This is a genomic window from Pseudomonas zanjanensis (assembly GCF_014268745.2).
Classification (GTDB): domain Bacteria; phylum Pseudomonadota; class Gammaproteobacteria; order Pseudomonadales; family Pseudomonadaceae; genus Aquipseudomonas; species Aquipseudomonas zanjanensis.
The window spans coordinates 57,672-138,582 of sequence record NZ_JABWRB020000007.1 but is presented as its reverse complement, the minus strand read 5'-3'; the positions used below and the strand labels follow the sequence as shown (position 1 = coordinate 138,582).

General features: G+C 62.0%; 58 protein-coding genes and 1 riboswitch. Of the genes, 36 read left to right on the top strand and 22 right to left on the bottom strand.

The annotated features are described in order from the left end of the window. Nucleotides 1-53: 53 nt before the first annotated feature. Nucleotides 54-1,856 carry an acyl-CoA dehydrogenase gene (locus HU715_RS25980; protein WP_186706029.1) on the bottom strand — a complete coding sequence of 601 codons (1,803 nt, stop codon included), beginning with the start codon at nucleotides 1,854-1,856 and terminating at the stop codon, nucleotides 54-56. A gap of 245 nt (nucleotides 1,857-2,101) precedes the next feature. Further along, a complete protein-coding gene (putA, locus tag HU715_RS25975; protein WP_186706028.1) occupies nucleotides 2,102-6,055 on the bottom strand; it encodes a trifunctional transcriptional regulator/proline dehydrogenase/L-glutamate gamma-semialdehyde dehydrogenase in 3,954 nt (1,317 codons plus the stop codon). Between the two features lie 462 nt (nucleotides 6,056-6,517). Here putA and putP point away from each other — a divergent pair, with 462 nt between their 5' ends. Beyond that, nucleotides 6,518-8,002: a sodium/proline symporter PutP gene (gene putP, locus HU715_RS25970; RefSeq protein ID WP_186706027.1), complete on the top strand. Its 1,485-nt coding sequence runs from the start codon at nucleotides 6,518-6,520 to the stop codon at nucleotides 8,000-8,002. 71 nt (nucleotides 8,003-8,073) lie between these two features. On the opposite strand, the gene HU715_RS25965 is transcribed toward putP, so the two are convergent. Beyond that, the gene (locus HU715_RS25965; protein WP_186706026.1) at nucleotides 8,074-8,568 is read right to left on the bottom strand and encodes a DUF2165 family protein; all 495 of its coding nucleotides are present in this window, start codon (nucleotides 8,566-8,568) and stop codon (nucleotides 8,074-8,076) included. A gap of 266 nt (nucleotides 8,569-8,834) precedes the next feature. Here HU715_RS25965 and HU715_RS25960 point away from each other — a divergent pair, with 266 nt between their 5' ends. Genes HU715_RS25960 through HU715_RS25950 form a run of 3 tightly spaced genes read left to right on the top strand, consistent with a single transcriptional unit; the run spans nucleotide 8,835 to nucleotide 12,528 of the window. Beyond that, the gene (locus HU715_RS25960) at nucleotides 8,835-10,880 is read left to right on the top strand and encodes a type VI secretion system Vgr family protein (protein WP_186706025.1); all 2,046 of its coding nucleotides are present in this window, start codon (nucleotides 8,835-8,837) and stop codon (nucleotides 10,878-10,880) included. Next, nucleotides 10,877-11,662, top strand: a complete 786-nt coding sequence (locus HU715_RS25955; protein ID WP_186706024.1) for a DUF4123 domain-containing protein — start codon at nucleotides 10,877-10,879, stop codon at nucleotides 11,660-11,662. The genes HU715_RS25960 and HU715_RS25955 overlap by 4 nt, the downstream gene beginning before the upstream one ends. A 26-nt stretch (nucleotides 11,663-11,688) precedes the next feature. Further along, nucleotides 11,689-12,528 (top strand): 23S rRNA (adenine(2030)-N(6))-methyltransferase RlmJ, encoded by an 840-nt coding sequence (locus HU715_RS25950; protein ID WP_186706023.1) that lies wholly within the window; start codon nucleotides 11,689-11,691, stop codon nucleotides 12,526-12,528. Nucleotides 12,529-12,801: 273 nt separating this feature from the next. On the opposite strand, the gene msrA is transcribed toward HU715_RS25950, so the two are convergent. The 5 genes from msrA to aceE form a co-directional block, all read right to left on the bottom strand. Continuing rightward, nucleotides 12,802-13,449, bottom strand: a complete 648-nt coding sequence (gene msrA / locus HU715_RS25945; RefSeq protein ID WP_186706022.1) for a peptide-methionine (S)-S-oxide reductase MsrA — start codon at nucleotides 13,447-13,449, stop codon at nucleotides 12,802-12,804. An 84-nt stretch (nucleotides 13,450-13,533) separates the two neighbouring features. Then, a complete protein-coding gene (locus HU715_RS25940; RefSeq protein ID WP_186706021.1) occupies nucleotides 13,534-16,227 on the bottom strand; it encodes a putative bifunctional diguanylate cyclase/phosphodiesterase in 2,694 nt (897 codons plus the stop codon). Between the two features lie 182 nt (nucleotides 16,228-16,409). Continuing rightward, on the bottom strand, nucleotides 16,410-17,801 hold the full coding sequence (locus tag HU715_RS25935; RefSeq protein ID WP_186706020.1) for an alkaline phosphatase D family protein: 1,392 nt from the start codon (nucleotides 17,799-17,801) through the stop codon (nucleotides 16,410-16,412). 479 nt (nucleotides 17,802-18,280) lie between these two features. Then, entirely contained in the window at nucleotides 18,281-19,921 is a 1,641-nt protein-coding gene (aceF, locus tag HU715_RS25930; protein ID WP_186706019.1) for a dihydrolipoyllysine-residue acetyltransferase, read from the bottom strand. Nucleotides 19,922-19,932: 11 nt separating this feature from the next. Further along, on the bottom strand, nucleotides 19,933-22,578 hold the full coding sequence (aceE, locus tag HU715_RS25925) for a pyruvate dehydrogenase (acetyl-transferring), homodimeric type (protein WP_053117793.1): 2,646 nt from the start codon (nucleotides 22,576-22,578) through the stop codon (nucleotides 19,933-19,935). Nucleotides 22,579-22,960: 382 nt separating this feature from the next. On the opposite strand from aceE, the gene glnE reads away from it, so the two are divergent. The 11 genes from glnE to HU715_RS25870 all read left to right on the top strand — a co-directional run bounded on the left by glnE (nucleotide 22,961) and on the right by HU715_RS25870 (nucleotide 37,955). Beyond that, nucleotides 22,961-25,900 carry a bifunctional [glutamate--ammonia ligase]-adenylyl-L-tyrosine phosphorylase/[glutamate--ammonia-ligase] adenylyltransferase gene (glnE, locus tag HU715_RS25920; RefSeq protein WP_186706018.1) on the top strand — a complete coding sequence of 980 codons (2,940 nt, stop codon included), beginning with the start codon at nucleotides 22,961-22,963 and terminating at the stop codon, nucleotides 25,898-25,900. Between the two features lie 794 nt (nucleotides 25,901-26,694). Continuing rightward, a complete protein-coding gene (waaF, locus tag HU715_RS25915; protein WP_186708080.1) occupies nucleotides 26,695-27,729 on the top strand; it encodes a lipopolysaccharide heptosyltransferase II in 1,035 nt (344 codons plus the stop codon). Between the two features lies 1 nt (nucleotide 27,730). Next, on the top strand, nucleotides 27,731-28,789 hold the full coding sequence (waaC, locus tag HU715_RS25910; RefSeq protein ID WP_186708078.1) for a lipopolysaccharide heptosyltransferase I: 1,059 nt from the start codon (nucleotides 27,731-27,733) through the stop codon (nucleotides 28,787-28,789). Beyond that, the gene (locus tag HU715_RS25905) at nucleotides 28,789-29,913 is read left to right on the top strand and encodes a glycosyltransferase family 4 protein (RefSeq protein ID WP_186708076.1); all 1,125 of its coding nucleotides are present in this window, start codon (nucleotides 28,789-28,791) and stop codon (nucleotides 29,911-29,913) included. The genes waaC and HU715_RS25905 overlap by 1 nt, the downstream gene beginning before the upstream one ends. Next, a complete protein-coding gene (gene rfaP, locus HU715_RS25900; protein WP_186708074.1) occupies nucleotides 29,910-30,716 on the top strand; it encodes a lipopolysaccharide core heptose(I) kinase RfaP in 807 nt (268 codons plus the stop codon). The genes HU715_RS25905 and rfaP overlap by 4 nt, the downstream gene beginning before the upstream one ends. Further along, nucleotides 30,716-31,450, top strand: coding sequence for a lipopolysaccharide kinase InaA family protein (locus HU715_RS25895; protein ID WP_186708072.1), 735 nt, complete (start codon nucleotides 30,716-30,718; stop codon nucleotides 31,448-31,450). The genes rfaP and HU715_RS25895 overlap by 1 nt, the downstream gene beginning before the upstream one ends. Next, nucleotides 31,447-32,199: a lipopolysaccharide kinase InaA family protein gene (locus HU715_RS25890; protein ID WP_186708069.1), complete on the top strand. Its 753-nt coding sequence runs from the start codon at nucleotides 31,447-31,449 to the stop codon at nucleotides 32,197-32,199. The genes HU715_RS25895 and HU715_RS25890 overlap by 4 nt, the downstream gene beginning before the upstream one ends. Continuing rightward, complete coding sequence (locus HU715_RS25885; RefSeq protein WP_186708067.1) at nucleotides 32,199-33,659, top strand: lipopolysaccharide kinase InaA family protein; 1,461 nt, start codon at nucleotides 32,199-32,201, stop codon at nucleotides 33,657-33,659. Before HU715_RS25890 ends, HU715_RS25885 begins: the two co-directional genes overlap by 1 nt. Nucleotides 33,660-34,025: 366 nt before the next feature. Beyond that, a complete protein-coding gene (locus HU715_RS25880) occupies nucleotides 34,026-35,774 on the top strand; it encodes a carbamoyltransferase C-terminal domain-containing protein (RefSeq protein WP_186708065.1) in 1,749 nt (582 codons plus the stop codon). After that, complete coding sequence (locus HU715_RS25875) at nucleotides 35,767-36,672, top strand: glycosyltransferase family 2 protein (RefSeq protein WP_186708063.1); 906 nt, start codon at nucleotides 35,767-35,769, stop codon at nucleotides 36,670-36,672. The genes HU715_RS25880 and HU715_RS25875 overlap by 8 nt, the downstream gene beginning before the upstream one ends. Beyond that, the gene (locus HU715_RS25870) at nucleotides 36,669-37,955 is read left to right on the top strand and encodes a CDP-glycerol glycerophosphotransferase family protein (RefSeq protein ID WP_186708061.1); all 1,287 of its coding nucleotides are present in this window, start codon (nucleotides 36,669-36,671) and stop codon (nucleotides 37,953-37,955) included. Before HU715_RS25875 ends, HU715_RS25870 begins: the two co-directional genes overlap by 4 nt. Nucleotides 37,956-37,963: 8 nt before the next feature. Here the strand turns inward: HU715_RS25870 and HU715_RS25865 are convergent, their stop codons facing one another. Continuing rightward, entirely contained in the window at nucleotides 37,964-38,596 is a 633-nt protein-coding gene (locus HU715_RS25865) for a BUD32 family EKC/KEOPS complex subunit (RefSeq protein ID WP_186708059.1), read from the bottom strand. A gap of 153 nt (nucleotides 38,597-38,749) precedes the next feature. Here HU715_RS25865 and HU715_RS25860 point away from each other — a divergent pair, with 153 nt between their 5' ends. The 7 genes from HU715_RS25860 to hldE all read left to right on the top strand — a co-directional run bounded on the left by HU715_RS25860 (nucleotide 38,750) and on the right by hldE (nucleotide 47,543). Beyond that, nucleotides 38,750-39,856 (top strand): capsular polysaccharide export protein, LipB/KpsS family, encoded by a 1,107-nt coding sequence (locus HU715_RS25860; protein WP_186708057.1) that lies wholly within the window; start codon nucleotides 38,750-38,752, stop codon nucleotides 39,854-39,856. Nucleotides 39,857-39,898: 42 nt separating this feature from the next. Beyond that, on the top strand, nucleotides 39,899-41,053 hold the full coding sequence (locus HU715_RS27575; RefSeq protein ID WP_217884361.1) for an O-antigen ligase family protein: 1,155 nt from the start codon (nucleotides 39,899-39,901) through the stop codon (nucleotides 41,051-41,053). A gap of 133 nt (nucleotides 41,054-41,186) precedes the next feature. Further along, entirely contained in the window at nucleotides 41,187-42,977 is a 1,791-nt protein-coding gene (msbA, locus tag HU715_RS25850; RefSeq protein ID WP_186708053.1) for a lipid A export permease/ATP-binding protein MsbA, read from the top strand. Continuing rightward, entirely contained in the window at nucleotides 42,977-43,873 is an 897-nt protein-coding gene (locus HU715_RS25845) for a GNAT family N-acetyltransferase (protein ID WP_186708084.1), read from the top strand. The genes msbA and HU715_RS25845 overlap by 1 nt, the downstream gene beginning before the upstream one ends. Nucleotides 43,874-43,910: 37 nt before the next feature. After that, on the top strand, nucleotides 43,911-45,344 hold the full coding sequence (locus tag HU715_RS25840; RefSeq protein WP_186708051.1) for a PIG-L deacetylase family protein: 1,434 nt from the start codon (nucleotides 43,911-43,913) through the stop codon (nucleotides 45,342-45,344). 80 nt (nucleotides 45,345-45,424) lie between these two features. Further along, a complete protein-coding gene (cysC, locus tag HU715_RS25835; protein ID WP_437182519.1) occupies nucleotides 45,425-46,027 on the top strand; it encodes an adenylyl-sulfate kinase in 603 nt (200 codons plus the stop codon). A gap of 94 nt (nucleotides 46,028-46,121) precedes the next feature. Next, nucleotides 46,122-47,543, top strand: coding sequence for a bifunctional D-glycero-beta-D-manno-heptose-7-phosphate kinase/D-glycero-beta-D-manno-heptose 1-phosphate adenylyltransferase HldE (hldE, locus tag HU715_RS25830; protein WP_186708047.1), 1,422 nt, complete (start codon nucleotides 46,122-46,124; stop codon nucleotides 47,541-47,543). A 159-nt stretch (nucleotides 47,544-47,702) separates the two neighbouring features. Here hldE and HU715_RS25825 read toward each other — a convergent pair whose 3' ends face one another. The 4 genes from HU715_RS25825 to HU715_RS25810 form a co-directional block, all read right to left on the bottom strand. After that, complete coding sequence (locus HU715_RS25825; RefSeq protein WP_053117832.1) at nucleotides 47,703-48,668, bottom strand: hypothetical protein; 966 nt, start codon at nucleotides 48,666-48,668, stop codon at nucleotides 47,703-47,705. A gap of 34 nt (nucleotides 48,669-48,702) precedes the next feature. Further along, entirely contained in the window at nucleotides 48,703-49,515 is an 813-nt protein-coding gene (locus HU715_RS25820) for an aldo/keto reductase (protein ID WP_186708045.1), read from the bottom strand. Then, nucleotides 49,512-50,687 (bottom strand): NAD(P)/FAD-dependent oxidoreductase, encoded by a 1,176-nt coding sequence (locus HU715_RS25815; RefSeq protein WP_186708043.1) that lies wholly within the window; start codon nucleotides 50,685-50,687, stop codon nucleotides 49,512-49,514. The genes HU715_RS25820 and HU715_RS25815 overlap by 4 nt, the downstream gene beginning before the upstream one ends. A gap of 241 nt (nucleotides 50,688-50,928) precedes the next feature. After that, on the bottom strand, nucleotides 50,929-51,261 hold the full coding sequence (locus tag HU715_RS25810) for a DMT family transporter (protein WP_046065574.1): 333 nt from the start codon (nucleotides 51,259-51,261) through the stop codon (nucleotides 50,929-50,931). A gap of 103 nt (nucleotides 51,262-51,364) precedes the next feature. Here HU715_RS25810 and HU715_RS25805 point away from each other — a divergent pair, with 103 nt between their 5' ends. Together HU715_RS25805 and waaA are read left to right on the top strand one after the other, a co-directional pair. Then, nucleotides 51,365-52,255, top strand: coding sequence for a LysR family transcriptional regulator (locus HU715_RS25805; protein WP_186708041.1), 891 nt, complete (start codon nucleotides 51,365-51,367; stop codon nucleotides 52,253-52,255). A gap of 22 nt (nucleotides 52,256-52,277) precedes the next feature. Further along, nucleotides 52,278-53,552 carry a lipid IV(A) 3-deoxy-D-manno-octulosonic acid transferase gene (gene waaA / locus HU715_RS25800; RefSeq protein WP_186708039.1) on the top strand — a complete coding sequence of 425 codons (1,275 nt, stop codon included), beginning with the start codon at nucleotides 52,278-52,280 and terminating at the stop codon, nucleotides 53,550-53,552. Nucleotides 53,553-53,711: 159 nt separating this feature from the next. Here the strand turns inward: waaA and HU715_RS25795 are convergent, their stop codons facing one another. Beyond that, entirely contained in the window at nucleotides 53,712-55,151 is a 1,440-nt protein-coding gene (locus HU715_RS25795) for a TolC family outer membrane protein (RefSeq protein WP_186708037.1), read from the bottom strand. A 156-nt stretch (nucleotides 55,152-55,307) separates the two neighbouring features. Continuing rightward, nucleotides 55,308-55,413, top strand: a riboswitch (TPP riboswitch). Nucleotides 55,414-55,574: 161 nt separating this feature from the next. On the opposite strand from HU715_RS25795, the gene thiC reads away from it, so the two are divergent. After that, on the top strand, nucleotides 55,575-57,464 hold the full coding sequence (thiC, locus tag HU715_RS25790) for a phosphomethylpyrimidine synthase ThiC (protein WP_186708035.1): 1,890 nt from the start codon (nucleotides 55,575-55,577) through the stop codon (nucleotides 57,462-57,464). Between the two features lie 171 nt (nucleotides 57,465-57,635). Next, a complete protein-coding gene (cytX, locus tag HU715_RS25785; RefSeq protein WP_186708033.1) occupies nucleotides 57,636-58,928 on the top strand; it encodes a putative hydroxymethylpyrimidine transporter CytX in 1,293 nt (430 codons plus the stop codon). Here cytX and HU715_RS25780 read toward each other — a convergent pair. Beyond that, nucleotides 58,897-59,643 (bottom strand): DUF3298 domain-containing protein, encoded by a 747-nt coding sequence (locus HU715_RS25780; protein WP_186708031.1) that lies wholly within the window; start codon nucleotides 59,641-59,643, stop codon nucleotides 58,897-58,899. The genes cytX and HU715_RS25780 overlap by 32 nt on opposite strands. 214 nt (nucleotides 59,644-59,857) lie before the next feature. Here HU715_RS25780 and HU715_RS25775 point away from each other — a divergent pair, with 214 nt between their 5' ends. The 9 genes from HU715_RS25775 to HU715_RS25735 all read left to right on the top strand — a co-directional run bounded on the left by HU715_RS25775 (nucleotide 59,858) and on the right by HU715_RS25735 (nucleotide 70,516). Further along, on the top strand, nucleotides 59,858-60,475 hold the full coding sequence (locus HU715_RS25775) for an NUDIX domain-containing protein (protein WP_186708029.1): 618 nt from the start codon (nucleotides 59,858-59,860) through the stop codon (nucleotides 60,473-60,475). Further along, nucleotides 60,466-60,918: a DUF1249 domain-containing protein gene (locus HU715_RS25770; RefSeq protein WP_092205313.1), complete on the top strand. Its 453-nt coding sequence runs from the start codon at nucleotides 60,466-60,468 to the stop codon at nucleotides 60,916-60,918. The genes HU715_RS25775 and HU715_RS25770 overlap by 10 nt, the downstream gene beginning before the upstream one ends. A 99-nt stretch (nucleotides 60,919-61,017) precedes the next feature. After that, entirely contained in the window at nucleotides 61,018-61,833 is an 816-nt protein-coding gene (gene cpdA, locus HU715_RS25765; protein WP_186708027.1) for a 3',5'-cyclic-AMP phosphodiesterase, read from the top strand. A 1,462-nt stretch (nucleotides 61,834-63,295) separates the two neighbouring features. Then, nucleotides 63,296-63,904, top strand: a complete 609-nt coding sequence (locus HU715_RS25760; RefSeq protein ID WP_186708025.1) for a YqiA/YcfP family alpha/beta fold hydrolase — start codon at nucleotides 63,296-63,298, stop codon at nucleotides 63,902-63,904. A gap of 41 nt (nucleotides 63,905-63,945) precedes the next feature. After that, nucleotides 63,946-65,850: a DNA topoisomerase IV subunit B gene (gene parE, locus HU715_RS25755; RefSeq protein ID WP_053181455.1), complete on the top strand. Its 1,905-nt coding sequence runs from the start codon at nucleotides 63,946-63,948 to the stop codon at nucleotides 65,848-65,850. Beyond that, the gene (locus HU715_RS25750) at nucleotides 65,850-66,836 is read left to right on the top strand and encodes an esterase-like activity of phytase family protein (protein ID WP_186708023.1); all 987 of its coding nucleotides are present in this window, start codon (nucleotides 65,850-65,852) and stop codon (nucleotides 66,834-66,836) included. The genes parE and HU715_RS25750 overlap by 1 nt, the downstream gene beginning before the upstream one ends. After that, nucleotides 66,833-67,354 carry a TIGR02281 family clan AA aspartic protease gene (locus HU715_RS25745; RefSeq protein ID WP_186708021.1) on the top strand — a complete coding sequence of 174 codons (522 nt, stop codon included), beginning with the start codon at nucleotides 66,833-66,835 and terminating at the stop codon, nucleotides 67,352-67,354. The genes HU715_RS25750 and HU715_RS25745 overlap by 4 nt, the downstream gene beginning before the upstream one ends. 10 nt (nucleotides 67,355-67,364) lie before the next feature. Beyond that, complete coding sequence (gene parC / locus HU715_RS25740) at nucleotides 67,365-69,629, top strand: DNA topoisomerase IV subunit A (RefSeq protein ID WP_186708019.1); 2,265 nt, start codon at nucleotides 67,365-67,367, stop codon at nucleotides 69,627-69,629. Between the two features lie 179 nt (nucleotides 69,630-69,808). Next, nucleotides 69,809-70,516 (top strand): PqiC family protein, encoded by a 708-nt coding sequence (locus HU715_RS25735; RefSeq protein WP_186708017.1) that lies wholly within the window; start codon nucleotides 69,809-69,811, stop codon nucleotides 70,514-70,516. A gap of 257 nt (nucleotides 70,517-70,773) precedes the next feature. Here the strand turns inward: HU715_RS25735 and HU715_RS25730 are convergent, their stop codons facing one another. Next, the gene (locus HU715_RS25730; RefSeq protein WP_186708015.1) at nucleotides 70,774-72,288 is read right to left on the bottom strand and encodes an AhpA/YtjB family protein; all 1,515 of its coding nucleotides are present in this window, start codon (nucleotides 72,286-72,288) and stop codon (nucleotides 70,774-70,776) included. Between the two features lie 133 nt (nucleotides 72,289-72,421). Here HU715_RS25730 and serB point away from each other — a divergent pair, with 133 nt between their 5' ends. After that, a complete protein-coding gene (gene serB, locus HU715_RS25725; protein WP_186708013.1) occupies nucleotides 72,422-73,636 on the top strand; it encodes a phosphoserine phosphatase SerB in 1,215 nt (404 codons plus the stop codon). 171 nt (nucleotides 73,637-73,807) lie between these two features. Here the strand turns inward: serB and HU715_RS25720 are convergent, their stop codons facing one another. From HU715_RS25720 to HU715_RS25695, 6 genes are all read right to left on the bottom strand, one after another. Further along, complete coding sequence (locus tag HU715_RS25720) at nucleotides 73,808-75,568, bottom strand: cyclic-di-GMP receptor FimW-related protein (RefSeq protein WP_186708011.1); 1,761 nt, start codon at nucleotides 75,566-75,568, stop codon at nucleotides 73,808-73,810. Between the two features lie 90 nt (nucleotides 75,569-75,658). Beyond that, nucleotides 75,659-76,237, bottom strand: coding sequence for a serine acetyltransferase (locus HU715_RS25715; protein WP_186708009.1), 579 nt, complete (start codon nucleotides 76,235-76,237; stop codon nucleotides 75,659-75,661). Then, nucleotides 76,227-77,447, bottom strand: a complete 1,221-nt coding sequence (locus HU715_RS25710; RefSeq protein WP_186708007.1) for an O-antigen ligase family protein — start codon at nucleotides 77,445-77,447, stop codon at nucleotides 76,227-76,229. Before HU715_RS25710 ends, HU715_RS25715 begins: the two co-directional genes overlap by 11 nt. Nucleotides 77,448-77,554: 107 nt before the next feature. After that, nucleotides 77,555-78,415 (bottom strand): archaetidylserine decarboxylase, encoded by an 861-nt coding sequence (gene asd / locus HU715_RS25705; protein WP_186708005.1) that lies wholly within the window; start codon nucleotides 78,413-78,415, stop codon nucleotides 77,555-77,557. 19 nt (nucleotides 78,416-78,434) lie between these two features. After that, on the bottom strand, nucleotides 78,435-79,250 hold the full coding sequence (locus tag HU715_RS25700) for a rhodanese-like domain-containing protein (protein WP_186708003.1): 816 nt from the start codon (nucleotides 79,248-79,250) through the stop codon (nucleotides 78,435-78,437). Nucleotides 79,251-79,292: 42 nt separating this feature from the next. Next, on the bottom strand, nucleotides 79,293-80,831 hold the full coding sequence (locus HU715_RS25695) for an HDOD domain-containing protein (RefSeq protein ID WP_186708001.1): 1,539 nt from the start codon (nucleotides 80,829-80,831) through the stop codon (nucleotides 79,293-79,295). Nucleotides 80,832-80,911: the final 80 nt, after the last annotated feature.

Genomic DNA, 80,911 nt, shown 5'->3' with positions numbered 1-80,911 from the left:
TGTGGGAGCGAGCCTGCTCGCGATTGGATCTCAGCCACACCACAAGCACTGGCTCAGAACCACTCATCCCGCATCCCCAGGCACGTATCATCCCGCGCCTCAAGAATCGCCAGCTCATGGTGACACCCCGGTACTTCCCAGGTCAGGAAATAGCGCGCCGCTTGCAGCTTGCCTCTATAGAAGTCGCTGTCCGCCGCGTTGCCCTTGGCCAGGCCTTCCTCGGCACGAATCGCTTGCTCCAGCCAGCGCCAGCCAATCACCATGTGCCCGAACACCTTCAGGTACAGCGCCGAGTTGGCGAGGCTGCCGTTGACCTTGCCCTGGGCCAAGTCCGTCAGCAAACCGAGGGTGACGGTTTGCAGGCGCGCCACCAACGCTTCCAGCGGCTGGCGCAGCGGCGTCAGCGATGGGTGCGCCTGGGCCCGCTCCGTGGTGTCGGCCACTAGGCGGATCAACTGCTTGAGACCGGCACCGCCGTTCTGCGCCAATTTGCGTCCCAACAGGTCCAGGGATTGGATACCGTGGGTGCCTTCATGGATCGGGTTCAAGCGGTTGTCGCGGTAGTACTGCTCCACCGGGTATTCGCGGGTGTAGCCGTGCCCGCCGAGAATCTGGATTGCCAGTTCGTTGGCTTTCAGGCAGAACTCCGAGGGCCAGGATTTGACGATGGGGGTCAGCAGGTCCAGCAGTTCATGGGCGCGCCGACGTTCGGCTTCGCTTTCCAGGGTGGTGGTGTCGTCGAACAGCCGGGCTGCATAAAGGCCCAGGTCAAACGAACCCTCGACGTAGGCCTTCTGGGTCAGCAGCATGCGCCGCACGTCGGCGTGCTGGATGATTGCCACGGGGGCGGTGGTCGGGTCCTTGCTGTCGGGCACCCGTCCTTGCGGGCGTTCGCGGGCGTACTCAAGGGAATACAGGTAACCGGCGTAACCGAGCATCACCGCGCCCATGCCGACCCCGATCCGCGCCTCGTTCATCATCTGGAACATATAGCTCAGGCCGTGGTGCGGTTTGCCAACCAGGTAACCGACACAGTCGCCGTTGTCGCCGAAGTTCAACGCGGTGGACGTGGTGCCGCGCCAGCCCATCTTGTGGAACAACCCGGCCAGCAGCACGTCGTTACGCGGGCCGAGGCTGCCGTCGTCGTTGACCAGGAACTTGGGCACGATAAACAACGAAATGCCTTTCACGCCCGGCGGTGCATCCGGCAATTTCGCCAAGACCATGTGCACGATGTTTTCCGACAGCGGATGATCGCCACCGGAGATGAAGATCTTGTTGCCTTTGAGTCGATAGGTGCCGTCAGGCGCCGGTTCTGCGCGTGTACGAATATCCGACAGCGATGAGCCAGCGTGGGGCTCGGTCAGGGCCATGGTGCCGAAGAAGCGTCCGTCGATCATCGGTTGCAGGAAGCGTTGCTTCTGATCATCGCTGCCGAAACTTTCGATCAGGTTCGCCGCGCCCATGGTCAGGAACGGGTAAGAGGTCGACGCGGCATTGGCTGACTGGAAGTGCGCGAAACAGGCCTGGGACAGCAATGTCGGCAGTTGCATGCCACCGGCCTCGAAACTGCGCGCGGCATTGAGGAACCCGGCCTCCAGGAAGGCATCCACCGCAGGTTTCACCTCGGGAATCAGGATCGCCTCGCCGTTCTCGTAGCGCGGTTCGTTTTCATCATTCTTGCGGTTGTGAGGCGCGAAAAATTTCTCGGCGATGCTGCGGGCCGTGCCGAGGGCAGCGTCGAAGGTTTCGCGATTGTGCTCGGCAAACCGCTCGCGCTGAGTCAGGCCCTCGGCATCGAGGACTTCGTACAGCTCGAAAGCCAGATTGCGGGAACTGAGCAACGTCTCGGACATGGCGGCCTACCTTTTTTTGGAATGGGCCGAGTCTAGGCGTGGGGATGGAGGCTGAACAGGATGATTGATTTGGGTGATGGAGGAGCGAGGGTGACGCTAATCAAAAATGTGGGAGCGAGCCTGCTCGCGAAAGCGGCGGATCAGCCACATTAAAGTCGTCTGATACTCCGTCTTCGCGAGCAGGCTCGCTCCCACATTGGATTTTGATTGCCAGGCACCTATTGCAGGTGCCTGGCTTACAGCATTTAGCCGATGGTCATCAGGCTGGCGTTGCCACCCGCCGCGGCGGTGTTGACGCTCAGCGCGCGTTCGATCACCAAGCGCTCCAAGGCAATATTGGTTTCGCCTTGGGACAACCCATGCACACCGACGATGGCGCCAGCGCGCTTGGCCACTTGCTGGCAAACGCCGCGCAGTTGGTCCGAATCGCCATGGTGCAGGACCGCGTCGAACAGCACATCGTCCTTGGTCCAGTCGGCCACCCGCTGGATGCGCGCCTGAATATCCTTCGGCAAGCGTGTGAGTACGGCCTTGCTGGTGTCGGTTTCCGGCCACACGGCTGAGCCGCCTACGGCCAAAACGGCCGCCAGTTGCGTCAGCAGGTCGCCTTCCACGTCGGCCAGGCACAGCACGTGCTCGCGCGGCAGGATGGCGTAGCTGTTGCGTTCACCGGTCGGGCCGGTCAGCTGGCGGGTAATACCGCTTTGCGACTGAGCCGCGAACTGCACGCACAGGGCGCTCAGTTCGGCGAGCTTCTGGCTGTCAGCCCAGGCTTGCAGCGCCGCCAGCGGTTTGCCCATGGCCTCGCGCAAACGCAGGTCCGGCGCCGCCAGCGCATCGCCACGGACGAAGGATTGCTGGATCGCATCGGTAGGACGCATCGACAGCAGGCGGTACAGATACAGCGGACCACCGGCCTTGGGGCCGGTGCCCGACAGGCCTTCGCCACCAAACGGCTGGACACCGACCACGGCGCCGACAATGTTGCGGTTCACGTACACGTTGCCCGCATGCACATTGTCGATGACCTTGGCGATGGTCTCGTCGATGCGGGTGTGCACGCCCAGGGTCAGGCCATAGCCGGAAGCGTTGATCTGGTTGATCAACTGATCCAGCTCCTTGCGCTTGTAACGCACCACGTGCAGCACCGGACCGAAGATTTCACGCTGCAACTCGTCGAAGCTTTCCAGTTCGATCAAGGTTGGCATCACGAAGGTGCCGCGCTTGCACTCGTAACTGTCGGCGATTGCCATTTGGTACACGGCGCGACCCTTGTCGCGCATGGCCTGGATGTGTTTCTCGATGCCGGCCTTGGCTTCGGCGTCGATTACCGGGCCGATGTCCACGGACAGGCGCTCAGGATTGCCGAGGCGCGATTCGGCCATGGCACCCTTGAGCATTTCGATGACGCGGTCGGCGGAATCTTCCTGCAAGCACAGGACCCGCAGGGCCGAGCAACGCTGGCCGGCGCTGTCGAAGGCCGACGACACCACATCGATGACCACTTGTTCGGTCAGGGCCGAGGAATCGACGATCATCGCGTTCTGGCCACCGGTCTCGGCGATCAGCGGGATCGGCCTGCCCTGGTTGTCCAGGCGTCCGGCGATGTTGCGTTGCAGCAGGCGGGCAACTTCGGTGGAACCGGTGAACATCACGCCCTTGACGCGCTCGTCACCCACCAGGCGGGCACCGACGGTTTCGCCGCGACCCGGCAGCAGTTGCAGGACGCCTTCCGGAATACCGGCTTCGAGCATCAGGCGCACCGCCTGGGCCGCGACCAGCGGGGTCTGTTCGGCGGGCTTGGCCAGAACCGGGTTGCCGGCGGCCAGAGCGGCAGCGACCTGGCCGCTGAAAATCGCCAGTGGGAAGTTCCACGGGCTGATGCAGACCACCGGGCCCAATGGGCGGTGGGCGTCGTTGGTGAAATCGTTGCGCGCCTGCACTGCGTAGTAGCGCAGGAAGTCCACGGCTTCACGTACTTCGGCAATCGCGTTGGCGAAGGTCTTGCCGGCTTCGCGGGCCAGCAGGCCCATCAGCGGCTGGATCTCACCTTCCATCAGGTCGGCGGCGCGCTCGAGGATCGCAGCGCGCTCGGCCGGTGGCGTGGCCTGCCAGATCGGTGCGGCGTTGAGGGCGCACTGAATGGCGTTGTCGACGTCGGCAACCGTGGCTTCCTGCACATGGCCAACCACATCGCGGTGATCGGACGGGTTGAGCACCGCTGCCGGGCTTTCTTCGCTAGCGGCGCAACCGAGCATCGGCACGGCTTTCCAGTCGTTATGGGCGGTAGCCAGCAGGGCGCAAGACAGCGATGCCAGGCGATGTTCGTTCGCCAGGTCGATGCCGCTGGAATTGGCGCGGTCGCTGCCGTACAGGTCGCGTGGCAGTGGGATGCGCGGGTGCGGCAGGCCGAAACCGCCTTCCAGGGTTGCCATCTGCTCGATGCTGGCCACTGGATCGGCGACCAGTTCCTGGATGGAAATCGACTGGTCGGCGATGCGGTTGACGAACGAAGTATTTGCGCCGTTTTCCAGCAAGCGACGTACGAGGTAGGCCAGCAGTGTTTCGTGGGTGCCGACCGGGGCGTACACACGGCACGGACGGTTCAGCTTGCCTTCGGAGACCTTGCCTACAACCTGTTCGTACAGCGGTTCACCCATGCCGTGCAGGCACTGGAATTCATACTGGCCCGGGTAATAGTTCTGACCGGCGATGTGGTAAATGGCCGACAGCGTATGGGCGTTGTGCGTGGCGAACTGCGGGTAGATGACTTCCGGCACCGACAGCAGCTTGCGGGCGCAAGCGATGTAGGACACGTCGGTGTACACCTTGCGGGTGTAGACCGGATAGCCTTCCAGGCCTTCGACCTGGGCGCGCTTGATCTCGCTGTCCCAGTACGCGCCTTTTACCAGGCGAATCATCAAGCGGTGGCGACTGCGGCGGGCGAGGTCGATGACGTAATCGATCACGTATGGGCAGCGCTTCTGGTACGCCTGGATCACGAAGCCGATGCCGTTCCAGCCGGTCAACTGCGGCTCGAAGCACAGGCGCTCCAGCAGGTCCAGGGACAGTTCGAGGCGGTCGGCTTCTTCGGCGTCGATGTTCAGGCCGATGTCGTATTGCTTGGCCAGCAGGGTCAGCGACAGCAGGCGCGGGTACAGCTCGTCCATGACGCGCTCGTACTGGGCGCGGCTGTAGCGCGGGTGCAGGGCCGAGAGCTTGATGGAAATGCCCGGGCCTTCATATATCCCACGACCATGGGAGGCTTTGCCGATCGAGTGAATGGCTTGTTCGTACGAGGCCAGGTATTTCTGAGCGTCATGTTCGGTGAGCGCGGCTTCACCCAGCATGTCGTAGGAATAGCGGAAACCCTTGGATTCGAACTTGCTGGCGTTGGCCAGGGCTTCGGCGATGGTTTCGCCGGTGACGAATTGCTCGCCCATCAAGCGCATGGCCATGTCGACGCCCTTGCGGATCATCGGCTCGCCGCTCTTGCCGATGATGCGGCTCAGGGACGAAGTCAGGCCTGCTTCATTGTGGGTGGCGACCAGCTTGCCGGTCAGCAACAGGCCCCAGGTGGCGGCGTTGACGAACAGCGACGGGCTGTTGCCCAGGTGTGGGTGCCAGTTGCCGGTGCTGATCTTGTCGCGGATCAGGGCATCGCGGGTACCTTTGTCCGGGATGCGCAGCAGCGCCTCGGCCAGGCACATCAGCGCCACGCCTTCCTGGGAAGACAGGGAAAACTCCTGCAACAGGCCCTGAACGATACCGGCACGGCCGCCGGCACTCTTCTGGTTACGCAGTTTTTCAGCAATCGACGCCGCCAGCTTATTGGTGGCTTCGGCCATTTCGGCCGGCAGTCGGGCCTGCTCCATCAGCATCGGCACCACTTCCGGCTCCGGGCGACGGTAAGCGGCGGTGATGGAGGCGCGCAGGACCGATTGCGGCAGGATGCTCTCGGCAAACTCGAGGAAGCATTGGTGAGCGTGGTCGACCTGTACGTCGCCAGCATCGTCGCTGTCGGCACGAGGGGAACCGTTCAGCTCGGTCAGGGTTGCACCACCCTCGAGTTTTTCCAGGTAATTGAAAATTGCCTGCTTGATCAGCCAGTGCGGCGTGCGATCAATCGAGGTTGCGGCCGCCTTGAGGCGTTCGCGGGTCGGGTCGTCGAGTTTGACCCCAAGGGTGGTGGTAGCCATATTTTTATCCTCATGTTTACCACGTATGGCGTGGCATCAGCTGGCGGCAAGATTAGCTGCGCGCTGAATGAGGTGCAACCGGGTGCAACCCTTTTTTTCTCGAAATGACAGGCAGCTCATCTGGAAGTAAATACTGCCCCGCCATTCCTGCACCGGCTTAGTGCTTTGGCTTCTAGAGAAGGGCCGTTTACTGCACTAAAAGGGAGCAAAAAACGGCGATTTTGCGACAAAACCGATCAGGTGCAACTTATTCGAACGAAACTGGTTGCACCTTATTTGATTTGTTGAATAGCATTCGCGGCCAAGGTGCAACCGGTTCCAAGCCGAGGGGCATCGGCTGATGGCTTTCCTGGGGAAACATCAGTCATAAATTCGCGGGACTGCAAATCGTTGCTACAACTTCAGCGTTGTCGACGCTTTCAACTGCCACCGCATCATAAAAACAAAGCCAGGGCGTAACTCATGAGTGTTAGTAATCCCACCTTGATCACTTTCGTGATCTACATCGCAGCCATGGTCCTGATCGGCCTGATGGCTTACCGCTCCACCAATAACCTTTCCGACTACATCCTGGGCGGTCGCAGCCTCGGCAGCGTGGTCACGGCGTTGTCCGCCGGTGCTTCCGACATGAGCGGCTGGTTGTTGATGGGTTTGCCGGGTGCCATCTACATGTCCGGCCTGTCGGAAAGCTGGATCGCCATCGGCCTGGTCATCGGTGCCTACCTGAACTGGCTGTTCGTGGCCGGTCGCCTGCGAGTGCAGACCGAACACAACGGTGACGCCCTGACGCTGCCGGATTACTTCTCCAGCCGTTTCGAAGACACGAGCGGCCTGCTGCGGATCATCTCTGCGGTGGTGATCCTGGTGTTCTTCACCATCTACTGCGCTTCCGGCATCGTGGCCGGTGCCCGTCTGTTCGAAAGCACCTTCGGCATGTCCTACGAGACCGCGCTGTGGGCCGGTGCTGCCGCGACCATCGCCTATACCTTCGTTGGTGGTTTCCTGGCGGTGAGCTGGACCGACACCGTACAAGCCACCCTGATGATCTTCGCGCTGATCCTCACGCCGATCATCGTACTGTTGGCCACCGGCGGCGTGGACACCACGTTCCTGGCGATCGAAGCGAAAGATCCTACGTCCTTCGACATGCTGAAAAACACCACCTTCATCGGCATTATTTCGCTGATGGGCTGGGGCCTGGGCTACTTCGGTCAACCGCACATCCTGGCGCGCTTCATGGCAGCGGATTCGGTCAAGTCGATTGCCAAGGCGCGTCGTATCTCCATGGCCTGGATGATCCTGTGCCTGGGCGGCACCGTGGCGGTCGGCTTCTTCGGTATTGCTTACTTCTCGGCGCACCCTGAAGTGGCCGGTCCCGTGACCGAAAACCCTGAGCGCGTGTTCATCGAGCTGGCGAAGATCCTGTTTAATCCATGGGTTGCTGGCGTGTTGCTGTCGGCCATCCTGGCGGCGGTGATGAGCACCCTGAGCTGCCAGCTGCTGGTGTGCTCCAGTGCCCTGACCGAAGACTTCTACAAGACCTTCCTGCGCAAGAGCGCTTCCCAGCTGGAACTGGTCTGGGTCGGTCGCGCCATGGTGCTGCTGGTGGCCTTGGTCGCCATTGCCCTGGCCGCCAACCCGGAAAACCGCGTACTGGGCCTGGTGAGCTACGCCTGGGCCGGCTTCGGTGCCGCCTTCGGTCCGGTGGTCCTGATCTCCGTGGTCTGGAAGAACATGACTCGCAACGGCGCCCTGGCCGGTATCCTGGTCGGCGCGATCACCGTCGTGGTCTGGAAGCATTTCGAGCTGCTGGGTCTGTACGAAATCATCCCAGGCTTCATCTTCGCCAGCCTGGCTATCTACTTCGTCAGCAAGATGGGCACGCCTACCACCGGTATGGTGCAGCGCTTCGAAGCGGCCGAGAAAGACTTCCGTCTGAACCAGTAAGACTTTCTGCGCGGCCTTGAGCCCGCAGGTGATCCAATGTGGCGAGGGAGCTTGCTCCCTCGCCACGGACATCACTTCATCTCGGCATCAGGCTGGTTGAGAAAGATCAACACGCCCAGGATCGCCATGTAGAACCTGAACGCAGCGTCCTGGCCATTCCAGATTTCTGATTGCCACATCAGGAACCATTCGCCGCCGACCACCATGAAACCAAAGAACCAGACGAAGAAACCGACCGTCAAGCCGGCCACGGTCCATCGTTTGGCGCGGGCAAATGCCCCGGCCTCGGCCCGGCGTGCCTGCCACAGTTTCACTGCGCCGTAGCCCAGCAGCCCCGCCGTCAATGCCTCGCCGAAGATGATCAGCCAATAGGCGCCGTGCCACATCCACGGTTTATCGAGGGCGCGATACCGGGCGGCATTGTCGGGGAAGGTGGTGTCCATGCTCAGTACATGCTGGACGAAATTGAAGTTGGAGCGGTAGTCCGTGAGGTTGTTGAACACCGTCAGGAAGGCGAATGCAGCGAGTGCCAGGGTCATTGCGATTTTTGCGTAGCGTGTCGTCATGTCCTGCGTCCTTTGCTTTTTTGCGACCGGCGCACGTTATCACGCCCACTGTTGGCAAGAGATCGAGCACGTTGCAAGAAACTGCTGATTCGTTTGTAGGACGGTAGCGGTTGGTCGTGATGCTTCGAATGTCTATCGGAAAATGCATCACGCTTAGCAGCTTTTAGCTTCTTGGATGTAGGGCAAATCTGTTTTTTTGCGCCTCCAATACACGTCCCTGGTGCTCATGCAGAATCATCCGCCTCCATTCAGCAGAGGCACATAGGATGTTCCCGCCGCGATTCACGCTGACGCTCGACAACCCGCCGAGCGAGCTCAAGGTGCTTGAGTTCAAGGGCACGGAAGCCATCAGCCAGCCCTATCGTTTTGACCTGGAACTGGTCAGCGAACGGTCCGACCTGGCACTGGAAGAGCTTCTGCATCGTCAGGCATTTCTGGGGTTCGACGACCGGGAGGGTGGCATACACGGTCAGCTCTATAGCGTCGCCCAAGGCGACTCGGGCAAGCGTCTGACCCGCTACCAGGTCACTTTGGTGCCGCGCCTGGCCTACTTGCGCCATCGTATCAACCAGCGGATCTTCCAGCACTTGAGCGTGCCCGCTATCGTCGCCCAAGTCTTGAAGGATCACGGGATCCTGGCGGGTGCCTTCGAATTCACGCTCGCAGGGCAATACCCCGAGCGTGAATACTGTGTGCAGTACGGTGAAAGCGACCTGGCGTTCATTGAGCGGATCTGCGCTGAAGTCGGTATCCACTACCATTTTCGCCACCGCCCTGACGGTCATCTGCTGGTGTTCGGTGATGACCAGACCGTGTTTCCATGCCTGCCCGAATCGACGCTGTACCTTTCCGACAACGGCATGGCTGCCGACGCGCCGGCCATCAAGCGCTTGGCGGTGCGAATCCAGACCCATACCACGGCCGTGACGTTGCGCGACTACGACTTCCGCAAGCCTGGCGTGACATTGCAAGCCGAGCTCTACAATCGGCAACGTCCTGTTCTTGAGGACTATCGCTACCCCGGTGGGTTCTGCGACCGTGACGATGCCAGGCGCCTGACCCGACGCGCCCTTGAGCGTCACGGCGCCAATTATCGCGTGGCACAGGGCGACAGCGATGACAGCGCCTTCGTCAGCGGGCATTTCATGCGCATCAAGGACCATCCCCGGGAACAGTGGAACGATCTGTGGCTCCTGACCCAGATCAACCATCATGGCCGTCAACCCCAGGTGCTGGAAGAAACAGCCTCCTCCAGTCCGGATGAATTCCAGGGTTATAGGAATACCTTTCTCGCCACGCCATGGGACGTGTTCTTTCGGCCGTCCTTGCAGCACGAAAAGCCCCATGCCCACGGCTATCAATCAGCGGTGGTGACCGGGCCGCAGGGCAGCGAGATCCATTGCGATGAATTCGGGCGGGTCAAGGTGCAACTGGTCTGGGATCGTCACGGCCGGCGCGATGAGCATTCCAGTTGCTGGCTGCGCGTGGCCACGGGCTGGGCCCATGATCACTATGGTGCAGTGATGATTCCCCGGGTCGGCATGGAAGTGCTGGTGGGGTTCATCGATGGCGACGTGGACAAGCCGCTGGTGGTCGGTTGCCTGCCCAATGGCGCCAACCAGGTTCCGCTGGAACTGCCGGCGGACAACACCCGCAGTATCTGGCGCAGCCGGAGCAGCCCTGGTGGGGAAGGCTATAACGAGCTGCGCATCGAGGACCGCAAGGGGGGCGAGGAGATCTACCTGCGGGCCCAGCGAAACTGGACCCAGCATGTGTTGCATGACCAGCGGGTGCGGGTCGATCACGAGCGCAGTATCGTCGTCACCGGCACGGCGCGGCACGAGCTCAAGGCCGATGAGCAGCGCGTGACCCACGGAAGGCGCCGGGCTGAAGTCCGCCAGGACGATCACTTGCTGGTGAGTGGCGATCGGCATATCCGTGTGACCAGCCAGGTCCTGAACGCCAGCAAGCAGTTTCATGTCAGCGCCGGCCAGCAAGTGGTCCTGGAGGCTGGCGCCAGTGTGACCCTGCAGGCTGGCGGCCATTGGATCAACATCGGCGCCGACGGGATTTTCAGCAGCGTGCCGATCGAGGTAGGTGGGGCGCCGATGGCGGTCATGGGCGCGGCAGCGGTTTCGCCGGGCAGCGCCGGAAGGCCGGTCCCTGCGGCGGCACCTCGGCTTTCCCTGGCGCAAATCCTCAGTTTCCAAGGCTCGGCGCCGTTCTGCGAGGAATGTGAACGTTGCAGAAACGGCGTCTGCGCAGTGCCGTCGGGCTTTCACACATCTGTCGACATACAGGAGCGCCCATGAACAGCGATCAAACGCCCCGCGCCTGGCTTGAGCACCATCCGTTGCTGGCGTCCGAGCAGCTTTTCGCTATATTCAGCAACGCCAGCAGCGCCGGGGCGTTATCGGCCTGGCGGCGCTCGATTGGCGCGACACCCACACCGATCTGGGCCGACACGCCGTACGCCGGGTGGGAAGCGGTCATGCCCTATGTGGGGCTTGTCCGCGCAGACAGTGAGTTCCTTGACTGGATAGCGGCCACCGATTCACTCGATTGGGGGTGGCTGGCAGTGTCGCGTGCCGACCAGGAAGACCTTGCCGAGCATTTGCGTGGGCTCACCCAGGTGTTGCTGCCAGGTGGCAAGGCGGTTTTCCTGCGCTTTTGGGATGGGCGGTTCATGGGGCCGATCCTGCAATCGACGGCGGTGGACGCCGGGCAGCTCTTGCCGGTGATCAACCGTTGCCTGATCAACGGTCGATCCCTTGAGTTCGTGGGAGATGCCCAGCGGCCGGCCCGGATTTTTCCTTGGTGGGAAGTACCGGTGGCGCTGCTGGAAGCCATGGCCGAGGCGCCGACGGAGTGTCTTGTGGATAGCTTGCTCACATGGCTGGGCGAAGAGCATCCGTCTCTGTGTGAGCGGGTCGACCAGCGCATCCTGCGGTGCAAGATTGCCCACTTTCTTCAGCGATCGAAGCCGCTTGCCGCGCCCAAGGCGCCCTTGCAGGCGTACTTGCTGCGCGAGCTTGCTGATCGTGGCGTGGCCGCCGGGCTGCCAACCCCTGACGTTCGACGCGCTTCAAGGTAAACTCGTCGCCCTTCGCAGGAGCCGCCATGAATTATCGCCACGCCTTCCACGCCGGCAATCACGCCGACGTGTTCAAACACCTGACCTTGACCCGCCTCATCGCGCTGATGTCGCGCAAGGAACAGCCCTTCGCCTACCTCGATACCCACGCGGGCACCGGGCTGTATGACTTGCAGGGCGACCAGGCCAATCGTACCGGTGAGTATTTGGAAGGCATCGCGCGGTTGTGGGGCGAGGGCGACCTGCCGCCGTTGACTGCCGACTACATGAAAGTGCTGCACGAGATGAACCCGGACGGCCAATTGCGCTACTACCCGGGCTCGCCGGAGCTGGCGCGGCGCCTGACCCGGCCTCAGGACCGTGTGCTGCTTAATGAGAAACATCCGGAAGACGGCGTGTTGCTCAAGGACAACATGAAAGGCGACCGTCGCGTGGTGGTGCACCTGGGTGAAGGCTGGCATGTGCCGCGGGCGTTGCTGCCGGTGGCGGAAAAGCGTGCGCTGATGCTGATCGATCCACCCTTCGAACAGCTTGACGAAATGCAGCGCTGTGCCGCCTCGCTCAAGGAGGCGATTGGCCGGATGCGCCAGACGGTGGCAGCCATCTGGTACCCGGTGAAGGACCAGCGGATGTTGCGCCGCTTCTACCAGGACCTGGCTGGCACGGGCGCGCCGAAGCTGTTGCGGGTGGAACTGTTGGTGCACCCGCTGGCGACGCCCAACAGCCTGAACGGTTCCGGCCTGGCGATTGCCAACCCGCCGTGGGGACTGGAAGAAGAGTTGCGTGAGCTGCTGCCGTGGCTGTCGAAAAAGCTTGGGCAGACCCAAGGTGGGTGGCAGATGGATTGGTTGATCGCTGAGAGCTGATGGTTTGATGGCGTCTGGAAGGGCGCCTTCGCGAGCAAGCCCGCTCCCACACGGCTTTTGGGGTGTACCCCCTTATCGTGCCCGCCCCGGGCCCCTGTGGGAGCCGAGCTTGCTCGCGATGGCATCGCCTGGGTCTACCAGCTACACCGAGGTGTTTGCATCGCGGGCAAGCCTTGCTCCCACAGGCTCGCTCCCACATTGGCCCTGGTGTGCATGCAACATTTGGATATGCCGCTGGACCTGTGGGAGCGAGCCTGCTCGCGAAGCTTGTAGTCAGATCGGGCAGGTCACGCCGGTGCCGCCGATCCCGCAATAGCCTTCAGGGTTCTTCGCCAGGTATTGCTGGTGATAGGCCTCGGCGAAGTAGAACGTCGGCGCTTCTTCGATTTCGGTGGTGATGGTGCCTTTGCCGGCCTTGGTCAGCTCAGCCTGGAAGACTTGCTCGCTGTGTCTGGCCGCTGCCAGTTGAGCCGGGTTCGTGGCATAGATCACCGAACGGTACTGGGTGCCGATGTCGTTCCCCTGGCGCATGCCCTGGGTCGGGTTGTGCAGTTCCCAGAACATCTTCAGCAGCTCTTCGTAGCTGACTTTCGCTGGCTCGTAGACCACCAGCACCACTTCGCTGTGGCCGGTAAGGCCCGAGCAGACCTCTTCATACGTCGGGTTCGGCGTGAAACCGCCGGCGTAACCCACCGCGGTACTGACCACGCCTTCACGCTGCCAGAACTTGCGCTCTGCGCCCCAGAAGCAACCGAGGCCGAAGATTGCGAAGTCTACGTCCATGGCAAACGGGCCCAGCAGGGGCGCGTCGTGGACGAAGTGTTTTTCCGGCACGGTCATCGGGGTTTCACGGCCAGGCAGAGCTTGATCAGGAGTAGGAAGCACGTTTTTATTCACCAGGATTTCCGAGCGCAAGACCATGATCAGTCCTCTCAGTCAGATGGAGTTGAGCGAAATAGACCGTCAGTGTGCCTCAGAAAAGCCGCCGCAAGCTATACGCAGCTGTCAGACCAGAGGCCCGCGCGGGTAGCGCTTGAGCTTTTCGATCAGCTCCGCGCCAGGGATTGGCCGGTCGAACAGGTAGCCCTGGCCGACGTCGCAACGATGACGCCGCAGGAACGTCAGTTGCTGGGCGGTTTCGATGCCTTCGGCCACGACCTTGAGTTTCAGGTTGTGGGCCATGGCGATCACCGCCGAGGTGATTTCCATGTCGTCCTGGTTGTCGGGGATCTCATGGATGAAGCTGCGATCGATCTTGATGATGTCGATCGGGAATTTCTTCAGGTAGCTGAGGGACGAATAACCGGTGCCGAAGTCGTCCATGGCCAGGGTCAGGCCCAGGCGCTTGAGCTGGTCGAGCTGCAAGTGGGTGTCTTCGGTGGCTTCCAGCAGCAGGCCTTCGGTAAGCTCCAGCTCCAGCAGCCGCGCCGGCAGTTGTTCCTCCTTGAGGATGCTGGCGATGGAGGCGACCAGGTCCGGGTCGGAGAACTGCTTGGGTGACAAGTTGATCGCCACTTGCAGGTTACCCAGGCCGGCGGCGGTCAGTTGTTTGCTCATCCGGCAGGCCTGGCGGGCGATCCATTTGCCAATGGGGATGATCAGGCCGGTTTCTTCGGCCACGCTGATGAACTGGTCCGGGCGGATCATGCCCTTTTCCGGATGGTTCCAGCGCAGCAGCGCTTCCATGCCCAGCAGGCGGCCGCTGCGCAGGCACAGCTTGGGCTGGTAGAAGACATCCAGTTCGTTCTGGGTCAAGGCACGTCGCAGGTTGTTTTCCACGAACAGCTTGTAGCTGGCCTCGGCATTCAGTGCTTCGGTGAACACTTGGACCTGGTGCTTGCCGTTGGCCTTGGCCTTGTGCAGGGCGAGGCCGGCATTGCGCATCAGGGGCTGCGGGTCGCGACCGTGCAGCGGCGCGCAGGCGAGGCCCACGGAGCCGGTCACGCTGATCAACTGGTTGTCGACGAACATCGGTTTGTCGAGGGTCATCAGCAACTGGCTGGCGATCTGCTGCCCGGCCTCCAGATCGGTGTCGTCCAGCAGCACCGCGAATTCGTTACTGGCGAAGCGCGCCAGGCTGCCACTGGGACTCAAGCTGTTGCGCAGGCGCCGGGCCAGGCTGATCAACAGTTTGTCGCCGGTCTGGTGGCCGAGACTGTCGTTGATGCGCTTGAAATTGTCGATGTCCACCAGCAGCAGGCTGATGGGCGAGTCACTGTCCCGGGCGAAGCGTTCATCGAGGTTGCGGATGAACGCCGGGCGGTTGCCCAGGTTGGTCAGGTTGTCGGTGTACGCCAGGCGCTCGATGCGCTGCTGGGCCAGCTTGGTCTGGGTGATGTCTTCGTAGATGCCGATATAGTGGGTCAACTCGCGGTTGTCGCCGTAGACCTTGGAAATCGACAACTGGCCCCAGTAGGGCTCCAGGTTCTTGCGCCGGCTCTTGAACTCACCCTGCCAGCTGTTGCTCTGGGCCAGTGCCGAGGGCGCATCGAACAGCAGTTCGCTGAGGTTTTCCAGGGCCGGCAGTTCCGAGAGGCGCTGGCCGTGGACTTCCTCGGTGGTGTACTGGGTGATTGCGGTGAAGCTTGGGTTGACGTACTCCACCACGCCGTCGCAATTGACCAGCAGGAACGCGTTGGCGCTCTGCTCCACGGCCCGCTGGAACAGGTGCAGGGCGCTGGTGGCGGTGCGTCGGTTGTGGTTGTTGATGACTTGGGCGAACTGGTCCGCCAGCTCGCCGGCAAAGGCGATCTCATCCGACTGCCAGGCGCGGGTGGCGCCCACTTGTTCCAGGCACAGCACGCCCACCACTTGGCCGTCGATACGCACGCTGGCGTCTAGAATGGCGTTGACGTCGCGAGCGCGCAGGTTCCCGGCCATTTCCCGGGTACGCGGGTCGCGCATCGCATTGTGGGCGTCGATGGCGCGGCAGGTCTGCAGCGCCTCCATGTAGTCGGGAAACTCGTTGGCGTCGATCACCGCTGGCAGGAAATATTCCTGGGATGCGCGGTTATAGGCGGAAATCGGCACCAGCTTGCCATCGTCGAGGTTCCAGATACTGGCGCAATCGATCTGGTAGATGTCGCAGGCGCTGCGAGTGATGAGTTCGGCCGCTTCGAGCAGGGAATTGTTGGCGCTGTAGCGTTGGCGGGTCAGCAGCAGGATCAGGTCCTGTTGGGCGCGTACGCGGTCCAGATGCTGGAGCTGCTCTTGCTGGGCGCGCTGGTTCAGTTCCAGGGCGATCTGCAGGCGCGAGTTCTGGGTTTCCAGGTCCAGGGCCGGCATGGAGGGTTCGCTTTGCAGCAAATTGTCCACCACCAGCAGGTAGCCGCGCAGCAGGTGGCGATTGTGCTGTTTATAGGCTTCGCCCGTCTCCAGCACGTTCATCGGCCCCTTGGCGGTGTGGAGCGTGTAGCGAATCTGGTAATGCGCGGCCTGGGCCAACTGCTGCTGGATGGCGTCATGCAGTTGATAGCGCGCTTCGGGTTCCATCAGGCTGGCGTAGGGCGAACTGACCAGCGAGCACAGCTCTACCGCCGGCAGGCCGAAGTGTCGCTCGCAATTGGGGTCGAGGAACAACAGCGCCCAGCTAGCTTCATTCAGCCGTTCGAAACGCAGCATACCGAGCCGCGCGGGCACCGGTAACTGCGTCACTACCTCGGCCGCCATACGGCTGGCGGCATCGGGTTGGCTTTTCATGGGGAAACTCGCTTCGAAAATGCTGATCGCGCCGGGCTGACGCCCTCGTTATTACGGATTGGCGCAAGGTTGCATCATTGCGGCACTGGCTGACAAGAGAGATGAAGGCCAAGTGCTATAAACCTTTTATCGGCCGACAACGGGATTTCTCCAGTCGCCAGCCGATCAGAGGGCATGGAAGTTCATCGCAGCGGGATATCGACCGTCTGCAAGGGCCTGCCGTCACGGTCGTGGAAGGTGACTTGGAGGCTCTGCGCCGTGACCTGCAGGCGGGCGAAGTTGTCCTGGCTCACCACTTCGCTGGTCAGTTCATAGCGGTACTCACCGCTGTCCGTGCGGGCCATGGGCCGATGGAAAATAAAATCCGCGGCTTTTGCAAAAGGCAGCAGTTTGCTGTTGTAGAACGGCGAGGAAACGACGGTGTTGACCTCGAAATCAGGATCCTCGCTGTGCCGCAGCCGGCTGGTCATGGAACCGTGGACGTCACCCGAAATGAACACTACGTTTTTGATCCGCTGGCGACGGATGCTGTCCAGCAGTCGCAGCCGTTGTGCCGGAAACGCCTGCCAGGCATCGCCGTCATTGCGCTTGTGGTCAGGGAAAAACATCACACTGGTGACGACGAGCTTGACCCGGGCGGGGCTGCTGACAAGCCATTCAAGCAGGGCCTGTTCCTGTTCCTGGTCGAGGATGCGCCGGTCGTCCGCCGACAGGTTGCGTTGCGTCCGGCTGTCGGTAACGAACCAATGGATATCCCCGTGGGCAAAGGTGTACCAGTAGCGGGTCAACGCCCTGTTCAATGTTCCGTCGCCCGACAGTTCATGGACGGGTCCGTGGCTGGCCTGGTAAAGCCGATAAGCGCTCATGGCATTGGCATACAGGAGGTCGTCCTGGGCGGTTCTCCTGGCGGGCCAGTTGTCTTCGATTTCATGGTCGTCAAGGATCATGTAGGTCGGGGTGCCAGCCATCAGCTTGCGGATCTGCGGCTGGGCAAATACCGTTCGGTATCTGAAGAGGATGTTTTCATAGGTTCGGTCCGGGCCGATGACATTCAGGTCATCGAGGTAAACCTGGTCGCCGGTCATCACTACCGCGCTGATCGGCGGGTCGGCTTGTTCGACGACACGATTGATGCCGGCAAAGGTGCGATCCCCGAGCGCGGGTAGCAGCGGGGTATTGGCGACGATCCGCAAGTAGCGACACGAGCCCACGATATAAGTCCGCGGCGCATCGGTTTTATCGGTCGGCGTGCGCAAGCAATAGGTGTTCCTGGGCCATTGCAAGGGCAGTTCCTGGATGGTTTCCACGGTGTGGGTCGGGCTCAGGGGGCTGAACCAGCCGGCCTGGTATTCGTAGGCGGTGTCGGGTTGAAGACCTTTCAACACGATGATATCGGACATGTCGCGGTAGGCCTTCAGTTGGACAAATTGCCCTATCGACCAGCCTGTGTCCCCTCGGCGTCGGTGGCGAATGCCGGCAAATACCTGGCTGTTGCCATGATCACCGCGCAGGAATATCCGGGCATGGTCCGTGGTCGTGTGCCCGACAATCGGGCCGACGGTAGGTTTGAACATATTCGAATCCATTCGAAGTTTTAATGGGGCACCCATCAAGGTGCCTTGGCGGTTCGATGCTAAAGCTCGGTGGGCGATAAATATCGATAGGGAAGGGGGCGTGGGTTGTGGGGAATGACTACAGGGGGCGTAGTCATTTAAAACTTGGGCGGTAGGAAATTACCGCGTCGCCTGACCTACCGCCATCGCGAGCAGGCTCGCTCCCACAGGGGGGGGTGGTTTCAAGTTAAGGTGCAGCGCCACAAATCCATTGTGGGAGCGAGCCTGGTGGGAGCAAAGCTTGCTCGCGATCCAGGCACCGCAGCACTCAAGAGACCGCGGTGTTTTCATCGCGGGCAAGCCTTGCTCCCACCAAGCCCGCTCCCACAGGTCTGAATTCCAGGCAAAAAAAGCCCCGCCAAACGGACGGGGTTGAGGTACGAGCGTGGCGCTCGGAAACGGTGCGCCGAATGGCCCTCCCAAGGGAGGGCCGCCCGGTGTTACAGCAGGATGGTGCGGATGTCGCCCAGCAAGTCGCTCAGACGCTTGGTGAAGCGTGCGGCGGCGGCGCCATTGATCACTCGGTGATCGTAGGACAGCGACAGTGGCAGCATCAGCTTCGGCTGGAAGGCTTTACCGTCCCAGACTGGCTGGATGGTGGCCTTGGAGACGCCCAGGATCGCCACTTCCGGCGCGTTGACGATCGGCGTGAAGCCGGTGCCGCCAATGTGGCCGAGGCTGGAGATGGTGAAGCAGGCGCCCTGCATGTCGTCGGCGGTGAGCTTCTTGTTCCGGGCTTTTTCGGCCAGGGCAGCGGCTTCGCCAGCCAGTTGCAGCAGGCTCTTCTGGTCGACGTTGCGGATGACCGGTACCAGCAGGCCTTCCGGGGTGTCGACGGCAAAGCCGATGTGCACGTATTTCTTGCGGATCACAGCCTTGCCGCTTGGGGCCAGGGAGGCGTTGAAATCCGGCAGTTCCTTGAGCAGGTGTGCACAGGCCTTGAGCAGCAGTGGCAGCACGGTCAGCTTCACGCCGGCCTTTTCCGCCACGGCTTTCTGCGCGACGCGGAAAGCTTCCAGCTCGGTGATATCGGCCTGGTCGAATTGAGTCACGTGCGGGATGTTCAGCCAGCTGCGGTGCAGGCTCGACGCGCCGATCTGCATCAGGCGAGTCATGGCCACTTCTTCGGTTTCGCCGAAGCGGCTGAAGTCCACCGCCGGGATCGGCGGGATGCCCGCGCCGCCGGTGGCGCCTTCGGCCGGTGCGTTCTTGGCCTTCTGCATCATGGCCTTGACGTAGGCTTGCACGTCTTCCTTGAGCACGCGACCGTGAGGGCCGCTCGGGCCTACGGCGGACAGCTCGACACCGAATTCACGGGCCAACTGACGCACCGCGGGGCCGGCATGCACCTTGGCACCGCTAGGCGCAGGCGCAGCGGCGACAGGAGCAGGGGCTGCTTCAGCCTTGGCCGCAGGCGCGGCGGCTGGTGCTGGAGCGGCTTCAGCCTTGGCGGCTGGCGCAGCGGCCGGGGCAGGCGCGGCAGGTGCCGAGGCGCCGGCTACTTTCAGCTTCAGGATCAGGTCACCGGTGCCGACTTCGTCGTCCAGCTTGACCTCGACGCTTTCCACCACACCGGCGGCCGGCGATGGGATTTCCATGCTGGCCTTGTCGGATTCCAGGGTGATCAGCGACTGGTCGGCTTCGACGGTGTCGCCAGCCTTGACCAACACTTCGATGATCTTGGCCTTGCCCGACGAACCGATGTCCGGGACATGAATATCCTGGACGCTGGCAGCGGCAGGCGCCGCAGCGGGCGCGGGAGCCGCTTCGGCAGCCGGCGCGGCGGCAGGCTTTTCAGCCGCTGCCGGGGTAGCCGCAGGGGCGGCCGCTTCAGGCGCCGCAGCGGCGCCCTCGACTTCCAGCTCCAGCAGTTCGTCGCCTTCCTTCAAGCGGTCGCCCAGCTTCACTTTCAGGCTCTTGATGACACCGGCCTTCGGCGCAGGCACTTCCATGCTGGCCTTGTCCGATTCAAGCGTCAGGATGCTCTGGTCGGCTTCGATACGGTCGCCGACCTTCACAAACAGTTCAATTACTTCACCTTCACCGCTGCCGATGTCAGGTACGCGAATGAGTTCGCTCACGAAAATTCTCCTCAGCAGTCCAGTGGGTTGCGTTTTTCTGGATCGATGCCGAACTTGGCGATGGCTTCGGCCACCACTTTAGGTTCGATATCGCCACGGTCAGCCAAGGCTTCCAGGGCTGCCAACACAACGAACTTACGGTCGACTTCGAAGAAGTGACGCAGCTTCTTGCGGCTGTCGCTACGGCCGAAACCGTCGGTGCCCAGCACTTTGAATTCCTTGGAAGGCACCCACTGGCGGATCTGCTCGGCGAACAGCTTCATGTAGTCGGTGGAGGCGATGACCGGACCTTTGCGGCCATTCAGGCACTCTTCGACATAGCTCAGCTTTGGCTTCTGGCCAGGGTGCAGGCGGTTGCTGCGTTCTACGGCCAGGCCGTCGCGACGCAGTTCGTTGAAGCTGGTGACGCTCCAGACGTCGGCACCGACGTTGAACTCTTCACGCAGGATCTTCGCCGCTTCACGCACTTCGCGCAGGATGGTGCCGGAGCCCATCAGTTGGACATGGTGCGCCGCTTCGCGGGTGTCTTCCTCGAGCAGGTACATGCCCTTGACGATGCCTGCTTCCACGCCGGCCGGCATGGCTGGCTGCTGGTAGGACTCGTTCATCACGGTGATGTAGTAGAAGACGTCCTGTTGCTCTTCGGTCATCTTCTTCATGCCGTCCTGGATGATCACCGCCAGCTCGTAGCCGTAGGTCGGATCATAGGTGCGGCAGTTCGGGATAGTCCCGGCCAGCATGTGGCTGTGGCCGTCTTCGTGCTGCAGGCCTTCACCGTTCAGCGTGGTACGGCCGGCGGTACCGCCGATCAGGAAGCCACGGGTACGGCTGTCGCCAGCGGCCCAGGCCAGGTCACCGATACGCTGGAAGCCGAACATCGAGTAGAAGATGTAGAACGGCAGCATCGGCTGGTTGTGGCTGGAGTACGAAGTACCGGCGGCAATGAAGGAGCTCATGGCGCCCGCTTCGTTGATGCCTTCCTCGAGGATCTGGCCCTTCTTGTCTTCGCGGTAGAACATCACCTGGTCTTTATCGACTGGCTCGTAGAGCTGGCCGACGGACGAGTAGATGCCCAATTGGCGGAACATGCCTTCCATACCGAAGGTACGGGCTTCGTCCGGGATGATCGGGACGATGCGCTGGCCGATTTCCTTGTCCTTGACCAATTGCGCGAGGATCCGCACGAAGGCCATGGTGGTGGAGATTTCACGGTCGCCCGAGCCGTCCAGGATCGCCTTGAGGGTTTCCAGTGGCGGGGTCGGGATGCTGAAGCTCTTGGCGCGACGCTGTGGCACGAAACCGCCCAGTGCGGCACGGCGCTCGGCCAGGTAACGGGCTTCGGCGCTGCCTTCTTCAGGCTTGAAGAACGGCAGGTTTTCCAGCTCGCTGTCCTTGACCGGAATATCGAAGCGGTCGCGGAACAACTTCAGGCTGTCGACATCGACTTTCTTGGTGTTGTGCGCGGTGTTCTTCGCTTCGCCGGCACCGGTGCCATAACCCTTGATGGTCTTGGCCAGGATGACGGTCGGCTGTTCTTTGTGGTTGACCGCCTGGTGGTACGCCGCGTAGACCTTGTACGGGTCGTGGCCGCCACGGTTGAGCTTCCAGATCTCGTCGTCGGACAGGTCGGCGACCATGGCCTTGAGTTCAGGCGAGTTGAAGAAGTGCTCGCGGACGAACGCGCCGTCCTTGGCCTTGTAGTTCTGGTATTCGCCGTCGATGACTTCGTCCATGCGACGTTGCAGGATACCGTCGACGTCCTTGGCCAGCAGTGGGTCCCAGAAGCGGCCCCAGATGACTTTGTTGACGTTCCACTGGGCGCCACGGAACACGCCTTCGAGTTCCTGGATGATCTTGGCGTTGCCGCGAACCGGGCCGTCGAGGCGCTGCAGGTTGCAGTTGATGACAAAGATCAGGTTGTCCAGCTTCTCGCGGCCGGCCAGGGAGATTGCGCCCAGGGATTCCGGCTCGTCGCACTCGCCGTCGCCCATGAAGCACCAGACTTTCTGCTTGCCTGGCTGGATGAAGCCACGGGCTTCCAGGTACTTCATGAAGCGTGCCTGGTAGATCGCCTGGATCGGGCCCAGGCCCATGGAAACGGTCGGGAACTGCCAGAAGTCCGGCATCAGCCAAGGGTGCGGGTACGAGGACAGGCCGTTGCCGTCCACTTCCTGGCGGAAGTTGTTCATCTGGTCTTCGGTAATGCGGCCTTCCATGAACGCACGGGCGTAGACGCCTGGCGATGCGTGACCCTGGAAGTAGATCAGGTCGCCGCCGTGTTCGTCGGTCGGGGCCTGGAAGAAGTAGTTGAAGCCGATGTCATACAGCGTCGCGCTGGAGGCGAAGCTGGAGATGTGACCGCCCAGGTCAGAATCTTTCAGGTTGGTACGCATGACCATGGCCAACGCGTTCCAGCGTACCAGCGAGCGAATGCGGCGTTCCATGAACAGGTCGCCAGGCATGCGTGCTTCGTGGGTAACGGGGATCGTGTTGCGGTACGGCGTGGTGATGGCGTAGGGCAGTTGCGAACCGCTGCGGGTCGCGAGTTCGCCCATACGGGTCATCAGATAATGAGCACGGTCTTCGCCTTCTTTGTCGAGAACCGATTCCAGGGCGTCCAGCCATTCCTGGGTTTCGACGGGATCGAGGTCTTGCATGGCTTGCTCCAGGGCGGAAAGGCTACCAGAATCGGTTGCCTGAGTTTGCGACTGGCCTTGTGGGCAGACGATATAAATTCTTGGATTGCCGAAGGTTGTTTCGGCGGCGTGTAGTTTTACTACAAATCGTCGGCCGTTTCAGCCTTTCGAATGTATAGACGAGTAGTAAAACTACACCTGAGCGGCTCGTGGCCCCTCGTTTCGTTGTGAGAATAATCGTTACTGTTGGTCTTTAGCCAACTCGAACAGGTAAAAACTTGATGCCGGCTGCCAATAAAATCAGATTTTCAGCTATTTATCATCTTTGTTCGACAGTCGATCAGGTAGTGTCTTTTGAAAAAACACTACATCCAGCCTTTCCCGCGCCGATCAAGGATAGACCATGAGCCTGCCCTCGCTTGTCGAAGTACCTGCGATTCTCCAGTCATTGGTCAGTCGTGCCGAGCAGTCGTTCCGTGCGGCGGTCGCCTGCCTCGACGACGATCATGGGCTGTCGGCCTGGACCCCGCAACGCTGGGAGGCGTTCAACCGCATTGCCGCCGCCAGCGACTTTGTCATCGAGCAGAGTGTTCGTGACCCGGTGATGCTCCTGGAGCTGGTGCGCAGCGGCGAACTGGACCGTAGCCTGGCACCCGGCGAAATGTGTGCGCAGATCGGCGCCGCCGTCCAGGCCGCCGAAACCGAAGACGAACTGGGCCGCGTCCTGCGCCGCCAACGTACCCGCCAGCAAGTGCGGATCATCTGGCGCGACCTGACCCGCCAGGCCGATCTGGTCCAGACCTGTCGCGACCTCTCGGACATGGCCGACACCTGCATCGACCAGGCTTACCAATGGTTGTATCAGCGCCTCAGCCAGCAGTTCGGCACGCCCACCGGGCGGCGCAGCGGCGAGCCGCAGCAGATGGTCATCCTCGGCATGGGCAAGCTGGGGGCGGTGGAGCTGAACCTGTCGTCGGACATCGACCTGATCTTCGCGTACCCCGAGGGCGGTGAAACCGTGGGTGTCAAGCGGCCGCTGGATAACCAGGAATTTTTCATCCGCGTCGGCCAGCGCCTGATCAAGGCCCTCGACCCGATGACCGTCGACGGCTTCGTGTTCCGCGTCGACATGCGCCTGCGCCCCTACGGCTCGGCCGGTGCCCTGGTGCTGAGCTTCAATGCCCTGGAGCAGTATTACCAGGACCAGGGCCGCGATTGGGAACGCTACGCCATGATCAAGGCGCGGGTGGTGGCCGGCGACCAGGTGGCCGGCGCGCAACTGCTCGACATGCTGCGTCCGTTCGTCTATCGCCGTTACCTGGATTTCTCCGCCATCGAAGCGCTGCGCACCATGAAGCAGTTGATCCAGCAGGAGGTGCGGCGCAAGGGCATGGCCGACAACATCAAGTTGGGCTCGGGCGGCATTCGCGAGGTCGAGTTCATTGCCCAGGCGTTCCAGCTGATCCACGGTGGACGCGACTTGAGCTTGCAGCAGCGGCCGCTGCTCAAGGTGTTGAACACCCTGGAGGGCCAGGGTTACCTGCCGGCCAAGGTGATCGATGAGCTGCGCCAGGGCTACGAATTCCTGCGTTATACCGAGCATGCGATTCAGGCCATCGCCGATCGCCAGACCCAGATGCTGCCGGACAGCCCGCAGGATCAGGCGCGCATTGCGTTCATGCTGGGTTTTGCCGACTGGTCGGCCTTTCATGAGCGATTGATGTACTGGCGCGGGCGCGTGGCCTGGCATTTCGGCCAGGTCATCGCCGACCCGGATGAAGAAGAGGGCGGTGAAAGCGAAGTGGTGGTCGGCGGCGAATGGTTGCCGTTGTGGGAAGACAGCCAGAATGAAGAAGTGGCGTGCCGTCAGTTGGAAGAGGGCGGCTTCGTCGATGCGCCCAAAGCCCTCAAGGCCCTGGCCGTCCTGCGCGGCAGCCCGCAATTGCGCGCCATGCAGCGCTTGGGGCGCGAACGCCTGGATGCGTTCATTCCGCGCCTGCTGGCCCAGGCTGTGGAGCATGCCGATCCGGACCTGGTGTTGGAGCGGGTGCTGCCCTTGGTAGAAGCCGTGGCTCGCCGTTCGGCCTACCTTGTGTTGTTGACGGAAAACCCCGGGGCCCTGCGGCGCTTGCTGACGCTGTGCGCGGCGAGCCCGTGGATTGCCGAGCAAATCACCCGTTTCCCGCTGCTGCTCGATGAGTTGCTCAACGAGGGCCGGCTGTTCAAGCCGCCCCTGGCGCCGGAATTGGCGGCGGAGTTGCGTGAGCGCCTGACGCGCATTCCCGAGGATGATCTGGAGCAGCAAATGGAGGCGTTGCGGCATTTCAAGCTGGCGCACCGTCTGCGGGTGGCGGCGTCGGAAATCGCCGGCAGCCTGCCGTTGATGAAGGTCAGCGATTACCTGACCTGGCTGGCCGAGGCGATTCTCGAACAAGTGCTGGCCCTGGCCTGGCGCCAGACGGCCGCCAAGCACGGCGTGCCGTTGCGCACCGACGGCAGCCTGTGTGACCCGGGCTTCATTATTGTCGGTTACGGGAAAGTCGGCGGCCTGGAATTGGGCCATGGTTCCGACCTGGACCTGGTGTTCATCCACGATGGCGACCCGCAGGCGGAAACCGACGGCCCGAAACCCATCGACGGCGCGCAATTCTTCACCCGGCTTGGCCAGCGGATCATTCACCTGCTGACCGCCCAGACCAACTCCGGGCAGTTGTATGAAGTGGATATGCGCCTGCGACCGTCCGGGGCGTCGGGGTTGCTGGTCAGTTCCCTCGGGGCGTTTGCCCGCTACCAGGAGAACGAAGCCTGGACCTGGGAGCATCAGGCGCTGGTGCGAGCCCGTGTGCTGGTGGGGAGTCAGGACGTGGGCCAGGCGTTCGAAAAGGTCCGCATCCAGGTGTTGGGACGCAAGCGTGACTTGCCGACGCTGCGCCAGGAAGTCAGCGAGATGCGCGCCAAGATGCGTGACAACCTTGGCAGCAAGGCCACCGCCGCCGGGACCGCGCCGAATGCCTTCGAGGCCGCGGCGCCCTTCGACCTCAAGCAGGATGCCGGAGGTATCGTCGATATTGAATTTATGGTGCAATACGCGGCCCTGGCGTGGTCCGAAGAGCATCCATCGCTGGTGCGCTACACCGATAACATCCGCATCCTGGACGGGTTGCAGGAAGTCGGGTTGATGCCGTCCGAAGACGCGACGCTGTTACGCGAGGCCTACAAAGCCTACCGCTCCGCCGCCCACCGCCAAGCCTTGCAGAAAGATGCCGGGGTGATCGCAGGCGACCAGTTCGTGGATGAGCGCCGGCAGGTAGTGCGGATCTGGCGGGAGCTGGGACTGAGCTGAAGCTTTAAATGTGGGAGCGAGCCTGCTCGCGAAAGCGGAGTGTCAGGCGACATTGATGTTGGATGGGCTGGCCCTTCGCGAGCAGGCTCGCTCCCACAATGGATTGGTGGTGTTGCGCAGAGCTTGAAACCTCTGCGGGCCCCTGTGGGAGCGGGCTTGCTCGCGAAGGCGGAGTGTCAGGCGACATTGATGTTGGATGGGCTGGCCCTTCGCGAGCAAGCCCGCTCCCACAATGGATTGGTGGTGCAGCACGGTGCTGGAAACGTATGCAGGCCCCCTGTGGGAGCGAGCCTGCTCGCGAAGGCGGAGTGTCAGGCGACATTGATGTTGGATGGGCTGGCCCTTCGCGAGCAAGCCCGCTCCCACAATGGATTGGTGGTGTTGCGCAGAGCTTGAAACCTCTGCGGGCCCCTGTGGGAGCGAGCCTGCTCGCGAAAGCGGAGTGTCAGGCGACATTGATGTTGGATGTCCCGGCCTCTTCGCGAGCAGGCTCGCTCCCACAATGGATTTGCGGTGCTGCACGGTGCTGGAAACGTATGCAGGCCCCCTGTGGGAGCGAGCCTGCTCGCGATAGCGGAGTGTCAGGTGACATTGATGTCGGATGGGCTGGCCCTTTCGCGAGCAAGCCCGCTCCCACAGTGGATTGGCGGTGCTGCGCGGTACTTGAAACAGATGAGTACTGCCACAGTTGATTGGCGGTGTGTTGTAGATTAGGGCAACAGGCAACGACCTAAGCCACAGTGATTCTCGAGGCGGGGAGGCGTAGGCCTCCCCGTATCGTTTTTGGAAAGCACATGAATATTTTGATCGTTGGGCCCAGTTGGGTCGGTGACATGGTGATGGCGCAGACACTGTTCCAGTGTTTGAAACAGCGTCATCCGCAGTGCGAAATCGACGTCCTGGCCCCTGAGTGGAGCCGGCCGATCCTGGAACGTATGCCCGAAGTGCGCAAGGCCTTGAGCTTCCCGCTCGGCCACGGCGCGCTGGAGCTGGCGACCCGTCGGCGCATCGGTAAATCCCTGGCCGGTCAGTACGACCAGGCGATCCTGTTGCCCAACTCGTTGAAGTCGGCGCTGGTGCCGTTCTTCGCCGGCATCCCCAAGCGCACCGGCTGGCGTGGCGAGTTTCGCTACGGCCTGCTCAACGACGTGCGCAAGCTGGACAAAGAACGTTATCCGTTGATGATCGAGCGCTTCATGGCCCTGGCCTACGAACCTGGCTCCGAGTTGCCCAAGCCGTATCCGCGGCCGAGCCTGCGGATCGACCCGGTGACCCGTGACGCGGCGCTGGCCAAGTTCGGCCTGAGCCTGGATCGCCCAGTGCTCGCCCTGTGTCCAGGTGCGGAGTTCGGCGAATCCAAGCGCTGGCCGGCGGAGCACTACGCCCAGGTGGCCGAGGCGAAAATTCGCGAAGGCTGGCAAGTCTGGCTGTTCGGTTCGAAAAAAGATCACCCGGTGGGCGAGGACATCCGCTCGCGGCTGATCCCGGGTCTTCGGGAAGAGTCGGTGAACCTCAGTGGCGACACGTCCCTGGCCGAGGCCATCGACCTGCTGTCCTGCGCCGATTCGGTGGTCTCCAACGACTCGGGCCTGATGCATGTGGCCGCGGCCTTGAATCGTCCATTGGTGGCGGTCTACGGTTCCACCTCGCCAGGCTTCACGCCGCCGCTGGCCGACCAGGTCGAAGTCGTGCGCCTGGGCATCGAGTGCAGTCCATGCTTCGATCGTACCTGCCGTTTCGGTCATTACAACTGCCTGCGCCAGCTCATGCCGCCGTCGGTGAACGAGGCCCTGGAGCGTTTGCAGGGCACCCCCGTGGAGGTCCGGTAACTTGCGGGTATTGCTGATCAAGACCTCTTCGCTGGGGGATGTGGTCCACACGTTGCCGGCGCTGACCGACGCGGCGCGGGCGATTCCCGGCATCAAGTTCGACTGGGTGGTGGAAGAAGGCTTTGCCGAAATCCCCACCTGGCACCCGGCCGTGGGCAAAGTCATTCCCGTGGCGATCCGTCGCTGGCGCAAGAACCTTTGGCAGACCATCAAGAGTGGCGAATGGCGACGTTTCAAGCAGAGCGTGCGCGCCGAAAAGTACGACCTGGTGATCGATGCCCAAGGCCTGTTGAAAAGTGCCTGGCTGACCCGCTACGTCAAGGCGCCGGTGGCTGGCCTGGATAAGGATTCTGCGCGTGAGCCCCTCGCGGCGCGCTTCTATTCGCGTCGCCTGGCCGTGGCCCGTGGTCAACATGCGGTCGAGCGGGTGCGTCAATTGTTCGCCTTGGCGCTGGGCTATGACTTACCGAAAATCCAAGGCAGCTATGGCCTCGACATCGACCGACTGGTCGAATTGCCGCGTCCTTACCCTTATGTGGTGTTCCTGCATGGCACGACCTGGGAATCCAAGCATTGGCCCGAACTTTACTGGCGCCAGCTCACCGAGCGCATGGGCCAGTTCGGCGTGGTCGTCAAACTGCCGTGGGGCAACCCTGCCGAGAAGGCCCGGGCCGAACGCATCGCCAACGGGCTGCGCAACGCCCTGGTACTGCCGAAGCTGAACCTCGGCGGCATGGGCAAAGTGCTTGCCGGGGCCCAGGCTTGCGTGGCCGTGGACACCGGTCTCGGCCATTTGGCCGCGGCCCTGGACGTGCCGACCATTTCCTTGCTCGGCCCAACCAATCCGGTGCTGACCGGCGCCTATGGCAGGGGCCAGATTCACCTCGCCAGTGATTTCCCTTGTGCGCCGTGCATGCAGAAACATTGCACTTATCCGCCAACCGCCGAGGATGCCCGGCGGTTTGACCTGAAACGCGAGCAGCCCCTGTGCTTCACGCGTCTGAACCCCGAGCGTGTTGCCAGCCACCTGAGCACGTTATTGGCTGAGGAGCCGCGCTGATGCAATTGGCTTTTGTCCTTTACAAGTATTTCCCCTTTGGTGGCCTGCAGCGTGACTTCATGCGCATCGCCCTGGAGTGTCAGCGACGCGGCCACCAGATCCGCGTCTACACGCTGATCTGGGAAGGTGACGTGCCGCCAGGCTTCGAGGTGCTGGTGGCACCGGTCAAGGCGCTGTTCAATCATCGTCGCAACGAGAAACTCAGTGCGTGGATGGAGGCCGACCTGGCCAAGCGCCCGGTGGACCGGTTGATTGGCTTCAACAAGATGCCCGGCCTGGACGTGTACTACGCCGCCGACGGCTGCTTCGAAGACAAGGCGCAGAACCTGCGCAATTCGCTGTACCGGCGCTGGGGCCGCTACCGGCATTTCGCCGAGTATGAGCGGGCCGTGTTCGCCAAGGATGCCAAGACCGAAGTCCTGATGATCTCCGAAGTCCAGCAGCCGCTGTTCATCAAGCACTACGGCACGCCGCTGGAACGTTTCCACCTGCTGCCGCCGGGCATCGCCCAGGACCGGCGCCGGCCCGCCGACGCCGACGAGATCCGCGCCGCGTTCCGGGCCGAATTCGAGCTGGCCGACGACGACCTGCTGCTGGTGCAGATCGGCTCTGGGTTCAAGACCAAGGGCGTGGATCGCAGCCTCAAGGCCCTGGCCGCGTTGCCAGCCGAGCTGAGAAAACGCACCCGGCTGTTTGTAATTGGCCAGGACGACCCCAAAGTATTCCAACTGCAAAGCGCCGCGCTGGGCCTGGGCGACAACGTGCGGTTCCTCAAGGGCCGCAGCGATATCCCGCGTTTCCTGCTGGGCGCCGACCTGTTGATCCACCCGGCGTACAACGAGAACACCGGCACCGTATTGCTCGAAGCACTGGTGGCCGGGTTGCCGGTGCTGGTCAGCGCGGTGTGTGGGTACGCCCATTACATCGCCGAGGCCGACAGTGGCCTGGTGCTGGATGAGCCGTTCGAACAAGCCCAGCTCACCGACTACCTGGGGCGCATGTTGAACGACGCCCAGGCACGGGCGGCCTGGAGCCGCAACGGTCTGGCCTTCGCCGAGACGGCCGACCTCTACAGCATGCCGCAGCACGCGGCGGATGTGATATTGGCGGAGCACGCGCAATGAAGTTGATGCTGGCCGAACCGTTCAAGAGCCTTTGGGCCGGGCGCGATGCGTTCGCCGAAGTCGAAGCGCTCAAGGGCGAGGTCTATCGCGAACTGGAGGCCCGGCGCACCTTGCGCACGGAGGTGGACGGTCGCGGTTTTTTCGTGAAGATCCACCGCGGAATCGGTTGGGGCGAGATCTTCAAGAACCTGTTCACCGCCAAGCTGCCGGTACTCGGCGCGGGGCAGGAGTGGAAGGCGATCCAGCGCTTGCAGGAAGCGGGTGTGCCGACCATGACGGCGGTCGCCTACGGCGAGAAGGGCAGCAACCCGGCGGACCAGCACTCGTTCATCGTCACCGAGGAGCTGGCGCCGACCGTCAGCCTCGAAGACTTCAGCATCGACTGGGTCAAGCAGCCGCCGCAGCCGACGCTCAAGCGGGCGCTGATCGCCGAAGTGGCGCGCATGACCGGCATGATGCACCGCGCTGGGGTCAACCATCGTGACTGCTACATCTGCCACTTCCTCCTGCACACCGACAAACCGGTGACACCAGGGGATTTCAAGCTCTCGGTGATCGACCTGCACCGCGCCCAGACCCGTCCTGCCATCACCACTCGCTGGCGCAACAAGGACCTGGCGGCGCTGTATTTTTCGGCGCTGGACATCGGCCTGACCCGCCGCGACAAACTGCGTTTTCTCAAAGGCTATTTCCAACAGCCGCTGCGTCGAATCCTCGCCGAAGAGGCTTCGCTGCTGGCCTGGCTCGAAGGCAAGGCCAACAAACTGTATGCCCGCAAGCAGCGGTACGGGGACGCGCTCTGATGTCGGGTTGGAATCTGGAACCGGCATATGCCGAGTTGGCAGAGGATTTTGGCAGCCTCGAAGCGGTGTTCGCATTGCAAGGAGAGCGCTTGACCCGCGACCCGTTGTCCGAGGTGATCCGGGTACAGCGCAACGGCGTGAATTATTACGTCAAGCGCTACGTCGGGGCCGGCAAAGGCTTGCGGCGCTACCTGGGCAAGCCACGGGTCAAGTCCGAATGGCAGAACCTCAAGCGCTTCGCCAAATGGGGCATCCCCACCGCTGAAGTCGTGGGCTGGGGCTTGGAGCGAAACGGCGCGACCTATGCCCGTGGGGCGCTGATCACCCGCGAACTGCCGCATACCGAAGACCTCTCGGCCCTCGCCGAGCGCCAAGATCCGAGGCTGGCGGACCGTGCCTGGGTCGATAACGTCAGCCGGCAACTGGCCGGTTATACGCGAACCATGCACGACCACCGCTTCACCCATAACGATCTCAAATGGCGCAACCTGCTCATCGACGACCGTTCGCAGCTGTTTCTGATCGACTGCCCGAACGGCGATTTCTGGCGCGGTTTCTGGCTCAAGTACCGTATCACCAAGGACTTGGCGTGCCTGGATAAAGTGGCCAAATACCATTTGTCGGCCACGCAGCGCCTGCGTTTTTACCTGCAATACCGCCAGCGCGACCGGCTCGATGCGTGCGACAAGAAGCGCATCCGCCACGTGGTGAGATTTTTCGAGGGGCGCGAATGACTGATTTTTTGGCCGCTGAAGACCGGGCGTTGTTGCAACGTCATGGCCTGGACAGCTTCGAGGCCTTGTGGACGCGGCAACTGGACGCGGTGGACGAACCCAACACCTCGGGCGATGGCTGGAGCAGCGTGTTCCGGCTGGAGCTGGAAGGGCAGGGTTATTACCTCAAGCGCCAGAGCAATTACCTGACCCGGACCTGGTCCCACCCGTTTGGTGAACCGAGCTTTTCCCGGGAGTTTCGCAATATCAGCCGTTATCGGCAGTTGCACATTCCCGCGCTGCAAGCGGTGTTCTACGGTCAGCGCAAAGTGAACGGCGAGGCGCGGGCGGTTCTGTTGACGCGTGCGCTGGACGGCTGGGATGACCTTGATTCACTGCTGCAGCGCTGGTCGACGCTGAGTGCCGGACAACGTACAGGCATCCTTCAAGCCTGTGGTCACTTGGCGCGTCGCCTGCACAATGCCCATCAAATGCATGGCTGTTTCTATCCCAAGCATATTTTCCTGCAAGCCATCGACGGCAGCTACCAGGCACAGTTGATTGACCTGGAGAAAACCCGGCCGCTGTTGTTCGGCCAACGTGACCGGGTCAAGGACCTCGAGCCGCTGTTGCGACGGGCAGGCGCCTGGAAGAGCGACGATGTGCGCCAATTGCTGTCTGTTTATCTAGAGCAGCCGCTCGACAGCGCTCTGGTCGACAGCTGGATGACCCGGCTGGCCGCCCGACGTAGCGACAAGGAGGCTCGTTGATGCTTTTGTCCGAACTGAAAAATGCCGGTCGCAATCCTGGCCTGCCCCTGAGCCTGGAGCTGGCGGACGCCGCCGGCCCGGCGCAGTTGCAGTTGTTGACGCTACTGCGGGTTTTGCCAGGGCAGCGCTACGTGGGCGCCGGCATATGGCGAGGCCGCCCGGTGTTGGCCAAGTTACTGGTGGGCAGCAAGGCACCCCGACATTTCCAGCGTGAGCTTCAAGGCGTTCGCCTGCTGGCGGAGCAGGGGCTGACGACGCCGTTGCTACTGGCCGATGGCTTGAAGGAAGGCGAAGGTGGCTGGTTGCTGTTCGAGCTGCTGGAAGATGCCGAGAGCCTTGGTGACGCCTGGAAGCAGGTCGAACATCTGCCGATACTGGCGGATGAGCAAACGGCGGTGCTGGCCGAGGCCTTGGATGCGATTGCGCGGCTGCACAGCAAAGGCCTGTGGCAGGAAGACCTGCACCTGGACAATCTGCTGCGCCACGGCGGCAAGCTTTATCTTATCGATGGCGCTGGCATTCGCGTCGAAACCCCCGGCCAGCCGTTGTCGCGGCAGAAGGTGCTGGAGAATCTGGGCGTGTTTTTCGCCCAGCTTCCCAAATCCATCGAGCCGTTCAACGAAGAATTACTGGTGCATTACTTGCTGGGCAACGCTGAACACGCGCTGCCCATGGAAGCGCTGCAAAAACAGATCGACAAGGTCCACGCCTGGCGGCTGAAGGACTTTCTTGAAAAAGTTGGGCGCGAGTGCAGCTTTTTCAGTGTGCAGCGCGGGCCGTTCGGGCTGCGGGCGATCCGCCGTGAAGAAGAGGCCGCGATGATGCCAGTGCTCGAGCAGGCCGATGCCTTGCTCGACCAAGGCCACCTGTACAAGACCGGCGGCGCGGCGAGTGTTGGAAAAGTGGTCGCGAACGGCCGCACACTGATCATCAAGCGCTACAACATCAAGGGATTCGCCCATTGGCTCAAGCGCTTCTGGCGTCCGAGCCGTGCCTGGCATGCCTGGCGCGAAGGCCATCGCCTGGCCTTCCTCGGCATCGCCACGCCCAAGCCGCTGGCGCTGCTGGAAAAGCGTTTCCTGTGGCTGCGTCGTGGTGCCTATCTGGTCACTGAGCACCTGCCTGGCCCGGATATCATCGAGCGCTTCGCCCCTTACGTGGAGAGCGGCGAAGCCCCCGAGACGGAGCTGCTGGCACTGGATCGCTTGTTCGCCGACCTCATTCGCGAGCGCATCAGTCACGGTGACTTCAAAGGGCATAACCTGTTCTGGCAAGACGACCGCTGGGCGCTGATCGACCTGGACTCCATGTGCCAGCACCGTAGCCAGGCCAGCTTCGCCCCGGCCTACGCCCGGGATCGGGCCAGGTTCATGCGCAATTGGCCGCAGGACAGTGGGTTGTATCGGGTGATCGATCAGCGGTTGCCCAAAACGGTCGATAGCGCTTCGTCCGCCCTATGAACCACAGATGAAGACCCTTTAGCTCACTTGAGGTCGCCGATGCCCCTGTGGCGAGGGAGCTTGCTCCCGCTGGGCTGCTCAGCGGCCCCCAAAAGACCGGCGCATTCCCACAGGAAAACCGCATCAACCGGTTTACAACGGCTGCGCCGCCGAGCGGGAGCAAGCTCCCTCGCCACAGGTGCGATGCGCTGCCCTGCAAACAGCGCCAAGCAATCGTCTGCTGCACGTTCGCCACTCACCGCTAGAGGCTTAAGGCCGCTTTTAAGCTATAATCCCGCCCTTTAGCTGCCCCGCACCCTTGGTGCGCGGCACATCCATTTTTCGCGGCGCTTGTCGCCCGTATGCAGACATAAGAGGCTAGACCCTGTGGCATTGACGATTCTTGGCCTGTCCGGCGCCCTTAGCCATGATCCTTCCGCAGCGCTGTACATTGACGGCAAGCTGATCGCGGCGGCCGAGGAAGAGCGCTTCGTACGCGATAAACATGCAAAGAACCGCATGCCCTACGAGTCGGCGAAGTTCTGCCTGGAGCAGGCCGGCATCAAGCCTTCCGACGTTGATGTGGTGGCGATCCCCTTCGCCCCGATCAGCCTGTTCGGCGAAGCGCGCTGGCACTACGCCAAGCGTTACTGGTACGCCCCGGACCGCGCCCTCGACGCGATCCTGATGGGCAACCGTCGCTACAAGCGTTATCGCCGCAAGATTGTCTGGTGCCTGGAACAACTGGGCTTCGATCCGAAAAAGATCAAGATCGAACCGGTCGAGCACCACCTGGCCCACGCTTCCAGCGCCTACCACTGCTCGGGTTTCCAGGAAAAAACCGCGATTCTGGGCATCGACGGCAAGGGTGAGTACGCCACGACCTTCTTCGGCTATGGCGAAAACGGCAAGATCCACAAGATCAAGGAATTCTTCGACCCGGACTCCCTGGGTGGCCTGTACGGCGCGATCACCGAGTTCCTCGGTTTCGAAATGCTCGATGGCGAATTCAAGGTCATGGGCATGGCGCCCTACGGCGATGCCAGCAAGTACGATTTCTCGCGCCTGGCCTCGTTCGAAAACGGCGAATTGGTGATCAACACCGACTACGCCAACGTCATCGGCCTGCGCCGTTATAAAGAGAAGGGCAAGGGCTTCTACTTCTCGCCGAAGCTGATCGAGTGGCTCGGCCCGAAACGTGAAGGCGACATTGCCGACGAACCGTACATCCACTACGCGGCGAGCATGCAGGCGCTGTTCGAGAAGCTCGCACTGCAAATGATCGACCACTACCTGGGCGACGTGCTCAAGGAAACCGGCAAGCTGGCCTTCGCCGGTGGTTGTGCGTTGAACGTCAAGCTGAACCAGAAGATCATCGCCCGTGACGACGTCAAGGAGCTGTTCGTGCAACCGGCTTCCGGCGACGCCGGTACGGCGGTGGGGGCGGCGGCTTATGTGTCCCACGCCCGTGGCGTGCCGGTGGAGAAGATGGAACACGTCTACCTCGGCCCCGCCTACAGCAACGAAGATGTGATCGCCGCGTGCGCCCGTCATCCGAGCAAGCCTGAGTGGCGCAAAATCGACAACACCCCGGAGCGCATCGCCAAGATCATGGTCGACGGCAACCCCGTGGCCTGGTTCCAGGGCCGCATGGAGTTTGGCCCGCGTGCCTTGGGCGGTCGCTCCATCATCGGCTGCCCAAGCGCCAGTGGCGTGGCCGATCGGATCAACGAACAGATCAAGTTCCGCGAGCGCTGGAGGCCGTTCTGCCCGTCGATGCTCGACACCGTTGCGCCGCAGATGATCAAGGTCGACCACCCGGCCCCTTTCATGACCTTCACCTTTGAAGTGGCCGAGGAATGGAAAACCCGCGTGCCGGAAGTCGTCCATGAAGACGGCACCTCCCGCGCCCAAGTGCTCAAGCGTGAATACAACCCGCGCTACTACGACATGATGAAGGCCCTGGAAGTCCTGACTGGCAACGGCGTGTCGCTGAACACCTCGCTCAACCGTCGTGGCGAGCCGATGATCTGCTCGCCGACCGACGCGCTGAACATGTTCTTCGGTTCCGACCTGCAGTACCTGATCATGGAAGACATTCTGGTGGTCAAGGACGGTGTGGACGCTTATGACTGAGGTGCTGGTCAGTGTCATCATTCCGGCCTACAACTACGCCGAGACCTTGCCTCGTGCGGTGAATTCAGTCATTGCGCAGTTGAGCGAAGCCCAGGCTGAGTTGTTGGTGATCGACGATGGTTCCACCGATGCAACGCCCCAGGTCCTGGCGCAATTGCAGGCCGAACATGCCGGGGGCTTCCGAGCCCTGCGCAAGCCCAACGGCGGTTTGTCGTCGGTCCGCAACCGCGGGATTGAGGAGGCTCGGGGGCAATACCTGATCTTCCTCGACGCCGATGATGAGATGGCACCCGGTGCCCTTGCCGCGGTGACCCAGCATATAACCAGTCATCCCGAGACTCGCCTGGTCATCGGCGGCCACTGGTCGGTGTTTGCGGACGGACGTCGCGTCGAGCATGAAGTAAAACCACTACCGGCCACCCCGCGTGGGCGTGTTCGGGGTTATCTGCTGGACAAGACGGTGACGCTGTCCAACGGCGCCTGTGCAATGCATCGCGACGTATTCGGGCCGGGCAACTACCCAGAGCATCTGCGCAACGTCGAAGATATCCCGGTGTTTGCCCAGGTGCTGGCGCGTTTTCCGTGCACCGTACTCCCAAAGCCGTTGGCGCTGATCTACAAGCACGGCGACAGCATGCGCCATGACCTCAGGCAGAGCCTGGCGGCGGGCGTGGGCATGGTGGACGAAGTGTTTTCCCCGGTACGCATGCCGCAGGAACTGCAGGACCTGCGCCAAGCCTTCATGGCCCAGCGATGCCTGTCGTTGTTCCGCGATTGCTACAGTGCCGGCGACTATGCCAATGCCAAGGTTTTTTATGCCCAGGCCATTCGTACCGATCTTCGGTCTATCACGCGCTGGTCCTACACGCGCAAGGCCATCCGGTTGTTGTTCAAGTGAGCGCCTCGAGGTCTGACGACAATAGGTTCCAGACCGACGGAAGCTGGGCCCGAAAGGCGCGTGAACTGGACCGCTATCGCTGGAAAGTGCTACGCGAGCGTCACGGTCGCCTTGGCAGTCTGTTGCGACTGGCTCGTGATGTGCTGGTGGATATCGCGATTGGACTGCGCGCCAAGGCGTGCCTGAAGCGTCCGACAGGCGCGGCACCCTGCCAGGTGCTGCTGTTGCATTCGGCACCGAAGTCCATGGCACTGCAGCGCAAGAACGTGCTGATCGATGCCCTGCGCAAGCGCGGCCATCAACTGACGGAGGCAGCGCTGCGCGCTCCCGCCGACGCGTGCGCCCAGCGCATGCTCGTGGCGCCGCCACAGGCCGTACCCCTGCGTTACCTGGTCTATGCCGCCCACGCTCAATGGCTGGTGCAGACCTATCAACCCAAGGTATTGATCAACGAACGCAATGGCAGCCTTCATGCGCCGTTCCTGCGCCTGGCGTTGGCCGCGCAGGGTGCCCGGTTGCTGCACCTGGCCCATGCCACGACGTTGGAGTCATCCCGCCGGCTGGGCATGAACGACTACGATTATTACGGCGTTTTCGGGCGCAGTTCGCTGGAAGCCTTGCAAGAGCGTCGACTGCGGTTCGGTGAGTCGACAGTGGTGCTGGTCGGTTCCTACCTTGTCGATGAAAGCTATGACCTGCCCGTCGCTGATCCCTGCATCAAGACATTGTTGGTCTTGGGGGTAGGGCCTGATCGAGAAAAAGAGTCCGGTTATGAGGATACCTATCGGCTGCTGCGCGATTGGGCCGGGCGCAATCCGCATTATCGCCTGCTGTTCAAGCGCCACCCGCGCAGCAAGGCGCAATTCTGGATCGACGCGGCGACGCGATTCGCCAACATTGAGCTGCTGGGTATCGACTGCTCGCTGGCACAGGCGCTTGCCCAGGCCAGCGTAGTCGTCAATATCATGTCCAATGCCGGCATCGAGGCGGGGCTGGCAGGCCGGCCGGTGATACATGTGAATGCTGGCAACGATGTGGATATTTTTTCCCACGCGTTGTTCTTCGGGCCGCAAGTGCGCGACGAGCAGGCTTTTTCCCAGCAGTTGCAGGCGCTAGAGCGCGATTATACGGATTGCGTGGTCAGGGCCCGGGGCTTCGCCGATTATCACTTGGTACACGGTTCCAAGGGGTTGGCAAAAACCGTCGAGCTGGTCGATGACTTGTTGCGCGACAGAGATCCCGCGCAGGACTTCGAATTAGCCAGGTTGCCTGCCGCCGGCTGACTGGCGATTCAGGTACCGAGCGCGAGCCTCAGCTCCCGTTCGTTGCAGGTTTGCTGATGGCTGAGGTAGTGCTCCAGGAACCGATTGTCCCTGAGCAGCCATTCGCGATCCTGGCGGTAGCGCAACATGTGTTTGAAGTTGCGCAGGCGCAGCCCTTTGCGCAGCGGCTTGCCATAAGCCCTCAGGTCGGCGACGTCGATCAGCCCCAGCGTGTCTTCAGGTGTCAGCACGACGTTGCCCAGGTGCGCGGAGCGAAAATAGATGCCCTTCTGGTGCAGGCCAGCCATGAACTCACCGAGTCGTGCCTGAAGGTCGGCAGGGGCATCCCCGTCCAGCAATTGCCGAAGGGTGCGACCAGGCAGCGGATCGTAATGGACCGCGTCACGGTCGATGGAGGGAATGCGAAAGACCTGGCGAACCCGCGGACACTCAATGCCGCGCTCGTGCAAGGCCTGGCAGTTGTCGGCAAAGCGCCTGGCATACGGCGACCATAGCGCGGAGGTCAGCAGACGCTTGCGCCGGAACAGCTTGAGTATCGAGCCATCGACCAGGCGCAGCACTTTATCCCCTTGGCGATCGGCTTCGAGGACATCGGCACCTTCGCGCAGGTCGAGGTAAACAGTAGGGTCGAGCGTTTGCATCAAGGCTCCAAGGCTTGGCCCGATGGGAGGGGCAGCCGGGTATGTTAGCGCAGTGTGCAGGCGGCAAAAACCGCTGTGGTATAGTCGCGTCAATTTTCACCGGGGCGTTCGCCTTGTTCACGGCTCGCCTGGCGCCGTCTTTCTGGATATTCCATGACGAAAACGCTGTTCATTTCCCTGGCCAAGCACCAGGGTCTTTATTTCAATCGCTTGCTCAACGAAACCGAGCTGCAAGGTAAAGTCGTTTCTCCTCAACACATGCCCTGGCCAAGGTCTTTACGAATTTCCAGGATTGTTTCGCGCATCGATTGGCCGAGCCTGATCGAAGAGAAATGCGAGGAGCGTCGGGTCAAGAAAAAAAACAATGGCGCGCTGTATCGCCTGTTGCTACGCCTCGAACTCCTGTGGATGGCGCTGCGCGCCCAGGCCTTGCTTGACCGGGAGCGCCCCGATGCGTTGGCGTTCTGGAACGGCGCCCATCGTTACTGCCGGTTGCTGGCGGCACTGGCGCCGGCCGGTTGCAAGACCTTCTTCTTCGAAAACGGCCTGTTGCCCAACACCACCACGGTGGATCCGCGTGGCGTGAACTACCTGAACGCGGTTCCGCGCGACGCAAGTTTCTACCTTGATTACCCGCATCCAGTGCCAGAAAGCCAAGCTGCGCCGGTGCTGATTCCTCGTGCGCCACGCAGCGCCGGACCGGCCCCGATCATGCTGCCCGCGCAGTTCGTCTTCATTCCGTTCCAGGATGATCGCGACAGTCAGGTCCGCCTGTTTTCCCCCTGGATCAGGAACATGCGCGATATGTTTGCCTTAGGCGAGCGACTCGCCGAGGAGACAGGCATGACAGTGGTGTTCAAGGAGCACCCGTCCAGCCGCGAGACCTACCCCGAGCTGCACGAGCGCACCCATGAACGCCTGCTCTTCGCCAACGGCAATGCCACGCAACAGTTGATCGAGGCCAGTCAGTTCGTGATCACGGTCAATTCGACTGTGGGGCTGGAAAGCCTGCTGCTGGGCAAGCCCGTGCTCACGCTTGGCCAAGCCTTTTTCAATGTGGAAGGGCTGGTGATGCATGCTGATAATGCCGACCAGGTCATGGCGCTGGCCCGTGGATTCCCGCAATGGCCGCTCGATGAGCGCTTGAGGCGCAACTTCCTTCATTATCTTTCCGAGAGCTACTGCATCAAGGGCAGCTGGAAAAATGCCGATCAGGCTCAATTGCAACGGGTCGCCGATCGGATTTTGAGCAGAACCTGAATGTTCAAAAATATAAAAAGACTTATCGACCAGGATGTCCTGGTGGCATGGGCATCCATTGGCTTTCTGGTTCTTCTATGTGGTGCTTGGGTACTGCCGGAAAACAAGCTTTATCACCAGTTGTTGATTTTCCTGCTGTGGCTGCCTGCCTTGCTGGCGTTGTTCCGTCGGGATTTTCGGTTGTTGCTCAAGCAGCCCGAGTGCGTGTTCTACGCATTGTTCATGGCCTGGACGTTGCTGGTGCTTTGGATCGAGGGAGGAGAGAACGTCCTTGGCAAGGTCAAGGTGACGATCTATGTGACACTGACGCTGTCTGGCATATTGTTGGCGGCACAGAACCGTGCATGGCGGTTCGAGTCGATGTTGCTGTATGCATCGATCGTGGGCGGTTTTTTTGCTTTGGCCTCTTGGGTCTATTTCTATCCGTTCAGCGCCCGGCCTTTCAGCGCGCGGGTACTTGCCATCGGTTTGTGGGACACCGCCATCCCTGCCGCGCATGCGGTGGGCGCCCTTGCGATCATCGGCACATTCATGTTGCAGACCAAACGTTTCAGCCCTTGGGTGATGATGCTTCTGATCATTCCTGCCTTGGGGTACGCGGTATTTTTGGGCTTCAACCAGACCCGTGGTGTATGGATCGGCCTGCTGGCCGGTCTGTTGATGGCGGGCGTGGCGCGACCGTCGCGACTGACCGCAGCATTGATCGCCCCGGTGATTGCCGGGATCGCATTGATCGCTGTATTCGCGCCGGAAATCTTTCTGCAGCGTGGTGTGTCCTACCGTCCAGAGCTATGGGGCGCTGGCATTCGATTGATGCTGGAGCATTGGGCAACAGGGCTGGGTTTCCATGAATATCTCATTCCTATCGCCGAAATCCGGCGACCATTCAAGCACCCCCATAACCTTTTCCTGGATACCGGTGTACGTCTCGGTGTGCCTGGCCTGATGTTGTATGGCTTGCTATGGCTGGCTGCGGGCTGGCGTGGTTGGATTTCGCGTGCGCAACCGCTGGGTCAGGTGCTGCTGATACTGTGGGTCTTCTCCGGCGTGTCATTGCTGACAGATGGCATTGGCCTATGGCTCAAGCCCAACGCGGACTGGCTGATTACTTGGCTGCCCATTGCGCTGAGCATAGTATTGGCGGCTCGGGGTAACCCCGACATCGAGGTTCCCAGTGGGAGTGCTCCTGCCTCCTGACCATGCGGCCGTGCCGTGAGGAGCCCTCCTGACGGCACTCCCACTCCTTCGTCCTGGCTGGGCCAATGTTGCAATTGGTTCGCTGTTACAATCTGCAGCTTGTCTGTCTTTTCAAACGTGCGAGGCGCACCGAATGGCCAATTCCGACCAGCAATCGAGCATGAAAATTTACATGCGATTGCTAAAGTACGTACTCCCGTATTGGGGCGCTTTCGCCGTCAGTATCGTTGGCTTCGTGTTGTTCGCATCCAGCCAGCCGATGCTGGCGGACATGCTCAAGCATTTCCTCGACGCACTGCAAAAGCCCAATGACACCCAGTTCATGGGTGTGTCGCTGGTACTGGGGGTGCCGCTGCTGATCGTGCTGATCGCGGTCTACCAGGGTATCGGTTCTTTCCTGGGCAACTACTACCTGGCCAAGGTCGCCCGGGGTGTGGTCCATGACCTGCGTTGCGCGTTGTTCGATAACCTGCTGACCTTGCCCAACCGCTACTTCGACAACCACAACTCCGGTCACCTGATTTCCCGCATTACCTACAACGTGACCATGGTCACCGGCGCCGCTACCGATGCCATCAAGGTCGTCATCCGGGAGGGGTTGACCGTGGTGTTCCTGTTCGGCTATCTGCTCTACAGCAACTGGAAAATGACCCTGGTGTTGCTGGCGATCCTGCCGGTCATTGCCCTGCTGGTGAGCAGCGCGAGCAAGAAATTCCGCAAGCAAAGCAAGAAAATCCAAGTGGCGATGGGCGATGTGACCCATGTGGCCTCGGAAACCATCCAGGGTTACCGCGTGGTGCGCAGCTTCGGTGGCGAAGGCTATGAGATCGAACGGTTCCACAAGGCCAGTGCCGATAACATGAACCGCAGCCTGGGCATGACGCGCACCCAGTCGATCTACACGCCGATGCTGCAACTGGTGATCTACATCGGCATGGCCGTGTTGATGTACCTGGTGCTTTACCTGCGTGGCGATGCCTCGGCAGGTGAGCTGGTGGCCTATATCACCGCCGCCGGTTTGCTTCCCAAGCCTATCCGCCAGTTGTCCGAAGTCAGCGCCACGATCCAGAAAGGGCTTGCCGCGGCGGAGAGCATTTTCGAGCAACTCGACGAAGAGCCTGAAGTCGATACGGGGACCCAGGAGATGGCCCGGGTCAATGGCCGCCTGGAAGTGCGCAACCTGAGCTTCCAGTACCCGGGCACGGAAAAACTCGTGCTCGACGATATCTCCTTTACCGCCGAAGAGGGTCAGATGGTTGCCCTGGTAGGGCGCTCGGGCAGCGGCAAGTCGACCCTTGCCAACCTCATCCCGCGTTTCTATCACCACGACAAGGGGCAGATACTGCTCGATGGCGTGGATGTCGAGCAATACCGGCTGAACAACCTGCGTCGACACATTGCCTTGGTGAACCAGCAGGTCACGCTGTTCAACGACAGCGTGACGAACAACATTGCCTATGGCGATCTCGCCGGTGCACCGTTCGAAGATGTCCGCAGGGCGGCCGAAGATGCCTACGCCGCCGAGTTCATCGAGCAGATGCCGCAGGGCTACGACACGCTGGTGGGCGAGAACGGTGTGCTGCTTTCCGGTGGCCAGCGCCAGCGCCTGGCGATTGCCAGGGCGTTGCTCAAGAACGCTCCGCTGTTGATCCTCGATGAGGCGACATCGGCCCTGGACACGGAGTCCGAGCGCCACATCCAGGCCGCCCTGGACCAGGTGATGAAAGGACGCACCACGCTCGTCATTGCCCACCGGTTGTCGACGATCGAAAAAGCCGACCTGATCCTGCTGATGGACAAGGGCCGTATCGTCGAGCGCGGCACCCACGCCGAGCTGTTGGCGCTGAATGGCTTCTATGCACGCCTGCACGAAAAGGATTTCGTCGAGGGCGCCGACGAGCCGGCGAAGGAGTCCTTCGTTTGATCTTGAGTTACTGGCGGGCCTGGCGAGAAAGCGGTTGGACCCCGATAGACGCAGCGACTTATGCCCAAGCCTGGCATCAGTTCGGCGGCAGCGTGGCGACACACCCCGATGTGGTCGAGCGCCTGGCCGGGCTGGTGGGTATTCCGGTGCGCTACCTTGGATGGCTCGTCGATGGCCAACTGCGCGCCGCCATGCCCACCTGGGGGCGGCATGTGGCGCTATCCAAGGATGTGCTCAAGCGTGAGGGCAAGCGTGGCATGCTCGACCTGGGCAATGCCGAGGTCATCCTGCCGGTCAGCCAAGGCGCCCAGGTTCGCCTGCGGCACCGCGTGCGGTATGTGTCCGAACTCAATGCACCGCACGTCACTGGCCTCGTCGAGCAACCGGAAGGCCTGGCGCTGGCGCGCGAGCCAGAGGACTACAGCAAGAAGTTCCGCTACAACCAGCGCCGCGAACAGCGGCTGCTGGAAGACGCGGGGGGCAGTATCCGGCCCATGCTCGAACTGACCCCCGGCGAACAGGCCGCCGTGTATGCCGACCTGTTCCAGCGTCGCTGGAATTTCGAAGTCCCGGGCAAGACGCATCTGGCCGAGGTGTTCAGCCTGATGCGCGAATTCATGACTGGGTCGCTGATTTATCTGAATGACGAACCAGTGGCGATCCAGATTCTGTATCGGGTCGAGGCGCCCGGCTGGTTCAGCCTGGAATATATCAATGGCGGGGTTGATCCGCAGAGCCGCGACTTCAGTCCGGGCAGCGTGCTCAGTTTCGTCAACACCCAGACAGAGTGGGAACTCGCCCGGGCAGCGGGCAAGCCGCTGCGCTACTCGTTCGGTCGCGCCGATCGCGAATACAAGGATCGCTGGTGCAACCGGGTTCCGGTCTATCAGGTTTGAGGGAGCACACGCAGCCCATGAGAGAGAGAAGAGAACCGTGAGCGCACGCAAGCAGCAACTGCTCAAACGCCATCGTCAACGCAAGCGCCTGGTACTCGCTGGCGTGCTGCTGGCGGCGTTGGTGCTCGGTTTTACGGTTTCGTGGTGGTCGTTGCCGGTATTTCTCCTGCTGGGCTGGGTTGCCCACGAAGCCTGGTTCTCCGACCATCTGTTCTATGCCCCGGGGGACGATTATCGCTATGACTTCCCGCCAGGTACGCCTCGGTTTCCCGTCAGTTCGATGGGGGGGAAGCTGCAACTCACGGGTGAATTCGACGCCGGGCAGACGCTGATCTTGCAGGTACGGGTAAAAAGCCATTGGCTGGGACGCTTCCTCGACCCCCAAGTCTGGATTGGAGATGATCGCCAGGATCTCGAACGGGGCGTTTTCGGCGAGCGTTTTCTCAACCTGTCCGGACAAGGTTCGGCACTCGCGGATGGCACCCTGGCATTGCGCGGGCGTTTTTGCAGCATTGCCCCGCAGGCTACGTTGCATGTGCTGAGCAATCCGGATTTCGGCCAGCAGCGCCTGCTCATCGTCGCGCCCCACGCCGATGATGCCGAACTCGCTGCATTCGGGCTGTACAGCCGTGCCAGCGATGTGGCTATCGTGACGCTGACCCAAGGGGAAATCGAAGCCGAGCGCTATCGCGACATGGGCCTGGACCCCGCCGAGGCCGCTCGTCTCAAGGGGCGCTTGCGCAGTTGGGACAGCCTGGCCGTGCCGTTATGGGGAGGCGTGGCGCAACAGCAATGCGTGCAGCTGGGTTATTACTGCCTGCAATTGGAAGCCATGGCGAGGGCACCGGACCAAGGCTTCGGCTCGCGGGAATCAGGCGAGAGCGATATCCGCCAGGCCCGCAGGTTCAATGCCTTGAGCCTGCCGGGTGACAGTGATGGCTTGCCGACGTGGCGCAACCTGGTGGCCGACCTGGCACGTCTGCTCGAACATCACCGGCCCGAGGTGGTGTTGACGCCGCATCCCGAGCTGGACCCGCACAGCGATCATGTCGCCAGCACCCGAGCGCTGATGGAGGCGATCGAGCTCAGTGCCTGGCGGCCGCGGACCTTGCTGCTCTATGCCAATCATCTGCACGACAACGACCGCTGGCCGATGGGGCCGGCAGGCCATGGCATTGCGCTGCCGCCGGCCATCGAACCCTTGCCGGCCGATGGGTTGTGGAGTCCGTCGTTGGACGCTTCCACCCGTATGGACAAGGCCATGGCCTTGGGCATGCAACATGACTTGCAGGGGCGTCCTCCGTTCAAGCGGCGTTTGCGCCGCGCCATCCAGCGCCTGCTGGCCGGGCGCCGCTGGCCGCGCACCGGAGAAGACGAGTTCTTCCGCAAGGCGGTCCGGCGGCATGAGCTTTTCTGGGTTCGGCATTTGGACGCCTCGTCGCAGGATGATCGCCAGGCCAGCCGCTCCTGATTCGTTGACGTGCCCGAGCCCGCCTGTGCTTTACTTTTGAGCAGCCGGCAGCGCTGGGAGATGCTTGATTCATGGAAAAGATGTCAAAGGTATCGACACATCAACAGAACTCGCCTCACGCCTCGACGGTTTCCCCCGAGGCCAGGGCCGCGATCAAACGCCAACAACCGCTATGCGTCTGGCTGACCGGGCTTTCCGGGGCGGGGAAGTCGACACTGGCCAATGCGCTGGAAGTGCGGCTGCACGAGCAGGGGCTTCACACCAGCCTGCTTGACGGTGACAACCTGCGCCGGGGTTTGTGCAGTGACCTGGGCATGACGCCTGAAGCGCGCAATGAGAATATCCGACGCATCGCCGAGGTGGCGCGGTTGATGGTCGACGCAGGGTTGATTGTCATCGTTGCGGCCATCTCACCCTTTCGATCCGACCGTGAGGCGGCGCGCAAGTTGTTTCCCGAGGGCAGCTTCCTGGAAGTCTATGTCAGCACGTCCTTTGAGGTCTGTGCCCAGCGGGATCCAAAGGGGCTTTATCGGGAAGCGCGTGCCGGCCGCTTGAAGAATTTCACTGGCCTCGACAGCCCGTACGAAGCTCCCCTGGCCCCCGAGGGCAATATCGACACGGGCGGCCTGGCGCTGAGCGAGGCCTGCGAGCGGTTGTGGGCATTGGTACGGCGTTGCCCCTGAAAGCGGCTATTGCATCCGGTTGCAGCCGTGCAAGAGCCTTCCTCAACCCTGTGCTAATATCGCGCCCCTGTTCATTTTGTATGTGGGATGCTCCATGAAGTTGTCCATGCCGCGATTCGATCAAGCCCCTGTATTGGTGGTCGGCGATGTCATGCTCGACCGCTACTGGCATGGCGGTACCTCACGGATTTCCCCTGAGGCGCCGGTACCGGTGGTCAAGGTCGAGCACATCGAGGACCGCCCCGGTGGTGCCGCCAACGTTGCCTTGAATATCGCTGCCCTCGGGGCGCCGGCGTCCCTGGTGGGTGTCACCGGTGACGACGAGGCCGCCGACAGCCTGACCAACAGCCTGAAGGGGGCGGGCGTACGCGCGATATTCCAGCGCGTTGCGCACCAGCCGACCATCGTCAAGCTGCGGGTCATGAGCCGTCACCAGCAACTGCTGCGTATCGATTTCGAAGAGCCGTTCGCCACCGATCCCCTGGCCCTCGGTGCCGAGGTCGACAAGCTGCTCGAAGGCGTCAAGGTCCTGGTGTTGTCGGACTACGGCAAAGGCGCGTTGAAAAACCACCAGTCGCTGATCCAGGCCGCCCGTGCCCGTGGCATCCCGGTCCTGGCCGATCCCAAGGGCAAGGATTTTTCCATCTACCGGGGCGCCAGCCTGATCACGCCGAACCTCAGCGAGTTCGAAACCATCGTTGGCGGTTGCGTCGATGAACACGAATTGGTGAGCAAAGGCGCGCAGTTGATGCAAGACCTAGACCTCGGTGCCTTGCTGGTGACCCGTGGCGAGCACGGCATGACCTTGCTACGCCCCGACCACCCGGCGCTGCACCTGCCGGCCCGTGCCCGTGAAGTGTTCGACGTGACGGGTGCCGGCGACACGGTGATTTCCACCCTGGCCGCGGCGATCGCTGCCGGTGAGGAATTGCCCCACGCGGTGGCCTTGGCGAACCTGGCGGCGGGCATTGTCGTCGGCAAGCTTGGCACGGCCGCCATCAGCGCCCCCGAGCTGCGTCGCGCCATCCAGCGCGAGGAAGGCTCCGAGCGCGGCGTGTTGGGCCTGGAGCAGTTGCTGCTGGCGGTGGACGACGCCCGCGCCCATAACGAAAGCATCGTCTTCACCAACGGCTGCTTCGACATCCTGCATGCCGGCCACGTGACCTACCTCGAGCAGGCCCGGGCCCAGGGTGATCGCCTGATCGTCGCGGTCAATGACGATGCCTCCGTCAGTCGTCTCAAAGGACCCGGGCGTCCGATCAACAGCGTCGACCGGCGCATGGCGGTCCTGGCTGGCCTGGGCGCGGTGGACTGGGTGATCAGTTTCAGCGAGGGCACGCCGGAAAACCTGCTGCGCCAGGTCAAGCCGGATGTGCTGGTCAAGGGCGGTGACTACGGGATCGATCAGGTCGTGGGCGCGGACATCGTCACGGCCTACGGCGGTACCGTGAAAGTGTTGGGGCTGGTGGAAAACAGCTCGACGACGGCGATTGTGGAAAAGATCCGCAATAACTGAGCTGTTTCACAGTCGAGCTGAACGCTGTGGTTGGGGAGCTTTTGTGGCGAGGGAGCTTGCTCCCGCTTGGGTGCGAAGCGCCCATAAAAAATGGGGTTGCTGCACAACCCAGCGGGAGCAAGCTCCCTCGCCACAAAAGCGCTCTGAGTCGTGTGGTTTCTAACGAGCCACCTTGCGCGGCACGATCTTCTTGAGCAACTGCCGGGCCTTGCCCTTGAGTCGGGTCAGGCCCGACTCCTTGCCCGGTGGCGTCAGCCCTTGCTGGCGCAGCCAGTCCTTCCAGCGAATCCGCTCGTCGCGCACCAGCCAGCCGTCCTGCCGGGCGAAACTTTCCGCCAGGTACAGGCCACGGGTGCTGGCCGGGTGCAGTTGATCCTTTTTCAAGGTGTACAGCTCGGGCAAGGGCTGCCCGTCCTGCAAGGGCATCAGGTACAGGTCCGGGCGCTTGCGGTCCAGACGGGCCACCAGTTGGTCACCTTCCAAGCGTTCATCGACGTGAAACAGGCTCAGGGACTTGGCTTCCTTGGGCACATCCAGGCGCAAGTCATAAATCAATTGCAGCGATGCCGTCGGCAGGTGCACGTAGGCCCGTGGCCGCTCGATCAGCTGCAGATTGGCGCTGCGCACCGGGCGGGCCGAGCCCGACAGCGGCGTCAGGCGAAACGGCAAGGCTTCGCGGTAATGCAGGGCCGTGGCGTAGGGGGCCGGCAGCCAGGTGTCGTTGAAGCGTCCACCTAGCCAGCCTTCAGGAGTTTCCAGCAGGCACTCTTCGGCAATTTCGCTGATGGCGGTGAGCAGCGGCAGGTTCAGTTCGTGGGCCGGGACATAGCCGGAAATCAGCTTGAGCACCACGTCGCCGCGATCCTGCCGACGCTGGCGTACCAACACCCAATAATCGCGGTTCTGCCAATGCAGCGTCAGGCGCACCGAGACGCCCAGGTTGGCCAGCTCCAGGGAAAAACGCTCGGCATCGGCCACCGCGACAGGGCGGCGGCGCTGCAAGGTCTGGGCGAAATTCAGCGGCATCCCGACACTCTGGTAAGTCAGGCCTTCGGGGGTCGCTTCGACGAACAGGGGCAGGGTCTTGAAGTTGCTTGGGTTCTTTCTGATGAGCGTACGCGGCATGTCGGCTCCTTCCTTCAGGCCGCGTAGGGCGGCGTCAGTGTTTACGCAGGACCGTGGCGACGGTCGCGACGTTGTGGGCGAGGTGCAGCGGATTGATGGTGCCGACAATAGCACTGGCGACCCCAGGATGCTCAAACAACAGTTCGAAACTGGCGCGAACCGGGTCTACCCCGGGGCTCAGGCAGACGTGGCCGCTGGCCAGGGCTTTTTTCACCAGGATCGCTTTGCCGTGTTTGCTGGCGTAGTCAATGACAGCCTTTTCGTTTCGTTCGTTCAGATTGTAGGTGACCATCGCGCAATCGCCTTGCTCCAAGGCTTTGAGGCCGCCGTCGACGGTCTTGCCGGAAAAACCGAAGCCGCCGATCTTGCCCTCGCGCTTGAGCGCCGCCAGCGTCGGGTAGACCTCGCTGTCGTTGAGGATCGCCAGGTCGTTGCCGTCGGAATGCACCAGGACCAGGTCGATATAGTCTGTTTCCAGGCGCTTGAGGCTGCGCTCCACCGAGAATCTGGTATGGGCGGCGCTGAAGTCATGGCGCGACTGGCCGTCACTGAATTCTTCGCCGACCTTGCTGACAATCACCCAGTCTTGGCGTTGGCCGCGCAGCAGCGGGCCAAGGCGTTCTTCGCTGCGGCCGTAAGCGGGCGCGGTGTCGATCAGGTTGATGCCCAGGTCACGCGCCAGTTTGAGCAGCATGCGCGCTTCGTTGTCATCGGGAATTTGAAACCCGTTGGGGTATTTGACGCCCTGGTCGCGGCCCAGCTTGACGGTGCCCAGGCCCAGGGGGGAAACCCGCGGGCCGTTATGGCCGAGGGGGCGATAGAGATCATGCAGGGTCGCTTGGATCATGGCAGCAGTTGCTCCCAGGCAGGTACGCCCATGGGCGGCTTCGGCAGGTCCGGCAGCGGGGCCGGGTGACTGGGCTGGATGCCATCGCGTTGCAGCGCGTTGAACACCCGATCGGCGAAGTCCGGGGCCAGGGCCAGTTTGGTCGGCCAGCCCACCAGCAGGCGCTCCTGCTCGGCGAGGAAGGCGTTATCCGGGCGGGTCAGGCCTGATTGCAGCGGTTCGGCGCGGTCAACCCTTAGCGTGGCCCATTGCGCGGTGCTGAGGTCGACCCAGGGCAACAGTTGGCCGAGTTCTTTCTGGGCGGCGGCGATCTGTGCCGCAGGCTCGCGGGCGACGGCATCACCTTCGGCAAGGTCGCCCCCCAGGTACCAGACCCATTGGCCATCGGCGGCGGGATGGGTGGTCACGGTGACGCGTGGCTTCGGTCCGCCGCCCAGGCAATGGGCGTAAAGCGGCTTGAGGCTCGGGCCCTTGACCAGGACCATGTGCAACGGCCGGGTTTGCATGGCCGGCTTGTCCAGGCCCAGGGCCTTGAGCAGGTCGGCGGTGCCAGCGCCCGCGCTGAGGATAATGCGTTGGGCACGGACCTCGCGGTCGTCGACCTTCAGCCCGACCAGCTCACCGGCTTCGCGCAGTGGCTCGATGCGCTGCCCGGCCAACAGACTGTCACCGGCCAGCTCCGCCAGGCGCGCGATCAGGCTGGGGACATCGACCACCAGTTCGGCCAAGCGATAGACCTTGCCCTTGAAGCGCTTGTCTTGCAGGGCCGGCGGCAGTTGATCGCCCTTGACCTGATCCACTCGTCCGCGCACGGCCTTGCTGGCGAAGAAGCTGGTGAGGTTGCCGGCCAGGGTGCCGGGAGACCAGAGGTAATGGGCATCGGACAGCATGCGCACACCGGACAGGTCCAGCTCGCCTTCACCCTTCAGGGCTTCGCGCCAGCGGCGCGGCATGTCGGCGATGGCTTCCGAGGCCCCGGTCAGGGCGCCATGCAAGGCGTACTTGGCGCCGCCATGGATGATGCCTTGGGATTTGACACTCTGCCCGCCGCCGAGGCTGGCGCTTTCCACCAGCACAGTCGAGAACCCCTGGCGACGCAGGCGGGCGTTCAGCCAGAGGCCGGCGACGCCTGCGCCGACAATCAGAATGTCGGTGGAAATAACGGATGACATGAGCGACCTCAGTGTTCAAGACGAGGGCGCAGTATACAGACTCGCTACGCAGGGCATTTGTTGGCGATCAACGTCGGCCACATGGGAGCAAAGCTTTTGTGGCGAGGGAGCTTGCTCCCGCTGGATCGCGCAGCGGTCCCAAGCTTTTTGGGGCTGCTGCGCAGCCCAGCGGGAGCAAGCTCCCTCGCCACAAGTGTGTTTCAGCTCAATATCGGTGTGTTCCAACTCAATGGCAGTGTTTTCAGTGCCCAGCAGTCTTGGAAAAGAGTTGGATCACGACAACCCCAAGAACAATCAACGCCATCCCCAGCATCGCCGGCACGTCCAGTTTTTGCCCGTAGATGAACAGCGCCGCCACGCTGACCATGACAATCCCCAGCCCGGCCCAGACTGCATAAGCCACGCCCACCGGTACGGTGCGCACCACCAGCGTCAGCATCCAAAAAGCGGTAGCGTAGCCGACGATGACCAGCAGCAAGGGCAGGGGTGTGCTCAGGCCCTTGATCGCTTTCATCGAAACGGTGGCGATCACTTCGGCGCAGATGGCAATGGCCAGGTAGTAGTAGGCGTTCATGGGCGATTCCTCTTTGACGGTTGCGTCTTTCGATGTGGCCATTCTAGAGATCACTCAGATGCGGTAAAGTCATTACCTATCTGTATTGGAGATAGGTTGAGCCATGAACGTGCAGTGGAACCTGGAGCAATTACGGTTGTTTGCCGAAGTTGCCGAGAAACGTTCGTTTTCCGCCGTGGCCCGGGACCAGCGCAAGGCGCAATCGGCCATCAGCAGTGCGATTGCCTTGTTGGAGGACGATTTGGGGGTGAGCCTGTTCGACCGCAGCAGCGGTCGCCAGCCTAAACTCACCGATGCGGGCGTGGCGCTGCTTGAGGAGGCCAGGGAAGTGCTGCGCCAGTGCGAGCGCCTCAATGGCCGCGCCCTGGCCTTGATGCGCGGGCAGGAAGCGTCGCTGCGCCTGGCCCAGGACGAGGCCATGCCCTATCAGCCGGTCATCGACAGCCTGGCGGCCCTGGCCGAGCAATTCCCCACCCTCGAAGTGCAACTGGCCAGCGCCGCCCAGGGCGACGTGGCGCGCAAACTGGTGGAGCGGCGCGCCGACCTCGGCTTGCTGTTCTATCACGACCAGATCCCCGAGGCGCTGGAGCGCCGGGTGCTGGGCAGCGTCGAGATGGTCACGGTGTGTAGCCGGGGCCATCCTTTGGCGAACCACGCGTATGTGAGCTGCCGGGACATGGCCCGGCACCGCCAGTTGCTGATGGCGACTCAATCGAGTGTCTATCCCGGTAGCGAGCAGGCCAGTCCGCAGGTCTGGCGGGCCGACAGTTTCTATGTGTTGGCCGAATGGCTGAGGAGTGGCCTGGGCTGGGCGTGGCTGCCACGGCATGTGGTGCAATACCCGGCGTACCTGGGCGATATGATCGAGCTCAACAGCGAATGGACCCCGCCGGCCCTGGTGGTGGAACTGGTCTGGCGCCGCGATGAACCCCTGGGCCCGGCCGCTCGTTGGCTGGCGGAACGTTTTGCCGTGCAGTTGCAGGCGATCGGCTGAAAAACCGATAAACTCCGCCGCCATGAACAGAACTCTCTATAGCGCGTTGTTTTATCTGGGGCTGCCACTGGTAGCGATTCGGCTGTGGCTGCGGGCCCGCAAGGCGCCGGCTTATGCCCGGCGCATTGGCGAGCGGTTCTCCTGGGGGCTGCCGGTCATGGCCCCAGGGGGCATCTGGGTGCACGCGGTGTCGGTGGGCGAGAGCATTGCCGCCGCGCCAATGATCCGCGCCTTGCTGCAACGTTATCCACAGCTGCCAATCACCGTCACCTGCATGACGCCCACCGGATCGGAGCGGATCCGGGCGCTGTTCGCCAACGAGCCGCGCATCCAGCATTGCTATCTGCCTTATGACTTGCCGTGTGCGGCCAAGCGTTTTCTCGACCGGGTGCGCCCATCCCTGGCGGTGATCATGGAAACCGAGCTGTGGCCCAATCACATTCACCAATGCGCCCGGCGCGGCATTCCCGTGGCCCTGGCCAACGCGCGGCTGTCGGAGCGTTCGGCGCGGGGTTATGCCCGCTTTCCCAAGCTCACCCGGCCGATGCTCGCCGAGATGAGCCTGTTCGCCGTACAGACCGAAGCCGAGGCCGAGCGTTTTCGCCAATTGGGGGCTCGGGCGGAAACCGTCGAGGTCACCGGCTCGATCAAGTTCGACCTGACCATCGATCCGCAGTTGCTCGAAAGTGCCAGTGCCTTGCGCCGTGAGTGGCACGCGATGGACCGCCCGGTGTGGATCGCCGCCAGCACCCATGAGGGTGAGGACGAAGTGGTGCTGGCCGCCCATCGTCGGCTGCTCGACAGTTATCCCGATGCGTTGCTGATCCTGGTGCCGCGTCACCCCGAACGCTTCGACTCAGTGCATCAACTGTGTGTAAGCGAGGGTCTGGTCACGGTGCGGCGCTCCGGTGGGCAACCGGTTACCGCCCAGGCTTCGGTGTTGCTCGGCGACACCATGGGCGAACTGCTGTTTCTCTATGCGTTGGCCGACAGCGCGTTTGTCGGTGGCAGCCTGGTGCCCAATGGCGGGCACAACCTGCTCGAACCGGCGGCCCTGGCGAAACCGGTGCTCAGTGGGCCGCACCTGTTCAACTTCCTCGAAATCGCCGCGCAACTGCGTGCCGCCGGTGCGCTGGCGGAAGTGGAGGATGCCGAAAGCCTGGCCCTGGCGGTCCAGCGCCTGTTCGAACTGCCCCGGGACGCCCAGCGCATGGCCGAGGCGGGGCTTGCGGTGATGCGCCGCAATCAGGGCGCGTTGCAGCGATTGCTGGATGGGTTAGGGCGGTTGCTCGGCTGAGCTGTTGTGGCGAGGGAGCTTGCTCCCGCTCGGCTGCGAAGCAGCCGCTAACCGGTCATCACGATTCTGACTGCCAGAGCGCGGTGACTGGTTTTGGGCCTGCTTCGCAGGCCAGCGGGAGCAAGCTCCCTCGCCACAGGAGGACTTGTCGCAGATGCGCTACTGCGCTGGCCGCGAGCGCAACTGCTGTGCCGCCGCCTGTGCCAAGTCCGGCGGCAGGAAGTCCTTGTCCGGGTTGTAGTCGGGCTTGAGGTAGCGGGACAGGGCTTGCAGGTCCTCCGGACTCAACGTCCCGGCGGCCTGCTTGAGGCGCAGGTTGTCGAGGATGTAGTCATATCGGGCGTTGTTGTAGTCGCGCACCGAGGTGTACAGCTGGCGCTGGGCGTCCAGCACATCGACGATATTCCGAGTGCCCACCTGGTAGCCGATTTCCGTGGCGTCCACCGCGCTCTGGTTGGAGATGATCGATTGGCGCCGGGCCTGGACCTGTTCCACATCGGTGTTCACCGCGCGATGCAGGTTGCGGGTGTTTTCCACCACCTGGCGGCGCAGGGCTTCGCGTTGCTGCTCGGTCTGGGTGAGTTGCGAATAGGACTCGCGAACCTGGGAGCTGGTCAGCCCGCCGCTGTAGATCGGAATACTCAATTGCAGACCGATGGTGCGTTGCTCCGCGTCGCCACCGTAGCGCTGGCCGGTGGGGCTCGGGTTGGTAAAGCCGAGGCCGTCGTTGTCACCTTTGCGGTACTGGGCGATTGCATCGAGGGTTGGCGCGTGGCCGGCCTTGCGCTGGCGCAAGGTGTCTTCGGCGGCGTCGACGGCGTAATTGCTGGCCAGCAGGTTGAGGTTCTGCTTGGCGGCAGTGTCTACCCAGGCCTTGGCGTCGTTGGGCGCCGGCGGCAGGATCGGCAGGGTGTGGACGACGCCCTGGATCGAGTTGTACTGGCGGTTGGTCAGGGTGATCAGCGCTTCGAAGGCATCTTCGACCTGGCGTTGCGCGATGATCCGGTTGGCCCGCGCGGTGTCGTAGCTGGCCTGGGATTGCAGCACGTCGGTCTTGTCCGACAGGCCCACGTCGAAACGTTCGTTGGACTGGTCGAGCTGGCGCTTGAACGCGGCTTCCTCGGCCTTGGTCGAGGCCAGGTTGTCCTGGCTGCGCAGCACATTGAAATAGGCTTCGGCGCTTTGCAGGATCAGGTTCTGCTCGGTGGCAGACAACTGCAGCGATGCCTGCTCATTGACCGATTTGGCCGCTTGCAGTTGGAACCAGCGGTCGGCGCGGAAAATCGGCTGGGACAGCGTGGCCTGGTAGACCGTGGAGCTGCGGGTGGCGGTCATCGCCGGTTGGTCGAGCTCGGTACGGGTGTTGTTCAGGTCGGCACCGGCCGAAAGGTTGGGCAGCAGCCCGGCGCGGGCCTGGGGCACCACTTCCTTCTGGGCGCCATACTGGGCGCGGGCGGCGGCCAGGTCGGCGTTGTTGTCCACCGCTTCCTGGTACACGCTGACCAGGTCGGTCAGGGTGGATAAAGGCGCTTCGGCGGCCCAGGCCATTCCATTGGACGCACAAGACACGGCGAGGGCCAGTGAGAGTTTGCGCAACATGAGGCGATCCCTACGTTCAAATTGAATGCGCATAACAGGCGCGCGGCGTAGCGAGTGTAGTTGTGCCTGGGCACGGCAACAATCCTGTATATGCGCCATTCATCACGCCTTTTGCCCGGGCGATGGCGTTCTGTCGTGGTTGTGTCTAGACTGGCCGGGTTCTTGTCGGGGTGCCTTGCTATGAGGCTGAGATCGAATAATTTCGGATCCCGTTGAACCTGATCAGGTTAGCGCCTGCGTAGGGAACAAGATTTCTCGTCACCCGGCGAGTCCTCTTGTGCTTCGTCCGGGATGTCGTTCGACCCTTGAACGCACTCGAGCAGCAAGCACAGCGTCCGCACTTCCGTGCAGGGACGCGTCCATTCGTTACAGGTTCGCTCCGACAAAAATCCACTGCCTGGATGTGTGTCTGGAGAGCCCGTGATGACGACAAAATCAAAAAACGCGACCAACCTCAGTGAATCGGCCCAAGTCGATCAGCAATCGGTTCAGCCCTTTACCCGCTCGCAAAAAATCTACGTCCAGGGCAGCCGCCCGGATATCCGCGTGCCCATGCGCGAAATCAGCCTCGACGTGACCCCCACTGACTTCGGCGGTGAAATCAACGCGCCGGTGGTGGTCTACGACACCTCGGGGCCGTACACCGACCCGAACGTGATCATCGACGTGCGCAAAGGCCTGGCCGACGTGCGCTCGCCATGGATCGAAGCCCGTGGCGACACTGAGCGCCTGGCGGGCCTGAGTTCCAACTTCGGCCAGGAGCGCTTGGCCGACCCCGAGCTGACCAAGCTGCGCTTCGCCCACGTGAACAACCCGCGTCGCGCCAAGCCGGGTGCCAACGTCAGCCAGATGCACTACGCGCGCAAAGGCATCATCACCGCCGAGATGGAATACGTCGCCATCCGCGAAAACATGAAGCTTGAAGTCGCCCGCGCCGCTGGCCTGCTTGACCAGCAACACGCCGGGCACAGCTTCGGCGCCAGCGTGCCGAAGGTCATCACCGCGGAATTCGTGCGTGACGAAATCGCCCGGGGCCGTGCGATCATCCCGGCCAACATCAACCACACCGAACTGGAACCGATGATCATCGGCCGTAACTTCCTGGTGAAGATCAACGGCAACATCGGCAACAGTGCGCTGGGTTCGTCCATCGAAGAAGAAGTGGCGAAGCTGACCTGGGGTATCCGTTGGGGTTCGGACACGGTCATGGACCTGTCCACCGGCAAGCATATCCATGAAACCCGCGAGTGGATCATCCGTAACTCGCCCGTGCCGATCGGCACCGTGCCGATCTACCAGGCCCTGGAAAAAGTCGGCGGCGTGGCCGAAGACCTGACCTGGGAATTGTTCCGCGACACGCTGATCGAGCAGGCCGAGCAGGGCGTCGACTACTTCACCATCCACGCCGGCGTGTTGCTGCGTTATGTGCCGATGACCGCCAAGCGCGTCACCGGTATCGTCAGCCGTGGTGGTTCGATCATGGCCAAGTGGTGCCTGGCGCACCACAAGGAAAACTTCCTCTACACCCATTTCGAAGACATCTGCGAAATCATGAAGGCCTACGACGTCAGCTTCTCGCTGGGCGATGGCCTGCGTCCGGGTTCGATCGCCGACGCCAACGACGAAGCGCAGTTCGGCGAGCTGGAAACCCTCGGCGAGCTGACCAAGATCGCCTGGAAGCACGACGTGCAATGCATGATCGAAGGCCCTGGCCATGTGCCGATGCAGTTGATCAAAGAGAACATGGACAAGCAGCTCGAGTGCTGCGACGAGGCGCCGTTCTACACCCTCGGCCCGCTGACCACCGACATAGCGCCGGGCTACGACCACATCACCTCCGGCATCGGTGCGGCGATGATCGGCTGGTTCGGTTGCGCCATGCTTTGCTACGTCACGCCGAAGGAACACCTCGGCTTGCCGAACAAGGATGACGTCAAGACCGGGATCATCACCTACAAGATCGCTGCCCACGCGGCCGACCTTGCCAAGGGCCACCCGGGCGCGCAGATCCGCGACAACGCCCTGAGCAAGGCGCGATTCGAGTTCCGTTGGGAGGACCAGTTCAACCTCGGCCTCGACCCGGACACCGCCCGCTCGTATCACGACGAAACCCTGCCGAAGGACTCGGCCAAGGTGGCGCATTTCTGCTCGATGTGCGGGCCGAAATTCTGCTCGATGAAAATCACCCAGGAAGTGCGCGAGTACGCGGCGAACCAGCGTATTGAAGCGGTGGATGTCGATGTCGCGCAGGGCTTGGCGGAGCAGGCTGAGCGGTTCAAGAAGGAAGGTAGTCAGCTTTACAAGAAAGTGTGATTTGAGCTGAGGGCGGCGGTGACCTTGCTGCCGCCTTCGCGAGCAAGCCCGCTCCCACAATGGATCGCTGGTGGACACGGATTTTGTGATCACAACAGGTCCATTGTGGGAGCGGGCTTGCTCGCGAAAGCGATCATCAGAACAACAAATATCCCCCTGAGATAACCACCCTTGAACATCCAACCCAGCACCTACTCCCCCGACACCGCCGTGCCCCTGGACAAACGCGTCTTCGGCGCCCGCGATCTTTTTTCCCTGTGGTTCTCCCTCGGCATCGGCCTGATGGTCTTGCAGGTCGGTGCCTTGCTCGCGCCGGGCCTGGGCCTGAGCGGTTCGTTGCTGGCGATTTTCCTCGGCACGCTGGTGGGCGTCCTGCTGCTGGCGGCGGTCGGGGTGATCGGCAGCGACACTGGCCTGTCGGCCATGGCCGCGCTGAAGCTCAGCCTCGGCAGCAAGGGCGCGAGCGTGCCGGCGGTATTGAACCTGCTGCAGCTGATCGGCTGGGGCTCGTTCGAAATCATCGTCATGCGCGACGCCGCCAGCCTGCTGGGTGCGCGGGCTTTCAGCGAAGGCAGCCTGGGTTCGAACCCACTGCTGTGGACGCTGTTCTTCGGTGCCCTGGCCACTTTGCTCGCCGTGAGCGGGCCGCTGACCTTTGTGCGCAAGGTTCTGCGCAAGTGGGGCATCTGGTTGCTATTGGCGGCCTGCATCTGGTTGACCTGGAACCTGTTCGCCAAGGCTGACCTGGCAGCGCTGTGGGCCCAGGCGGGCGATGGTTCGATGCCGTTGGCGGTGGGGTTCGATATCGCCATCGCGATGCCGCTGTCGTGGTTGCCGCTGATCGCCGACTACTCGCGTTTCGGCAAGCGCGCCAAAAACGTCTTCGGCGGTACGGCGGTGGGCTTCTTCATCGGTAATTTCTGGCTGATGAGCCTGGGCGTGGCCTACACCCTGGCGTTCGCGCCAAGCGGTGAAGTCAACGCGTTGCTGCTGGCCCTGGCGGGTGCTGGATTGGGTATTCCGCTGTTGCTGATTCTGCTGGACGAGTCGGAAAATGCCTTCGCCGACATCCACTCGGCGGCGGTATCGACAGGCATGTTGTCGGGGTTGAAGGTCGAGCACCTGGCCTTGGCGATTGGCGTCATCTGCACCTTGATCGCCTGCTTTGCACCGTTGGCGCAGTACCAGAACTTCCTGTTGCTGATCGGCTCGGTGTTCGCGCCGCTGTTCGGCGTGGTGTTGGTGGACCACTTCATCCTGCGCAAACGCAGCAGCCAAGTGGTGTCAGCCGCGTTGCGCTGGCCGGCCCTGTTGGCCTGGTTGGGTGGGGTGAGCACCTATCACCTGCTGGCCAATTTCTATCCGGACATCGGCGCAACCCTGCCATCGTTGATCCTGGCAGGGTTGCTGCAACTGTTGCTGGGCCGGGCCTTCAGCTACGGCCGGGAAACAGCTCGGGCTTGAGGATGCCATTGAGGCGTGGATAGGCGATCTTCAGTTCGATGTGGCCCAGGGCGTATGGCGCGATGGTGCTCACTTCGTACTTGAGGATCACCCCGCCGTAGGTCAGCGCGATGTGTGGGGTTTTCTGGAAGGACCACTGTTTCAGGAACTCGGGTTCCTGATCCAGCTTGGTGCTGATCAGCCAGCTGTTGTGAGCCACTTGCGCGGCTTTCCAGAAGGCTTCTTCCTGGCCCGGCAGCAGCATGTCCGACAGCGTCAGCACCTTGTGCTGCTGGCGCGAATAGTTGATGAAACCGCGCCCCGGCGTGCCGTGGGCACCGCCGGTGTCCAGGTAGCTGGACAGTTCGATGATCACCAGGCCGTCATGTTGCTCACGTACCTTGGCCTGCAAATAGCTGCTGTTGCCTGGGGCGGCGTTGCGCAGGAACTGCTCGCGATAGGCCGCCAGCGTCGGCGCCACCGGGGCGTCCGCGGTGGTGCGGGTCATTTGCAGCAGGCGTTTTTCGATGATGCCATCCAGGGCGGGTTCGGCCGGAAAGTGCAGGGTATCGATGTTCACCAACGGGCAGTCGGCACTGGCGCAACCTTGTTGCAGTTGTTCCGAAGCGTCGCGAGTGGTCTCCAGCGGCGCGCGATAGTTGGGTTGGAACAGGCTTTGGCAAGCGCCCAGGGTCAGGGCAATGGCGGCCACGGAGGCAGTTTTGAAAAGCGACATGGGCGTCCTTCATGAAACACGGAAAGGCAAAAAGTTACCCGCTTCGACTGTCGGCAAGGCAATCAGTTCGCCACTAAGCTCATTAGAGTGATTTTAAGCGCAGCCGTCCATCCCGATCACTGGCAGGGGGCTGCCCCAAAGGGTTCGAGCGCGTTAGGATGGCGCGAAGCCGAGGTTGGAACCTCGTATTGATCGACTGCACACGAGGATTGTCATGACCGATTTCGCCAACGCCACACCGAACGCCGTGGACATCGTCAAGCGGGAGACCTGCTTCAAGGGTTTCTATAAGCTCGACCGCCTCGTCTTGCGCCACGAGTTGTTTGCCGGTGGCATGAGCCGTGAGATCAACCGTGAATTGTTCGTGCGTCATGATGCGGTGTGTGTGCTGCCCTACGACCCGCAGCGCGATGAAGTGGTGTTGATCGAGCAGTTTCGCGTGGGGGCCATTGGCAAGACCACCAACCCCTGGCTGGTAGAGCTGGTGGCCGGGTTGATCGACAAGGATGAGCAGCCGGAAGAGGTTGCTCATCGCGAAGCGCAGGAGGAAGCTGGGCTTGTCTTCGCTGCGCTCTGGCCGATGACCCAATACTTTCCATCGCCGGGCGGCAGCAATGAATTCGTACATTTGTACCTGGGGCGTTGCGACAGCACGGGGGCAGGCGGCCTGCATGGCCTTCTGGAGGAAGCCGAGGACATTCGGGTGAAGGCCTGGGCCTACGAAGATGCCTTGCAAGCCGTGCGCGACGGACGTATCTGCAACGCGGCCAGCATCATTGCCTTGCAATGGCTGGCCTTGAATCGCGATGAAGTGAGGGGGCTATGGTCCTGAACAAGCTGCGCGACCGCTATCGCGTCGATCTGGTGGGATTGCAGGCCGCCTGCGAGGCCAACTACGCCCGCCTGATGCGCTTGTTGCCAGACATGCGCAACGATCCGCTGCCACGCCGCATCGCCGTGACCCACGGCGACCAGATGCTTGGCGTGTTGGCCCTGGAAGTGCTGCAGGCCTGTCCCTACACCACCACCTTGCAAGTGCGCCAGGAGCACAGCCTGCCCTGGCTGCCGGTGCCGCAACTGGAAGTGCAGGTCTATCACGACGCACGCATGGCCGAAGTCGTCAGCGCCGAACATGCACGACGCTTTCGTGGCATCTATCCTTATCCCAATGCGTCAATGCACCAGCCCGATGAAAAAGCCCAGTTGAACCTGTTCCTGGGCGAATGGCTGAGTCATTGCCTGGCGCTGGGCCACGAGTTCGAAGTCGTTCGGTAGTTGTGAACCGGTTCCGGTTCGCGGGTTTCCCCTTTCGATCGTCCCCCAGCATAATTGCCGCTTCATGCAACGGCGTGATTGCGCCTGGGAGAAAGCGATTTGCCGAGCGTATCCAGCTTGACCACGGCCGATGCGGCGTTGTTGGTCCAACTGTCCGACAGCCATTTGTTCGCCGAGGCCGATGCCTCGTTGCTGGGCATGAATACCCGTGACAGTTTGCGGGCAGTCATTGATTTGGTGCTCAAGCAGCAGCCGAACATTGACCTGATGCTCGCTACCGGGGATTTGTCCCAGGACGGCACGCTGCAATCCTATGAGGCGTTTCGGCAACTGACTGCACGAATCGACGCGCCGGCGCGGTGGATTCCCGGCAACCATGATGAGCCGCAGGTGATGCTTGAGGCGGCGGTCAAGAGTGCGTTGCTCGATCCGGTGGTGGACATTGGCAATTGGCGGGTGACGATGCTCGATTCGGCCGTGCCGGGTTCGGTGCCGGGGTTTTTGGCTGAGGAGCAGTTGATTCTGTTGGCCAATGCCTTGAGCGAGGCGCCGGAGCGGCATCATCTGGTGTGTCTGCATCATCACCCTGTTTCGATTGGGTGTGTGTGGATGGAGCCGATCGGGTTGCGTAATCCGGAGGCGCTGTTTGCGGTGTTGGATCGGTTTCCCCAAGTGCGGGCGGTGTTGTGGGGCCATGTGCATCAGGAGATAGACCGGGTGCGCGAGGGGGTTCGTTTGTTGGCTTCGCCTTCGACTTGTATTCAGTTTGAGCCGGGGAGTGAGGATTTTGCGGTGGGCTCGCAGGCGCCTGGGTATCGGTGGTTGCGGCTTTTGCCGGATGGGCGGTTGGAGACGGGGGTTGAGCGGGTGGTTGGGTTTGCGTTTACCCCGGACTATGGCTCCAACGGGTACTGAGTTCGATCCTGTTTATTGTGGGAGCGAGCCTGCTCGCGAAGGCTTGATTGAGTACATATCCATTTCTGCGGTAACGGCTGCTTAGGGTTCCCACCACTCGGTGCCTCGCTAGGGCTCGGCATGCCCGAACGAAGGCATTGCTCCGTGGGCCCGCCGCGAAGGGCCATCCATGGCCCAGCGCGGCTATTCCGGCATCCATGCCTGGATGCCCACTGCGCAATACCTGCGTTCGGCCAGCGTGGTTAACGGGGCCCCAAGATCAAAAGCCAAGCCGAGGCGGCCTTATAGCCGACCTGGCTCTCCTAGTCGTACACCCGTCAGAACTGTGGGAGATCTGTGGGAGCAAAGCTTGCTCGCGAGGCGGCCTGACAGCCGACCTGATTCTCCGGTCATACCCCGATCCGATTGTGGGAGCGGGCTTGCTCGCGAAGACGGCGGAACATCCAATACTGATGCAAGCTGGCCCACCGCTTTCGCGAGCAAGCCCGCTCCCACAGGGATCGGCGGTGGTCGCAAATCCATAGGTCACCACTGACCCAATGTGGGAGCGAGCCTGCTCGCGAAGGCGGCACATCCAATACTGATGCAAGCAGCCCCACCGCCATCGCGAGCAAGCTCGGCTCCCACAGGGATCGGCGGTGGACACTGATCTTATAAACGACCCAAAACCTGTGTGGGAGCGGGCTTGCTCGCGAAGACGGCGGCACATCCAACGCTGATGCAAGCTGGTTCACCGCCATCGCGAGCAGGCTCGCTCCCACATTTTTTCGGAGTTGTTCTCAGGTATCGCATTCACTATAAATCCTCTGTGGGAGCGGGCTTGCTCGCGAAAATGGTGTGCTATCAAGATTGATGTTGGCTGACCCGACGCATTCGCGAGCAAGCCCGCTCCCACAGGGGAAACGCGGTCTCACCAAGAACCAGGTCGGCTCTAAGGCCGCCTCGTGGTGGACGTTGATCTCGGTGCCCCGTTAACCACGCTGGCCGAACGCAGGCATTGCGCAGTGGGCACCTCGGCATGGATGCCGGGTTAGCCGCGCTGGGCCATGGATGGCCCTTCGCGGCGGCCCACGGAGCAATGCCGGAGTGAGGGCATGCCGAGCCCTAGCGAGGCACCGAGTGGTGGGGCAGGAGCGTTTTGCTTACTTTTGCGCTTTTCAAAAGTGAGCCGCCGTCAGGGCGGAACCCTAAGTGGCCGTTACCGCAGAAATGGATATATACCCGGTCAACAAAATCCTGCCCGGCTGTCAGGCCGCCATCGCGAGCAGGCTCGCTCCCACAGTTTGATCGAAGTACAACCGGGAGAAACAGGTTGGCTACAAGGCCGCCTCGCGAGCAAGCTTTGCTCCCACAGGCGCTGTGATCGACGGTTCATAGAGGGCAACAACACGGTCAAATCCCCCCCAATCCCCGCAATCTCCCTGTAAACTCCGGCCTTTGCCCAGCACCCAGGGAGTCGGCAATGTCGGGTTCGATCCTTTATATCCATGGCTTCAACAGCGCCCCAGCATCGACCAAAGCCTGCCAACTGGTCGAAGTGATGGCACGCCTTGGCCTCAGCGACCAGCTACAGGTGCCGGCCCTGCATCACCACCCCCGCCAGGCCATCGGTCAGCTGGAACAGGCGATTACAGAACTGGGGCGGCCGCTGCTGGTCGGCAGCTCGCTCGGCGGCTACTATGCGACTCACTTGGCCGAGCGCCACGGGCTCAAGGCCCTGTTGGTCAATCCTGCCGTGAGCCCGCATCGGATGTTCGACGGGTACCTGGGTACGCAGAAGAATTTATACACCGACGAAACCTGGGAATTGACCCACGACCACGTGACGGCCCTGGCCGAGCTGGAAGTGCCGGCGCCCTGGGATCCGCAGCGGTATCAGGTATGGTTGCAAACCGGTGACGAAACGCTGGATTATCGCCACGCCCAGCAGTATTACCGCGCCTGTGCCTTGCGCATCCAGGCCGGCGGCGACCACAGTTTCCAAGGATTTGCCCAGCAGTTACCGGCATTGTTGAGTTTTGCCGGCATTGGCGCTGATTTGTACCAGGCGATCGACTTCACGTCGCTGTGAGCCATCGCCCCTTTTTCATTGAACACTGACGACGAGACCCCATGGCCACTCCCAGCGCTAGCTCTTATAACGCAGACGCCATCGAAGTCCTCTCGGGCCTCGACCCGGTGCGCAAGCGCCCCGGCATGTACACCGACACCAGTCGGCCGAACCACCTCGCCCAGGAAGTCATCGACAACAGTGTCGACGAAGCCTTGGCCGGGCATGCGAAGTCGGTGCAGGTCATCCTGCACGCCGATCACTCGCTGGAAGTCAGCGATGACGGCCGCGGCATGCCGGTGGACATTCACCCTGAAGAAGGTGTGTCGGGCGTCGAGCTGATCCTCACCAAGCTCCACGCCGGCGGCAAGTTTTCCAACAAGAACTACCAGTTCTCCGGCGGTCTGCACGGGGTGGGTATTTCCGTGGTCAACGCCTTGTCGACCCAGGTGCGGGTGCGGGTCAAGCGTGACGGCAATGAATACCAGATGACGTTCGCCGACGGCTACAAGGCCACCGAGCTGGAAGTGGTCGGCACCGTCGGCAAGCGCAACACCGGGACCAGCGTGTATTTCGCCCCGGATCCGAAGTATTTCGATTCGCCGAAGTTTTCCGTCAGCCGCCTCAAGCACGTGCTCAAGGCCAAGGCCGTGTTGTGCCCGGGGCTGCTGGTCAGTTTCGAGGACAAGGCCACCGGCGAAAAAGTCGAATGGCATTACGAAGACGGCCTGCGCTCTTATCTGGTAGATGCGGTCAGCGGTTTCGAACGCCTGCCCGACGAGCCGTTCTGTGGCAGCCTGGCCGGTAACAAGGAAGCCGTGGACTGGGCGCTGTTGTGGCTGCCCGAAGGCGGCGAAAGCGTCCAGGAAAGCTACGTCAACCTGATCCCCACGGCTCAGGGCGGTACCCACGTCAACGGCTTGCGCCAGGGACTGCTCGACGCCATGCGTGAGTTCTGCGAGTTCCGCAACCTGCTGCCTCGCGGCGTGAAGCTGGCGCCGGAAGACGTCTGGGAGCGCATTGCCTTCGTCTTGTCGATGAAGATGCAGGAACCGCAATTCTCCGGCCAGACCAAAGAGCGCCTGTCGTCTCGCGAGGCGGCGGCGTTTGTTTCCGGCGTGGTCAAGGACGCGTTCAGCCTGTGGCTCAACGCCAACCCGGAAACCGGCCTGGCCCTGGCGGAGCTGGCGATCAACAACGCCGGTCGTCGTCTGAAAGCGAGCAAGAAAGTCGAGCGCAAGCGCATCACCCAAGGGCCGGCCTTGCCGGGCAAGCTTGCCGATTGCGCCGGGCAGGACCCGATGCGTTCCGAGCTGTTCCTGGTGGAAGGTGACTCCGCCGGCGGCTCGGCCAAGCAGGCGCGGGATAAAGAGTTCCAGGCTATCCTGCCGCTGCGGGGCAAGATCCTCAATACCTGGGAAGTGGACGGCAGTGAAGTGCTGGCCAGCCAGGAAGTGCATAACATCGCCGTGGCCATTGGCGTCGATCCGGGCGCCGAGGACATGAGCCAGCTGCGCTACGGCAAGATCTGCATCCTCGCCGACGCCGACTCCGACGGCCTGCACATTGCCACGCTGCTCTGTGCCTTGTTCGTCCAGCATTTCCGCCCACTGGTGGACGCCGGCCACGTCTACGTGGCGATGCCGCCGCTGTACCGCATCGACCTGGGCAAGGAAATCTACTACGCCCTGGACGAGGCCGAGCGCGACGGCATCCTTGACCGCCTGGTGGCCGAGAAGAAACGGGGCAAGCCGCAGGTCACCCGATTCAAGGGCCTGGGTGAGATGAACCCGCCGCAGTTGCGCGAAACCACCATGGATCCAAATACCCGCCGCCTGGTGCAGTTGACCTTGGATGATTTTGAAGCGACTTCGGAAATGATGGACATGTTGCTGGCCAAGAAACGCGCCGGCGACCGCAAGTCCTGGCTTGAATCCAAAGGGGACCTGGCCGAGGTGCTGGCCTGATGCGCAACGGTTTCGCCCTGGCGTTGTGGCTGTGGGCGGGGATGGTGGTCGCAGGGCCGGCGCCGGAATTGAAGCTGCTGTCCGAGCATGCCGTCGACGGCATGCGCGGTGGCAACCTGTCCGGGCTGGCGCTGTGCGGCGGCGAGATGTGGACCGTGTCCGATCGCGATGATGACCGGATCTATCGCCTCATGCCCTCCGAGGCGCCGGTCTGGCAGGCCGAGGCGGTTGGAATCGAGGTGCCGGAGGTGCCGGACAGCGGTTTGCCCTGGGGCTTGAGATCGCGAACCTGGGCGGCGTCGTTCCTGCGCGGTGGCGAGCTGGATTTCGAAGGCATCAGCTGTGACAGCGCCGGCAATCGTTATGTGGTCAGCGAGTCTCATGCCGCCGTGCTGTACATACCGCCGACGGGGGCCGCATCCTGGCTGAAAATTGCCCCGACGATGATCCGGCAGGCGCGGGGCAGTGGCATGTTGCTGCACTTCAACGCCTTGTTCGAAGGCCTTGCGGTCAGCCCGGCCGGCGACCAGTTGTGGTTGGCGGCCGAGCGTGAGCGTCGCGGCCTGCTGTTGATCAAGCGCCAGCAAACGGTGTGGGACTGCGACGGCAATTGTGTCTTGCTCAGCGAAGCGGGCCAGGAAATGCAGCCGGCGCAGTTCCCTAAGGCCAAGGCGGTTTCCCGGGATTTCGCCGACCTGTCATTGTTCAATGGCAAGCTGTTTACCCTGGAGCGCAATGCCTACCAGATCTGCCGGCGTGACCCGCAGACCGCCCAGGTGGAACGTTGCTGGTCGTTCGCCGCCGAGGCGTTGCAGGATAGCCGTCGTTATCCCCAGCCTTATGGGCTGGCCGAAGCGCTGGTGGTGGACGCCGACGGAGCCTGGATCGGCCAGGACAACAACGACGGTAAGCGGGCCGATGGCGAACAGCGGCCGATTGTCTGGCGCTTCGCCGCGCCTGACGGTGGCTGGAGCGCCTCGCCGTGAGCCAGCAACCACCGGGCAAGCGCGCCGGCCGGGTGCTGATGATCCTGGCCTGGTGCGCGGCGCTGTTTCTGGCAACACGGTTTTTTGCCCAGTGGGAGCAGCGGGAACTGAACCCCAATGCCCAGGTGCATTCGCTAAAAGGCGAAGGTTTTATCGAGGTGAAGCTGGTCGGCAACCGGCAGGGGCATTTCGTCGCCAGCGGCCAGATCAACGGCCAGCCGGTGGACTTCATGCTCGACACCGGTGCCACCGACGTGGCGATTCCGTTGGAATTGGCCGAACGCCTCAAGCTGGAAAAAGGTTTCGGCGTGACCTTGAGCACCGCCAACGGTGTGAGCGAGGGCTACCGCACGCGCATCGACCGGCTGCAATTGGGTGACATCGTGCTGCGCGATGTCCGTGCCCTGGTGGCGCCGGGCCTGGGCGGCACGCAAGTGCTGCTGGGCATGAGCGCCCTGAACAAACTTGAATTTACCCAGCGCGACGGCACCATGCTGCTGCGCCAGACAACGAACTGATGAGGCCCGCATGAGCGACATTCTTGCAGACAGCTTAGACGGCGTAGAACGCCGATCGCTGGCTGACTTCACCGAAAATGCCTACCTCAATTACTCCATGTACGTGATCATGGACCGCGCCTTGCCGCACATCGGCGACGGCTTGAAGCCGGTCCAGCGGCGGATCATCTACGCCATGAGTGAACTGGGGCTGGATGCGGATTCCAAGCACAAGAAATCGGCGCGTACCGTCGGTGACGTGCTCGGTAAGTTCCACCCCCACGGCGACTCGGCCTGCTACGAAGCCATGGTGCTGATGGCCCAGCCGTTCAGCTACCGCTACACCTTGGTGGACGGCCAGGGTAACTGGGGTGCGCCGGACGATCCCAAGTCCTTCGCGGCCATGCGTTACACCGAGGCGCGGCTGTCGCGTTATTCCGAGGTGCTGCTCAGCGAGCTGGGCCAGGGCACCGCGGACTGGGGGCCGAACTTCGACGGCACCCTCGACGAACCCCTGGTGTTGCCAGCACGTTTGCCGAATATCCTCCTCAATGGCACCACCGGCATCGCCGTGGGCATGGCCACTGACGTGCCGCCCCACAACCTGCGGGAAGTGGCCACGGCGTGCGTGCGTCTGCTGGACGAACCGAAAGCCACGGTGGAGCAGCTCTGCGAGCATATCCAGGGCCCGGATTATCCGACCGAAGCCGAAATCATCACCCCGCGCGCAGACTTGCTGAAAATCTACGAGACCGGTCGCGGTTCGGTGCGCATGCGCGCCGTGTACCACATCGAAGATGGCGACATCATTGTCACGGCGCTGCCGCATCAGGTGTCCGGGGCCAAGGTCTTGGAACAGATTGCCGCGATGATGCAGGCAAAACCGTCGAAAGCGCCGCAAGTGGCTGACTTGCGCGACGAATCCGACCACGAAAACCCGTGCCGCATCGTGATCATCCCGGTCAACAGCCGGGTCGACCACGACGCGCTGATGCAGCACCTGTTCGCCAGCACTGACTTGGAGTCCAGCTACCGGGTCAACATCAACATCATCGGCCTGGATGGCAAGCCGCAGTTGAAGAACTTGCGGGCCTTGCTGGTGGAGTGGCTGGAGTTCCGGGTCAAGACCGTGCGCCGGCGCCTGCAATTTCGCCTGGACAAGGTCGAGCGCCGCCTGCACCTGTTGGACGGCTTGCTGATCGCCTACCTCAACCTGGATGAAGTGATCCACATCATCCGTACCGAGGAGCACCCCAAGGCCAGCCTGATCGAGCGTTTCGCCCTGAGCGAAATCCAGGCCGACTACATCCTCGATACCCGCCTGCGGCAGTTGGCGCGGTTGGAAGAGATGAAGCTGCGGGCCGAGCAGGATGAGTTGCTCAAGGAGCAGGCCAAGCTGCAAGCCTTGCTGGGCAGCGAAGCCAAGCTCAAGAAGCTGGTGCGCACCGAGCTGCTCAAGGACGCCGAAACTTACGGCGACGACCGTCGCTCGCCGATCGTCGAGCGTGCCGAAGCCAAGGCGCTGAGCGAACACGATCTGTTGCCGAACGAGAAAGTGACTGTCGTGCTGTCGGAAAAAGGCTGGGTGCGTTCGGCCAAGGGTCATGATATTGACGCGACGGGGCTTTCCTATAAGGCCGGGGACGGCTTCAAGGCCTTGGCGGCCGGGCGCTCCAACCAGTTTGCGGTGTTCGTCGACTCCACCGGACGCAGTTATTCGGTGCCGGCCCATACCCTGCCATCGGCTCGCGGCCAGGGCGAACCGCTGACCGGTCGTTTAACACCGCCACCGGGTGCAACTTTTGAATGCGTGCTGATGCCTGATGATGATGGGCTCTACGTAATCGCATCGGACGCGGGTTACGGTTTCGTGGTCAAGGGTGAGGACCTGCAAGCCAAGAACAAGGCGGGCAAGGCCTTGTTGAGCCTGCCGAACAACGCCAAGGTGATTGCGCCACGGCCGGTGGCCGATCGGGAGAACAACTGGCTGGCGTCGGTCACCACCGAAGGCCGCTTGCTGGTGTTCAAGATCAGCGATCTGCCGCAGTTGGGTAAAGGCAAGGGCAACAAGATTATTGGTATTTCCGGCGAACGGGTCGCCAGCCGTGAGGAATATGTCACGGATATTGCAGTGTTGCCGGAGGGCGCCACGCTTGTGCTACAGGCAGGCAAGCGCACGCTGTCGTTGAAGGCGGACGATCTTGAGCATTACAAGGGTGAACGCGGTCGGCGGGGCAACAAGCTTCCAAGAGGGTTTCAGCGAGTCGATGCGCTGCTCGTCGAAAACCTCAATTAGGCGTAGTAGAGGGCTCGGTCTGCGATTAAATGCCGCAGATCGATACTTTCGCGCTGGAGTCGGCGCGCATATTCACGGATGATAGGCCCTTTCAAGCGCCGGCGTGGCCGAGCGTTCTTCATAATGACCGAGTATTTTTTCACTGTGGCAAGCCTTGTGGCTGCCACCTGGACGGAACGATGACTGCTCTGCGCCTCCCTATTTTGTGGCTCGCCGGCCTGCTTGGCCTGGCGGGCTGCAGCATGAACCAGCCGGTGTCGCTGTACCAACTGGACAGCGGAACCCCGTCCCAGCCTGCGCAAAGCACAGGCATGGCCGTATTGCTCGGCCCGGTTCTGATCGCTGACTACCTGCAGCGTGAAACCTTGTTGCAACGTCAACCGGACGGCAGCCTGCAAGCCGCCACTGACGGCCGTTGGGCCGGCAGCCTGTCCTCTGACATCGATCAATTGCTGCTGCGCCAGGTCGCCGGGCATTTGGACAGCCAGCGCGTGGTGCTGGCCCCTGCAACCCAGGGCTTCACTCCGGATGTACAAGTGCTGCTGTCGATTACCCGCCTGGACTCGGGCAAGGATCAGCCGGCAGTGCTCGATGCCCAATGGCGGTTGATCGACCGTCGTGGCAAGGTGCGTGAAAACCGCATCGTACATCTGCAAGAGGTCCATGCCGGCACCACCGCGGCGCAAGTCCAAGCCCAGGGCGTGCTCCTGCAGCGCCTGGCCGAACAGCTGTCCGTGTCGCTCAAGCCGTTGGCCAACCAGCCGCCTGTCGCTGAAGCAGTGCCCCGTAAGTCCGCGCCTGCCCCGGCCAAGCCGGTGGAAAAGGAAAAGGACAAGATCCCCATGGCCTTGCCAATTCGTACGGACATGGAAGTGTTCAGGTTCTGATGCCTGGACCGGATATACGACAAAGCCCGCAGTGATGCGGGCTTTGTTGTTTCTGCCATTCGGAATCTCTGGTGTCTGTGCTGGCCCTTTCGCGAGCAAGCCCGCTCCCACACTGGATTTTCAGTGGGACGTAGATCTTGTGGTCCATGGAGATTCACTGTGGGAGCGGGCTTGCTCGCGAAGAGGTCAGTGACGCCAACAAAAAAGCCCGCAGACAATCACTCATCTGCGGGCTTCGTTATTTCAAGTCCTGAGATTCAGACCTGGCGCTCATGCATCCGCGCCAGTTGCCGCTCCAGCATCGACGGATAAGGCTCCATCAAGCGCTCCACGCAGCACGCGCCTTCGGGGCTGGCGATGGGGCGGATGCGGGCGCGTTGGCGGATCAGGGCGTCGTCATTGATCTTGCGCTCCACCAGCAGCAGGTTGCGGCTGTGTTGCGACAGTGCCAGGGCGTCCTGGGCGGTTTCGGTCAGCAGCAGGTCGATCTGGCTCAGGCCGAACAAGCCATCACCCAAGGTCAGGCCCAATTGCAATTGCAGGGTAATGCCGCTGTCGGCGACTTCGATCTGCAACTGGTGACCCAAGGCTCGCAACAACTCACCGCAGCAAATGGCGTTGGTCAGGTAATCGTCGCCGCTGTCTTCGGTGTGGAACAGCATCAGCGTGCTGCCGTCGTTCAGGGTATGCAATTCGCCCTGATAGAGCGATGCGGCCTGGTCGAGGCAGTCGCGGTAGCGCTCGAGCAACTCCTTCAGGCGCGCCTGGGGCAGGCGGCGCAGTTGATCCTGGGCGCCCAACTGCACGGCCAATACGGCGCTGTGCTGGGGCAGGTCCGAGGCAACAGGCCTGGCGACCGGTCGAGGTGCTCCCTCGGCGGATTCGTCACGCAGGTCGGCGAAGGCGTCATCGTCTTCCTCGTCCTCTGCCGTGCGTACCACATGACGTGGTGCCGGTTTGGAGGCGGGCATCGGCTGGCTTTCGTCGAAGCCCGGATCGCGCAGGTTACGCACTTCGAAACCCGGCTCGGCCTCGTCGTCCACGTAGTCAATGTCTTCAGGTTCCGGCACCGGCTCAGGTTCCGGCGCGAAGCTGGCGTGCAGTTGCCGGGCCAGGTCGCCGATTTCGTCCTGGCGCTGGGTGGCGGGCGTGTGTTCGTCGATGTCCCGCAGCCAGACGCGCAATTGCAACAGCGGCGTGGAGATGTGCCGCCCCAGGCGCAGGCTCAAGGCCAATGCCAGCGCCAGCAGGATCGCGCTGAGGATGCCCATGCTTTGCAGGCTGATGGTCATCGGTTGCTGGAACTGGTCCATGTCCAGGCTGATGCGCAGTTGCCCGGCGGTCACGTCCTGGAAGGTGATCTTGCTCTGGTACATGCCGCCGGACTCGCCCAGCAGGCCAGGCTTGGGGCGCTGCCCAGCCTCGGCGAGGATGCGGTTGTCCACGCTGTAGATGGCGGCGTGGGCCACCAGCTTGTTCTTGGTCAGGTTGTTGAGCAGCACGTTGAGGCTGAGGATGTCGTTGGACACCAGCAGCTCGGTGGCGGACGTGGCGGTCTGGGTGGTCAGGCTTTCCCCCAGGGCATCGGCCTGCTCGTGCATCGCCTGCTTGAATTGCAAACCCATCACGCAGGCATAGATGACCAGGGCCAGGGCGACCAGGATTACGTTATGGCTGGCAATGCGCAATGCAATCGGCACACGACGGTGACGCAGTGCGCGGAAGATCAGCAGGAAGAAGTTGTCGGTTTTGACTGGCGTGGGCCGGTTCACTGAGCTCGGCTCTTTGTCCGTGAAATTGACGCGCAGTATAGCGACAGCCCCATGACCGGCAAAGCACTGGCGGTGCCCGATGGTCACTGAATGTGGGTAGAATGCGGTTTTTTTCCACCTGCGGGGGTGCGCCTTGCGCGAAATCGTCCTGATAAACATCACTGGCAGCGACCGTCCGGGTCTGACTGCGGCCATTACCGGCGTTCTGGCCCAGGGTGGTGTGAACATTCTAGACATCGGTCAGGCGGTGATCCATGACACGCTGTCGTTCGGCATCCTGGTGGAAATCCCGGACGCCGAACAAAGCAAGTCCGTGCTCAAGGACATCCTGTTCACCGCCTACAAGCTCGACCAGCAGGTGCGCTTCACCCCGGTGGCCGAGGACGATTACCAGCAGTGGGTGGCCGGCCAGGGCAAGAAGCGCCACATCGTGACCCTGTTGACCCGCAAGGTGACCGCCGAGCAATTGCAGCGCGTCAGCTCGATCACCGCCCAATATGGCCTGAACATCGACCACATCGACCGCTTGTCCGGGCGCATGCCCCTGGACACGCCGGCCGACAAGGGCAAGGGCTGCATCGAGTTTTCGGTGCGCGGCGAGCCCGCCGATCCCCAGGCGTTGCGTGCCGAGTTTCTCAGCGTTGCCCAGGAACTGAACGTCGACATCGCCTTCCAGGAAGACTCGCTGTTCCGCCGTAACCGCCGCCTGGCAGTGTTCGACATGGACTCGACGCTGATCGAAGCTGAAGTCATCGACGAACTGGCCAAGGCGGCCGGCGTCGGCGACAAGGTCTCGGCCATCACTGAGCGAGCCATGGCCGGCGAGCTGGATTTTCGCGCCAGCTTCAAGGAGCGCCTGGCCCTGCTACAAGGCCTGGACGTCAGCGTGCTCGACTCCATCGGCGCCTCCCTGCGCCTGACCGAAGGCGCCGAGACCCTGTTCGCCGAACTCAAGCGCCTGGGCTACAAGACCGCCATCCTGTCCGGTGGCTTCACTTACTTCGCCAAGCAATTGCAGGCCAAGCTCGGCATCGACTACGTGTTTGCCAACGAATTGGAAGTGGTGGACGGCAAGGTGACCGGCGTGGCCGTCGAGCCGATCGTCGATGCCCAGCGCAAGGCGGACCTGCTGCGCGAACTGGCGGAAAAAGAAGGCCTGCGCCTGGAGCAGACCATCGCCGTGGGCGACGGCGCCAACGACTTGCCGATGCTGGCGATCGCGGGCCTGGGCGTGGCGTTCCGTGCCAAGCCGCTGGTCAAGCAGTCGGCCCGGCAAGCGATTTCCACCCTGGGGCTGGATGGGGTGTTGTACCTGCTGGGTTTCCGGGATCGGGACGGGCAGCTCTGAATCACACGCCGGTTTGGAGCGCATGCTTTTGTGGCGAGGGAGCTTGCTCCCGCTGGGGCGCGAAGCGGCCCCGAAACCTGACACGCCCGGGGATGTCAGTCTGACCGTATTGGGCCTGCTGCGCAGGCCAGCGGGAGCAAGCTCCCTCGCCACGAAGCGTTCGTGCGCTGTCTACAGCGACTTCCACAACGAATCGAAATTCCCTTCCTGATCGCCGCCGTCCCCGGTTTCGGCCGAGTCTTCCGGGTGGTAGGAAAACTGATTGAAACTGTGCGTGCTGGTCACTCGTCGGTCCAGGCCGGCGCGGCGTTCCTGGCCATTGGTGTTGATCAATACCCGCTGGCCCTCCTGAAATGGCAGGCGTGGGGCGATCATGGTCGGGGGCAGGTCAATCGCACTGATCTCGGGAAGCAACAGCCCGCGCAGATAATGGCCGTGATCATTTTCGTCCCGCACCAGCTGCAGTCCGCACGGCTGGGCATGGGGGGCGACCAGTTCGATACCCATTTGCATGGCGCCGTTGCGCACCTGGCGGATCCAGCGCACCACGGCGACGCTCCAGGCTTGGTCGCTGGCGTCGCGGATGCCGATCATTTCCCCGGCTTGCAGTTGTTCCGGCACTTCCTTGGGCCAGCCTAGGCAGTAGCCGCCAGGGCTGTGGTTGATGATCGGCAGGTCGTAGGTGGGGAAGTGATGCTGGTTGTCGGAGTGACTGCCGTCGTCATCGCTCGGGTTGACCGGGTATTCGATTTCTTCGTAGGGCAGCAGGTCGTTGTCGCCTGTCGGGGCGGCGTCGAAAGCCTGGCTCCAGGTGTCGTTGGTCTTGCTTGGCGTGGCTTCGAAGCGGGCTTTGCGAGCAGTCGGGCTTTTCAGTATTTCGTTGAACGAGCGCTCACCGCCGAGGTAGTAGTGCAGCGCACTCATGCCTACGCACAGCGTCAGCGTGCCATTGCCCTCGGTGCGCTGGAAGCTGCGCTCAGCCGCTTCGCCCCAGGCGGCTTGCAGGTGATGCAAGGTGTCGGCACTCATGCCGCCAGGGACTGGCAAGGTGTTAGCGGCAGGCTGTTCCAAATGTGTGGCAATTGCCCGCACCAGTGGCTGTGGATCGAAGCCCTGCAAGGTCGGCTGTTGTTCGGCGCGGAACTTGGAGCGATAGCGTGGCCCGACATCCAGCTCCGGAGCGACCGCGAACAGGCTGGTAGCGCTGGTGGCAGGGTCCAGCTTGACCCACTGGCTCCAGGATTCGAGCGTTTCGGTCAGTCGCCCGATCTGGCTCTGGCGCAGCTGATTGCTGCGTGATGCGCCCAGCAACAGCGCGACGACATAGGTTTGCTCGGCATTCAGTTGATGAACCTGGCTGGCCAGTTCGTCACTCACGCTCAGGTGCTGTAGCCGGTGCTGGCAGGCGATCCGGTACAACTGATGCAGATCGAGCCAAAGTCCCTCGGGCACAGGGCTGTAAAGTTGGCTGGCACGCAGCAGCGGGCCGTTTAGGGCATGCAGCGCCCGTTGCAACGCGGTGCTCAGCAGGCGGGCGCGGTCCTTGGTGTATTTGGACGCGATACGCGCCACGATCTGTTTGTAGCCCATCGCCAGTTGGGTTTGCAGGGCCTGGCACAGGTTGACGATCTTGCGCGAGCGATCGTCCAGCACGATGGCCTGTTGCAGGAAGTGCCGCTCCAGGTGCTTGCAGACGTAGTACACCTCGGGCCGCAGCAGTTCGAGCAGTTGCAGGCGATTGTCGCTGGGGGTGAGCAGTTGGTTGAGTTCGCCAAGGGCCTGGTACAGCAGGCGAGCGGTCTCGCCGATGTTGGCCTTGGGCAGGTTGGCGATCCAGCGCTTGAGGTCCTTTGGCGTAGCATCGCAGAACGACAGGCGTGATTGTGTCGGGGTCAGGACGCGCAATAGCTGGAGAGGGCTGGTCTCATTCATGCCGTGGACAGGCTCCGGCGGGAAACGAAAAGGATGTATCCAACTCTAGCAGGTGTAGCCGAAAGATCATGCTACCGCGACCCCTGGTGACTAGTCCTGCAGGCGGCCCATTGAAACGGGATCGTATTCCTTCATTTCACCAACGCTTCGGGTGATGTACAGGTGGTTGGCCGGGATGCTCTTGTTGACGAAGGCGCCTGCGCCAATGATCACATTGTCACCCAGCTCCAAATGGTCAGCGATGATGCAGGCATGAGCATGTATCCGGACGCCGTCGCCAATGCGCAATACTGCGGTATCGCTTTGCCCCTTGATACCCAGCGTGCAGTTCTGCCAGATCTTGAAATTTTTTCCAATGATGGCGTGCGATGTGATGACGATTCCATTCGGATGGGCAATCCATAGGCCTTCCCCGACGGTGGCGCCCAGCATGATCTCTACATTGAACTGGCGGCTGATGCGTTCGTTGAGCAGCTTGCCGCGCCGTCTCCAGAATTTGCTGTCCTGCTGGTGCATGGCGTATGCCAGGCGGAACCAGAAAAGGTAGCGGTACCTGTTGATGCGCTGACATTTTTGGTAAAGCCGTCTCCACCTGAACGGTTTATCGAGACCGCCGAGGATTTCGATATGCCAGTAGCGTTTGGCTGATCGGAAAATATCAAGAAGCATCGACGCCCTCTTTGCCGCGAGGTGTGCTGGGTACGAACCTCTGGGACAGAATCATTCCAATAGGCAGCCAGAAAACGATCCAATAGACGCCAGGCCTGTTGAACACCGTGTGGTAGTCGAATAGAGCCGTTACAACCCCAAAGATAAGCAGGGGCAAGCCTACCGAACCGACGGGATGGTGCCAGGTCTTCCTGTCGATCGCGCGCTTGAAAACATAGGCGATGGCCAGCAATAACAGTACTGCACCTGTCACGCCGAATTCGTAAAAATACTGTAGGAAGAGATTGTGGACTTGGTTGTAGCAATGCACTTCGGATATGCAGATATCAAAATTACTGCCCGCCCCGGCACCAAACAGCCAGAACTCGTCAATGCGGTCTAGCCAGCCTGCCCAGATTACGTCGCGAAGGTTGAAGCCACGACTTTGCTGTTTGACGATGACGGGCCATAGCCATACTGACATTGCAAGGAATATTACGCCGGCCAGGCACAACCATTTCCTCGACCTCAAACTATGGTGAAGAAGAATGCTTGTAGCGATTGCCAAGCCATATCCAAGCCAGACGGCTCTTGAAAGCGTGCAGAACAGGTACAGCGAAAGGCCTAGCACACAGGCCATGAACAACGTTCTGACCCACGGTCCGAAGGTTTTGGTCATTAACAAGTGGAACCCGTAAATGCCGAAGAACCCGTAATACAGCGCCGCAATGATGGGGTTCTTGAAGTTGGCATAGTTGCCATAGCCCAATTTGTATAAACGTTTGCCAGAGAAAAAAATGTTCTGGTCTTGCTGGGTGAAGTGGATGATCAAACCGGCAATCGCAAATAAACCCGCGATCACAAAGGCAAACGTCAGGCATTTCTCAAGCAGTTCTTCCCGGGCCAGTATATGAATCGCGCTCAGGTACAACATTACGTACAACACGGTTTTGAATTGTCCGTAGGCGGAGGCTTCGGACCCGGGATTCAGCAGCGCTACCAGCAGCGAAAAGACCAGTACCAGCAGTACCGGCCAGTAGGGCTTTTGGACAATGCCTTGACGTAGGCGCGCATCGAGCACACATAAAAGCAACGCGGGTATAAAAAGACTCGCGTTGGATATCGTGGTGTAAGTGCTGCCGTCGGTAATGAACAGCAGTCCCGTCAGGTGCGCAGTGAAGCCGATCATCAAGACAAGCAAGGTGAATCTGGAAAAAGCCGAACGTGTCATACCTATTCCAAGGGTAGTGAAAGGGGGCCAGGACAAAACTCCAAGGCGTAGTGTGGCAGCGTCGGCGAGGGTAGCGACTCATGTTGATTGCGCCGCTAGCTATCTCATCAAGCGTTGGGTAGTGCCAGTCCTTGACCCATCTGCACCGGTGAACCGGCCACCAGGTCCTCGGCCCATTTCACCTGGTCCGGACCGAACAGCACGATGGCGGTCGAACCCAGCTTGAAGCGCCCCAGTTCGGCACCTTTTTCCAGATGAATCGGCGCACGTGCGGCTTCGTCGTAACGGAAGGTTTTCAGCTCGCGCTTGGGCGGCGTCACCAGCCCGGCCCAGACGGTTTCGATGGAGGCCACGATCATCGCGCCCACCAGCACCACGGCCATCGGTCCACGCTCGGTGTCGAAAATGCACGCGACGCGCTCGTTACGGGCAAACAGCTCCGGCACGTTTTCGGCAGTGGTCTGGTTGACCGAGAAAATCCGCCCGGGGATGTAGACCATTTCCCGCAGGGTGCCCGCCAGTGGCATGTGCACGCGGTGGTAGTCCTTGGGAGACAGGTAGATGGTGGCGAAATCGCCACCCATGAACGGCGCTGCGTTGGCCGCGTCACCGCCCAGCAGTTCCAGCACGCTGAAGCTGTGGCCCTTGGCCTGGAATACCCGGCCGTGCTCGATCGGGCCGAGCTGGCTGACGGCACCGTCGGCGGGGCTGAGAATCGCGCCCGGGGTTTCGTCCAGCGGGCGGGCGCCGTCCTTCAGGGCGCGGGTGAAGAAGGCGTTGAAATGCTCGTAGGCCGTCAGGTCTTCCACCAGGGCCTGGGACATGTCCACTTGGTAGCGCTTGGCAAACCATGTGGTGAAGGCGTTCTTGAACCAGCGCACGCGGCATTCGGCAATGCAGCCGGCTAGCCGCGATAGCAGGTGGTGGGGCAGCAGGTATTGGGTGAGGATGAATAAACGGTTTTTCATTAACTGTCCTTAAGAACCTTCAAAGCTCGATGGGTGTGTCGGGGTGGTTGCCCCATTCGCCCCAGGAACCGGCATAGCCTTTGACCCGTGGATAACCGAGCGCCTTGGCCACCAGGTAGGTGAAGCCAGAGCGGTGGTGAGTCTGGCAGTGGGTGATGATTTCTTTATCAGGGGTGATGCCCAATCGTTCGAGGATTTGCGGCATGTCTTTGCGGATGCGCAGGTTGCGCGCCTTGTCCATGCCGGCGGTCCATTCGAAATTGACCGCGCCGGGAATGTGTCCGCCCCGGGCCGCGACGACTTTTTCGCCGGAGTATTCCAGCGGGCCGCGCGCGTCCCAGATGGCCAGGTCGGCAGCGCCGAGACGGCTTTGCAGGTATTCACGGGTGGCGGTGGGCGCGTCGTGCAGCGTCAGGCTGATCGGACCTGCAACGGGTGCAGGGACGTCGATGGACACCGGCAGGCCCTCGTCCAGCCACGACAGCAAGCCGCCGTCGAGGTAGTGGTAGTTCCCGTGGCCGATCACGTCCAGCAACCAGATAAACCGCCCGGCCCAGCCGCCGCCTTCATCGTCATAGACCACGTAGACCGCATCCGGGTTGTGCCCGAGCTCACCGAAGAGGGCATCGAGGTCGGCCTTGGCCGGCAGCAGGCCCGGCGCCGGCGGTTGGCCGAGCTGGGTGCGCTTGGGGTCGACGAAACGTGCGCCGGGGATATGCCCGGTGCCGTAGCGGGCGGCGCTGGTCAGGTCCACCAGAATCAGTTCGCGGGCGTCGAGGCGCGGCAGCAGCTCGCTCGGCTCGATCACCAACGGCAAGCCAGAGAAGTCAGGCATGTGAGGTCTCCAGGGGCACAAAGGGAAAGGATTGTATCAAGTTCAGCGGCCGCGGTTGGTAAAGGTATGCAGGGCCCTTTCGATGCATTGCACGGTTTTGCCGAAGGCTTGCACGGTCACGTCCGAGAACGGCCCGCCGCCCTGGTCCACCGCCACCAGCATGATCACCCGGCCATTGCAGGTCAGTGAGCGCAACAGCAGGTGTTCGCCGCGGAACAGGCTGCGCAGGCCCGGCGGTAATAGCGCCGAAAACTGCGCGTTGTTGTCCGGGTTCAGGCGAACCTGGGCCTGCTGGGCCAGTAATCGTTGCAAGATTTTGCTCTGGCTGATGGTAAAGCTCATGGCCGCGGCTTCCTTGGGCAAACCGGCGGTCTGGTGAGCGCGCACGCTGGTCTGGCTGCGGTCAGCCATCAGGATCATCACCCGGCGCATGCCACAGGCCACCAGGGCGTCCCGTGCCGACGTGGTCAGGTGCATGGCGTTGAGGAAGGGGCTCGGCTCCACCAGCATGGCGGAACATTGCTTGCGCCACTGGCTCAGGTCCTGGGCGCTGGGCGGCGCGGCGGGCAGCAAGCCGGGGTGGATACGGCGGCTGCCCCAAGGCCAGATCAGCGCCACGGCCGGGTGCCAGAGGTCCGGCATGGCGTGATGACGTGCGCTGTTGGCGGCTTGTTGGTGCAACTGCTGCTGGATTTCATCCATCGACATTTGCAGATACAAACTGGTGAGGTACTGCCAGCGAGTGTTGTGAGGGCTGTCCCAGGCCTGCTGCGCCGCGAGGGCCAGGCCGTTGGCCAGCAACACGGTGTTGGCCGGCTGGTTGAGCCAGCGCCGCAGGGTTGGGTCGTCGTCCAGGCGATTCTGCTGGCGCAGCGGATGTTCGCTGTCCCGGGCGATGCGCAGGACTTTCACCAGTTCGCGGCGTTCGTTGAGCAACAGGCGATAACCTTGCGCCACCCAGATCGGCAAACGCCAGGTCTCCACCAGCGCCAGGCAGATCTCCAGCAGGCGGACGCCGAACAGTTCGCGCTCGACCTTGCGTGCGGACTCGCCTTTATGGACGACCCGCAATTCCCATTCCCCGAGCAACCGTGGGTGAGTCAAGGCCAGGGGCCAAAGCGGCGACAGGAACAACAGGCTGCCCCAGTGGATGTCTTGCCACAGCCGCGCCAGGCGGCTGGCGAAAAAACCATTGGCCTGTTGCGTGGCATGCTGGCTGATCAATTGCAGCTGGCGCAAGGCAACAGGGATTTCGTGCCCCGGCAATGACGGCAGGCGGGCGAGCAACTCCTCGGTGCGCTTGAGGCCGAGGCGGTTGATGGCCACTTCGAGATTTTCCGCAGGCTCAGCGAGGCTGCCATGGGTGTGATGGTTGGCCTCGCGGATGACGCTCAGGGCCAGCGCGGGGCTGTCCTGCATCAGGTCGGCGATGTCGCGCAATGAGCGACGGCTATCGGCGAGGGCCTTGCAGACCAGGTCGTGGCTGGCCTGGGGCACCGGCAGATGCACGCCGTTGAGCAGCTTCACCCAGCCGTCGAGGGTGGTCGGTCGGGGCGTTGGAACCTTGGTTTCGTTAGTCATGGCTGGACGTGATCATCGTATGAATTCTCTACGCCCGGAACGGGGCTAATTGGCTTTTCGCCAGAACAGCCTATAGTCTG

Bases quoted from the DNA above. Each gene is read 5' to 3' on its own strand.
- HU715_RS25980 (WP_186706029.1), bottom strand. From the start codon at position 1,856: ATGTCCGAGACGTTGCTCAGTTCCCGCAATCTGGCTTTCGAGCTGTAC.
- putA (WP_186706028.1), bottom strand. From the start codon at position 6,055: ATGGCTACCACCACCCTTGGGGTCAAACTCGACGACCCGACCCGCGAA.
- putP (WP_186706027.1), top strand. From the start codon at position 6,518: ATGAGTGTTAGTAATCCCACCTTGATCACTTTCGTGATCTACATCGCA.
- HU715_RS25965 (WP_186706026.1), bottom strand. From the start codon at position 8,568: ATGACGACACGCTACGCAAAAATCGCAATGACCCTGGCACTCGCTGCA.
- HU715_RS25960 (WP_186706025.1), top strand. From the start codon at position 8,835: ATGTTCCCGCCGCGATTCACGCTGACGCTCGACAACCCGCCGAGCGAG.
- HU715_RS25955 (WP_186706024.1), top strand. From the start codon at position 10,877: ATGAACAGCGATCAAACGCCCCGCGCCTGGCTTGAGCACCATCCGTTG.
- HU715_RS25950 (WP_186706023.1), top strand. From the start codon at position 11,689: ATGAATTATCGCCACGCCTTCCACGCCGGCAATCACGCCGACGTGTTC.
- msrA (WP_186706022.1), bottom strand. From the start codon at position 13,449: ATGGTCTTGCGCTCGGAAATCCTGGTGAATAAAAACGTGCTTCCTACT.
- HU715_RS25940 (WP_186706021.1), bottom strand. From the start codon at position 16,227: ATGAAAAGCCAACCCGATGCCGCCAGCCGTATGGCGGCCGAGGTAGTG.
- HU715_RS25935 (WP_186706020.1), bottom strand. From the start codon at position 17,801: ATGTTCAAACCTACCGTCGGCCCGATTGTCGGGCACACGACCACGGAC.
- aceE (WP_053117793.1), bottom strand. From the start codon at position 22,578: ATGCAAGACCTCGATCCCGTCGAAACCCAGGAATGGCTGGACGCCCTG.
- glnE (WP_186706018.1), top strand. From the start codon at position 22,961: ATGAGCCTGCCCTCGCTTGTCGAAGTACCTGCGATTCTCCAGTCATTG.
- waaF (WP_186708080.1), top strand. From the start codon at position 26,695: ATGAATATTTTGATCGTTGGGCCCAGTTGGGTCGGTGACATGGTGATG.
- HU715_RS25905 (WP_186708076.1), top strand. From the start codon at position 28,789: ATGCAATTGGCTTTTGTCCTTTACAAGTATTTCCCCTTTGGTGGCCTG.
- rfaP (WP_186708074.1), top strand. From the start codon at position 29,910: ATGAAGTTGATGCTGGCCGAACCGTTCAAGAGCCTTTGGGCCGGGCGC.
- HU715_RS25895 (WP_186708072.1), top strand. From the start codon at position 30,716: ATGTCGGGTTGGAATCTGGAACCGGCATATGCCGAGTTGGCAGAGGAT.
- HU715_RS25890 (WP_186708069.1), top strand. From the start codon at position 31,447: ATGACTGATTTTTTGGCCGCTGAAGACCGGGCGTTGTTGCAACGTCAT.
- HU715_RS25885 (WP_186708067.1), top strand. From the start codon at position 32,199: ATGCTTTTGTCCGAACTGAAAAATGCCGGTCGCAATCCTGGCCTGCCC.
- HU715_RS25875 (WP_186708063.1), top strand. From the start codon at position 35,767: ATGACTGAGGTGCTGGTCAGTGTCATCATTCCGGCCTACAACTACGCC.
- HU715_RS25865 (WP_186708059.1), bottom strand. From the start codon at position 38,596: ATGCAAACGCTCGACCCTACTGTTTACCTCGACCTGCGCGAAGGTGCC.
- HU715_RS25860 (WP_186708057.1), top strand. From the start codon at position 38,750: ATGACGAAAACGCTGTTCATTTCCCTGGCCAAGCACCAGGGTCTTTAT.
- msbA (WP_186708053.1), top strand. From the start codon at position 41,187: ATGGCCAATTCCGACCAGCAATCGAGCATGAAAATTTACATGCGATTG.
- cysC (WP_437182519.1), top strand. From the start codon at position 45,425: ATGTCAAAGGTATCGACACATCAACAGAACTCGCCTCACGCCTCGACG.
- hldE (WP_186708047.1), top strand. From the start codon at position 46,122: ATGAAGTTGTCCATGCCGCGATTCGATCAAGCCCCTGTATTGGTGGTC.
- HU715_RS25825 (WP_053117832.1), bottom strand. From the start codon at position 48,668: ATGCCGCGTACGCTCATCAGAAAGAACCCAAGCAACTTCAAGACCCTG.
- HU715_RS25820 (WP_186708045.1), bottom strand. From the start codon at position 49,515: ATGATCCAAGCGACCCTGCATGATCTCTATCGCCCCCTCGGCCATAAC.
- HU715_RS25815 (WP_186708043.1), bottom strand. From the start codon at position 50,687: ATGTCATCCGTTATTTCCACCGACATTCTGATTGTCGGCGCAGGCGTC.
- HU715_RS25810 (WP_046065574.1), bottom strand. From the start codon at position 51,261: ATGAACGCCTACTACTACCTGGCCATTGCCATCTGCGCCGAAGTGATC.
- HU715_RS25805 (WP_186708041.1), top strand. From the start codon at position 51,365: ATGAACGTGCAGTGGAACCTGGAGCAATTACGGTTGTTTGCCGAAGTT.
- waaA (WP_186708039.1), top strand. From the start codon at position 52,278: ATGAACAGAACTCTCTATAGCGCGTTGTTTTATCTGGGGCTGCCACTG.
- HU715_RS25795 (WP_186708037.1), bottom strand. From the start codon at position 55,151: ATGTTGCGCAAACTCTCACTGGCCCTCGCCGTGTCTTGTGCGTCCAAT.
- thiC (WP_186708035.1), top strand. From the start codon at position 55,575: ATGACGACAAAATCAAAAAACGCGACCAACCTCAGTGAATCGGCCCAA.
- HU715_RS25780 (WP_186708031.1), bottom strand. From the start codon at position 59,643: ATGTCGCTTTTCAAAACTGCCTCCGTGGCCGCCATTGCCCTGACCCTG.
- HU715_RS25775 (WP_186708029.1), top strand. From the start codon at position 59,858: ATGACCGATTTCGCCAACGCCACACCGAACGCCGTGGACATCGTCAAG.
- HU715_RS25770 (WP_092205313.1), top strand. From the start codon at position 60,466: ATGGTCCTGAACAAGCTGCGCGACCGCTATCGCGTCGATCTGGTGGGA.
- HU715_RS25760 (WP_186708025.1), top strand. From the start codon at position 63,296: ATGTCGGGTTCGATCCTTTATATCCATGGCTTCAACAGCGCCCCAGCA.
- parE (WP_053181455.1), top strand. From the start codon at position 63,946: ATGGCCACTCCCAGCGCTAGCTCTTATAACGCAGACGCCATCGAAGTC.
- HU715_RS25750 (WP_186708023.1), top strand. From the start codon at position 65,850: ATGCGCAACGGTTTCGCCCTGGCGTTGTGGCTGTGGGCGGGGATGGTG.
- parC (WP_186708019.1), top strand. From the start codon at position 67,365: ATGAGCGACATTCTTGCAGACAGCTTAGACGGCGTAGAACGCCGATCG.
- HU715_RS25735 (WP_186708017.1), top strand. From the start codon at position 69,809: ATGACTGCTCTGCGCCTCCCTATTTTGTGGCTCGCCGGCCTGCTTGGC.
- HU715_RS25720 (WP_186708011.1), bottom strand. From the start codon at position 75,568: ATGAATGAGACCAGCCCTCTCCAGCTATTGCGCGTCCTGACCCCGACA.
- HU715_RS25715 (WP_186708009.1), bottom strand. From the start codon at position 76,237: ATGCTTCTTGATATTTTCCGATCAGCCAAACGCTACTGGCATATCGAA.
- HU715_RS25710 (WP_186708007.1), bottom strand. From the start codon at position 77,447: ATGACACGTTCGGCTTTTTCCAGATTCACCTTGCTTGTCTTGATGATC.
- asd (WP_186708005.1), bottom strand. From the start codon at position 78,415: ATGAAAAACCGTTTATTCATCCTCACCCAATACCTGCTGCCCCACCAC.
- HU715_RS25700 (WP_186708003.1), bottom strand. From the start codon at position 79,250: ATGCCTGACTTCTCTGGCTTGCCGTTGGTGATCGAGCCGAGCGAGCTG.
- HU715_RS25695 (WP_186708001.1), bottom strand. From the start codon at position 80,831: ATGACTAACGAAACCAAGGTTCCAACGCCCCGACCGACCACCCTCGAC.